The sequence below is a fragment of the Streptomyces sp. NPDC020490 genome (genome assembly GCF_044335305.1).
Taxonomy (GTDB): Bacteria; Actinomycetota; Actinomycetes; order Streptomycetales; family Streptomycetaceae; genus Streptomyces.
In genome coordinates this window covers 1-83,308 of the sequence record NZ_JBIRUY010000030.1, presented here as the reverse complement: position 1 = coordinate 83,308, position 83,308 = coordinate 1, and the positions used below count along the sequence as shown (strand labels likewise).

The window sequence follows — 83,308 nt, the reverse complement described above, 5'->3', positions numbered from 1 at the left end:
CGCACGCCCCGGCGAGGCCACACGGCCCCGCAAGACCACACGCCCCGGCGAGACCGCACGCCCCGGCGAGGCCACACGGCCCCGCAAGACCACACGCCCCGGCGAGACCGCACGCCCCGGCGAGGCCACACGGCCCCGCAAGACCACACGGCCCGGCGAGACCGCACGCCCCGGCGAGGCCACACGGCCCCGCAAGACCACACGGCCCGGCGAGACCGCACGCCCCGGTGAGAGCGCGCGGCCACCTCCTGCCGCCGTGTGCCCGCAGAGACAGCTCCGGGCCGTGGAAGGTGACCGGTCACGGAACCGGCGGCGCCGGGGTGGTCGGCAGCCGGACGACCGGCACGACGCCGTCGCACCGCCCGCAGCAGAGCCCTCCGGGTGAGGTGTCATGAAAGACAAAGACAGATCGCACAGGCCGGCGGCGCCCCACCGGGCCTGTCTGCCGCATGTCCTGCGGGAGTACGCCGTCATCGCCGACGGCGAGCGCGGGGCGGTGGTGGATCCCCAGGGCCGGATCGTGTGGCTGTGCGCACCGCGCTGGCACAGTGACGCGGTGTTCTCGGCATTGATCGGGGGCGCCGGGCACTTCACGGTGGAGCCCACGGATCGTTGGCACGTGTGGGGCGGCGCCTACGAGGAAGGCACCCTCATCCATGTGAGCCGGTGGGTGAGCGCCGACTCCGTGATCGAGTGCCGCGACGCCCTGGCGATGCCGGCCGCCGCCGACCGCCTCGTCCTGCTGCGCCGGATGCGGGCCGTACGGGGCGAGGCACTGCTGCGGCTGGAGCTGGAACCGCGTCCGGGCTTCGGCGCGCACCGGATGCGGGACCCCCGCCTGGAGGGGGACGCGTGGACCGCCTCCGGCGAGGGGCTCCGGCTACGGCTGATCGGTGCCCCTGACGCGTCGTGGCGTCCGGACACCGGACTGCGCGGCGAGCTCCGGCTGCGCCGGGGGCAGGAGCACGACCTCGTGCTGGAACTGTCCACCGGCCCCGGCCGGCATCGCCTCGACCCGGCGGAACTGTGGCGGACCACCGAGCGGGAGTGGCGGCGCGCCGTACCGGACTGCTCCGCCCTCGCCGCCCCACGCGACGCGGCGCACGCGTACGCCGTCCTGCGCGGGCTGACCAGCTCCGCCGGCGGCATGGTCGCGGCCGCCACCACCTCCCTGCCGGAGCGCGCCAACACCGGGCGCAACTACGACTACCGCTACGCCTGGCTGCGGGACCAGTGCTACGCGGGCCTCGCGGTCGCCGCGCACGGTCCGCACGAACTCCTCGACCGCGCGGTACGGTTCACCGCCGACCGCATCCTCGCCGACGGCGACCGGGTGCGGCCCGCCTACACGGTCTCCGGGGAGCCGATGCCCGGGGAACGCGCGCTGTCGCTGCCCGGCTACCCGGGAGGCAGCGACCGGATCGGCAACCACGCGACCACGCAGTTCCAGCTCGACACCTTGGGCGAGGCGTTGCAGCTGTTCGCGGCCGCCGCGCGCCACGACCGGCTCACCGCGGACGCGGAGGCCGCCGCGCGGATCGCCGTCGACGTCGTGGAACGCCGCTGGCCGGAGCCCGATGCCGGGCTGTGGGAGCTGGAGAACCGGTTCTGGACGCATTCGCGGCTCAGCGTGGTGTGCGGACTGCGCCGGATCGCCGACGTCCTGCCGCCGGGGCGGGCCGGCGCTGCGCCGGGATCGCCGACACCGTCCTGGCGGAGACCCGCCGACGCTGCCTGCACCCGGACGGGTACTGGCGGCGGGCCGCGGACGACGACGGGCCCGAGGCGGCGCTGCTCGTGCCGCTGGCGCGGGGATGCGCGGACGCCGGCGACCCGAGCGCCGCGCGCACCCGCGACCGGGTCGAGGACCGGCTGGCCGAGGACGGATACCTGTACCGCTTCAGCCATCCCGGGGAACCGCTCGGCGAGGCCGAGGGCGCCTTCCTGCTGTGCGGGTTCCACATGGCGCTGGCCGCCCACCGGCTCGGCGACCCGATCGGCGCCGTCCGCTGGTTCGAACGCACCCGGGCGGCCTGCGGGCCGCCGGGGCTGTTCGCGGAGGAGTACGACGTACGTCAGCGCCAGCTGCGGGGCAACCTGCCCCAGGCCTTCGTCCACGCCCTGCTGCTGGAGTGCGCGGTCCGCCTCGGCGGGGCGTCGGCCGAGCCGTGGTGAGCGCGCCGGCCGCGTTTCCGGTTCATGAGCGCCCCCGGCCCGGCAGGTGCTCGGCGTACTGGGTGATCTTCTGCCGTACGCCCTTGGCGGTGATCCCGGCCTTCTCCGGGTCGCGCAGGACCGCCCTGGCGGTCTTCTTGCCCTGCTCGGTCATGATGTGCGGCGGGATCGGCGCGATCTCCGGATCGACCTTGAACTCGAGCACCACCGGCACCTCGGAGGCCAGGGCCTCGTCCCAGGCGGCACCGATCTTCTTCGGGTCGTCGCACACGATGCCCTTGAGTCCGATCAGCTGGGCGTAGGCCGCGTACGGGATGTCGGGGATGGTCTGCGTTCCGGGGTACTTCGGGTCCCCGGCCATGGCCCGCTGCTCCCAGGTGACCTGGTTGAGGTCGTGGTTGTTGAACACGCAGAAGACCAGCGGCGGGGGCCCGGCGAGGCGGTCGAGGTACCGCTTGACGGTGATCATCTCGTTCATGCCGTTCATCTGGAACGCGCCGTCGCCCACGAACGCGATGACGGGGCGGTCCGGGTAGGCGAACCGGGCGGCGATGGCGTACGGCGTGCCCGGGCCCATGGTGGCGAGGGTGCCGGAGAGCGAGGCCCGCATGCCCTGGCGCAGCTTGACGTTGCGGGCCCACCAGTTGGTGCCCGAGCCCGAGTCCGCGGTCAGGATCGCGCCGTCCGGCAGCCTGGACGACAGTTCGGAGGCGACGGCCTGGGGGTTGATGGTGTCGCCGAAGTGCTGGGCGGCCCACCGCTCGCACAGGTCGTCCCACTCGCGGACGCCCTTTTCGATCTTCTCCCGCCACGAGCGGTCCTCCTTGCGCCGCAGCAGGGGGATGAGCGCCTTCAGGGCCTCCCTGGCGTCCGCGACGAGGTGCGCCTCCATCGGGTAGCGGATGCCGATCATGCGCCCGTCGATGTCGATCTCGACACCGCGCGCCTGGCCCTCGTCGGGCAGCCACTCCGAGTACGGGAAGCTGCTGCCGATCATCAGCAGGGTGTCGCAGCCCCGCATCATGTCGTCGCTCGGCTTGCTGCCGAGCAGGCCGATGGGACCGGTGACGAACGGCAGGTCGTCGGGCAGTACCTCGCGGCCGAGCAGGGCCTTGGCGATGCCGGCGCCGAGCAGTTCGGCCACTTCGAGGACCTCGGCCTCGGCGCCCGCGGCGCCCTGCCCGACCAGCATGGCCACCTTGTCGCCCTCGTTGAGGATGTCGGCGGCCCTGCGCACTTCCGCGGGGTCCGGCAGCACCCGCGGGCGGCTCCAGCCCACGCTGGAGAACACCGAGCCGTGCTTCTTCGGCGGCGAGGGCTGGGCGTCCTCCTCCTGCACGTCCTCCGGGATGATGATCGTCGCGACGCCGCGGGTGGTGAGCGCGGTCTTGAACGCCCGGTCGATGACGTGCCGTGCCTGCGCCGGGTGCACGACCATCTGGCAGAACTCGGACACGTCCGCGAACAGCCGCTCCAGATCCACCTCCTGCTGGTAGTGCGCGCCGAGACTGAGCCGCTTCTGCTGCCCCAGCACGGCGACCACCGGCTGGTGATCGAGCTTGGCGTCGTACAGGCCGTTGAGCAGGTGGATGGCGCCGGGGCCCGAGGTGGCGGTGCAGCAGCCCACCTCGCCGGTGAACTTGGCGTGCGCGCACGCCATGAACGCGGCCATCTCCTCGTGCCTGACCTGGATGAACTCCGGCTCCCCCTTGGCCCGGTCGAAGGCACCCAGCAATGGGTTGATGCCGTCGCCCGGATATCCGTACACGCGTTCAACGCCCCACTCGGTCAGGCGTTGCAGTACGTAGTCGGCCACTTCGGTCATGGACTTCTCCTGAGCGAACGGTGGGAACAGTGCGGCCCCCGGGGTGCCTCCGGCGTCGGCCGGTAAACCCCACCGGGGCCCGCAGCGGTCACCGGTCGTACGGCAGCTCCCGCCCGGCCGGCTCGCGGACCAGGAACACGTCCACCGGATCCTCGCTCTCGAGTGTGAATCCGTGCCGTTCGTACAGCCGCCGGGCCGCACTGCCGCGCAGCACGTTCAGCCGCACCAGGGTGCCCTCGCGGTCGCACCGCTCCATCAGCCCGCGCAGCACAGCCGTACCGATGCCGCCGCCCTGCAGGTTCGGGGCCAGGCAGAAATGCTCCAGCCAGTGGGCGTCCTCGGCCGGCCGCAGCGACACGCACCCGGCGAACACGCCGTCCGCCTCGATCACCCAGGTGTGCGCCGGAGCGAACCCGTCCCGCAGCCGTTGCCGCACCCGCTGCCCGTCGTACCGTCCGAGCCGCTCCAGATCCGCCCGCAGCACCACGGCCCGCAGCTCGGCCACCGCCTCGACATCCGCCGCCGAAGCCGGCCGAAGCTCCCAGTCCCCCATGATCGTCAGGCTACCGTGCCACGCTCCTCGCGCCCGCCGCGACGGCCGCGCGGCCTGGGCAGTCTGAGCGGCCTGGGCGGAACGACGGAAGTTCCGCGCGCGTGGGTGACAAAGACGGAGCGGGAGGGAAACCGTGTCCGGAAGGCGGGACGTGCACGGCCGACAGGACGGAGAACCGGTGATGGCCACCACCGCGGGCACACCCGGGGCGCGTACCGCGACGCCGGGCAGCCCGCGACTGCCCGGCATCGTCCTCGGAGTGGGCCTCGGCGGGATCGTCGACGGCATCCCGCTGCACCAGATCCTGCGACGGCACCACATGCTCTCCAGCACCGACCACGACCACATCGGAGTGCAGTACTACGACCCGAGATCGGTCTCCGGTCCGGAGATGAACCGCGCAAGGCCCGGAGGCCGGGGGCCTTCCTGCGGGGCGGGGGCGCGGAGGACCTGGTTCCGCGGCGGGGCTGGTATGACTGGCGCATGCAGGCAGAAACCGCTCAGTCGGCGATCGACACCTTCATCTCGGCGTTCAACGCCTCCCAGGACACCTACGTCACGTCTCTGCTCTCCCAGGCACTGACCTCCGACGTGGTCTTCTGGGGGCCACTGGGGCGAAGGGAGGGAATCGAGGCAGTCGAGCGGTTCGTGCTGGACATCCGCCGCCACCCGGCCGGGGTGGGCACGATGGTCCGCTGCTCCGGGGTGGACATGCCCGACGAGTGGGCTCGGTACCGGTGGGTCTTCACCACACCGGACGGGGGCCCGCGGCTGGCGGGAACCGACGTAGTTCACCTGCGACGCAGCCTCATCGATCAGATCATCGTCTTCGCGGGAGACATCCGCCCGTCCGCGTGACGACCGGGCACAACGCCTCCGGGCATCCCCGAGCCGAGCAGGCCGGGGATGCCCGCACCGCACCGGTCGGCCGCCCGCCCGCCCGTCCGCCGCCATTACGTAAAGCTATTCAGGAAGCTAAAATGTGAACGTGGCGGTGTGCGGCCGAGGTGACTGACGGTGCCCGAGCGTTTTCGGCGCCGGTATCTTTGTGTTGAGCAAAACCGCGAAGGGTGGTGCCAGTGGAGCCCGACCACGTTGACGAGATCATCTCGGCCTGGCGCGTCGAGATGCCGGAGGTCGCCGGCCTCCCCCTCGAACTCGCCAAGCGCACCGCCCTGTTGATGTCGGCCTTCGACCTGACCGCCGCCGCGGCGCTGGACAAGCTGCACCTGACCCAGGCCGAGTACGGCGTGCTCGCGACCCTGCGCCGGGTCGGCGCGCCGTACCGACTCAAACCGACCGATCTGACGCAGGCGTTGCTGCTGTCCTCCGGAGGCACCAGCAACGTGGTCAAGCGGCTGGTCGCCGCCGGGTATGTCAGCCGGCAGGCCGACACCGAGGACGGGCGCAGCAGCTGGGTCGAACTCACCCCGCTCGGCGTCAAGACAGCCGAAGAGGCGGTGCGGGCCACCACCGCGGCCCACGCCCGCCTCGTCTCCCGGATGCCCGACTCCACCGCCCGGGCTCTGAGCGAACTCCTGCGCGTCACCCTCGCCGCCGTCGAAGAGGGCGTCCTCATCCACCGGTGAGCCCGGCGTCGGCCGCCTACCGCTGCCGCGCGTTCCGGCAGGCACGGCAGACCGGACCGGCTCCGGTGCACCGCCGGTCAGACGGAGGCGCCCTCGAGGTCGACGGCCCGGCGTCCGGCCAGGAAGACGTGCGCGTTCTCGGCGATGCGACGGCCGAGGGCCTCGGCGGTACGCAGGTCACCGGCACCCGGCGTGACGTCCGGTCCCTCGTCGTTGTTGGCCTGGGACATGGCGCCCAGCCAGCTGCCGAGCCGGTTGATGTCCTCCGGGCTGCCGGCCGAGGTGTTCCAGCCACCGTACTCGGCCAGACCGACCCAGATCATTCCGTGCTGCGCGGCGAACAGAGCGATGTCGAAGAGCGTGTTGAGCTTGTCGCCGGACATGTTGCCGCTGTTGGTGAAACCGCCGGCGATCTTGTTCTTCCAGCCGAGATTGTCCCCCCAGACCTTGCTGGTGGCCTCGATGAAGGCACGGAAGACGGCACTGCTGCCGCCCATGTAGGTGGGCGTCCCGAAAATGATCGCGTCGGCCTCCTGGAGCGACTCCCACAGCTCCTCGGTCAACTCCGCGAGCGAGACGAGCGTGACCTCCGTGTCCGGGACCTTCTCCGCCCCCGCCGCGACGGCAGCCGCCTGCTTCGCCGTGTGCCCGTAACCGCTGTGGTACGCCACAGCCACCTTGACCCGCATGAGATCTCCCCTCGAGCAACACATGCCGGGAGCGATGCATTGCTCATCCATAAAGCAATCAGAAAAGCTTTTACGACAGATACCTTAGCCAGGCGCCGAGCCGGAAGGCAAGCAGCGACAGGGCAGCGTGCAGCGGTGTGCCGGGTGGGCCCCTGCCGGAGGGGCAGGATGATGTCCCGCCAAGTGAGGCAACGGCGGGCACAGCGGCGAGCGGCGCTACGGCCGGCCCGTCACTCCGCGCCGTAGTACAGCCGGAGGAATTCCTCCATCGCCGCGTCGACACCGGCGCGGTCGCCGGTGGCGAGCAGGTCGAGCAGCAGTCCGCGGACGGTGGCGAGGCCCAGCCTCGCGCGGTTCCGGGCCGTGGCAGGGTCCGCGCCGGCGGCGACCTCGGCGGCGGCGAGCGGTTCCAGCCAGTCCGCCACAAGCCCGTCCAGGATCGGGGCGGCCTCGGGACGGCCCCGCAGCGCACGCCCGAAGATCTCGAAGAAGAGCCGCTCCTGATTGGCCAGTCGAGGGTCCGTCAGCTGCCGCCAGAGGAGTCGCGCGGCGTCGGCGGGCGGGAGACCGGGCTGCGAGCCGAGCCGGGACAGCAGTTCGCGCTGGCGCCGCTCCGACGTCCGGACGATCTCGACGAGAAGCTGTTCCTTGGTGCCGAAGTAGTGGATCAGCATGCGATGGCTGACGCCGATCGCGGCGCCGAGACGACGCAGGCTCAGGTCGGCCATGCCGTGCGCCGCGACGTGGACGACGGCCGCGTCCACGATCCGGGCCCGCCGATCGCCGTCCGTGGCGGCAGCGGCAGCGTCGACTTCGGCGTCGGGGGTTTCGTCCTCGGGCCGCGGGCCTTCCATGTTCGCCACGTCGGGAGCGTACCAAGTGGTACAAGAGCTGTGTACCGTGTGGTACATGAAGCCTGTCACTGTGTCGATCGACGTTCCGCAGACGCCCGAGCAGGTCTACGACTTCCTCGATGTCATGGCTCACCACGAGCGGTTCACGAACCACTATCTGTCCGACTGGCGCTACAGCGGGCCCGAGCGCGGCATCGGATCGTGCGCCACGGTCACCGTCGCCCTGGGAGGCGTGAAGACCGACATCGCCATCGAGGTCGTGGAGGGCGACGCACCACGGCGCATCGTCGAACGGAACGTCAGCGCGGCCGGCCGGCGGCTGGCCAACGGCACCTACACCATCGAGCCGCTCGAGAGCGGGGGCAGCCGCGTCTCGTTCACGTACGCCTGGGTTCTCGCCCCTCTCGGCGACCGCCTGCTGGCGCCCGTCGTCCGGGCCACGATGCGCCACGCCAACCGCACGGTCATGCGGCGCCTGGCCACCGAACTGGCCCGCCACGCGTCCACCGCCGACTCCTGACCACGGACCCCTGCACCGGCATCGGCTCCCCGCCCGCCACCAGCCACCAGCGCGAGTTCGCCGCGTACCGCGCGGGCGGGGCCGTTCGGCCCTGGTTCGGCGTGCGACCGCGCACCTATCGTGATCCTGGGAATGAAACGTTTCACACACGCCGGGTTCCCGCGTCGCCGCCCTTGCCCACGCCTCCGCCCACGCCTCCGAAGGAGCACCGCACCATGCCGATGACGAAGCCCCTCCCGGACCTCGACGACCTGCTCGCCGACATGGGCGCGGGCGGCAGCCGGATCAGCGACATCGACGCCGGCGAGGCCGCCGCCGGCAACATCTCGGTGTGCGTCGGCTGGGAATTGGACGTGTCCGGGCGCTTCCCCGACACCAGGGACATCGAACTGCCCCTGCCCGCACCGGCATTGGCCGGCCGAACCCTGCTGGTGACCGGTTCCGGCCGCCGACTGCGGCAGCTCGCCCAGGATCCGTCGGCCGGCATCGGCGCGGTGCGCGTCCACCAGGACGGACGGTCGGCCACCCTGCACACCTCACCGCGCCACCGGTTCGCCGACCTCACCAGCGAGTTCAACTCCCACCTGGCCATCCACCAGGACCAGATGGCACGCCGCGACATCCCCTTCCAGGCCCTGGTGCACGCCCAGCCCCCGCACCTGACCTACCTCAGCCACATCCCCGCCTACCGCACCACACCGGCTCTCAACTCCCGCATCCTGCGCTGGGAGCCGGAGGCGGTCGTCAGCCTCCCGGAAGGGGTCGTGGTGCTCGACTTCATGGTTCCCGGATCGGCCCAGCTCCAGGTGGCGACCGTGGAGGGGCTGCGGGAGGCTCAGGTGGTGCTGTGGAGCAAGCACGGCGTCATGGCCCGCTCCGACCTGTCGGTCGCGCACGCCGTCGACCGCATCGAATACGCCGAGACGGGCGCCCGGTACGAGTACATGGACCTGGTCGCCGGACACCGGGCCGAAGGCCTGACGAGGGACGAGGTCAAGCGCGTGGCGACCACCTTCGACGTGACGTCGCCCTGGGCGTGAGGCCGGCGGCGGACCGTGACGGCGGACGGCGTCCCGATGCGGCTCAGGCCCGGGGCGCCGTATCGCCGTCGACGGGGACGCCCAGCCGGCCCGCCACGGCGGTGAGGGCCGCCCCCAGCGGAAGTGCGACGCGGGTGACGGCGTGCCGGTCGCCCCGGGTCACGTCCCGGTTGACGATCAGTACCGGTTTGCCCGCTTCGGCCGCCTGACGGACGAACCGCAGTCCCGACATCACCGTCAGCGAGGAGCCCAGTACCAGCAGGGAGGCCGCCTCGCGGACCAGCGCGCGGCAGTGCTCGACCCGCCCCGGCGGAACGGCCTCGCCGAAGAACACCACGTCCGGCTTGAGGACGCCGCCGCAGACCGCGCAGGGCACCACCCGGAAGTCCCCGACCTGTTCGTCGGTGAGGTCGGCGTCGCCGTCCGGATTGATCCCGGCCGCCACCGGCTCGAACCCCGGATTGACCTCCTCCAGCCGCCGGGCGAGTTCGGCGCGGGAGCTGCGGGCGCCGCAGGAGAGGCAGACGACACGGTCCAGGCTTCCGTGCAGTTCCACGACGTCCTCGCTGCCCGCGGCCTGGTGGAGCCCGTCGACGTTCTGGGTGATCACGCCCGAGAGCAGTCCGTGCCGGCCGAACGCGGCCGTCGCCCGGTGCCCCGCGTTGGGGCGGGCACGGCCGAAGGTGCGCCGGCCGAGATGGCTGCGCGCCCAGTACCGGCGTCGGGCCCGGGCGCTGCCGGTGAACTCCTGGTAGGTCATCGGGGTGTGCCGGCTCAGGCTCCCGCCCTCGCCCCGGTAGTCGGGGATGCCCGACTCCGTGGAGATGCCCGCCCCGCTGAGTACCAGGACACCGCCGGCGCCGAGCGCGTCGGCGACCGGCCCCAGGTCCGTGGTGCCCGGCGGCAGGTCCTCGGCAGGGGTCCAGCTCAGGGTGGGACGCATGCGCATGCCGTCAGGGTACGGAACACCGCGGCCGGTGCCGCGCCGGCAACCCTGTCCCCCGTGCGCGGGCCGCCCCCCCTAACGCACCGGCGTGCCACAGGACATGATCACCGGCATGAGCGGACCGCACCACGACGAGCGCCTTTCCCGACTGTGGGAGGAGCACATGCGCGCACCGTTCCCCGCGGGCTTCCGCGGTGTGGATTTCGACGGGATCGACCTGATCCTCCTCGACGCGGACGTCGCCGGCCTCGTCCAGTGGGAGCTCGAGGACGGGCTCGACGACGACGGCGTCGCGGTCCTCTGGACATGCATCACGCGCCTCGACACGATCCTTCCCCTGATCGGCGAGGACTACTGCACGGCCTACTACGCGAGACTGCGGCTGATGGCCGGAGACGTGGCGGCGCGCTACACGCCCAGCGCGATCTGACCCTGGCGGGCGGCGGTCCTCCTGGTGGGGATCAGGCGGTCAGGGCCGCGAGTTCCGCGTCGGCGCGCTCGGTGACCAGGGCGAGGACGCGGCCGGCGGCGGCCAGGTCGTCGGCGGGTATGCCGCCCCAGATGCGGGCGGTGACGGGGGCGGTCTCCGCGGCGACGGCGGCGAGCAGTTCGCGCCCCGCGTCCGTGGGGCGGAGGTGCGCACCGTCCTCGACGAGCAGGTCCCTGGCCAGGAGTTCGTCGACGGTGACGCGGATGTCGGCGGGGTCTGCCTTGAGGGACGCCCGGACCTGGGTGACGAGGGCGTCCGGCGTCCGCGGGGCGTCGGCGGTGACGGCGGCACGCAGGGTGACCTGCTGCTGGAAGGTGATGCCGTGCCGGGCCAGGACGCGCTCCAGGACGCCGCGGGCGGCGTAGTGGGCCAGGCCGAGGGTGCGGGCCTCGGCGGCGGGTGCGGTGGCGGTGGCGGGTGCGGTGGCGGTGGCGGTGGCGGTGGCGGTCATGATGTTGCCCCCTGGGTTCTCTCGTCGTTCGGTGCGGAGGGTGCGAGAGGCACGTCGAGCAAGATCGTCAGTTCATCGGTGAACGTGCGGGTGCGCGGGGCGTCGAGGCCGCCGAGCGGCTCCAGCAGTTGCTGGAGCAGTGCCTGGACCGCCGCGATGGCCTGCCGCGTGACGGCCCGGCCCTGCTCGGTGAGGGCGAGTTGCACGGCGCGCGGGTCGCGGGGATCGCGGGTGCGCTCGATCAGACCCGCCGTCTCCAGGGCACGCGCCAGCTTCGAGACGTACAGCGCCTCCAGGCCGGTGTGGTCGGCGAGCCGGCGCTGGCTGGGCCGCTCGCCCGTGCGCTGCATGCCGTACAGCGAGGCGACCACCGAGTACTGCGCGTGGGTGAGGCCCAGCGGGGCCACCGCGCGGTCGACCGCGACGCGCCACTTGTTGGCGAGCCGCCACACCAGGAAACCGGCCGTGGGACCCGACGAACCCTTGCTCATGCCATTTAGAGTACATGGCTACTATAGCCATGGCTACTATGTTCGGACTGTGTCGGTCACGACAACTAAGCTCCCGCGCATGAGTGAGGCAGACAGAGGCACCGAACGGCGGGTCGTCGACGGGCGCTTCGAGCTGGAGGCCCGCCTCGGTGGCGGCGGGATGGGGACGGTCTGGCGGGCCAGGGACCTGGTGCTGCACCGGCAGGTGGCGATCAAGGAGGTCCGCCCGCCCGACCAGGACCTCGCCGAGTACGACCCCGAGGCCGCGCGGATGCTGCGCGAGCGGGTCCTGCGCGAGGCACGGGCGCTGGCCAGGATCGACCATCCGAACGTCGTGACGATCCACCACATCGTCGACGGCGGCGACGGCACCTATCCGTGGATCGTGATGGAACTCGTCACCGGCGGCTCACTGGCCGACCGGCTGGCCCGGGGACCGATGCCGCCCGAGGAGGCGGCCCGGATCGGCCGGGGCGTGCTGGCCGCGCTGACCGCCGCGCACGACGCCGGCATCCAGCACCGGGACGTCAAGCCCGCCAACGTCCTGCTGCGCCCCGACGGCCGTCCCGTGCTCACCGACTTCGGCATCGCGGCGATCCGTGAGAACACCTCCCTCACCGCGACCGGGTCCATCATCGGCACCCCGGACTTCATGGCACCGGAACGCATCACGGGACAGGAGGGCGGGGCCGCGTCCGACCTGTGGTCGCTGGCCATGATGCTGTACACGGCCGTGGAGGGACACCACCCGCTGCGCCGCGGCACCACCATCGCCACGCTCGCCGCGGTCCTGCACGAGGACGTGCCGCCGCCGGTGCGGGCGGGCTCCCTGCAGGACGTGCTGACGAGCGTGCTCGTGCGGGACCCGTCGGCGCGGCCGGACGCCGCCACACTGGACCGGATGCTGGTCGCGGCGGAAACGGGAGCCCCCCGGCCGGCTGTCCCCGGAGGAGCAGCGCCGCTCGACCAGCCCACCTCCTACGCGCTGCACCCGCCGTCCGGCCGGCTCGGCGCCGGGCACCCCACCGCGCCCGCGCACCCGTCGGTCCCCGCGGGCTTCGGTCCGCCGCTCTCCCCGTTCGGGCCCGCGACCACGGCCCCGCCGCAGAAAGTGACCGCGCCCATGCGCACGGACGGCCGGCGCGGCTCCGGCCGGGCCGTGCTGCTGAGCGCGCTGGGCGCCTCCCTCGCGGGCACCGTGGCACTGGTCTGGTGGCTGGTCCCGCTCGGCGGCGACTCCGGCGACTCCGGTGACGCGAAGGCCGGCGCCTCGGCCGCCGCGTCCGCCACGGCCTCGGCGTCGGGCGGGACCGCGTCGGGCGGGACCGCGTTGGACACGACCGCCTCACCCACCACCACCGCCGCCGACGGGGCACCGGACAACCAGAGCGACGGCCTGCTCACCCCCGACGGCATCCGGAGCGCCGTCAAGGCGTTCAAGAAGGCGACCGGCCGGACCATGTTCGGCGACTTCACCGTCTACCCCGACTACGCCAACGCCCGGATGATGGTCAAGGGCAGCAAGACCCGCTACGACTCCTACACCTACCGTCCCGGCCAGGGCGTGACGAAGGACATCATCTCCGGCACCCTGACCGGCGGAACTCAGCCCGTCAGTCTCGACGACTTCAACTGGGACAGGGTCCCGGCGCTCTTCGCGCAGGCGGAGAAGAAGCTGAACGTCGAGGATCCGCAGTCGCGCTACCTGCTCGTGAGGCAGCCCGACACCACGTTCGGCGACCCGGCCGGCATGGCCGTCTACCTGTCGGGCACCTACGGCTCCGGCTACATCGAGGCCGACACCGACGGCAAGGTGAGGCGGGTGGTGCCCGCGGAGGGCTGACCGCCGCAACCGTACGTCGGGCAGGCCGGCTTCGCCGGGGACCGGGAACGCCGGAATCGGCCGGTTCCCGAGCCCTCGCCGCCGATACCCTGCCTGACGTGATCAACTCGTATGCGGGCCTCGACGACACCGAGGTGGCGGTGGCCGCGGCGCGGGCCGGCGCGGACGTCGTGCGCGCCATGTACGGCCGGACGCTCACCCGTGTCGACAAGGGCGCCGGGGACTTCGCCACCGCCGCCGACGTGGAGGCCGAGAAGACGATCCTCGGCGTCATTCACGCCGCCAGGCCCGATGACGCCGTGCTCGGCGAGGAGGGCGGGCAGCAGGGTGCCGCCGGGGCCGCCCGCCAGTGGCTGGTGGATCCCCTGTGCGGCACGCTGAACTACGCCGTCGGCAGCATGCTGGTGGCCGTCAACGTGGCCCTGCGCGGCGGTGCGGCGGCGGTGGCCGACCCGTTCAGCGGCGAGGTCTTCTTCACCGACGGTGAGACCGCCCGGGTACGGCGCGACGGTGTCGACGCTCTGCTGGCGCCCATGTCCACGACCCGGCTCGTGGACGTGAACCTGGATCCGCCGTTCCCCGGCGCCCCCGGCTTCCGGGCTGTGGACCTGCTCCGGCACCCCGGGTTCGTGGAACGGTTCCGGCCCCGGGTCGTGTCCACGACTCTGGCGTTGGCGTGGGTCGCCGCCGGCAAGCGCGCCGCATACGTCACGGACGGTGGCGACCTGTCCGGGAGCGTGCATTTCGCCGCCGGCATCTCCCTGTGCCGGTCGGCCGGCTGCGTGGTCACCGGGATCGACGGCGCCCCGGTCGGACCGGCGGGCCGCGGACTCGTGGCGGCCGCCGACGACGAAACCCACCGGGCGCTGATGTCGATCATCCACGGCTGAGCCGGAGGCCGCCATCGCCTGCCGCGGCGGCCTCGGGAAGGCCCGGCCCACGTCCTGACGCCCCCCTCGTCACACGATCCCCTCCGTCATACGGCCGCCGCGTCCCCGGCACGGGCCGACGGGTCACTGTCGGCCGTCCGCTCGGCCCGCGCCGGCGGCACGGGTTCGAGGTGCTGGGCGGCCTCGGCGGCGGTGTACGAGGAGGCGAAGGTGAACGCGCGCGGGGACGGCCCGTGTGCCCGCAGGTGGGCCAGCCGTTCCAGGGCCTCGCCGACGGTCGGGAGGTGGCCGGCGGGGACCCACCACAGCGCCAGGTGCGCCTCGGCGTGCCGCTCGAACCACTCGCGGCGCCGCCGCATCACCTCCAGGTGCCCGCTGCGGTAGGTGAAGTCCCACAGGGCCTCCGGGGACTCCCACACCGTCAGGTTGACGATGACGTTCTCCCCCGCCGGGCGCAGGCCGGTGGCGTCGGCCGCCCCCTCCTCCACGAGCCGCCACACGAAGCCGGGCGCGCCCTCGGCGGCGGCGTTGACCGGGTCGAGCATCTCGACGAACGGCGCCGTGCGCGGGTCGTCGAGGGGGTGGCGGAGCGTGGCGACGTTGAGCTGGGCGAGGTGGGCGGCGGGCACGGATGCGGTCATGGCCTCATCCCAGCACGGCGCCCATTTCTATGTCAATCAAGTTTGTTTTTAGAATCCTCGACCACCACGCAGCACTCCCCCGGCCGGGCGTCCATCCGGGCGCGCACGGGACCGTCCGTGCCGAGCAGCCCCTCCAGCAGTGCGAGATTCATGCCGCACACGAGCGGCGGGAAGCGTTCGGCGACGGCGTGGAAGGGGCAGTTGCGCATCCGGACCACGCGCCCGGCCGCCCCGCCCGCCTCCCCGGCACCCGCCTCTTCGGCGCCCGCCAGGTACGGTTCGTAGCCCCGGGCGGCCAGCATCTCCGCGGCCTCGTCGAGCCCGCCGCAGGGCGCCGCCACGCCGCGCAGGGCCTCGCCCCGGCGGCGCGCGGCCGCGCACAGTCCGGCGTCCAGCCCGGCCTCCTCGGCGGCCTCGGCGAGGAGTTCCGCGGCCGTGCGGTAGTCGCGGGCGGGCAGCGACACCGCTCGTTCGCCCCGCGCCCGCGTGTACACCTTCGCGGGACGCCCCGCCCCGGGCCCCGAACGGCCGGTCAGGCGGCGGCTGCCGGTCTCCAGCAGCCCCGCCTCCGTCAGCCGGTCCAGGTGGTGCGCGGCCAGTGTGCGCGCCACCCCGGCCGCCTCCGCGGCCTCGTTGCGGCCGACCTCACGCCCCTGCGCCACCACGTACTCGTACAGACGGCGCCGTACCGGATCCTGCAGCGCCGCGATCGCTTCGATGTCCTCCACCCGGCCATTCTAGGAACAACCCCGATTGGAGATAGAAAGGTCGCGCCACGCCGACGCGGTCACAGAACGGTCCGGGAATCGGCCCGTACACCTCACTCTCCCGGCGCATGATCAGTACCGTGTGGGCAGCGATCCGGCATGGCGGACGAGGAGTCGGGGCATGGCTGCGGCGGACGAGCGACCGGTGGAGATCGGCAAGCGGGACATCCCGCTGTCCGGCGGACGGACCCTGCGGGTGACGGAGTTCGGCAACGGCAGCATCCGCATCGCGGTGCACACCGGGTCTCCCTATGTGATCACCGGCCTGGAGCAGATCGACGGCGGGGCCGTGCTCAGGATCTCGCCCGGACGGGAAGGCTCGAACGCCCACAAGAACTGGGTCCGCGACCACAGCGAGGGTGACGACGTGCCGTCGTAGCGGGCGGGACCGGCGGCGGGCCGGTCACTCCGGCAGCAGGCGCAGTGCGTGCAGGGCGGTGCCCAGGTCGGCGAGGGCGGCCGGGTCGGACAGCGACCGTCCCGTCAGCTCCTCGATGCGGCGGAGCCGGTAGCGCACGGTGTTGGGGTGGACGTAGAGCCCCTTCGCCGCCTCGGCCGCGACGCCGCCCGCCGCGAACCACTGCCCCAGGGTCTCCAGCAGCCGCGCGCGCTCCGCGGCGGGCAGGGCCAGCACCGGGCCCAGGACGACCTCCACCAGACGTTTCGCCTCCGCCGGGGCCGCCGTGACCAGCATCGCGAGGGGACGGTCGTCGAAGCGGGCCACGCCCGGACCGTCGCCCGGCACCCGGTTCAGGGCGAGCCGGGCGAAGCGCAGTGCCTGCGGTGTGTCGCGCAGCGAGTCGAAGAGGGGGCTGACCCCCACGCGGGCGCGGTGCCGGCGCAGCAGGCGCAGGCCCACGGTCTCGGCGCCGGGGTGCGTCAGTGAGACCACGCCGATCTGGGCGTCGGGCAGCAGGCGCCAGGCGGAGGGCACACGGGCCTCGCGCAACGCGCCCTCGATCCCGGGCAGCGGCTCCTGGCCGGGATCCGGAACGGCCGCGGCCACCACCGCGTACGGTCCGCGCTCGCTCAGGCCGAGCTGCCCGGCGGCCTCCCACGGCGTGGTGCGCTCCGCCAGGGCGCCGGTGAACAGTGCCTCGACCAGTGCCGAGCGGCGCGCCTCGCGGCGCAGCGCCAGTTCCGCGCTGGTCTCCCGGTAGGAGGCGGCCACGGCCTCGGCGTAGCGTCCGGACAGCGCCCAGATGTCCGACGAGCCCGCGACCAGCTGCGCGTCCGTGACCTCGGGGTGCCGCCGGGCCTCGTCGATCATCCGCGACCACAGGTACTCGAAGCCGACCCGGAAGGCGTGCAGGGTGTCCGCCAGGGGGACGCCCTGCTCGGCGCGCAGGCGGCCGGTCTCCCAGGCGGAGCGCACGTCGGGGTCCGTGCGACAGGCGAGATGGCCGAGCACCATGTCGGCGTTGGCCGTGCAGGACTCGTGCAGCGAGGCGAACGGGATCAGGGTCTCGTCGGTGTAGGACTCGACCTCGGAACGGATGCGCCGCGCCATGTTCCCGCCCAATTCCGGCAGCCGGTCACGCAACGCCGCGGCCACGTCCGAGAGTCCCATACCCGCAGCGTACGGCCTGTTCAATGTCCCCAGGAACAATCTGGTGGGGTGGGAGCTGTCCGTGCCGCCATGGACCCGTCCCGTCCCGGGCGTGAACATTCCGGCAGCGGTGACGGCGGGACCCGTCAGCCGCGAGCGGGATGCAAGGAGGCATCATGGCCAATCTGGCGGAATTCCTGGTGGAGACGGCGCGGCGGCAGCCCGAGCGGCCGGCGCTGCGGCTGGGGACGGCGACCACCGACTACGCCGAACTGGACCGGCTGAGCGCGCAGGCCGCGGCGCTGCTGCGCACCGAGGGCCTGCGGGTGGGCGACCGGGTCGCCCTCATGCTGCCGAACGTGCCGGAGTTCGTGGTGCTCTACTACGGCATCCTGCGCGCCGGGGGCATCGTGGTGCCGATGAACCCGCTGCTCAAGTCCCGGGAGACCGAGTACCACCTGCGGGACTCGGGCGCCGTGCTGCTGTTCGAGTGGCACGCGGCCCCGGGCGAGGGGGCGCAGGGCGCGGCCGCCGCCGGGGTGCGGCACATCGCCGTGGAGCCCGCCGCCTTCGCCGCCGAACTGGCGCCGCTGGAGCCGCTCCACGAGGTCGCCGCGGTGGCCGGCGACGACATCGCCGTCCTGCTGTACACCTCCGGCACCACCGGCCGCCCCAAGGGCGCCGCGCTCACCCACGCGGGGCTGCGCCACAACACGGAGGTCAACGTCACCGACGTGCAGCACCTCACGCCCGAGGACGTCATCGTGGGCTGTCTGCCGCTGTTCCACATCTTCGGCCAGACCTGCACGATGAACACCGCCGTCTTCGGCGGCGCCTCGCTCACGCTCATCCCGCGCTTCGACCCGGCGACCGTGCTCGAGGCCATCGTCCGGGACGGGGCGACCGTGTTCGAGGGCGTGCCCACCATGTACGCGGCCCTGCTCCAGCACCCGGCCGGCGCCGAGGCCGACGTCTCCAGCCTGCGGATGTGCGTCTCGGGCGGCGCGTCCCTGCCGGTGGAACTGCTGCACGCCTTCGAGCGCCGCTTCGGCTGCGCCATCCTCGAGGGCTTCGGCATGTCCGAGACCAGCCCGGTCGTCTCCTTCAACCATCTCGGCCGCCCCCGCAAGCCGGGATCCATCGGCACCCCCATCCGCGACGTCGAGGTCCGGCTGGTCGACGACGCCGGCCAGGACGTCGCCCCCGGCACGGTCGGCGAACTGGCCGTGCGCGGGCCGAACGTGATGAAGGAGTACTGGAACCGCCCGGAGGAGACCGCGGCCGCGGTGCCCGACGGCTGGCTGCGCACCGGCGATCTGGCGCGCCAGGACGAGGACGGCTACCTCTACATCGTCGACCGCAAGAAGGACCTCATCATCCGCGGCGGCTACAACGTCTACCCGCGGGAGATCGAGGAGGTGCTGCACGAGCACCCGGCGGTCGCCCTCGCCGCCGTCGTGGGCGTCCCCGACGACAGGCTCGGCGAGGAGGTGGCGGCGGCGGTCGTGCTGCGCGCGGGTGCCGAGGAGACGCCCGAGGGGCTGCAGGAGTTCGTGCGCGAGCGGGTGGCCGCTTACAAGTACCCGCGCCAGGTGTGGCTGATGGACGCGCTGCCGATGGGCCCGAGCGGCAAGATCCTCAAGCGGGAGATCACCGCCCGGCTCTCCTGAGGGCCCTGCTCGCGGGGCGCCGCCGGTGCGCCGGAGACCCGGGAGAAGAAATATCGCGGAGGGATGTCGAGATCGCGGGTGCGGCTGCGTCCCCTGGGTGAACGCGGCCACAATGGGCCGTAGCGCACCGAGGAGAACACCATGGCCAAGTACCTGTTGCTCAAGCACTACCGGGGCGCGCCGGCGGCGGTCAACGACGTGCCGATGGACCAGTGGACGCCGGAGGAGGTCTCGGCGCACATCCGGTACATGCAGGACTTCGCGGCCCGCCTCGAAGGCACCGGGGAGTTCGTCGACGGGCAGGCGCTCTCCCCGGAGGGCACGTTCGTCCGCTACGACGGCGAGGGGCGGCCGCCGGTCACCGACGGCCCGTTCGCGGAGACCAAGGACCTGATCGCCGGCTGGATGGTGATCGACGTCGACAGCTACGAGCGGGCGCTGGAGCTGGCCGGCGAGCTGTCCGCGGCTCCCGGCGCGGGCGGGAAGCCGATCCACGAGTGGCTCGAGGTGCGCCCGTTCCTCACTGCGCCCGAGACCATCACGGAGTGACCCCGGTGGACGAGGCCCTGCTGCGGACCCTCGCTCCTGCCGTGATCGGCGTTCTCGTCCGCCGCGGAGCCGACTTCGCGGCGGCCGAGGACGCCGTGCAGGAGGCGCTGATCGAAGCGGTGCGCGTGTGGCCGGACGATCCGCCGCGGGACCACAAGGGCTGGCTGGTCGCCGTGGCCTGGCGGAAGTTCCTGGACGCGGTCCGCGCCGACACCTCCCGGCGGCGGCGCGAGGCGCTCGTCGAGGGCGAGCCCGCGCCCGGGCCGGGCGCGGCGCGGGACGACACGCTCCAGCTGTACTTCCTGTGCGCGCACCCCTCCCTGACGCCGGCCTCGGCGGTCGCGCTGACGCTGCGCGCGGTGGGCGGTCTGACCACACGGCAGATCGCCCGGGCCTACCTCGTTCCGGAGGCGACCATGGCCCAGCGCATCAGCAGGGCCAAGCGGACCGTCGCGGGCGTCCGCTTCGACCAGCCCGGTGACGTGGCGACGGTGCTGCGCGTGCTCTACCTGGTCTTCAACGAGGGCTACTCCGGCGACGTCGACCTCGCCGCCGAGGCGATCCGGCTCACCCGCCGGCTCGCGGCCATGACCCGTCATGAGGAGGTGGCGGGCCTGCTCGCGCTGATGCTGCTGCACCACGCGCGGCGCCGGGCGCGGACCGGCCCGGACGGCAGGCTCGTCCCCCTCGCCGAGCAGGACCGCGGCCTGTGGGACACCCGTCTGATCGCCGAGGGCGTCGACGTGCTGCAGGCGGCGCTCGCCCGCGACCGGCTGGGCGAGTTCCAGGCCCAGGCCGCCGTCGCCGCCCTGCACGCGGACGCCCGGACGGCCGCGGAGACCGACTGGGTGCAGATCGTCGAGTGGTACGACGAACTGGTGCGGCTCACCGACAGCCCGGTGGCCCGCCTCAACCGGGCCGTCGCGGTCGGCGAGGCCGACGGCCCGCGGGCCGGGCTGGCCGCCCTCGCGGACCTCGACCCCGCCCTGCCCCGCCACACCGCCGTCGCGGCGTACCTGCGCGAGCGCGACGGTGACCTGATGACCGCGGCGCGGCTCTACGCGGAAGCCGCCCGGGCCGCGCCCAACCTCCCCGAGCGCGACCACCTCACCCGGCAGGCCGCGCGGCTCAACGCCCAGCTCCGCCGCTGACCGGCCGTCCGTGGAGGACGGGCGCCCGGCCGGCGGCGGCCGGTTTCACTCCCGTTCGCTCCCGGGGCCCGCCACGCCACGGCGCGGCGTGCCCCCTTGATGGGGGATCGGCGCGGATGTCTGATGGCCGTTACAGGTGCGCCACGGACCCCGTGAGCACCCGACTCAGCCTGTGGGGGGCACAATTGAAGAGCGCACACCGTCCCGGACGTCTTGCGGCCGTCCTGCTCGCCGCCCAGCTCGCCGGGGCCGGACTGACCCTCGCCGCCGCGCCCGCGGCGCACGCGGCGGCCTCCGACGCCGTGGCCAAGCTGCCCATCGCCTCGTACTCGGCGCTCGCGGTGGACTCCGCGCACCAGCGCGTGTACGTCGCCGACAGCAACATGGGCAGCTACTACAACTACGGCGTGATCGCCGTCTACACCTTCCAGGGCGAGCGGATCAGCACGATCAGCACGCAGTACCACGTCTCCGGACTGGCGCTGAGCGACGACGGCTCCACGCTCTACGCCGGCGAGCGCGAGAGGATCATGCGGTACGACACCACCACGTACCAGCTGATCAGCGGCGTGTACGTGTCCACCGACACCTGCGGCCGCAGCCTCGCCCTCGCCGGCGGCAAGCTGTACTTCACCACGCCGTACGCGTCCTCCGTGTCGCAGTGCGACTCGACGCTCACCTACCTGGACTCCTACGTCCCCGACAGCGGCGCGCCGCGCACCGGCTGGCAGGACTACGGCAAGCTGCAGCTGGAGGCCGGGGCGGGCGACCGCCTGCTGATGGGGCAGCCGCTCAACGCGCAGGCGGCCGACCCGTTCCTGGCGGTGTACGACGCGAGCGGTCAGACCCTCGTGCGCACCGCCGGGCGGCGCTTCGCCGACGCCGACGGCAAGGGCGCGCTGAACCTGAAGGACATCGCCGTGTCCCCGGACGGCGCCCGGGTCGCCGTCGCCGACGCCTCCGCCGGCACCCGGCTGCTGAACACCGGCGACCTGTCGGACGCGCCCGTCGGCCATCCGGCCCTCCCGTCCGGCGCCGCTGCCTCCGCCGTCGCGTTCAGCGGCGACGGCAAGTACCTCGCGCGCGGCGCGGCGGCCGGCGGCTCCACGCCCGACCTGCTCGTGCAGCCCGCCGACCCGAACGACTCGACGGCCCCGCTGGAGTTCGCCTTCGAGGGCAGCCTCGACGGCGACCGGGTCGCTCCGCGCGGCCTGGAGTGGTCCGCCGACGGCTCGCGGCTGTTCGCCGTGACCACCAACGCCGCCGGCAACCAGTTCTGGCTGCACATCATCCAGCCCCCGGCCGTGCAGTACGACGTCCGCTTCACCGACGCGCTCACCCACAGCCCGGCCCAGGCCGTGGCGGGCGAGCCGCTCGCCGTGCGCGGCAGGCTGGCGTACGACGGTCCCGCCCCCGCCGAGCCGCTGAAGGTCGCCGCGACCCGGACCGACGCCGACGGCACCCACGACCTGGGCACCGCCACCGTCAAGGACGACGGCACCTTCACCGTCCTCGACGAGCCCGGCCTGGTCGGCGACGCCACGTACACCGTCTCCTTCCTCGGCGATCTGACCCACCGCCCCGCCGAGGACATCACCACCACGGTGTCCGTCGGCAAGGCGCCCACCTCGATCGCGCTGACGGCGCCCGCGGAGGGCTCGCTGAGCACGGGCGTCGAGATCACCGGCACGTTCACCGCGCAGGGCAAGGCGCTGCCCGACCGGGCGGTGCTCAAGGTCACGCGGACGGACCGGCTCGGCACCGGCGCGCTGTCCTCGGTGACGGTCGCGGCCGACGGCACGTTCACCATCGACGACCTGCCGCGCACCCGGGGCGACGCGACCTACACGGTCAGCTGGCCGGGCGACGACCTGCACGAGGCGTCGACGGCGTCGGCGACGGTGTACGTCAAGCGGTAACCCGGTCCTCTCCCCTCCCACCCCGCTCCGCCGGACATCCAGCGGAGCGGGCCGCCGCCGGGGCCGCTTGTGCGGTGGCTCAGCCGGCGCTCGGCGGCAGTTGCGCCGGGCTGACCAGTTCGCCCAGGACCTCGGCCATGAAGTGGACGAGCCAGCGCTGGGCCGGGTTGCGGGACGCCTCGTGGCGGGCGTAGAGGGCGACCTCGGTCGGCTCGGTCTCGAACGGCAGGCGCAGCAGGCGGAGGCGGTGGGAGGCGGTGAAGACCTCGCCGACGTACTCGGGGACGATCGCGACGAGGTCGGTCCGCTCCAGCAGGTAGGGCAGCGTCGAGAAGCGGGTGGCGTCCACCGCCACCCGGTCCAGCAGGCCGTGGGTGGCGAGCACGGACCTGGGCAGGGTATGGCCGCTGGGGCCGTACACGGTGGCGTGCTGTTCGGCCGCGAGCTCCGGCAGGGTGACCGACGCGCCGCGGATCCGGGGGTGGCCGGCGGCGACCATGCCGACGTAGCGCTCCTGGAAGAGCGGGATCCGCACCGTGCGGTGGGAGGTCAGCACCGGGGTGGCGACGAAGGCGTCGAGTTCGCCGCGGCGCAGCCGGCTCTCGGCCTGGTCCACGTCCAGTGGGCGCACCGCGAAGGACACGCGGGGCGCCCGCTCGCGGGCCGCCGCCGCGAGGCGCGGCAGCAGCGTCGTCTCACCCAGGTCGGAGAGGGCGACGGTGAAGCGGCCCGCCATGGTCGCCGGGTCGAAGTCGTCGCCCTGGCGGACGGCTCCGTCGATCTCGGCGAGCGCCCGCTGCAGCGGCTCGTACAGGCGTCGGGAGCGGCACCAGATAGGAGACCGGGTCGGGGCCGGAGGTGTCGGTGGTCACGATGAACTCGATGCCGACCTCGCCCTCCGGGTCGTCCAGCCGGAAACCGCCGGCCTTCGCCAGCTCCGGTCCGCCCGCGCCACCGCGGTACCACGGGCGGGACGGCAGCCAGGAGGTGAGCAGTTCCAGCTTGGTCGGCTCGAGAACGGTCTGATGGATGACGGCCATGCGGGAGATTCTCTTTCCTCGAGCCGGTAAGGCCCCCATTCTTTCGCATCCTCGGTGTGCCGCCGGGCGCCCCGGGTGCGCCGCCCCGGGGCTCCCGGCGTCACACCGGCCGGGTCAGCAGCCGGGTCGAGGACCAGCCGTGCCCGGCGGTGCCGGGGTCTTCGGCGAGCGGCACGGGCCGGCCGTCGGCGCCGACGACCGCCGCCGGGAAGCTGATGCCGCCGACCGCGGCGGTGACGCCCGGCAGTCCGGCCGGCCGGGAGACGAGCCGGGAGGGGACGACGGCGCGTTCGGGGAGCGCGATCGGCAGGTCCCCGCTCGGGTGGTGCTCCTGGGCGGCGGCCCGGTCCGCCAGTTCGGGTGCCGTCGGGCTGTCCGGGGAGCCCACCACGCGGCCGTCGGCCATCACCGGCGCCCGGTGGGCGCGGGCCGCGGCGGCCGGGTCGTGGGTGACCATGACGACGGTCCGGCCCAGGTCGTCGACGAGGCCCCGCAACAGGTCGAGGACCTGGCGGGCGGTGCGCAGGTCCAGCGCCCCGGTCGGCTCGTCCGCGAGCACGACGGCCGGCCGGGCCGCCAACGCGCGTACCAGGGCCGCCCGTCGCTGCTGGCCGCCGGAGAGCTCGGCCGGGCGGTTCGCCAGGCTCGACCTGTCGCCGGCCGACCAGGTGGACCGACGGGTGGCCGCGGTGCCGCACTGCCTGGACGGCGCCCGCCGCCTGCCCTGAACGGCCGGAGGGCCGCCGGGCGGGGTCAGGCCGCGAGTTCGTCGAGGAGGTGCGGGCCGTTGTTGTGGACGTTGTTGACAGCGGTGGAGACCGGGCGGGCGTTCAGGTGGCCGCCTGCCGGACGGTCCAGCAGGGCCCGCAGCTCGTCGGGGTCCTGGTGGGCGGGGTCGAGCCAGGCGTCGTAGTGGCCGGGGGTGAGGGCGAGCGGCATGCGGGGGTGGACGCGGCCGGCCTCGTCGGTGGCCTCGGTGGTGATGATCGTGCAGGTCATCAGCCAGGCGGCGGAGTCGTCGTCGTGACCGACGGCCGGGTCGCGCCAGTACTCGTACAGGCCGGCGAGCGCCATCACCTGCCCGTCCTCGGGGTGGATGAAGTACGGCTGCTTGCGCGGCCTGCCGGTGCGGGGGTCCTCGGTCTGCTCCCACTCGTAGAAGCCGTCGGCGGGCAGCAGGCAGCGGCGGCGGGCGAACGCGCGGCGGAAGGCGGGTTTCTCGTGCACGGTCTCCATCCGCGCGTTGATCAGGCGGGCGCCGATCTTCATGTCTTTCGCCCAGGACGGCACCAGGCCCCAGCGCAGCGGGCGCAGTTCCCGCTCCGCCGCGGCCGTGCCGTCCGTGTTCCTCGGCGTGCGTTCCAGGACGGCCCACACGTCGTCGGTCGGGGCGACGTTCCAGTTCGGCGCGAGCGTCTCGTCGGCGCGCCAGTCGGTCACCCCGAACAGCGGGGCCAGTTCCCGCGGGCTGCGAGTGGACACGTATCGACCGCACATACGGCCACTCTGCCACCGCGACCTGCCCGGTCACCACGCCGGGGCCGTGTCCCACGCCGTGGCGACCGGGCCGTCCCTTCGGCACGTGCCCGGGCGGCTGCCTTCCCCCGCGGCGTGGAGGCAGCCGCCCGGACGGTCCCCCGGTCCGGCGGTCAGTCCTGGGTGATCTGCATGACGACCGCCTTGGGTTCGGTGAAGAACTCGCGGCTGAAGTTGCCGCCCTCGCGGCCGACGCCGGAGTCGCCGACGCCGCCGAAGGGAGCGCGCAGGTCGCGGACGAAGAAGGTGCGCTTCCGCGGTCGGCAGGAGGTCGAGGCGGACCTGGACGCGCAGGGGTACGTGCTCGACGACGTCCGTGACGCTCCCGACCGGCCCGGCCGGGAGCTCGTCTTCGTCGCACGGCGTCCGCGGTAGCCGGGGTCGCCGGGCGCGGAGCGCGGGGCACCCGCAGCGCACGGCGGGCGAGCGGCGCCGTCAGGCGGCTGTAGCGCAGGCGGCGGGCCTGTTCGACGCACGGAGACGTCCAGCCGTCCAGCCTCCTGGATGCGTCGCAGCAGGTCCTGGGCGCGACCGGCAATGGGCGCGGGCGCGGGCAGCCGCGCCCAGTCGCCCACTCGCCGCGCCGGCTCCTCCTCGGTCGGCCCGAAGCTCTCCAGCAGGTTCCAGAAGCCGCTCAGTTCCTGCGGCCGGTCCCCGCCGCGCAGCAGCCGGCCGAGGCAGCGGTCGATCAGCGCCGTGCGGTCGAGGTGGGCCTCCCCGGGTTCTTGAGCAACGCGTGGACCTCCTCGACGCGGCCGTGTCCGACCGCGTCCAGCAGTGCTTCCCGCGCGGGGATCGTCGGCGCCATGGCGCGCCTCCCGGGTGTGCCGCCGTCCGTGTGATCAAGGCATGACCTTCCCCTCCTGCCTTACTGACGAGGGCAGTCGGCCGCGTCGGCGGTCCGTGCCGAGCTCGTCATGGGCCAGACGGCAGACCACGGCACCGACATCCGGCCGGAGGGCCCGGATCGCCGTCCGGCCGGAGGGGCCGGGAGCGTTCAGCCCCGAAAACGGCTCGCGTGCCGCGGCGCCCGCACACCACCATGTGCCGCATGAGCGACCAGCCCGCACGATGGACCCAGGCCACCGTCTACCCCGACATGTGGGCCGACCCGGACGACGACCCCCGCGACAGCGAGGGGAACAGTCCGGACGGTGAACTCGCCACACTGCAGGACTATTTGACGAATTACCGGTTGACCCTGCGCATGAAGTGCGAGGGGCTGGACGCGGAGCAGATGGCCCGCCGTTCGGTTCCGCCGTCGACGATGTCGCTGCTCGGCCTGGTGCGGCACCTAGCCGAGGTCGAACGGGACTGGCGCAACTGGATCGGCGACGGTGACCCGTTGCCGAAGCTGTACGGCGCGCGGGACGCGGACTTCGACGGAGCCGTCGCCGAGCAGGACGTGGTCGACGCCGCGTACGTGGATCTGGCGCGCGAGCAGGCCGCGACCGATGCCGCGCTGGCCGCGCATCCGGACCTGGGCGAGCGCGTGGGCAAGGAGGGCATCGCCGTCCGGGAGCTGCTGGTGCACCGGATCGAGGAGTACGCCCGGCACTGCGGGCACGCCGACCTGCTGCGCGAGTGCGTCGACGGGCGAGTCGGCCAGTGACCGGGGCCGCGGGCCGCCCTCTCCGTCGGTGAGGACGGCGTCAGCCGGGCGCCGGGCCCCGCTCGTCACCGGGTGCCCGGTGACGAGCGCGGCCGGCGGCCGTCACGGCAGTGGCGGCAGGCAGTGCCGCTCGGCCAGGCGCCACACGTCCTCGGGGGTGCGCAGGGCGAGGGCGGCGGTCGCGGTGGTGGCGCAGGTGCCGTGGTGGAGCCTGCGGACACGGGCCCGGACCTCGTCGAGGGCGGCGGGGGCGACGGACAGGCTGTCGCAGCCGAGGCCGATGAGCAGCGGGGCGACCAGGGGGTGGGCCGCCGCGTCGCCGCAGACGGAGACCTGGCGGTGGTGGCGGTGTGCGGCGGCGACCACCTCGGAGACGGCGCGCAGCACGTCGGGATGCGCGGCCATCGCCGGGGTGGCGGCGGGGTCGCGGCGGTCCAGGCCCAGGATCTGACAGGTCAGGTCGTTGCTGCCGATGGAGAAGAACGCCGCCTCGCGGGCCAGGTCGTCGGCCGCCGCGACGGCCTCGGGGAGCTCGACCATGATGCCCAACGGGGGTGCGGACACGCCGAGTTCCGCGGCGGCGGACTCCAGCAGCGCTCGGCAGGAGCGCAGTTCGTCCACGCTCGCCACCATCGGGATCATGATCCGCAGGTCCGTCTCCGCGCCGGCGGCGAGGAGGCTGCGGAACTGGTCGGCGAACGCCTCCGGTTGGGCCAGCATGAGCGGCAGCCCGCGGCCGATGCGTCCGTCCGCGTGGCCCGTCGAGAGGAACGGCGGCAGTTTGTCGTCGGCGAAGTCCAGGGTGCGGACCACGACCGTCCGGCCGGCGAGGGGGCGCAGGACGGGGACGAGGGCCGCCGTGTGCTGGGCGCGGGTGGGCCAGGCGCGGTGGTGGAGGAAGGGCAGTTCGGTGCGGAGCAGGCCGACACCGTCGGCGTGCGCGGTCAGCGTGGCGCGGGCGTCGGCCGGGGTGGCGACATTGGCCCGCACCACGACAAGGTGGTCGTCCAGCGTCCGGGCCGGGAGGTGGCGTTCCGCGGCGAGCGCGTCGCGGCGGGCGCGGGCGGCCTCCATGGCGTGCAGCGCGCTGCCGCGTTCGTCGTCGCCGGGGTCGGCCACCGCTGTCGCCCGGTCGGCGTCCAGGAGCATTTCCTGCCCGTCCTCCTCGTCGAGCAGGGCCGGGTCGACGGCGAGCAGGAGGGGTATGCCCAGGGACCGGGCGACGATGGCGGCGTGGGAGTTGGGTCCGCCGGTGACGGAGACGGCGGCGGTCACGGTGCGGCCGGGTTCGAGCAGGTCCGCCGCGCCGATCTCGTGGGCGGCCAGGACCAGGGGCCGGTCGGGTGCGGGGGCGGTTTCGCCGTGCAGCCGGGCCAGGACCCGGCGGCCGACCTGCCGGATGTCGGCGGCGCGTTCGGCCAGGGTCGGGTCGTCCAGCGCGGCGATGATGCCGGCGTAGGTGTCCACGGCCTGCCGTACGGCGGCGGGCGCCGGCAGCCCCTGCCGCGTGTGTTTGACGGCCTGTTCGCGCAGGTCGGCGTCCTGGGCGAGGTAGCCGTTGACCTCCATGATGTCGGCCTGCTCGTCCTCGCCCCGCGCGCGCAGCGCCGCCGACAGGTCGAGCAGGGCGGCGGCGACGGCGTCGAAGGCGTCGGTGATCTGCCGGGCGGGATCCCCGCCCGCGGGCGGGGACGGCACGGTGTCGGCAGGCGGGCGGTCGGTGCGGTGCAGGAACCCCAGGGCGGTGCCGGGTGCGGCCGTCCGGCCGGGGTAGGTCCGGCGGGTCATCGGGCGGCCTCGGCCGTCTCCGCCAGGGCGCGGAAGATCAGGGCGGTGGAGGTGGCGCCGGGGTCCTGGTGGCCGATGCTGCGGGAGCCGAGGTAGGAGGCGCGGCCCTTGCGGGCCTGCATCGGCGTGGTGGCGCGCATGCCCTCCTCGGCGGCGTCCGCCGCGGCGAGCGCCGCGGCGGCGAAACCTTCGCCGGATTCGGCCCGCTGCCGGAAGGCGTCCACCGCGGGGGCGTAGGCGTCGATCATCGTCTTGTCGCCGGGGGCGGCCGCGCCGAGCTTCTGCACACTCTGCAGCCCGGCGGCGAGCGCGGCGGCGAACTGCGGCACGTCCGCCGCCGGGGCCTGAAGCGCCTTGCCCATGGTGCGGAAAGCGCTGCCGTACAGCGGACCGGACGCGCCTCCGACGCTGGAGATGAGGGTGGTGCCGACCTTGACCAGGACGGCTCCGACGGTGTCCGGGTCCGCGGCGGCCAGGGCGGCGGTGACGGCGGAGAAGCCGCGGTGCATGTTGATGCCGTGGTCGGCGTCGCCGATGGCCGAGTCGAGTTGGGTGAGGTGGTCCTTGTGCTGGTCCATGGCGGCGGCGATGGCCTGCACCCACGCGCGGGCGAGGTCGGTGTCCACGGTGTCTCCGTTCATGGTCGGTACGCGGTCGTGCTCATGGTCGGGAGTGGTCGTGCTCATGGTCAGGGAGCGGTCGTGCTCATGGTCGGGGAGCGGTTCACGGCCGGGTGAGCCGGGGGCGGGGGCGGGGCGGACCCGGGGAGTGCGGTTCCGTCCGGCCGGAGGGGGCAGGTCCCCGGCCGGGCGCCCCGGTCGCGCGGCCCCGCCCCCGGCTCGGCTCAGCTTCCCCAGCGCAGTGCCGGGGTGTTCACGGGTGCGTCCCACAGGGACAGCATGTCGGCATCGGCCTTGCACACGGTGAGGGAAACGCCCGCCATGTCGAGGCTGGTCACATAGTTCCCGACGAGGTTGCGGGCGATGACCACCCCCCGGTCCGCGAGGGCGGCGGCGACCTCGTTGAAGACGACGTACAGCTCGATGAGAGGAGTGCCGCCCAGGCCGTTGACCATGACGATGGTCTCGTCGCCGGCGGCCAGTGGCTGGTCGGCGAGGATCGCGTCGAGGGCGGTGGCGACGATCTCCCTGGCCGAGCGGAGCTTCTCCCTGCGCCGGCCGGGCTCGCCGTGGATGCCGACGCCGACCTCCATCTCGTCCTCGGGCAGTTCGAAGCCCGGCCTGCCGGAGGCGGGAGTGGTGCAGGCGGTCAGCGCCACGGCGAAGGACCGGCTGGCGGCGTTGACCCGCTTGCCCATCTCGGCGACGGCGGCGAGGTCGGCGCCCTGCTCGGCGAGGGCGCCGGCGATCTTCTCGACGAAGACGGTCGCTCCGGTGCCGCGGCGGCCGGCGGTGAACGTGGAGTCCTGCACGGCGACGTCGTCGTCGACCAGGACGGTCTCGACGGTGAGGCCCTCGTCGGCGGCGAGTTCGGCGGCCATCTCGAAGTTGAGGACGTCGCCGGTGTAGTTCTTCACGACGAACACCACGCCCGCGCCGCCGTCGACGGCCTGCGCGGCGGCCAGCATCTGGTCGGGTACGGGCGAGGTGAACACCTCGCCCGGGCAGGCCGCGTCCAGCATGCCGAGTCCCACGAAGCCGCCGTGCAGGGGCTCGTGCCCGGAGCCGCCGCCGGAGACGAGGGCGACCTTGCCCGCCCTGGCGCCGCCCGCGCGGGCGATCACCTTCTTCGCCCGGTCGACCGTCAGCTCCGGGTGGGCCGCGGCGATCCCGGCCAGGGCGTCGTCCAGCACCGCCTCAGGCGCGTTGATGAGCTTCTTCACGACAGGGCTCCTTCGGCGGTGGCGGGCGCGGCGTCCCGGTTGTCGGCCGGGGCGGCGGATGCGCGGTGGGTGTTGAGGGCGGTGTAGAGGACACCGGCGGCGATGGCGCCGATCACCTCGGCGGCCAGGTAGACGGGCAGTTGGTCCCAGTGGACCGTTCCGCCGAAGAGCTGTCCGGTGATCATGGGGCCGAGTGTGCGGGCCGGGTTGATGGACGCCGCGGTGGCGGGTGCCACCGGGATGATGATGGCGAAGACGCCGAGCCCGATCGCCAGGCCCGCGAATCCGCCGGCCGCGCGCCGGTCGACGGCGCCGAAGACGACGAAGGCGAGGATGAACGTGCCGACGGCCTCGGCGAAGAACGCCTGACCGGCGCCGACGCCGGTGCCGTAGGCGGCGATGCCGAGGCCGACATCGACGGCCTTCTTGCCCAGCACTCCGACGATCGCGAGGGCGCCCAGCACCGCGCCGGCCACCTGGGCGGCGATGTAGCCGGGGACGTCCCGCCAGGGCATCTTCCCGGTGACGGCCAGCGCCAGGGTGACGGCCGGGTTGATCTGGCAGCCGGAGATGTGTCCGATCGCGTGGACCATGGCGATCACGGCCGTGGCGAAGGCCAGGGAGATCATGCCCAGTTGCGCCATGGTGAACGGCGCGTCGCCGCCGACGATGAGCGTTGCGGGGACCGAGCCGACGCCGATGAACACGAGCACCGCGGTGCCCAGCGCCTCGGCGAGAAGCTTCTGTGGGTAGGTGTTTTCTTCCATGGACGGCGCGCCGTGCCGGGCTGCGGCTCGGGGCGCTCACCTCCTCCGCGTTGAGCAGGCTGTGAGGTGGCCGCCAGGTGGTCGGGATTCGGGCGTCCTGGCGGCCGGCTCAGGGGAAACCGGTCGGCTCAGCCTCCGGCGAGGCGTTCATCATTGATGAACGTTGTTCCGGAAGTTAAGCCCGCGTTTCGCCCCTGTCAAGGGACCCGGCGCCGGGGCGGGCCGGGGCAGGCCGAAGGGCGGGCCGGGGCAGGCCGAAGGGCCGAACGGGAGCCCGAAAGCGGGGGGCTGGGAGCTACCGGCCCGGGCGGGACGCCTCGGACCAGGACGCAGGGCGCCAGGGCCGGGCGTCGGGCCGTGGCCGAGGCGGACGTCGGCCGAGGGTCAGACGCCGGGGAAGCCGACCCCGGGCGGGATGCCGAGGCCGGGCGGGATGCCGAGGCCGGGGCCGGAGCCCAAGCCGGAGAGTCGAGACAGACGCCGGAGTTGGGCCCGGGCGGCGGTGGCGGGCGGGGTTCAGGGGTTCGGGGCGTGGCAGGTTCCGCGGGGGGCGCCCAGGTCGCGGGAGAGGTTGCGGGCCGTCTCGCGCACCGTCACGGCGAGTTCCTGGCGGGCCGGCTGGGCCAGCACCCGCTCGACGGGGCCGACGACGCCGATGGCGCCGACCACCGCGCCGGAGCGGTCGAAGACGGGCGAGGCGATGCCCGCGTCACCGATGGCGGACTCCTGGTCCTCGACCGCGTAGCCGGTACGCAGGATCTCCTTCAACTGCCCGGCCAGCACCTCCCGTTCGGTGATGCTCGCGCCGGTGAGCACGGCCGGTTCGCCCGCGAGCAGCCGCTCGCGCTCGGCGGCCGGGCAGAACGCCACGATGGCCTTGCCCAGCGCGCAGGTGCTCCACGGGATGCTGGCGCCCACCTCGAGGATCTGCACGGTCGCCTCCGGCCGGAAGGCGTGGTGCACCACCAGGACGTGGTCGCCGGTGAGCACCGCCACCCACACCGCCTCGTTCGCCCGGGTGGCGAGCTGGTTCGCCCACGTCAGCGAGCGGGCGCGCAGCTCCTGGGTGTCCAGGTAGGCGTTGCCGAGCTGCAACAGGTCGGGGCCGAGCTGGTACTTGGAGCTGTCCCGGTCCTGCACCACCAGCCCCTCGGCCTCCAGCGTGCGCAGCAGCGCGTGCACGGTGGGCTTGGCCACGCCCAGGCGGTCGGCCAGCTCGGTCACACCGAGCCGGGGCCCGGTGGTCGCGAGCTCCCGCAAGATCTGCACCGCACGCTGCACCGCCTGCACCATCGAAAATTTCCCCTCGATTCAATATTGATGAACAGCGTTCCGAGATTTAACGTGACTGTTCATGAGCACCTCTGTCGGCATCGTACTCGTGTCACACAGCGCGGAGCTTGCCGCGGGCCTTCGCCTGCTGGTGGAGCAGATCGGCTCCGACACGGTCCCCCTCGCCGTCGCCGGAGGAACCGATGACGGCCGCATCGGCACCAGCTACGACCTCGTCCTGAACGCGATCCGGAACGCCGATCGCGGCGCCGGCGTGGTCGTCCTCCCCGACCTCGGCAGTTCCGTCCTGACCGCCCGCACCGTCCTGGAAGACCATCCCCGTCCCGACGTCACCATCGTCGACGCGCCCTTCGTCGAAGGGGCCGTCGCCGCCGTCGTCACCGCCGCGTCGGGCGCCGACCTCAAGACCGTCGCCGACGCCGCCAAGGAGGCCCGCAATGTCCCCAAGCTCTGACGCAACCGCCACGCCCGCCACCGCCACGCCCGCCATTGCCACGGCTGCCCACGAGGCCGCCGTCGTCCTGCCCGCCAACCTCCACGCCCGCCCCGCAGGTCAGCTTGCCCGCGCGGCGGCGGGGTTCACCAGCTCCATCGAGCTGGAGCACAACGGCCGCACCGTCAACCCGACCGGCGTCCTCGCCGTGATGGGGCTGGGCGCCATCACCGGCACCACCGTGACCGTCCGCGCCAAGGGCCCGGACGCCGAACAGGCCGTCACGGCGCTGACCGAGATCCTGGCCGCCGCCGAGTAGTCCGAGTAGTCCGGGCCGGTCCCTCCTCGCCGCGGTCGCCCCGCACCGAGGAGGGACGGGCCGCGTCACCGGCGGCCGCGCAGCTTTTCGAACCACCGCTGCGCCTGGGCGCGGCGGCGCGGGTCGGCCGCGGAGCGGCGTGCCTGCTCCATCGTGCGTCGCCCCTGCGGACTCCGCGCGAACTGCTTGATCCGTTCCATCACGGTGGACATGGCACTCCTTTCGCTCGGGGGCCCTGCTTGGCGTCAGGCCCCACGGCCTTCCGGTTACCCGGTGACGGTCGCTCCAGCCCCTTCCGGCCGAGAGTGGGCGGCCCCGCCGCGGCTTCCCTTGCAGCTTCCCGGCGCCGGACGGGCGCCCGGAGCCCGGCTGCCTGCTCCGACGGGCCGGGCCCGGCCGGACGGCCCTGAAATGGTTGAAGCGTCACCGCGGCAGCGGGCGCGGCCGATGCCGCGTTCCCGCAGGTCACGGTGGCCCGCCCGTGCAACGACCCGCGTGTCCGAAAGCGGGCTCGGCGTGTTGCACGCGGTCCCGCACCGCTGAAACCTTCGGCTCTTGAACGCATCGCCCGGCTCGTTCGCCGCGATTGTTCGGATTTCTCCTACACCGTTCGTTCAAGAGAAGCAGGGAGTCGTCTCATGCAGAGATGGATGAACCGGTCCATCGCGACCGCAGGCCTCGCCACGGCTTTGATCCTCCCCTCCGCGCTCCGGGCCCCCGCCGCCGTGGCGGCGGCCCTGACGCCGGCCCCGTCCTGCATGGCGATGTACGAGAGCTGGCGGTACACCAACGCCGCCAACGACTGCGCCGGCACGCAGAGCGTGACGGTCGTCTACCAGGACGGCGCGACCGGCCTGTGCTACACGCTCGCGCCGGGCGCGTTCAGCACGGTCGGCGAGGGATACCTGGGCCTGCACGGCCACGCCGACCACCTCGCCGTCTGCGAACCGTCCTGACGGCAGCCGCCGGCCGTCCCTGCCACAGCTCGGCGCCGTCGCACACGTCCTCGTGGTCGTACGTGTCGATCATGCCGATGACGATCAGCGCACTCCTGCTCATGCCCGCCGGGTTCCGTCCCACGGGTCGGCCACTCCTGCCCGGTGGCCGACCCGGTCCGCCGGGCCGGTCCGCCGGGCCGTTCAGCTCCGGCTGTCGGCGAGCGCTCCTCGGCAACTGCGCACCAGGTCGGCGTACACCTTCGCGCTGGGCTTCGGGCGGCGGCGGAACGTCGTGCGGTCGACCTCGTGCAGACCCAACTGGGCGCCGTAGCCGAAGATCCACTCGAAGTTGTCCATGAGCGTCCAGTGGCAGTAGCCGAGGACGGGCGTGCCGACGGCCACCTCGGTCGCGAGCGCTTCGACGGCGGCGGGGATGAAGGCGGCCCGCTGCGTGTCGTCCGGGGTCTGGATGCCGTGCTCGGTGACCAGGACCGGCACGCCGGACACCTCGTGGGCGTAGCGCACGGCGCCGGCGAGGGAGCCCGGCTCGATGACCGTGCCCATGCCGTTGAGCTCGCCCTCGGGGGTGACCTCGCCGTCTGGGCCGTGGACGACGCGCTCGTAGTTCTGCACGCCGATGAAGTCGTCCTGGCGTGCCTCGCGCAGCCAGTGGTCGTAGACGGCGGCGCGCTTGGCGTCACGGCGCGCCTCGCCGCCGGGGACCGCGACCTCGTCGGCGATGGCGATGGAGACGCCGACCGGCAGGTCGCCGCGGCGGGCCTTGACGGCCTCGCGGGCGGCGCGGTGGGCGCGGGTGAACGCCTCCTGGAACTCCGTCTGCCGGTGGGCGGGGATGACGTTGGCGCTGGCGTAGGTGCCGCTGCCGGCGGCGCGGGCGGCGGCTTCGAGCATCCGCGTCTTGAGCGCCTCCGCCTCGGGCGGCAGTTTCGCGCCCGCCTGCAGCAGTTGTTCGAGGTTGGGTTCGTTGAGGGTGATGGCGTAGGCGATGCGGTCGCCGAAGCGCGCCATGACGCGGTCGCACTGTTCGGCGAAGCGGGCCGGGGCGTCGGGGGCGGTCCAGGAACCGGCGGCCGCGAACCAGTGCGGGGCGGTGAAGTGGCTGAAGGTGACCAGCGGCGCGAGTCCCCGTTCGAGGCAGCCGTCGACCATGCGCTCGTAGTGGTCCAGGGCCTCGACGGAGACGACGCCGCGCTCGGGTTCGACGCGGGCCCACTCGACGGAGAAGCGGAAGGCGCTCAGCCCGAGTCCGGCGACCAGGTCCAGGTCCGTCTCCCACTGCCGGTAGCCCTGGCACGCCGGTCCGCTGGGCTCGCGGAACAGCGAAGGGGCGGTGTGCTCCAGGAACCAGGTGTCGCTGGCGCTGTTGTCGCCCTCGTTCTGGTGGCCCGCGGTGGCGACGCCCCACAGGAAGGTGTCGGGCAGGGTGATCGATGTCATGGGTGCTCCTTGCACCGGTCCGGGGACCGGTGAGCGGGTGGTGGGGAGGCGCGTGATCGCGGCGTCAGGGCGTGGTCGCGGCCAGTGGGGCGCGGAAGGTGTGCCGGCCGGGGCCGGCCTGCCTGGGCTCCGCGCCGGGCAGGTCGACCGTCGCGGTGACGTGGGGCGGCACGACGACGTCGACGAGCAGTTCGCCGTCTTCGACGCGCCAGGCGGTCCCGGCCCGGCCGTACGGCGTGTCGTGCTCGGCCCGGGCCCAGGTCAGACCGGCTCCGGGGCGGGGCCGGACCGACAGCCGCCGGTAGCCGGGCTCGGCGGGGGCCAGCCCGGCGACGGTGCGGTGCATCCAGTCGGCGACGGCGCCGAGCGCGTAGTGGTTGAAGGAGGTCATCTCGCCGGGGTTGACGCTGCCGTCGGGGAGCATGCTGTCCCAGCGCTCCCACACGGTCGTGGCGCCCATGTCCACCTGGTGGAGCCAGGAGGGGCAGACCCGCTGGGTCAGCAGCCGGTAGGCGGTGCCGACGTGCCCGGTGTCGGTGAGCGCGTCGCACACCAGCGGGGTGCCGAGGAAGCCGGTGCCGATGCGGTGGCCTCCCCCGGCCACCAGCCCGGCCAGCCGGCGTCCCGCCTCGGCGCGCTCGGTGGCGCCCTCCAGCAGGCGGAACGCCAGGGCGAGGGCGTAGGCGGTCTGGGTCTGTTCCGTCAGGCGCCCGCCGCCGGCGTGGAAGCGGGCGAGGAAGGCGTCGCGGACCGCGTCGGCCAGGGCGTGGTACCGGGCGGCGTCGCCCGCCTCGCCCAGCACCTCCGCGGTGCGGGCCAGCAGCCGCGCGGAGTGGGCGAAGTAGGCGGTGGCGACGAGGACGGACGACGTCATCGCGCGGCCGGGGTCGTCCGCCGGGGCGGACGGGTCCAGCCAGTCGCCGAACTGGAACCCCTCGCCCCAGGTCCGCTCCGGACCGGCGATGCGGTCGACGGCGTCGACCCAGGCGCGCATCGAGGGGTACTGGGCGCGCAGGACGCCGGTGTCGCCGTAGCGCTCGTACAGCACCCACGGGACGATGACGGCCGCGTCGCACCAGCCGGCCATCGGCGGGTTGCCGGGCGGCAGGGGCACCGGGGTGATCACCGGGATGTCGGGGCTGAACACGGGCGGCACGCGCCGCTCGTCGGTCTCCTGGTCGGCGGCGAGGTCGCGCAGCCAGGAGCGCAGGAAGTCGCGGACGTCGTAGAGGAAGGCGGCGGTGGGGGCGAAGACCTGGACGTCGCCGGTCCAGCCGAGCCGTTCGTCGCGCTGGGGGCAGTCGGTGGGCACGTCGACGAAGTTGCCGCGCATGCCCCACACCACGTTCTCGTGCAGCCTGTTCAGGGAGGTGTCGGAGCAGGAGAACCAGCCCGTGCGGCGCAGGTCGCTGTGGACGACCACGGCGGTGACGTCGGCGGGGTCGAGCGGGCCGGGCCAGCCCTCGACGTCGGCGTAGCGGAAGCCGTGGAAGGTGAAGCGGGGCTCCCACTCCTCCCCCGCCGGGTCACCGCGCAGGACATAGCGGTCGGTGGCGGTGGCGTGCCGCAGCGGTCGCGTGCACAGGTCGCCGTCCTGCAGGACCTCGGCGTGGCGGAGGGTGACCGCGCGGCCGGCCTCGCCGCGCACCCGGATGCGCAGCCGCCCGACGAGGTTCTGGCCGAAGTCGAGGATCGTGCGGCCGGTGGGCGAGGTGGTCACCGCGACGGGGGCGAGGTGCTCGATACGGCGCACCGGTGGGCTGTCGGCCGGGAAGAGCACGCCGGTGTCGAAGTCCAGGACCGCGGCGGGCCGCCACGCCGAGTCGTCGAAGCCCGCCTCGCTGAAGCCGGCCCGCTCGCGGCGGGCGTCGTACTCCTCGCCCTCGTACAGGCCGGCGGACAGGACCGGCCCGGGGCTCCAGCGCCAGCCTTCCCCGGTGGCGACGGTGTCGGCGGAGCCGTCGGCGTACTCGATGCGGAGTTCGGCGAGCAGCCCGGTGTGCGGGCCGTAGATGTCCCGGGTGCCGCCGTTGAAGCCGAGCAGGCCCCGGTACCAGCCGTCGGCCAGGTGGGCGGCCCAGGCGTTGCGTCCCTCGCGGACCAGGTCGGTGACGTCGAAGGACTGGTAGCGGTGGCGGTGGCGGTAGCTCGTCCAGCCGGGGGCCAGGACGTGGTCGCCCACCACGCCGCCGTTGATCTCCAGTTCGTAGACGCCGAGCGCCGTGACCAGCAGTCGGGCCGACCGTACGGCCGCCCGGGCGGTGAACTCCGCCCGCAGCAGCGCCGCCGGGCGGGGCCCGTCGGCGGGCTCGGGGGCGGGCTCGACGGCCTCGGGGTCGGAGGGGTGGGGACTGACGACTCGTGCGGTCCAGTGGTGGTGCATGGCGGCCTTTCTCAGCACCGGGGGTGAGCAGGGTCGATCATGCGGCGAATACCTAGTGAAAGCTAGGTATTCATTGACGTGACGTGCGTCACACTACGCTTGGATTTGCGTCATGCCCATGTCAATCCGAGCAAGCCGAGCCCCACCGGCATCCCCCAGCCCGCCGTCTACAACCCCTGCCCGTCGGTGGAGATGACCCGCAGGAGCCGGTCGAGGTGGCCGCGCATGACGGCAACGAGGTCGAAGGACCGCCCGCCGGCCAGCCACTGCTGGAGCAGCCCCGCGTCCAGGGCCGCGCACTCCCGGGCGATGGCCTCGTGGTCCAGGTCCGGCCGCAGCTCACCGGTGGCGCTGCCGACCCGCAGCCGGTCGGCGAGTTCCCTGACGCCCTTCTCCTGCCAGGTGGTGAAGTGCTCGTGCGCCGGATGGTCGGGCGCGGTGGCCTCGGCGGTGAGGACGACGGCCAGCTCGACCATGCCGGGCATGGTCAGCGTCTCGGCCGTGTCCTCCAGGTGACAGCGGAAGGCGTCCCGCACCGAGTCCGAGACCCGCTGCCAGCGCACGTCCATCCGCTCGTGCCAGTACTCGACGACCGCCAGGAGCAGTTGCTGCTTGTCCCGGAAGTGGTGCAGCAGCCCGGCGTCGGTGATCTCGGCGTCGCGGGCGATGCGCGCGAGGGAGGTCTTGCGGTAGCCGTCCCGGCCGAAGCGCAGCAGCGCGGCTTCGAGGATCTGCGTGCGCCGCGCCCGGCCCGCCGTGTACTGGCCGCGCGGCCCCCTGGGTGTCGCCATGCCAGAACCCTACCGGCGGCAACCGGGGCGGCCACGGGCCCGTCGACCACCCCGGAAACACCGAGTGACGTGGGTCACACTCCTGAAACCTGGCAACCACTAGGTGTTCGGCTTCATCATCGACGTCACGCGCCGACGGATTGCCGCGCTGTCACGTCCCCGTGAGCGACGTGTTACGCCGCACCTCTGCTGCGCACCCCACACCCCCGCGCTTACTCTCCCCTCGGCACCTCCGTGAAAGGAGGGCTGGCATGACGCCGACGTCATCAAGCCCCTCAGTCGACTCCGCAGCACGCTCCGACGCGGGCGGACGGTGGACTCCCCGCCTCGTCCTGCTGCTGGTCGCGCTCGCCTGGCCGACCCAGTTGCTGGCTGCGGGCGGCATCCTCGGCGCCAACGCCACGGCGGGCGTCGCGCAGGCCTTCCACACCACCCAGGTGGTGTGGTTCGGCCTGACGCTGACCCTGACGTCCACCCTGCTCACACCGTTCGTGATCAAGCTCGGGGACCTGTACGGCAAGAGACGCGTGATGCTCGCCATGACCGCCCTGGGCGCTCTCGGCGAGGCCCTGGCCGCCATGGCCGGCAGCTTCTGGCTCGTTCTCGCGGGCCGCGCGATCGCCGGTTTCTACGGCCCGTTCGGCGCCCTGTCGTTCGCCGCGGTGCGGGACGTCTTCCCGCCCCGACTGGTCAAGCCGGCCAGCGGCATCATGGGCAGCAGCGTCGGCCTGGTCGCCCTCGTCTCCCCGTTCCTGGCGGGCTGGCTGGTCGACGGCTGGGGCTACCGCGGCGCCCTGTGGTTCCTCGCCGCCGCCACCGCCGTCGCCTTCGCGCTGGTCGCGCTGCTGGTCCCGGAGACGCCGCGGCACGCCTTCGACTCCGGCTTCGACTGGCTCGGCGGACTGGTCCTCGGCGGCGGTCTGACAGCCGTGGTCTACGCCGTCGGCCAGGGGCAGAGCTGGGGCTGGGCGGACCCGCGCACCCTGGGCTGGCTGGCTGGCTGGCGGCGCGATCGCGCTGGTCGCGTTCCTGTTCGTGGAGCGTTCCAGCGCCCACCCCATCCTGGACCTGCGGGTGCTGCGCCGCCGCCCGGTCGCCCTGGCGCTGACCGCGGGCGGCCTCGCCCAGACGGTCGCCTTCACCATGCCGGGCCTGGCCATCCTGCTCGCCCTCTACCCCCACATCCCCGGCGTCTCGGCCGGCCTGGGATGGAGCGCCCACCACAACGCCGTCGTGAGCGTCAGCTGGAACCTGGTGATGTTCGGCGCCGGCCTGCTGGCCAGCCGCATGCTGCGCCGCTTCGACGCGCGCCGGATCTGGTGCGCCGGTCTCCTGGTGATGGCCCTGGGCTACGCCCTCGTCGGCTTCCGGCACGGCAACGAACTCGAACTCATCCTGACCTCCTGCGTCGCCAACGTCGGCTCCGGCATCGTCGTCGCCGGGGCGCCGGCCCTCGTGGTCGGCGTCGTCACCCGCGACGAGCAGGGCCTCGGCAGCGGCATGCTGAACATGCTGCTCAGCCTGTTCGGCGCCATCGTCACCGCCGGCGCCTACGCCGTCCTCTCCGCGGACAGCACCGTCGTCGACGGCACCGCCTTCTACCTGGACACCGGCTACTCCTGGATCTTCTGGCTCGGCGCCCTGGTCGCCCTGGTGGCGCTGGCACTCTCCCTGTTCATCCCGCCCCTGCGCGACCCCGAGGAGGAGGACGCGCCGCCCGTCACCGCCGCCGCCTGAACCCCTCTCGCCCCGCCGTGCGCCGCACGGCGGGGCGAGACGGTCGGCGCCGTTCGTCAGCCCTGCCGGCGGGCGGCGTCCCGCGTGGAGCGGAAGGTCCAGTGCCCGGAGCCGACCCGGTACGCCGCTGCGGCGTCCCCGGCACGCAGCAGGTGCGCCTCCTCGGGCGCGCGGGCGGCGCCGCCGAGCAGCGGGACATGAACCTCGGCGGTGCTGCCGGCGGGCACATCCACCGTCAGCCGGAAGCCGTCCGCGCCGCGCTCCCGGTCGGTGCGGGCGACACCGTACGGCGTGCGGTACTGCGGTGCCGCCGCCGCACCAGCATGGCGAGGGTCCGGTCGCCGTCCACCACACTCGGCGTTCCGCCGCGAAGGCCGGGGCGGCCGGGGCGGCGCGTCGCCGGGCCCGGCACGGACGTACGGGCGGCCGGGGTGGCGCGTCGCCGGGCCCGGCACGGACGTACGGACGCGCCGGCGCTCCCCCGGCGGCCGGCGCCGTCGTGACCGGGTCGCCGGACGGGCGGGACACAGCCGCGGCACCGGCGTTGCGCGCTTTCCGGCCGTGTTCACCCGGATGATCCACCACCGTGTTCGCTCGCGACCGCGAGGGTACCCGCCGTGTCGCTGTGCCCGAGTGCAGCCCACTCCCGCGCGCGGCACCGCCCCCGTCGAAAGGTACGAATGCAGTGAGCGAGAAGAAGAACCCGGTGACAGCGGCCGCGGAGAAGGTCGTCGAGAAGGTGCAGGAGGCGGTTTCGCCGGGCAACGAGATTCCCGGCGCCCCGAGCCCGCAGGCCCCGCCGGTCGAGGAGCCGACGCAGGCGCGCGAGCCGCTGCCGCCCAAGCCCGACCAGCGCGGACCGGACACCTACAGCCCGACCGGACACCCCACCGGGAGCCCGCAGGGCGACGTCGCCCAGCAGGGCGCCTACGCGACCACCGCCCAGGGCGCCCGCCTGTACGACACCGACCACTCGCTGAAGGCGGGTCCCCGTGGCCCGGTCCTGCTCCAGGACCATCACCTGCGCGAGAAGATCACCCATTTCGACCACGAGCGCATCCCCGAGCGGGTGGTCCACGCCCGCGGGGCCGCAGCACACGGCGTCTTCCGGTCCTACGGCACCGCGACGGGCGTCACCAGGGCCGCGTTCCTCGCCGAGGGCGCCGAGACGCCGGTGTTCGTCCGGTTCTCCACGGTGCTGGGCTCGCGCGGCTCCGCCGACACCGTGCGCGACACACGCGGTTTCGCCACGAAGTTCTACACCGGTGAGGGCGTCTTCGACCTGGTCGGCAACAACATCCCGGTGTTCTTCATCCAGGACGCGATCAAGTTCCCCGACGTCATCCACGCCGGCAAGCCACATCCCGACCGTGAGATCCCGCAGGCGCAGAGCGCCCACGACACGTTCTGGGACTTCGTCACGCTCCACACCGAGGCGACCCACCACACGCTGTGGAACATGTCCGACCGCGGCATCCCGCGCTCGTTCCGGATGATGGAGGGATTCGGCGTCCACACCTTCCGGCTGGTCAACGCCGAGGGCGCGACCACGCTGGTGAAGTTCCACTGGAAGCCGAAGCTGGGCGTGCACTCGCAGGTGTGGGAGGAGGCGCAGATCACCGCGGGCGTGGACCCCGACTTCCACCGCCGTGACCTCGCCGACGCGATCGAGGCCGGCGCGTTCCCCCAGTGGGAGCTGGGTGTGCAGACGTTCCCGGACACCGAGGACCAGATGTTCGAGGGCATCGACCTGCTGGACCCGACGAAGATCGTGCCCGAGGAACTGGCGCCGGTGCAGCCCATCGGTCTGATGACGCTCGACAAGAACCCGTCGAACTTCTTCGCCGAGACGGAGCAGGTCGCCTTCCACGTCGGGCACCTGGTCCCCGGCATCGACGTCACCAACGACCCGCTGCTGCAGGGCCGCCTGTTCTCCTACCTCGACACGCAGATCACCCGGCTGGGCGGCCCCAATTTCGCCCAGCTGCCGATCAATCGCCCGCACGCGCCCGTCAACGACATGCTGCGCGACGGCATGCACCAGACCGCGGTGCACCGGGGCGTGGCGCCCTACCGGCCCAACTCCCTCGACGGCGGCTGCCCGTTCATGGCGGGCGCGGACACCGGCGCCTACATCGAGGTGCCGGCCGAGGTGCCCGCCGCCCGCAAGGTGCGGGACGCGGCGGCGTCCTTCGACGACCACTTCAGCCAGCCCCGGCTGTTCTGGCTGAGCATGTCCCCCACCGAGCGCGAGCACATCGTCGCCGCCTACACCTTCGAACTGGGCAAGTGCTACGAGCAGTCGGTCAAGGAGCGAGGGCTGCGGGTGCTCGCCAACATCGACTCCGAGCTGTGCGCCCGGGTCGCGGCCGGTCTGGGGCTCCCGGCTCCGGAGGCGACCGTCCCGCCGACGGCCGTCGAGCCCAGCCCGGCGCTGTCCCAGCTCGGCGAGGAGTGGCCGGTCGACGGCCGTGTCGTCGGCATCGTCACCGACGGCGCCGACGGCCTGGACCAGGTGCGCGAGGTACGCCGGGCGGTCCTCGGCGCCGGAATGGTCCCGCTGGTGATCGCGCCGTCCGGCGGCACGCTGGGCGACGGCGACGCGGTCACCGTGCAGCGCACCTTCGCCACCGCCCGGTCCACCGAGTTCGACGCGATCCTGCTGGCGGGGGCGCCCGCTCCGGCGGCCGACGCCTACGGTGCCCGTGAGGCGAAGGCCGACGACGTCGCCGCGCGGCTCACCGCCCTCGACCCCCGGGTGCTGCTGATGGTCACGGAGGCGTTCCGGCACGGCAAGGCGCTCGGCGCCTGGGGCAAGGGAACGGACGCCCTGCAGGCCGCCGGTCTGCCCGTGGGCGCGGCCGGCGTGGTCACCGGTGACGCCGCGGCCCCGGTCCTGGAGACCGTCACCGGCCTGCTGCGCGGGCACCGCGCCTGGGACCGCTTCGCCCCGGCTCTGTGAGGCGGCGTGTCCCATGAGGGGCACGAGAAAGGCCGGGTGACCGCCGTCCTTCCCGGACACGCGCGAACGGTGTCCGGGAAGGGCGGCGGTCGTGCATCCGTCCGGTGCCGTTGTCCCGCCGCGCCATGGCGTGCAACGATGATACATAAGACGTACTTGTGTATCTCCAGCCGGAAGAGGGGCCGATGGACATCGACGAAGCACGGACCCGGTTCGCAGTCCTGCGCGGTAAGGACTCCGCCGTCTCGCCGGACGAACTCGACGCGATCTGGGCCGCGTTGCCGACCGTCCGCGTCGAGGACATCCTCGGTGAGTGGCGGGGCGACGAGTTCCGCACCGGCCATCCGCTCAACGGGAAGCTGGAGAAGGCCGGTTGGTACGGCAAGACCTTCCTGGCCGCCGACGACGCCAAGCCGCTGATCATGCGCGGGAAGGACGGCCGGCTGTACTCCGACACCGAACTCGGCAAGGGCGAGGCCAGTCTGTGGATGGTCGAGTTCCGGGGCGAGTCGACGGCCACCATGGTCTACGACGGCCAGCCGGTCTTCGACCACTTCAAGGCCGTCGACGACCGCACCCTCATGGGGATCATGAACGGCAAGGGGTTCGGCGAGGACGGCCCGTTCTTCTACTTCCTCCTCGAACGCGCGTGAGAGCGGCGGTGGTGGAGGCGGCGGGCGGCGCCTTCACCGTCCAGGACATCGACATCGCCGAACCCGCGGGCCGCGAGGTGCTGGTGGAGGTGCGGGCGTCGGGTCTGTGCCACACCGACCTGACCCTCGCCGCGCACCCCTCCGCGCGGTTTCCCCCGCCGGTGGTACTGGGGCACGAGATCGCCGGAGTCGTCGCCGCCCTCGGCCCGCAGGCCACCGGTTTCACCGTCGGGGACCACGTCGTCGGCTGCCTCGTGCAGTGGTGCGGCACCTGCCCGGCGTGCCTGGACGGCCGGCCGTACCAGTGCGGCCGGCCCGGGTCCACGCTGCGCGACCCGCGGGACGGGCCGCGGCTCAGCCGCTCCGGGCAGCCCGTCGCCCAGGGCATGGGCCTGGGCGGCTTCGCCGAACGGGCACTCGTCCACGAGAACCAACTGACGGCCGTCCCGCGCGAGTTGCCGTTCGACGCGGCCGCGCTGCTGGGGTGCGGGGTGCTGACCGGCGTGGGGTCCGTCCTCAACGGCGCCCGCGTCGGGGCCGGGGAGAGCGTGGCCGTGATCGGCGCCGGGGGCGTGGGGCTGAACGTGATCAGCGGGGCCAGGCTCGCCGGGGCGGCACGGATCGTGGCGGTCGACGTGCGGGAGGGCGGGCTGCGGCGGGCGCTCGCCTTCGGCGCCACGGACGTCGTCGACTGCTCGGCCGCCGACGCCGTCACGGCCGTGCGCGAGCTGACCGGCGGCGGAGTGCGGCACGCCTTCGACGTGGTGGGCGTGGCCGAGACGGCGCGGCAGGCACTGGACATGACCGCCCTCGGGGGCTCCGTGCACCTGGTGGGCCTGGCGGCGGGCGCGGCGGAGCTGACGCTCTCCCTGCCCAGGCTGCTGCTGCAGCAGAAGCGGATCCAGGGCCTGATCATGGGCTCCGGCAACCCCCGGCATGACATCCCCCGCTACGCCGGCCTGGCTCTGCAGGGGCGGTTGGACCTCGACGGCCTCGTCTCCCACCGCATCGGGCTCGACGAGATCGACGCCGGTTACGCCGCCCTGCGGGATCCGGGGACGGCGCGCGTCGTCGTCACGTCCTTCTGAGGATCGCCGCCGCGGCGCCCGACGGCGTCCCGGGCTCACACCGGCGAGCCGGCCGGGGCGGGTTCACACCAGCGAGCTCGCCAGGGTCCGCTCGGACAGGCCGAGCCACCAGGCGGCCGCCTCGCGCGCGGTGAGGGGGTGATCGGGCCGGTCGCGCACGTCCCTGATCAGGTCGGTGCGCCCCGCCCGGCCCATCACGTAGACCAGGCCGCTCAGCGTGGCGGCCGCGGCGGGGTCCCTGCGCTGCGTCCACTCCCGGCTGTACTGGGCGAGGGCGCGGGTGAAGAACGCGTCGTCGTCCTGGTCGCGGTCGATCTGGCCGAGGCTGTGCACCGCCGCGGAGACCGTGGCGCGCGGCAGCCCGGGCGACAGCGCGAGGCGTTCCACGGTGCCGCGGTGACCGGCGTCGCCCAGGACGCGCAGGGCGCCGAGCAGGGGCAGGGCGCAGGACGGCGCCGCGGCGACGTGCGGGCGGTCGAGCTCGGCCACGACCGCGTCGGCCAGCCCGGCACGGTACGGGGTGGCCGCGAGCAGAACCGCCGTGTACAGCCGTACGTCGAAGAGGGGGTGGCAGAGCATCTCGGTGACGAGGGCGGACAGGACCGCGTCGGCTCCGTCGGACGGCGTGGCACGCCGCGCCTGCCGCAGCACCCGCCGTGCCACCGCCGCGAGTTCGGCGGGAGCCTGGCCCGCATCGGGTGCGCCCAGCCGGGTCCGCTGCGCCGGGACGGGGCCGGGCGACTCCCGTAACGCCCCGGACAACGCCCGTACCTGGCCGAAGAGATCCCATTCGGGGCCGATGTCATGGGCGGCCCGGCCGAGGCGGAGCAGCTGCGAGGCCGTGAAGTGCCGGTAGTGGATCTTGCGGATGCAGGCCATGACGGCTCCCTGTAACGCCCGCTGGCTGGTGGGCCGTTGCAGCTCGGCCAGGACGCGGGCGGCGGCGTCGGCGTGCGCGGTGTTGTCGAGGGCGCAGATCACCTCGGTCGCCGCGTAGTTGGAGCCGTCACGTGCCATGGAGGCGCAGACGGCGATCGCGTGCTGAGCCGCCCTGGGATGGTTCAGCAGCCGGTTCAGGGCCTCGAACCGCAGCATCCACGGGGCGCCGTTGGCGATGACCATCTCTTCGACGAGCCGCTCGGTGATCCGGTACCAGGTGTCGGTGGGCACCAGCACGAACCGGTCGATCTCACACAGTGCCTCGGTGAGCCGGGCCCAGTCCTCGCCCCGCATCAGATCGCTGGACAGCGCGCGGTCCAGCAGCACCTGCGCCCGGTCGGAGGCGGCGTCGAGCCCGTGACCGGCCCCGGCCAGCGGCGGTCGCGACAGCGCCGAGGGGGCCAGGTAGCGCAGCGTGGTCTGCGCCGTGGCGAGCAGCAGACCGCGCGGAACCCCCAGCAGTTCCTCGTAGCGGCTCACCGCGGCGGACCCCACCGCCACCTGCCCGGTCTCCCATCGCGACAGCGCGCTCGCGCTGACCGTATGGCCGAAGCAGCCGCCGGGGAACGCACGCGCGAACGCGGGCAGCGAGACGTGGCCGTCGTGCGCCCCGAGCAGGCGGTTGACCCGCAGCAGCCATGCCACGCGCCGACGGGCGTCGACGGCCACCGTGGCGGGGAACGGAACCCGGGCGGAGCGCTGTGGTGCCGTGTGCGACATACGACCCAGAGTGGCACCCGGCGGCGGCGGACGGGCGGGTTTGGGCATCCGTAAGCAATCCGTCAAATACCGTACGCCTTCGCTCACATGCGGTGGCGTCCCCGTTCTCCCGAGACGGAACAGCTAGCCCAGAGGCGGCGCGGGAGCAAGTGCCGTTGCACGGCCCGATCCGCCGTGCAACGCGCGCCCGCGGCGACCGGCGCCTGCCTTATCAATGAACCAGGGCCCTGGCCGGATGTGCGCACGGGGGCGGCATTCGGCCGGGTACCGCCCGGCCCGGCTCCCGGACCGCGCGGTCACAGCCGGGCCGGCGCACCGTCTCATCGTCAACGGCAGGGGGAAGCAATGCTGTTCAAGCCCGCGGGCCAGCAGGAGCTGGAGGAGCTCATCGACGGATTCGCTCGTTCCTACCTGCGCGGTCACGCCCGCAACTCGCCCGAGGGGAGGGCGCAGATCTGCCGGGAGATCTCCGAACTCGCCGGCCGGCTGCGCGCGAACGGCAGGGAGCGCGCCGTGAAGGGTGCCCGGAGGTACAGGTCCGTCCTGCACGCCGCGCTGCCCCAGCACGCCCGCCTGGAGATGGACCGGATGGTCGCCGAGGCGCTGTCGTGACGGCGTCGCCGCCCGAGGAGGGCGAGGTCCGCTTCACCGGCCCCGCTCCCGAGGTGTATCTGAACGGCCGGTGGCAGGTGATGGGCGACGAGGCCGTCACCGGCCCGCTCGACGACGCGCCCGGCTTCTTCTTCAAGGGCGACGGTGACGGGCCCGACGACTGAGGCGGCTCCGGGACGTGCGGACCAGGGCACGCACTCCCCGCTCGACGCGGTACCGGACATGCGGGCCACCGCGAAATGGATCCTCGCGGCCCTGGCGGCCGTGGGCGCCGTCCTCCTCGCCGGTGTGCCCCTCACCGCCATGCGGTCGGCGGCCTCGACGGGACGGCTTCTCGCCGCGCTCGGCGGGCTGCTGATCGCGCTGGCCGGGATCGGCTGGGCGCTGTGGTTCACCAGCGAGGCGCTGATGCCGCGTCTGCTGTCCTACCGGGACCTCGCCACCCCGCGGTTCGCGGAGATCGCCGCGCTGATCGATGCGGAGCCGGAGCTGTTCCTCGGACCGTCCGCGAGACGGGGCGCCACGACGCTGGTGGACTTCGACGCCTCGCGCGCCACGCACCGGCGTGCGCTCGCCGAGGTCACGCGGCTGCTCGCGGCGGAGACCGACCCGACGCGACGGCAGACCCTGGCCGCGGCCTGCCGGCAGGCCGCCGCGTGGGTGGCCGACGACTACGCCCGCCTCAGCCGCATCTCGGCCCTCATGTACGCCTGGGACGTCCGCTCGAGCGTGCGCAGGGCCCGCTTCCATACGTTCGTCGGCTGCGGGATCACCCTGGTCGGCGCCCTCTGCCTGGTGCTGTCGACCTCCGGGGCGAGCGCCGGACGAGCCGCACCGCCCGCCCCGCCGGCCGCCTCGCACTCCGCGACCTCCGCGACCTCCCCGCCGGCCGCCTCGCACTGCACAGCCTCCCCGCCGGGCGTCCGGACGGGCACCGTCACCTCCTCCGCCCGGGCCCACTGACCCGGAAACCTCCTCCGCCCGGGCCCACTGACCCGGAAACCTCCTCCGCCCGGGCCCGCTGACCCGGAAGCCACGCACCGACCCACGGAGCAGTTCCCATGCCGTCTCCCTCCCCTCGCACGCCCGCCGCGCCGGGCGCGGTCCTGCACCTGGGCAGCGAGCAGGTGGCCCTGCGCCTGCCCGGCCGCGCAGGCGTCGTACGACAGCGGCCCCGCGCTCTGGATCACGCCGCCGACCAGGCCCTGTGGGTGCTGCGCGCCTGGCGCACCCGGTACGGCACCGGGGCCGTCGAGACCGCCGCGCCACTGCGTCCGCCGCACGGCACGGACCCCGCGGACCCCTCGCACGCCGACCTCGTCGCGGCGGGCGCGGCGCTCACCCGCACGTACCTGGACGGTCCCGTCGGCGCCGCGCTCGCCGCCGCGCTGGAGAAGCCGCCCGGCCGGGACGCCGTGTTCAGCCTCGGTCTGCACGTGGTGGAGCCGCCGCTCAAGGACCTGCCCTGGGAGGCGCTGTGCCACCCGGGCACCGGCTCGCCCCTGGCGCTGGACCCGCGGGTGGCGCTGTACCGCTCGGCATCGCTGGGCGACGGGTACGGCCACGAGAGCGCCCGGCGGGAGGAGCCGGGCGGGCCGCTGCGGATGCTGGCGTTGATCGCCGCACCCGAGGAGCGCGGTTACGCCCGCCTCGACATCGAGACGGAGGAACACCGGCTGGCCGAGGCCGGCGAGGCCGCGGGCCGCGGCGGGCGGCTGGTGCTGGAACTGCTGGAGGAGGGCACCTGGCAGGCCCTGCGCGACGCGCTGCACGGCGGTCCCTTCGACATCGTGCACCTGTCGTGCCACGGGTTCGAGAACGGCCTGTGTCTGGAGCGGGCCGACGGCGGGGCCGACCGCGTCCCCTTCGACCGGCTCCTCGCCGCCTTCCCCGACGACGTCCCGCGTCCCGCCCTGCTGGTGCTGTCCGCCTGCGCCTCGGCACGCGGTGAGCCGACGGCCCCCTTCACCCCCCGCACCGACCTGTCCGCGCCCCGCCCGGCCCCGGACGCCCGCCAACTGCCCGGCCTCGCCGAGAACTTCGCGTCGGCCGGCTTCCCGGCCGTGCTGGCCATGACGGCCGAGGTCACCGACTCCTACGCCACCGACTTCTGCGCCCGGCTCTACCGGTGTCTCGCCGAGGACGTCACGGCCCCGACGGCGCAGGTGATCGCGCGGGTCCGGCGGGAGCTGGAGGACGCGCGCCGGCCGCCGACCGGCGTCACCGCGGCCCCGGCGGGGCAGCCCGCGCGCCGGGTCGCGGCGGCGGAGTGGGCGACGCCGGCCCTGTACGCCCCGGGGCGTCCCGGCGGCTTGCGCACGGCACCGGCGCAGGCCGGCCCGGCGCGGGACCGCTCCGGATCCGGTGGCCGGGCCCCGAGCGTCCCGGCCGGCTCCCTGGTCCGGGTCGGACGCCGACGGGAGCTGCAGTGGCTGGCCGGCAGGCTGTGGCAGGCCGGCGAACCGGTCCAGGTGACGGGTCTCGGCGGAACGGGGAAGACGGCGCTGGTCGAGGAGTTCCTGACGCGCCGGGGTGTGCCGCCGGACCGGGTGGCGCGCCTGGACGACGGCACCGGCGCGGCCGAGGCCCTGGCGCGGTTGACGCGGGCCCTGGGCGGGCGGGCCGGCTCCCCGGCGGCCCGGCGCCTGTGCGAGCCCGGCGTTCCGTGGGACGAGCGGGTCCGGCGTGCCCGGACGTGGTTCGACACCCATGAGGCGAGCGCGCGGGCGTCCGGCGGCCGCGTCCCGGAGACCGGGCCGGCGGTGGTCGTGGCGGACCTCGCGCCGGGCGCCGCCGGTGACGCGGAGGGCCGGAGCCCCGGCGGGGGTACGGCGGACGGGCGCCGGTCGGACGCCGCCGACGGAGCGTGCTCCGGCGACCCCCTCGTGACCGCGTTGCTGACCGCGTGGGCCACCGGGAACGGCTCGAGGCGTCTCGTCGTGACCTCCCGCTCGCCCTGGCGCCTGCCGCCCGACGGCGGGACGCGGATGGCCGTCCTTCGGCTGGCGCCGCTCGGACGGGCCGAGGCCGGCCGGCTGGCGCGGCGCCTGTCCGGACTGCGCGTCCTGCGCGCCCGGGACCTGGACCGGCTGATCGACGGTCTCGGCGGCCACCCCCGAGCCCTCGTCTTCGCGTCCTGCCTGGTGCGAGCGGTCCCCGAGCAGGCCGTCCCGGACGCCTGGCCGCGTCTGCTGGACGTGCTGCGCGCCCGCGGAGTGGACGGCCCCGAAGACCACGTACGGTCCGTGGCGGGCAGGGGGCTCGGCGCGGTCCTCCAGGAGGCAGCGCGGGCCGCGGCGGAGGACACGGGCCTGCCGTCGCTGTGGGCGTCGCTGCGGCCCGACGCCCGCGGTTGCCTGGTGACCGCCTCGGTCTTCCGCACGCCGGTGCCCGCCCGTGCGGTGCTGCCGGGCGGCACCTCGGCGTCGGCGCTCGCCGCGCTGACCGTACGCGCCCGGCCCGCCCCGGCCGGGGCCGACGGGCATCAGGTGCTCGACGACCTCCTGTCGGCCGGGCTGCTGTCTCCCGCGTTCCGTCCGGGCGCGGAGCCGCTGTTCTCCGTCCCCCGGTGGATCGCCACGTATCTCACACAACTGGCTCCGCAGGTGTGCCGGTCGGCGCACCAGGACGCGGCGGCCCACTGGTCCGCCGGGCTGGGCGAGGACGGTCTGGAGACGCCCGCCGACGTGTCGGCCGCCGTCGAGGCCAGGTACCACTACGGGCAGGCGGGCAGTGTGGAGGGGCTCCTCGCCATGACGGGACTGCTGTGGCGCCGCTACTTCGTCGAGGGCAGGTTCGACAGGGTCCGGGCGCTGTCGCGGGAGGCCCTCGCGGTCGTCCCGCCGGAGTCCCTGCTCGCCGCCGACGCCCACGAGGGGATCGGCGACTGCGACCGGGAGACCGGCCGGCCCGCCGCCGCCCTGCCGGCGTACGAACGCGCCCTGCTCATCCGGCGCCGGGAGGGGGACGAGGCGGGAGTCGTGCAGAGCCTGCACCGGCTCGGCGCCGCGGAGACGGACCTGTCCCGGTACGAGGCCGCCGACGCCCACCTGCGCCAGGCGCTGGCCCTCAACGAACGGCTGGGCGACCAGGAGGAGACGCACCGCCTGCACCACTCCCTCACCATCCTCGCCAGAAGGCGCGGCGACGCGGCCGCCCCGCCGCCCCCGCGGCAGACCGGCGACGGGCCCGACGAGGGCGCGAACCGCCGGTCCCGGGCGGCGCGGCTGACCGAGCGGGGGCAGCGGGCCATCGACGAGGGCCGGTACGCGGACGCGTTGCGGTGCTTCGAGGAGGCGCTGAGCTGCGACCGGGAGGAACCCGCGGACCGGCACGGCATCGCCGGGACCATGCTGCTGATCGCCGACGTCCACCTGCGTCTGGAACAGCCGGACGACCTCAAGGCCCACGCGCGCGAGGCGCTGCTGCTCAACGAGAGGATCGGTGACGCCGACGGGATCCTGCGCGCGTACACCTATCTCGCGTACGCCGCCGTCATGCAGGGCGACCTGGACGCGGCCCGCGAGCTGGCCGAGCACCATCTCACGCTCGCGGAACGCGGCGGCGGCGCGGAGGACCGCGAGCTGGGACTGAACCTGGTCGCCACCGTCGCCCGGCACGCGGGCGATCTGGCCACGGCCCGCAAGCGGTGGGGCGAATGCCTCGACAGTGCGCGGCGGCGGGGTGCGAAGGACACCGAGGGCCGCTACCTCCACCAGCTGGGTGTGGTCGCGTGCGCGGACGGCGATCTCGAGCTCTCCCGCGACCTCCTCGGACGGGCTGCCGGGATCCTGAGCGACGCCGGCGCCGACGCGGGTGTCGCGGAGAGTCTGGGGGCGCTGGCCCGCGTCCTGCTCACCCTCGCCGAGCGGACGGGCCGCCCGGAGCTGTGGAACGACGCCCTGCGGGCGCTCGCCCAGGCCACCCTGCGCCTGAGGCAGGCCGCCGTACAGAACGCTCAGCTCGCCAGGAACCGGAGCGTCTACCGGGACCTGGTGCGCCGGCTCGGCCGGGGAACCGTGGCGGACCGGCTCGGCACGCTCCTGCCCGCGCCGGACGCGCACGCCGTACTGGCGCTGCTCCAGGAGGAATAGGGCCTGCCCGGGCCCGAGGCCGCGGCGGCAGGGACACGCGGCAAGGACACGACCGAACAGGAGACACACATGGCTCTGGGCACCGAGCAGCAGCGTCAGCTGATCCGCTTCCTCGCCGAGGTCGCCGAGGCGCGCTACCCGGGATCGGTGAAGTCCGCGAACGGGCTGCCGGTCGACGACAACGAGTTCTCCCTGGCCCACGGCGGCGGGCTGGGGCTGGTGTGGGCCGATCCGGCCCGGGAGGAGGAGCCGTGGTTCCTGCGGTTCACCGCGGGCGTCGCCACGGCGATCCCGGCCGGCCGGCACACGGACGTGCTGCACTGGGTCAACGCCCGCAATCTCGCGCTGAACACGGGCGCCTATCTGTGCCTGGTCCACCGGGAGACCGGCGAGGTGTCCGTCATCTTCAGCAGCAACCAGCTCGGCACGCTCTTCGCTCTCGGCAACGCCCCGGCCCGCGACTGGTTCGTCGCGCATCTGATCACCATCGCGGAGGTCTCCGGCCCCGACGGTCACGAGTGCACCGCGCAGTTCGGCGGGCGTTTCTTCCAGCCGGCCGAGCACGGGCTGCTGCTGGCGCTCAGCCTGGCCCACTGAGGCCGTGCGGTGCGCCCGGGCGGCGGAAGGGCCTTCGCGGGGAGCCGTACGGGGTGCGGCGGTCCGGTCCCCGGCCCGTCGCGGGGACGGCGCCGACGCGGGCCCCCGCGAGCGAGGATGTCGGGCCCGCTGGTGTCCGCGGGCCTGCTGCTCGTGGCCGCGGTCCCGGGACTCCCCCGCGCCGACGGCGCCCCCGCCTCGGCCGACGTCTGCCCGGCGTACGCCTACGGCCGGAAGTGACCGCGCCGTCGCCCTTCACCCGGCCGGAGCGGCGGTCACCGCCCGCTTCGGGCCGGTGCGCGGGGCGTCGGGCGGGGCTGGCATGGTGACTGCATGCGTCTTTACGAGGAGCGTCTCGGCGTGCCGGGAACGTGGTTCTGGGTCGCCGCCCTGCCGGGTGTGATGACCTTCGCCGTCCTGCTGTTCGCCGGACCCGCGATCGCCGTCGGCGCAATGGTGACGGTGACCGCGCTGGCCGGCTGGGGGCTGCACGCCTATGGCGGCGTCGGCATCGTGGTGACGGGCAGTCATCTCCGGGCGGGTGCGATGCGGTTCCCGCTCGCCTCCCTCGGCGCGGCGGAGATGCTGGACGAGGAGGAGGCGTTCCTCTGGCGCACCCGCCGGGCCGACGTGCGGGCGCTGATGCTGCTGCGCAGCTACGTCCCGACGGCGCTGCGCATCGAGATCGACGACCCGGACTGCCCGGCCCCCTACCTGTACCTCTCCACCCGACGGCCGGCCACCCTGCTGGCGGTACTGGCCTTCGCCCGCGCCTGACAGGCGCGTCGCGGTCACATCAGGCGGCCCGCCGGGTGGCCGCCCGGATCGTCGGCGAGCATGATCGTGGCCCTGACCCGCTTGCCCACCGGCTCACGGCGGACCTCGAAGCTGCGGCACACCGCCATGACGATCTCCAGCCCGTGCTTCCCGACCCGGGCCGGGTCGGCGGCCTGGGGCACCGGGAGGGTCGGGTCGCCGTCCCACAGGCTGATCTCCACGGCTCCGTCGCCGACCTCCAGGTCGAGCAGGCACGGGCCGGGCGCGTACTTGTAGGCGTTGGTCACCAGCTCGCTGACCACCAGTTCCACCGTGCCCATGGCGCGGTCCGACACCGGGATCCCGTGCACGGACTGCACCTCGGCCATGAAGCGGCGCGCGGCCCGGCGGGCCTCGGCGATCGGCTCTCCGGCGCCGAGGGCCACGGCCGCGGACACGGGACGGCTGACCAGCGGCTGATCCTCGTCTTCGTGCACCACTGGCCCACACCGCCACCCTCGTCCTGAGCAACACGGCTAACGGCACTCGGATACCCCCGAATCGCGGCCGTACGCAACCTCAACACCAGCGTCGTTGAACCCGGTCGGCCTCCGGCTCGTGCAAGAGGGAGGACCGGGGGCCGCGGGGCGACAGGTTCGCCGCATCCGCCCTCCCTTCTCCACGATCCGCACGGCATCGGCATCGCGGACGCGGACGGGACGCGCCTCCGGGGCGGCCGCGCGGGAGGCGTCCGACCCATGACGCCGACATCGGTAAGACAGTTGGCTGAAAATCGACCTACCCGATAAGGTTTCAGCTCATGCGACACGCATCAAGCCGTTCGAAGAATGCCCGAAAGCGCCAACTGCCGCCCGTTTGAGATCGACCGACGTCAACTCGGCGCAACTACCACACCGCACCGGGGTCCTGACTTTTTTCCCGACGAAGTGTCGATCTCCGAACAATGAGCCGCTCTGCCGGGACCGACCGCCGGAAGCGATGACTAGCATGAGCGGCGTGCTTGATCTGGAAGATGGTCATCCGTCCTCCGGCCTGTCGGCGATGTTTCAGTCGTCCACGTACTCCTGCTCTCACGGACCGAGGGACCGCGGAATGTCAGTGCCTGCTCAACCCCACCAGCGCCGATCTGCGCAGGGGCGTTCCATCCCGGCCACCTTCGCCACGGCCCTGATCGCGCCCGCCGCGGGCGCCGGAGCGGTGATCGCCGCCGCCCCGGACAGCGCCCGCCCGTGGGTGATGGGCACGGCGGCCGTCGCCTGGTGCTGCATCGCCGGCATCGCCGCGACCAGCTCCGCCCTGCTGCGCCGCGCGCGCCGCCAAGTCGCCGCGCGGGGCGGCGAACTGGAGATGACCAAGAACAACTGGACCCAGCAGGCGGTGGAGACCGCCCAGCTGGTCAACGTCACGTTGCCGACCATCGCGCGGCAGCTCAAGAGCGGCGTGGGCGCCGACGAGGCGCTGGCCCGTGCGGCCACCCCCACCGACCCCTATCTGCGGCAGATCCTGCACGTCTTCGCCACCGAGATCGCCGAGGCGATCCGCCGGTCCGCCGAGGCGCACACGGAACTCGGCTTCATGCAGCGCGAACTGTCCCAGGGCACCGCGGAACTCGAGCGCCTGACGCACGAGACGCTGCCCGCCGCGGTCGCCCTGCTGCGGGACGGAAGCTCCGCCGACACCGTTCTGGCCAAGCTCGACTGGCCGCAGAACCCGCTGCTGCGCACCCCGGCCGAATCGTTCGTCAGGGAACTCGCCTACAGCGAGCGCCGGTCCGCCGCCGCGCAGGCCGCCTCCGCGAAGGCGCTCAGCCGGGTCCAGGCCAAGACCGTCAGCATGCTCGCCGACCTGCGCGACATGCAGGACCGGCACGGCGGAGAGGTCTTCGGCGACCTGCTGCGCCTGGACCACAGCACTTCCCAGCTGGGTCTGATGACCGACCGGCTGGCCCTTCTCATGGGAGGCCGTCCCAGCCGCGTGTGGAACAAGCCGATCGTCATGGAGAGCATCCTGCGGGGCGCCGTCGGCCGGATCGCCGCCTATCGGCGGGTGCGCCTGCACAACTCCAGCAAGGCCGCCATCGCGGGCTTCGCGGCCGAGGGCGTGATGCACCTGCTGGCCGAACTCATGGACAACGCCGCCAACTTCTCCCCGCCGATCGACGAGGTCCACGTGTACGTGGAGGAGCGCAGCGCCGGCATCGTCGTGACCATCGAGGACAGCGGTCTGAAGATGTCCGACGCCGCCATGCGCCGGGCCGAGGAGGCGGTCTCGGGCAACGTCACCGACCTCGCCTCGCTGCAGGGCACCCGGCTCGGCCTGGGCGTGGTGGGCCGTCTCGCGCTCAAGTACGGCATCAGCGTCAACTACCGGCCCTCCTCGCGCGGCGGTACCGGCGTCGTCGTCCTCCTGCCGCCGGAGCTCGTGGCCCAGCAGCGTGAGCCGGTCACCGCCGAGCGCCGCACGGCCGGCGCCGAGACCCCGGCCGTACCCGCGCCGGCCCCCGCCCCCGCGGCCGAGGCGCCCCTCCCTCCGCGGTCCCCGTCGGTGGCGCGGGCGGACGTGACGCCCCGCGCCGAGACGCCCCGCAGGGGGACGTCGGCCACCCCCAACGGGCTGCCCGTGCGGGCCCCCGGACGCACCATGGCCGAGGCGGAGCGGGGCCGGCCGAAACCGGACCGGTCGCGGTCTTCGGCGAACGAGACGGGTCCGGCACGCAACGCCGGAAGCCAGTTCGCCGCCTTCCACCGCAGCCGGCAGGCCGGCGGCTCCCCCGCCGAGCCCGGCACCCGCACCGGAGACGAGACCGAGTCCGAGGACTAGGTCCGGCCTTCCGCACAGCTCAGGGCCGCACAGCCCACACCACCCCCTGCACCGATTCGCTGCACCTCGTTGGATTGGAGGAACGGGCCGGGTGACCCTCCGCCGGTCATGACCCGTCCCAGCCACCATGGAGACCACTGACAACAGCCTGACCTGGCTCTTGACGAACCTCTTGGAGCGCACTCCGGGAACGCGTCATGCCCTCGTGCTGTCCCGGGACGGCCTGAAACTGTGCTGGACCGACCACATGACCCTCGACCAGGCCGACCAGCTGGCGGCCATCTGCTCGGGCATCCAGGCGCTCGCGCAGGGCGCGTCCGTGGAGTTCGGCGACGGGTCGGGCGGCGTCCGGCACTCCATGACCGAATTCCACGGGGGCCTGCTGTTCGTCGTGGGGGCCGGCCAGGGCGCGCACCTCGCGGTCGTCGCCGACGAGAACGCCGACCCGGGCGTCGTCGGTCACCAGATGACCGAGATGGTGGACCAGATCGGCGAGCACCTGCGCGCCGAGCCGCGCACGCCCGTCAGCAGGGGTGCCACAGCGTGAGCCACAAACCCGTGGACATCGGCGATCCCGACCGGCTCTACACGGTCACGGGCGGCCGCAGCGAGGCCGACGACTCGTTCGACCTGGTGACACTGATCGTCAGCGAGTGCGAGCCCACGGCCGGCATGCAGTCGGAACACGTCCGCATCCTCGAGTTGTGCCAGCACCCGACCGCGCTGGTCGAGGTCTCGGCCGAGCTGAAGCTGCCCATCACCGTGGTCAGGATCCTCCTCGGCGACCTCCATGCCATGGGCAAGGTGAGCGCCCGTCACCCCCGCGCGGCCCGGTCTGTCGCGGACCTCCCCGAAACCGCCCTGCTCCAGGAGGTGCTCCATGGGCTCCGCAACCTCTGAGCTGCCCTCCCAGCGCACGCCGCTGGCCGACGCCGCCGAGACCGGCCTGAAGATCGTCGTCGTGGGCGGCTTCGGCGTCGGCAAGACCACCCTGGTCCGCTCGGTCAGCGAGATCCGGCCGCTGAACACCGAAGAGGTGATGACGCAGGCCGGGCAGGGCGTCGACGAGACGGCCGGCGTGGAACGCAAGACGACGACCACCGTCGCGTTCGACTTCGGCCGCATCAGCCTCAACGACCGCATGGTGCTCTACCTGTTCGGCGCGCCCGGCCAGGAGCGCTTCTGGTTCCTGTGGGACCGGCTCTTCTCCGGCACGCTGGGGGCGGTCGTCCTGGTCGACACCCGCCGCATGGAGGACTCCTGGTACGCGATCGACCGGCTCGAACACCACAAGACGCCGTTCGTGGTGGCCGTCAACCGGTTCGACGACGACGACAACCGGTTCTCGCTCGAGGAGATCCGTCAGGCGCTCGCCCTGGGCGCACACGTGCCCATGATCGACTGCGATGCGCGGCTCAGGTCGTCGGGCAAGGAGGTCCTCATCGCTCTCGTGGACCACCTCTACGCAATGGCCCTGTCCCAGGAGAGAACACAGTGAGCGACACCACCGGCTCCCCTTCCGCGAGCACGCCCCCGCCCGGCTGCCCCGCGCACGCCGACGCCGTACAGCTGGGCGGCCTGGAGTACCAGCAGACGCCGTCGCAGCTGTACCGCACCATGCGCCGGGAGCACGGAGCGGTCGCGCCCGTGCTCCTCGACGGCGGCATACCGGCCTGGCTCGTCCTCGGCTATCCCGAGGTCTGCTACGTCACCAGCCATGACGAGCTGTTCGCGCGGGACTCCCGGCGCTGGAACCAGTGGCCGAACATCCCGCCGGACTGGCCGCTGCTGCCGTTCGTCGGCTACCAGCCGTCCGTGCTGTTCACCGAGGGACCCGAGCACCAGCGGCGGGCCGGCGTGATCACGCAGGCGCTGGAGGGCGTGGACCAGTTCGAGCTGGCCCGCGAGTGCGAGCTGATCGCCGACCATCTGATCAGCTCCTTCTCCGGCAGCGGTCAGGCCGAGCTGATGAGCATGTACGCGCACGCCCTGCCGGCCCGTGCCGTGCTGTGGATGTGCGGTGTGTACGGCGACGCCGACGTCGACCAGCTCGTCGACGACCTGCGGATCTCGCTGGACGCCGGCGAGGGCGACGACCCGGTCGCCGCGTACATGCGGGTCGGGGAGCGCATCATGCGGCTGGTGAAGGAGAAGCGGGAGCGGCCCGGTCCGGACGTCACCTCCCGCATGCTGCAGCACCCGGCCGGGCTGGCCGACGAGGAGATCGTGCAGGACCTGATCTCCGTCATCGCCGCGGCGCAGCAGCCCACCGCGAACTGGATCTGCAACACCCTGCGTCTGCTGCTGACCGACGAGCGTTTCGCCGTCAACGTCTCGGGCGGTCGGGTCAGCGTGGGGGACGCGCTCAACGAGGTGCTGTGGCTGGACACGCCGACGCAGAACTTCATCGGCCGCTGGGCCGTGCGCGACACGCAGCTCGGCGGTCGGCTCATCCGCGAGGGCGACTGCCTGGTCCTCGGTCTCGCCGCGGCCAACACCGACCCGCAGATCTGGCCCGACTCGCACGTCGGGGCGGAGAACTCCGCGCACCTGTCCTTCAGCAACGGCGAGCACCGCTGCCCGTATCCGGCCCCGCTGCTGGCGGACGTGATGGCACGCACCGCGGTGGAGACGCTGCTGGAGCGGCTGCCCGACATCGTGCTGGGCGTCGAGACGTGGGAGCTGACCTGGCGTCCGTCGATCTGGATGCGCGGACTGACGTCGATGCCGGTGCGGTTCACCCCTTCCGTGCAGTGACCGCGTCCTCCGCGGGCCGGACGGGGAACGGGCGGAGATCCCCGGGCGCGCGGAGGACGCGGGCGGAAGAACGGCGGTCGGTCAGCCGGTGACGGGAGTGAAGCGCACCGGCAGCGCCTTCGGGCCGCGGGTGAACACACCCTCCTCGACCGGGTCGAATCCGTCGGCGAGACGGATGTCGGGCATGGCGTCGAGCAGCTGGTTCAGGCCGACCTCCACCTCTGCCTTGGCGAGCAGGGCGCCGACGCAGAAGTGCCGGCCGAGCGCGAAGGCGAGGTGGTCGGCGGCGGCCGAGAACGCCGAGGTGGTGTTCAGGTCGTCGCGGAAGATGTCGAAGCGGTCGGGGTTGCGGTAGCGGCGCTCGTCCCGGTTGGCGGCTCCGATGAGACAGGTCACCGTGGCGGCCTTCGGGATGGTGCCGCCGGTGACCTCGACGTCGGTGGCCGCCTGGCGCATGATCATGTGGACCGGAGGGGTGTAGCGCAGAGTCTCGGCGAAGGCGGCCGGAATCAGACTCCGGTCCTGCTGGACGGCCGCCAACTGCTCGGGGTGCAGCAGCAGGTTGGCGAGGATGCCGGCGATCGCCTTGTCGGTGGTCTCGCCGCCGGCGGCGAGCAGCAGGCTGCAGAACGCCTTGATGTCCTCGTCGCTCATCCTCACACCGTCGACCTCGGCGGCGCACAGCGTGGACAGCAGGTCGTCGCCCAGGTTCTCCCGGCGCTCGCGGATGATCGGCAGCATGTACTCGGCGAATTCCACCCGGGTGCGCTCGCCCGCGGCGGTCACCTCCGGGTCGCCGGAGAGGTTGCCGAGGAAGGCGATCACGGAGGTGTACCAGCCGTGGAACTTGGCGTGGTCGGCCTTGTCCAGGCCCAGCATGTCCGCGATGACGTTGACCGGGAAGCGGGTCGCGTAGTCGGTGACGATGTCGGCCGACCCCGTGTGCCGGAACGCGTCGACGAGTTCGCGCGAGTTGCGTTCGATCACCGGCATGAACTTCTCCTGCAGGTCGCTGCCGCGGAACGCGGGGGCGACGAGAGCGCGCCGCACCGCGTGCTCACGGCCGCTGAGCTGCAGGATGGTCTTGCCGTGGACCGGCTCCACCTGCCAGTTGTAGTTGTCGGTCGTGAACTCCGACTGCTTGTCCTTGAAGACGCGCTCGACGTCCTCGTAGCGGGAGATGATGTAGCTCTGGGTGGCCTCGTGCCAGATCAGGGGCGCTTCCTCCCGCATCACCGCGTAGGCGGGGTAGGGATTCTCGGCGAACTCGGGCGAGAGAATGTCGGGAACCTGCTGCGCAGTGGACACGGAACTCCTCGAAGTAGGTGCATACGTTCGAGGTACAGATTATTGATCTTTCGGTGGCTCAAACAGACCAGTCCTGGCCGAAGTTGCATGTTCACTCGCCGCGCGGCGGGCGGCACGGGCGACGGGCAGGTACCTCAGCCGTTCCGGCAGCAGCGGTACGAGGGTGCGCACGACGGCGCCGAAGCGGCGCAGCCTGCGTTCGTCCCGGGCGCTCCAGGTCAGGCCGAGGTGCTCGCGGACGGCGGGCGGGAGCAGGCCGGTGGTGACGAACACGTGCAGCCGCGCCAGGGCCGGGCGCAGCAGCGGCCAGACCAGGCGCAGCGGTGCGCGGGCGCCGTCCGGCGGCGGGATGGGCCTGCGGGGGTCGAGGAGTTCCCGCGCGACGACCGTGTTCTCCAGTTAGTCGCGGACCATGGCGTCGAAATACGGCCAGTACGCTTCGGGGTGGGCGGCATGTCGCGCCGGTGGATGCCGAGGATGTCGCCGAGTTGGAGCAGTTCGTCGTACAGGCGCCGCTCGTCCTGCTCGTCGAGCGGGCGGGACATGTACCGGGCCGCTCGCAGGAAGGCCGGGTAGGCGGTGGCGTGGACCCAGGCGTAGTAGGCGGGGGTCAGGGCGTGGTAGGCGCGGCCGTGGGTGTCGGTGCCGCTGATGCCCTTGTGCAGCCGGCGCAGCCTGCGGCCCTCCTCGATCGCCCGCTCGCCGCCGTAGACCCACAACTGGAGGGATTCCAGGGAGCGCTGGGCGCGGCCCCAGGGGTCGGTGCGGAAGACCGAGTGCTCGTCGACGCCGGCGCCGACGGCCGGGTGGGCGACCTGCAGGACGGTGGCGGCCGGGAGGGACAGCAGCAGCCGGACGTCGCCGGCGATGTCCCACAGGATGGAGCCGGGGGCGAACGGGACGGGCTCGGACCTGGTGGTCATGTCACCACGCTCCCAGGGGCCGCCGGCGCGCCGCGGCTTCGGTGCCCGGCCGGTGGGTCGCCCAGTAGGCGATGGCCAGGGAGACGGTGATCCGCAGCGGGGGCGACACCAGCGCCGTCAGCATCCGCACCAGCCGGGCGAAGCGCCGCAGGGCGCGTTCCTGTCGCGCGCTCCAGCGCAGGTGGAGACGTTCCCGCAGGTCCGGCGGCAGGGTGCCGACGGTGACCAGGAGCGCGAAGTGGGCGGCGACGCGGGCGAACGGCCGCCACAGCGGGCCGGATATCCAGGCGAACGGCTTGGCGGGGCGGGAGAGTTCGTCGAGGACGTCCTGGACGGACCGGTTGTACTCCAGGCGCTCCGCGACCATGTCGTCGTAGTACTCGACGAACGACGGCCAGTCGGGCGGCAGATGATGGTCCTTCAGGCCCCACACGCGCCCGACGTCGCGCATTCCGCGGTAGTACGCCTCGAGTTCGCCGTCGGTCATGCCCTTGCCGAACAGGCGCTGCGCGTCGACCGGGCCCTTGACGAGCGTCGCGTGCACCCAGTGGTAGGCCTCGGGGTTGAGGGCGTGGTAGCGGCGGCCCGCCGAGTCGGTGCCCTTCATCGGCGTGTGCACCTGGATCAGCCGGCGCGCCTCGGCCGTGGCGGCTTCCTGGCCGCCGTAGACGACCGTGGTGAGCGACAGCAGGGTGCGCACCAGGCGTGGCCAGGGCTCGGCGCGGAAGTTGCTGTGGTCCGCGACTCCCGCGCCGACCACGGGGTGCGAGACCTGCAGCAGGAGCAGTTGCGGGGCCATCAGGGTCGCGCGGATGTCGCCGAAGCAGCGCCAGACCGCGTCGCCGCGGCGCGGCGCCCGGATCTGCGAGGAAGCCTCGACTCCCTTGCCCCTGAAGTCAGTTGACGCTTCGGACGTGTGCGGCAGAGCGGTCATGGCGCCTCCGTTTCTCCGTCGTGTCCGGAGTATTGACGTGCCCTGTGAAACAAGTCAATAGTTTTTGTATCTTCGACTCTCTCGGTGATCCGCTCCGCGTTTCACCCCCCACGTCACGCCACACGTCATGCCGCACGTCATGCCGCCGAACAACCCGGAACGGGAAGGACGCACCATGAGCGACAGAACGGCACATACTCCACGGAACACCCAGGGTGAGGGCCGTACCCACTGGAAACGCAGCGCCGTCATGTTCGTCCCGTGCACGCTGGCGGTGGGCGCGCTGGGCATCGCCCTCGCGCAGGGGGCGCTGGCCGCCTCCTTCGCCGTCTCGGGAACGGCGTTCAAGGTCGCCGCCTCGGAGGTCACCGCGGAGGGTGTGTCGTCCTTCCCCTCCTCCATCGGCGACTCGGCCGACGACGCCAAGCCGGTCCTGCTGGCCGCGGTGAAGAACGGCACGGTCTCCGACGTGTGCGTCTCGCTGGAGCAGAAGCTGCCCGTCGTCGGGAAGATCTCCATGCTGGTGCACTCGGGCGCGGACAAGCCGCTGGAGGGCAGCAACCTGGTGGTGAACGCGGACGCGCTCACCGGCGGCGGCGGGAAGGTCACCGGCGTCCAGGCCGGCCGGGACGCCTCCACCCTCACCGGCGCACCGGGCGTGACCGGACCGAAGGGTGTCTTCGGCGTCCAGGCGAGCACGGCCGTCGCCCACGACGTCAAGAGCACGGCCTACTCCGCCAACGGAGGCACCCTGACGCTGGAAAAGCTCCAGATCGAGTTCAGCCGCACCGGCAAGCAGTGCTTCTGACGGCGGCGAGGACGGACTCAGGCCATGTTCACCTTCGTTCTCGGCTTCCTGTCGGAACTCGCCCGTGAGACCGGCGACTGGCTCGACCGGATGCTGCCCGCGCCGCGGCTGCGGCGCGCAGCGCGCGGATGGCGCAGGAGGCGGCCGTTCTGGGCCGCGATGTGGGTCATCGCGGGCGGTGTGGAGATGGTCGCCATCCCGCTCGCCCCGCTCCCGCTGATGATCAAAGTGGGCGTGGGCGCCATGTCGGCCGTCGGCATCAGCGTCGTCCTCGTCGCGGGCGGAGTGTTCTTCCTCTTCAAGCCCGACCAGCGCATGTTCGTCTCGATCGTCACCGCGGTCGCGTCGCTGACGTCGATGGCGACCACCAACCTGGGCGGTTTCGGCATCGGCATGATGGCGGGCCTCATCGGCTCCTCGATGGCGTTCGGCTGGATGCCGGGGCCCGCGCCCGCGGAGCCGGACACCCCTGGCTCCGGCAGGGAGGACGCCGACCGCGCCGAGGAGGCCCAGCAGCAGACCGGGCCCGCCGGGGACACCCGGCCGCACGCGGCGGCCGGGGTGGCACGGGTGACCGGAGCGGCCGGGACGGGACGGGTGACCGGAGCGGCGGCCGGGACGGGACGGGTGGCGCGGGCGGACGCGCGCCGCGGGCTCCGGGCCGCGGGACGGGAGGGCGACCTCCCAAAAGCCTGTGAGGACCGCGCCCGCCCCGGCAGGCGGCACGGCCGGGCGCGGGGCGCGGTCCTCTTCGCCGTGAGCACGGTACTCGCGGCGGCCGCGCTGCCGGCCGCCGCCGGCACCGCGGGGGCCGCCGCCGGCACCGCGGGGGCGGCCCCGGCGCAGGACCTCCTGCCCGTGCCCTGGCCCACGATCAACTGGCCCTGGGAGACACCGGCGACGACCCCCGCCCCCACCGGCACCGGTCCCGCCGCCACCCCTTCCGCCTCCGCCACCGCGTCCACGTCCGCGTCCGCCGCCGCGTCGCCGTCCGGCGGGGCGACGCACCCCGGCGACGACAGCCCCGGCGGCGGGAAGGAAAGCGGCACCGACAGCCCCGCGGCGGACGGACCGGACAGGACCGCCAAGGGCGCCCAGGTCACCCTCCCCTGCATCACCGGCGTCGACACCGGAGGGCTGCCCGACCCCGACCAATCCGGCGACGACGCCGAGCCCGGGGAAGCCGTACCCGGCCGGATGCCCGACGACCCGGACGACCTGACGGCGCTGCGCCCGCCGATCGTCCTCGGCGGCCAACCGGGCCGCCCCCGCGCGACCTATCCGGTCAACACCGTCTACCCGGAGGTCGGCGCGGACAGCCTGACCGCCTACGGGGCCATCATCCACGGCGCGACCTACCTCACCACGGCCGACGGCGGGCGGATGAAGGTGCTGTGGGTGCACGCCGACCGGCTGGTGGCCGACAACTACTCCTTCCGGCTCGACACCGGCGGCCAGACGCAGACGATCGACGTCGACCTCGACATCCCCCAGGTCGACATCTACGTCACCGTGCTGACCGGCTCCATCACCATCCCCGTCATCGACGTCAGCACCCCCCGCATCTGCATCGGGGCCGACCTCGTCCCCGCCAACCTGCCCATCGCCGTGCAGCTGCCTCAGTTGTCGGTCACCGCCGTCGAGGCCGGACAGGTGCTGGTCGACGCCGAGACGGTCAACTTCTCCGACCTGAGCGCACACAGCCGGCCGCGATAGGAGACGACACCCATGGGCCGTTACAGCCGGCTCCGCCGCATCCAACGACTGGACCCGCACAAGGACTACGAGCAGATCTTCTGGTGGCTCACCCAGTACGAGTTCCCCTGGGACTACCTCCAGGGCGTCTCGGTCGCCTTCCTGCGCGACTACGGCGTGCCGCGCATCTCGCAACTCCTCGACCACACCCAGGAGTTCGAACGCGCGGGCCAGAAGCGGTACGACGACACGGTGCTGATCGCCTACGAGATGGTCCGCGAGGGCATGGACTCCGAGCACGGCCGGGCCACCGCCCGTCACCTCAACCGCATCCACGGCCGCTACCGCATACCCAACGAGGACTACCTCTACGTCCTGGCCACCACCGTGGTCGGCCCCAAACGCTGGATCGACCGCTACGGATGGCGCGCGCTGTCCCCGCAGGAGACGGAAAGCATGGCCCTGGTCGGACGGCGCATGGGCGAGCTGATGGGCATCGCCGACCTGCCCGGCGACTACGCCGGCTTCGAGCGGCTGCACGACGACTACGAGAAGGAGATGTTCGCCTACGACCCCGCCAACCGGCGGGTGGCGGCGGCGACCCTGCGGGTCATCACCGGCTGGTTCCCGCGCCCGCTGCGGCCGCTGGTCGCCCGTGTCTCGCTGGCGCTGCTGGACGAACCGCTGCTGGCCGCCCTCGGCTTCCGCCCCCAGCCCCGCTGGCTGCGCACGGCGGCCCACCGCGCGTTGCGGGCCCGCGCCGCCCTGGTACGCCGGCTGCCGGCCCGGCCCGACTGGCTCCCGCACCGCACCAAGCCCCGCAGCTACCCGTTCGGCTGGACCCTCGACGACCTCGGCCCGCACTGGGCGCACAGCAGGCCCCTCGCCCCTCTCGCCGAAGAAACCTCACCGCAGGAGCAGCAATGACGCACACCACCCGCCGACCCGGCACCACCGAAGCCACCGAAGCCACCGAAGCCACCTAAGCCACCGAGGTCACGGAGGTCACCGAAGCCACCTTCGCCTCCCAGGACCCGGCCACCGGAGAACCGCTCGCCCACTACCCGGTCCACGGGCCGTCCGAGGTCGCCGCGGCGGTGGACCGGGCCCGCGCCGCCGCCGGCCGCTGGGCCGCGCTGCCCGCCTCCCGGCGCCGCGCCCATCTGCTGTCGTTCAAGCGGGAGCTGGCCGCGTCGCTGGACCGCGTGGCGGACACCGTGTCGGCCGAGACGGGCAAGCCGCGCCAGGACGCGCAACTCGAACTGCTGCTGGCACTGGGCCAGTTGGACTGGGCGGCGCGCAACGCCGGCCGGGTGCTGGGCCGGCGCCGGGTGCGCACCGGGCTGGTGGCCGCCAACCAGGCGGCGACGGTCGTGCACCGCCCGCTCGGCGTCGTCGGGGTGATCGGCCCCTGGAACTACCCCGTCTACACGCCCATGGGCTCCGTCGGCTACGCGCTCGCGGCCGGCAACGGCGTCGTGTTCAAGCCGTCGGAGTACACCCCGGGCACCGGGATCGCGCTGGCCGAGTGCTTCGAGGCGGCCGTGCCCGAGTTCGCCGGTCTGCTCGCCGTCGTCACCGGAGGGGCGGCGACGGGCGAGGCGCTGGTCCGCTGCGGTGTCGACAAGGTGGCCTTCACCGGCTCGCCGGGGACCGCGCGCAAGGTGATGGCGGTCTGCGCGGAGTCGCTGACGCCGTTCCTGGCCGAGTGCGGAGGGAAGGACGCGGTGATCGTGACGGCCGACGCGGACCTGGACGCGGCGGCGGACGCGGTGGTGTGGGGCGCGCTGGGCAACGCCGGGCAGACCTGCGCGGGCGTGGAGCGCGTCTACGCCGTGCGCGAGGTGCACGCGGCACTGTGCGAGAAGATCGTGGAACGGGCCCGCGTGCTGCGCCCCGGCACCGGAGCGGACGCCGCCTACGGGCCGATGACGATGCCGTCCCAGACGGCCGTGGTGGAGCGGCACGTCCGCGAGGCCCTGGCGGCCGGGGCGCGCGCCGCGCTCGGCGGGGTGGAGTCGCTGTCGGCGCCGTTCGTCGCCCCGGTGGTCCTGGTCGACGTGCCGGAGGACTCGCCCGCCATGACCGAGGAGACCTTCGGGCCGACCGTCGCCGTCAACGCGGTGGCGGACGTGGACGAGGCGGTGCGCCGCGCCAACGCCTCCCGGTACGCGCTCGGCGCCGCGGTGTTCACCGGCAGCGGGCGCGCCGGCGCCGCGATCGCCGCCCGGCTGCGCGCGGGCGCGGTGTCCGTCAACTCCGTCCTCGGCTTCGCCGCCGTGCCCGCCCTGCCCTTCGGCGGCTCCGGCGACTCCGGGTTCGGCCGCGTCCACGGGGCGGACGGACTGCTGGCGTTCACCGCGCCGCAGTCGGTCACCGTGCGGCGCTTCGCCGCGCCGGTCGACCTGACGTCCTTCCGCACCCCGGCCGCGGCGAAGGCCCGCGTCATCGCCCTCGCCCGCCGGCTGCACCAGCGGCGCTGAGCGGCGCTCAGGCGTCCAGCAGCGGGGCGAGGTAGCGGCGGGCGAAGGCGCGGGCCTGCTCGTCGTCGTCCATCTGGATGCAGCTGGCCGGGTTGAGCAGGAAGGAGACCGCGACCCGCACCATCAGCTCCGCCACCGGCCGGGGATCGCTCTCGGGCCGGCCCTCGGTCTGCTGCGCGCGGCGCAGATGGCCCGTCAGGTACTCGGTGGTGGCGGCGAGGGTCGGCCCGCCCTGGACGGTCATGTAGGGCAGGACGACCTCCGGCTCGAGCCTGAGCAGTCCGCCGAAGAGCGGATGGGCCCGGGTGTACCGCAGGGTGACCACGAAGCCCTCGACGACGCGGTCCTCCATGGTGGGCAGCGGGGCGACCGCGGAGTCGAGCTTCTTGAAGAAGCGGCTGCCCTCCCGCAGCAGGCACGCCTCGACCAGGCCGTCCTTGTTCTGGAAACGGCGGTACACCGTCACCCGCGACACACCGGCCCGTTTGGCGACGTCGTCCACCGAGGAGCGGCGCAGCCCGAAGGTCGTGAACTGTTCCACCGCGGCGTCGAGGATCTGCCGCGCCAGCTTTTCCTCCGTCTCGGGCCGGGCGATGGCCCGCGCGAGCAGGGAGTCGTTAGCAGAAGTCTTCATGGTGCCTTTCACGGTACCGGCACCTCCCCGGTTAGCAACATTGAAACAACACTCATATATATGTATCTCCATCGATCTCCGGAGGACTCCATGGGAAGCCGTCTCACCCCGCAGCAGTCGGATTTCGCCGCCGCCGTCCGTGACTTCGCCCGGCGCGAGTGCGGCACCCGGGAGCAGCGCGACGCGCTGACCCAGGGCGGCCGGGAACCGCACAACCCCAAGATCTACGGCATGCTCGCCGAACTCGGCTGGCTCGGCGTCTGCCTGCCCGAGGAGTACGGCGGCGCGGGCGGCGGCCTGGCCGACGCCTGCGTCTTCCTGGAGGAGACCTCCTACGGGATGGTGCCGGCCGGGGGCTTCGTCACCACCGTCATCACCGCCAAGGCCTACGAGCGGTTCGGCTCCGAGCGGCAGCGGCGCGAGGTGCTCGGCGCCGCCGCGGACGGCTCGGTCCTCGCCATCGCCATGTCGGAACCGGCCGCCGGTTCGGACGTGGGCGCGCTGCGCTGCCGCGCCGAACGGCAGCCGGACGGCAGCTGGCTGATCGAGGGTCAGAAGACGTGGATCTCCAACGCCCACATCGCCGACAGCATCCTGCTGGTGGCCCGGACCGGCGCCGACAAGCACGGCGGCCTCACCATGTTCCACCTCCCCGCCGACACGCCGGGCGTGGAGATCCGGGGCATCGAGACCATGGGCGGCCGTGAGGTCAACGACGTCTTCCTCACCGGCGTGCGGCTGCCCGCCGACGCCGTCGTCGGCGAGGTCGACCAGGGCTGGCAGCAACTGATGGCCGGGCTGAACCACGAACGGCTGTTCCTGGCCGCCAACATGCTGGGCCTGGCCCGCCGGGCCTTCGACGACGCGGTCGCCTACGTCCGCGAGCGGGAGCAGTTCGGCCGTCCGATCGGCTCCTTCCAGGCGCTGCGGCACCGGGTCGCCGACCTCGCCACGGAGATCGAGTGCGCGCGGCTGCTGGTGCGCGAGGTGGCCTCGGACTGCGACACGCAGCCGGACCGGCTGTTCCCCCGCGAGGCGTCCATGGCCAAGCTGAAGGCCACCGAGACGGCCAGGCGGGTCGCGCTGGAGTGCATGCAGATGATGGGCGGCTACGGCTACGCCACCGAGTACGGCATGGAACGCCACCTGCGGTCCGCGGTCGTCTCCACCGTGTACGGCGGCACCAGCGAGATCCAGCGGGACATCATCGGCAAGAGCTACGGCCTCTGAGCGCACACGCCGACGGCCGCCCCGCGCGGATGCGGGGCGGCCGTCGGCCTTCGGGTACGCGGCGCCTCAGTCGTCGTAGAGCTGCGCCAGGTCGGTGGCGTACTTCTCGCGGATGACCTTGCGGCGCATCTTCAGCGACGGGGTCAGCTCGCCCGTCGCCGGTCCCCACTCCTGCCCCAGCAGGCGGTACCGCTTGACCTGTTCGGTCCGGTTGAGCCGGCTGTTGGCGGCGGCCACCGCCCGGTCCACCTCGCGGCGCACCTCGGGGTGCCCGGCCAGGGCCGCCGGATCGTCGCCGGCCTCGATGCCGTGGGCGGCGGCCCAGGCGGGAGCCGCCTCGGGGTCGAGGACCAGGAGCGCCACCAGGTAGGAGTGGTTGTCGCCGTGCACCATGGCCTGCCCGATCAGGGGGTGTTCCTTGAGGGTGTTCTCCACCAGCGCCGGGGAGACGTTCTTCCCGGTCGAGGTGATGATCATCTCTTTCTTGCGGTCGGTGATCCAGAGGTAGCCGTCGTCGTCGAGCCGGCCGATGTCGCCCGTCCGCAGCCACCCGTCCTCGTCGAGCGCCGAGCGCACCGACCCGTCCTGCTGGAGGTAACCGGCGAAGACGGACTCGCCCCGCACCTCGATCTCCCCGTCGTCGGCGATCCGCACCCGCACGCAGGAGACGGCACGCCCGACGGAGCCCAGCCGGAACCCGGTGCGGGGGCTGTTGCTGGTGGCCACCCCCGTCGTCTCCGTCAGGCCCCAGGCGTCCATGATGACGATCCCGAACCCCGCCCAGAAGCGCACCACGTCCAGCGGCATGGGCGCGGAGGCGCTGGCCGCCCAGCTGATCCGGTCCAGGCCGCCCGCCGCCAGCAGCGGCAGCAGCACCCGCTCGCGGCTCCGGGCGTACGCCGCCTCCAGTTCGGCGGGCGGCTGCTCGCCGCGCTCGCGGCAGCCGACGTGCTCGCGGGCCACCCGCATGGCCTCCTCCACGGCCCTCTGCTGCTCGGCCGGCAGCGCGGACAGGCCCGCGCGGACCGCGGCGGCCAGCTTCTCCCAGATCCTGGGCACGCCGAAGAACTGCCGCGGCCGCACGGCCCGCACGGCGTCGGCGACGGCGGCCGGGTCGGCGCACAGATGGACGTGCGAGGCGCGGTGACAGGGCAGGTAGATGCCGAGCATCCGCTCCGCGATGTGCGCGAAGGGCAGATAGCAGATGTGCTCCACGTGCGGCGGCAGCTCCACCACCTCGTCCAGCGCGCGGGCGTTGGCCAGCACGTGCCGGTGGGACAGCACCACGCCCTTGGGCTCGCCGGTCGTGCCCGAGGTGTAGACGACGGTCAGCGGGTCCTCGGGACGCGCGGTGTCCAGCACCTTGCCGAACTGCTCGGGGAGGGGTTCCGCACGCAGCGCCGCGTAGGGGAAGTGGCGGCCCTCCTGGCCCGGCTCCACGACGACGAGCCGCTCGAGCGGGGTGCCGTCGTCGTCCAGCAGCGGCGCCCACACCTCCGCCTGCGCGGCGCCCTCCACCACGGCGAGCGCCGCCCGGCAGTTGCGGGCGATGTGGGCGATCTGCGGGGGCGCGGCGGTGCCGTACACGCTCACCGGCACGGCACCGAGGCGGACCAGTGCCAGGTCGGACAGCCAGTGCTCGGGCCGGTTGCCCATCATCAGCAGCACGTGGTCACCGCGGCCCACGCCCAGCGCCGCGTACCCGGCCGCGAGGCGCGCGGTGTGCTCCCGCACCTGTCGCCAGGTGAGCGTCGAGCTCCCGGTGCCGCCCGGCTCCTGCCAGCTCAGGGCGGGCAGGTCGGGGTGGAGGCGGGCGTTGCGCTCCAGCAGGAGCGGCAGCGTGGGCGGTGCCTCGTGTTCCCCGTCGGTGCGCGGGGCTGGTGTCATGTGGGCCTCCTGGCGGGCTGGGACGGAACGGTGCGGGTGAACGGGTTGCGGGAGAAAGGGGGTGCGGGAGAAGGGGGGTGCGGGAAAACGGGGTTGCGTAAGAACGGGGTTGCGTAAGAACGGGGTTGCTGGAGAACGGGTACGGCGGAACGCGGGTGCGGCCCGGCCGGCGGGCCGCACCCGGGTGCGGCGCGGCGCGGCGCGGTGCGGGTCAGGCGTCGGTGAAGGTCTGGCCGCGCTCCGCCTTGCGGATCAGCAGCTCGGGCGGGGCGAAGCGCTCGCCGTGCGCGTCGCGCAGCTCCCGTGCGCGGGTCAGGAATCCCGGCAGGCCGCCCGGATAGCCGTTGACGTACTGCAGGACGCCGCCGGTCCACGCCGGGAAGCCGATGCCGAGCAGCGAGCCGACGTTGGCGTCCGCGACGGAGACCAGGACGCCCTCCTCCAGGCAGCGCACGGAGTCGAGGGCCTCGACGAAGAGCATCCGCTCCGACAGCTCCGTCAGGTCGGCGTCGCGCAGCGCGGGGTCGGTGAAGTGCTCGCGCAGCCCCGGCCACAGCCGGGTCCGCCGGCCGTCCGCGTAGTCGTAGAAGCCGGCGCCGCCGCTGCGGCCGGTGCGGCCGAACTCGTCGATCATCCGGTCGACGACCGTGTCGGCGGGGTGCGGGCGCCACTCCTGACCGGCCTGCTCCGCGGCGCGGCGGGTCTCCTCGCGGATCCGGCGCGGCAGAGTGAGGGTGAGCTCGTCCATCAGGGCGAGCACCTTGGCCGGGTAGCCGGCCTGCGCGGCGGCCTGTTCGACGGTCGCCGGATCGTAGCCCTCCGCGATCATGGCGACGCCCTCGTCGATGAAGCGGCCGATGACGCGGGAGGTGAAGAAGCCCCGGCTGTCGTTGACGACGATCGGGGTCTTGCCGATCTGCCGTACGAGGTCGAAGGCGCGGGCGAGCGCCTCGTCGCCCGTCTCCCTCCCCCTGACGATCTCGACCAGGCGCATCTTGTCGACCGGCGAGAAGAAGTGCAGCCCGATGAAGTCCTTGGGCCGGTCGACGGCCTCGGCGAGCAGGGTGATGGGCAGGGTGGAGGTGTTGGAGCACAGCAGCGCGTCCGCGGCCACGTGGCTCTCGGCCTCCCGGAACACCTCGGCCTTGAGCGCGGGGTCCTCGAAGACCGCCTCGATCAGCGCGTCGCAGCCCGCCAGGTCGCGGGCCCGGGCGGTGGGTGTGATGCGGGCGAGGAACGCGGCGCGTTCCGCCTCGGTCGTGCGGCCCTTGGCGACGGCACGGTCCAGCAGCCGGGCCGAGTAGGCCTTGCCGCGCTCGGCCGCCTCCTCGGACACGTCCTTCAGGACGACCTCGATGCCCGCCTTGGCGCAGGCGTACGCGATGCCCGCGCCCATCATGCCGCCGCCGAGGACGGCGACCCGGCGCACCGTGCGGGCGGGCAGCTCCTGGGGCCGGTTGGCGCCGGAGTCGACCGACTGGAGGTCGAAGAAGAACCCCTGGATCATGTTCTTGGCCGTCTGACCGGTGACCAGGTCGGTGAGGTAGCGGGCCTCGATCACGAAGGCGGTGTCGATGTCGACCTGGGCGGTCTCGACGGCCGCCGCGAGGATGTTGCGCGGCGCGGGATACGGCGCGCCGCCCAGCTTCTTGCGCAGCAGGGCGGGCAGCGCGGGCAGTTGCTTCGCCAGCGCGGGGTGGGCCGGGGTGCCGCCGGGGATGCGGTGGCCCGGGGTGTCCCAGGGCTGCGCGGACCTCGGGTGGGCCTCGATGAACGCCCGTGCTTTGGCGAGGAGTTCGTCCGGGCCGGCGGCCAGCTCGTCGACCAGTCCGGCGGCGAGGGCGTCGGCCGGGGCGAACTGGCGTCCCTCCAGCAGCACTTTCTGCAGCGCCTCGGCGACGCCGAACATCCGCACCGTGCGCGTCACTCCCCCGCCGCCGGGCAGCAGTCCGAAGGTCACCTCCGGCAGACCGACGCGGGCGGCGGGGCGGTCCAGCAGGATCCGGTGGTGGCAGGCCAGGGCGATCTCGTAACCGCCGCCCAAGGCCGCACCGTTGACGGCCGCGACGACGGGCACGCCCAGCGTCTCCAGCCTGCGCAGGGCGCGTTTGACGCGCATGCCCGCCTCGAAGGAGCGCTCGGCGGTCTCGGGGGTGACGGCGCTCAGGTCGCGCAGGTCGCCGCCCGCGAAGAACGTCTTCTTGGCGGAGGCGACGACGACGCCCTTGAGGGTGTCTCGGCGGGCGTCGAGGCGGTCGACGACGGCGTCGAGGGAGTCGATGAACGCCGCGTTCATGGTGTTGACGGACTGGTCGGGGTCGTCGAGGACCAGGGTGACCACGTGGTCGGCGTCCTCTTCCCAGCGGATGGTGCGGCTTTCGGCGTCGGGGGCCATGGGATGTGTGCTCCAGGGAGGGTGCGGGCCGGTGGGTGGCGGGGTGCGGGGGCCGGATCGGACGGCGGTCACAGGCGCTCGACGACGGTGGCGATGCCCATGCCGCCGCCGACGCACAGGGTGGCCAGCCCGTACCGCAGGTCGCGGCGTTCCAGTACGTCCACGAGCGTGCCGAGGATCATCGCGCCGGTCGCGCCCAGCGGGTGGCCCATGGCGATGGCGCCGCCGTTGACGTTGACCTTCGCCGGGTCCAGGTCCAGATCCCGGACGAAGCGCAGGACGACGGCCGCGAACGCCTCGTTGATCTCGACCAGGTCGAGGTCGGCGGGGGTCAGCCCGGCCTTGGCGAGCGCCTTGCGGGAGGCGGGGGCCGGCCCGGTCAGCATGATCGTCGGGTCGGCGCCGGAGACGGCCGCCGACATGATCCTGGCCCGCGGGCGCAGTCCGTGCCGCCGACCCGCCTCGGCGGAACCGATGACGGTGAGGGCCGCGCCGTCGACGATGCCGGAGGAGTTGCCCGCGTGGTGCACGTGGTCGATCTCCTCGACCCAGTGGTACTTCTGCAGCGCCACGGCGTCGAAGCCGCCGAGCGCGCCGACGTCCGCGAACGACGGCTTCAGGGCGGCGAGGGACTCGGCGGTCGTGCCGGGCCTGATGTGCTCGTCGCGGTCGAGTACCAGCAGGCCGTTGCGGTCCCGCACGGGGACGACGGACCGGGCGAACCGGCCCTCCTTCCACGCCTCGGTGGCCCGCGCCTGGGACTCGGCCGCGTAGGCGTCCACGTCGTGGCGGGTGAAGCCCTCCAGGGTGGCGATGAGGTCGGCGCCGATGCCCTGCGGGACGAAGCCGGTGAGGTGGTTGGTCAGCGGGTCCTGCGCCCAGGCGCCGCCGTCGCTGCCCATCGGCGTACGCGACATGGACTCCACCCCGCCCGCCAGGACGAGGTCCTCCCAGCCCGAACGGACCTTCGCGGCGGCCAGGTTGACCGCTTCCAGGCCCGAGGCACAGAAGCGGTTCTCCTGCACGCCGGCGACGGTGTCGGGCAGGCCGGCGAGCAGGGCGGCGGTCCTGGCGATGTCCGCGCCCTGCTCGCCGACGGGGCTGACGACGCCGAGGACGATGTCGTCGATGCCGGCCGGGTCCAGGCCGGGGAACCTGCGGCGCACCTCGTCGACGAGGCCGACGACGAGGTCGACGGCCTTGGTGCCGTGCAGGGCGCCGCTGGGCTTGCCGCGGCCGCGCGGGGTGCGGATCGCCTCGTACAGATACGCTTCGTTGGTCACAGGGTGTGCCTTCCGGTGGTGTCGGGGGGCGTGGTGTGCGCCTCGCGGGACGCGGGGCCGGGGCGGTCGCTCAACCCAGCAGGGAGCGGCCGATGATCTCCTTCATGATTTCCGTGGTGCCGCCGTAGATCGTCTGGACGCGGCCGTCCAGGAACGCCTTGGCGACCCGGTACTCCGTCATGTAGCCGTAGCCGCCGTGCAGTTGCAGGCACCGGTCGACGACCCGTTTCTGCAGCTCGGTGGCCCACCACTTGGCCGCCGAGGCGTCCACGGCGTTCAGCCGTCCCCGGCTGTGCTCGGTGATGCAGCGGTCGACGAAGGCGCGGGTGACGGCGCACTCGGTGGCCATCTCGGCGGCCTCGAAGCGCACGTGCTGGAGCCGGGCGAGGGGACGGCCGAACGCCTCGCGCTCCTTGGCGTACTCCACCGTCAGTCGCAGGACGTGCTCCGCGGCGGCGGCCGCGCCCACGGCGATGGCCAGTCGCTCCTGGGCGAGGTTGGCCATGAGGTAGGAGAACGCCTTGTTCTCCTCCCCCAGCAGGTTCTCCTTGGGCACGCGCACGTCGTCGAAGAACAACTCGACGGTGTCCTGGGCCTTCTGGCCGATCTTGTCGAGGTTGCGGCCCCGCTCGAAGCCGGGCGTGTCCCGCTCCACGACGAGCAGGCTCTGCCCGGAACTGCCGCCCTCCGGCCTGGTGTTGGCGACGACCACGACCAGGTCGGCCAGGATGCCGTTGGAGATGAACGTCTTGGCGCCGTTGAGCAGGTAGTGGTCGCCCCGGTCGGTGGCGGTGGTACGGATGCCCTGCAGGTCGGAGCCCGTGCCGGGTTCGGTCATCGCGATGGCGGTGATGATCTCGCCGGAGGTGTGGCCGGGCAGCCAGCGCCGCTTCTGCTCCTCGGTGGCGAGCCGGGTCAGGTAGGGGCCGACGATGTCGTTGTGCAGGCTCAGGGCCAGGCCGGACGCCCCGGCGCGGGCGAACTCCTCGATGAGGACGGCGCTGTAGCGGAAGTCGTCGGTGCCTCCGCCGCCGTACTCCTGCGGCACCGCCAGGCCCAGCAGGCCCTGGCGGCCGGCGGCGCGCCAGACGTCGCGGCTCACGATGCCGTCGTGCTCCCACTGTTCGTGGTGGGGCAGCACCTCCTTGGCGAGGAAGGTGCGGACGGTGTCGCGGAACGCCTCGTGTTCCGGGGTGTAGATGTCTCGTTCCATGTCGCCTCCGCGTCGCAGTGGGTGGGTGCGGGGCCCCGGCCGACGGACCGGGGGCGGCCGTTCACAGCCAGTTCTTGACCCGCTCGACGAGCCGGGCCGGGTCGGGGCCGACGGGAGTGACGTTGAGCATGGTCACGCCCGACTCCCGGAAGACTTCGACGCGGTCCCGCACGTAGCCCTCGGGGCCCGCCAGGCAGAGCAGTTCGCACAGTTCGGCGGGGACCGCGGCCTCCGCCTCCTTCTTGCGGCCCGCGAGGTAGTGCTCCTGGATGGCGGCGGCCTCGGCCTCGTACCCGTAGGAGCAGACCAGGTCGTGGTAGAAGTTGCGGCCGGGAGCGCCCATGCCGCCGACGTACAGCGCGACGAGGGGCCGCACCAGGTCGCGGACCGCCTCGGCGCCGTCGCCGATGGCGAGCAGCCCGCCCGCGACGACGGACAGCGGCCCCAGCGCCGGGTCGCGCCGGGCGGCGCCCTCGGCGAGCGGCTCGCCCCAGACCTTGCCGGCGTGTTCCGGCACGTACAGGAACGGCAGCCAGCCGTCGGCGAGTTCGGCGGTCATGCGGACGTTGGCGGGGCCGAGCGCGGCGACGTAGACGGGGACGGTGTCGCGGACCGGGCGGATGAGCAACTTGAGGGGTTTGCCGAGGGCGCCGCCCTTCTCCGGCGGCAGGGGCATGTCGGTGATGCCGTGGTGCTCGATCACCTCGCGCCGCCAGATGCGGCGGGCCAGGCCGATCGTCTCCCGGGTGCGGCCGAGGGGCTTGTCGTAGCGGCGGCCGTGCCAGCCCTCCACGACCTGCGGGCCGGACGCCCCGATGCCGAGCAGCGCGCGGCCGCCGGTGAGGGCGTCGAGTCCGGCGGCGGTCTGGGCGATCAGCGCGGGGGTGCGCGAGTACACGTTGAGGATGGCGGAGCCGATGCGCAGCCGCTCGGTGCGGGCGGCGAGGTAGCCCATGACGGTCGGGGAGTCAAAGCCGTAGGCCTCGGCCACCCAGATCGCGTCGAGGCCCGCCGGCTCCAGCGCGGCGGCCTCGTCGGCCGCGGTCCGCGGGTCGCCCGCGTACTGCAGGGGCATGGAGAGTTCCATCAGTTTCCGTCCTGGTCGGTGGTGCCGCACCGGGCCGCCGGTGCGAGTGCGGGAACGTCCCAGTCGCGGGCCACGTCGGTGTTGTGGGTGCCGGGGACGGGGGGCGGCAGGCGCAGCGAGCCGGGCGTCGCGGAGAAGCGGGGCGCCACGCCGGGCTGGGTGACGCCGTGGGCCTCGGTGAGGCTGCCGCGGTGGACCAGGTGCGGGTGGGCGGCGGCCTCCCGCAGGGACAGCACCGGGGCGACGCAGGCGTCGGTGCCTTCGAAGACGGCGGCCCAGGCGTCCCGGTCGGCGGTCTTGAACCGTTCGGCGAACCGGGCCCGCAGCCGCGGCCACCGGCGCGGGTCGTCGCGGTCGGGCAGTTCGTCGGCGGCGAGCCCGAGGAGGCGTACGAACTCGGCGTAGAACTGCGGCTCCAGCGCGCCGACCGCCATCCAGCCGCCGTCCCGCGTCTCGTAGACGGCGTAGTAGGGGCAGCCGCCGTCGAGGAGGTTGCGTCCGCGTCCGTCCTGCCAGAAGCCGGCGGCGAGCATGCCGTGCACGATGGCGGTCAGGTGCGTGGTGCCGTCGACGATCGCCGCGTCCACCACCTGTCCCTCGCCCGTGACGCGCGCGGTCAGCAGCGCGGCCAGGACGCCGACGGCGAGGTAGAGGGAGCCGCCGGCGTAGTCGCCGAGCAGGTTCGCGGGGACGGCGGGCGGTCCGTCCGCGGCGCCGATCATGCCGAGCGCGCCCGCGGTGGCGATGTAGCCGATGTCGTGCCCGGCCCGGGGCGCCAGCGGCCCGTCCTGGCCCCATCCGGTCATCCGGCCGTAGACCAGGGCCGGGTTGGCGGCCCGGCACTCCCGCGGGCCGACGCCGAGGCGTTCGGCGACGCCGGGGCGGTAGCCCTCGATCAGGACGTCGGCGCGTCCGGCGAGCGCGCGCACCAGCCCGGGTCCGTCCGCCGACTTCAGGTCGACCAGGACGGAGCGCTTGTTGCGGTTGGTGAGGTCGTGGACGGGGTCGACGGCCACGGGCGACGCGGTGGGCCGGTCCACGCGGACGACGTCGGCGCCCAGGTCGCCGAGGAGCATCGCCGCGAAGGGGGCGGGGCCGATCCCGGCCAGCTCCAGCACGCGCACGCCGGTCAGCGGTCCGGCGCGGCGGGCGGGTGAGGCGGTCGGGGAGGTGGCGGCCGGGGAGGTGGCGGCCGGGGAGGTGGCGGCCGGGGAGGTGGCGGCCGGGGAGGCGTGCGGGTCCGTTCCGTACGGCAGGGTGGCGCCGCTCGTCGAGCTCATGGGTCCCTCTCTCGGGGGAGGGCGTGCGACGGCCCTCCGGACTGGACTCTACTTAGCGCTCGCTAAGAAGGTAGGGATGAGGGCGGGAGCGGTCAATAGCTGGAGCCGGGCTGGGCGATCCTCCTTCGAGGCCGGATTGAAGAGGAGTTCTCTCCGCCGAGCCCCGTGGACCATTGCATAGAGGGACTCGATCAGGAACGCTGACTCCGGCAGCAACTGAGCGGTCGATAAGCGATCAGGTGCGGGGTCGTCGGGCCCGCCGCACGTACAATGCCGGTCGCCGGCGACACATCGGAGGAGCACCGTTGAGCACCCAGTCCAGCCAGGAGACCACCGCCGCGTCCCACTGGCGCGCCTATGGGCCACTCGACCTGCACCCGATCCTGATGCACGCCATGGAGGCGTTCAACGAGCACGGCTACCACGGCACTTCGGTACGCGACATCGCCGGCCGGGTCGGCGTGACCGTCCCGGCGCTCTACTACCACTACGAGAACAAGCAGGCGCTCCTCGCGACGCTGCTGGAAACCTCCATGAAGGACGTCCTCGACCGCTGCCGGGCCGCCGCCGCCGAAGCGGGCGACGACCCGCTGCCCCGCTTCTGCGCCATGGTCGAGTCCATCGTGCTCCACATGGCCCACCGCAAGGGACTGGCCTTCCTGGACACCGAGATCCGCAGCCTGGAACCCGGCAACCGGGCCCGGTACGTGGCGTTGCGCGACTACCTGGAGCACATGCTGCTCGACACGGTCGAGGCGGGCATCGCCCGGGGCGTGTTCACCACGCCGATCCCCGCGGACGCGGTCCGCGCCGTGCTGATCATGTGCCAGGGGGTGGCCAACTGGTACCGGGCCGACGGCCCGCTCACCGCCGAGGAGGTCGCCCAGCGGCACGTCCTGCTCAGCCTCGGCACGGTCGGCCACCCGGGAGCGCTGAACGGCCTGGACGTGGTCCCCCGCCCCGCCGGCCGGCCCTCCGGCAGGGGGCGACGGCGCAGGGACGCGGGCGCCGCGGGCTGACCCGGCACGGACACCGGCCAAACCGGCAGGGACACCGACCGACGCGACGCGGACGCCGGCCGACGCGGCACGGACGCCGGCTGACGCGGCACAGACGGTGTCGGCGGCCGGTTCGCGGTCACCCGTACGGGGCATCAGGAAGGGGTGGGCCCGGTCGGGCAGGACCTGCGGCGGCCGGGTGGACAGTCACCGTGTGGCCGGACGGCCCAGGAGGGGAAGTGATCCGCCATGCGTACGCGACCGCGTACCCATCGGCGTTCCGTAGGAGTCGAGTACCTGCTGCCCGACGAGGCCGAATCGGCCTGCCGGGCGCGCAGGTTGACCTGGCAGTTCCTGGTGTGGCGCGGCCACCGGACGGCGGGGCTGGACGCCGGGCACATCCACGACGCGGCCCTCGTCGTGTCGGAGCTGGTCGCCAACGCCACCCGGCACGGCGGCACCTGCCGCCTGCGCCTTCAGGTGTCCGACACACAGGTGACCGTCGAGGTGTACGACCGCAGCCCCGGCCGGCCCCGCGTCCGGCCGCTCACGACGTGGGGCGAGAGCGGCCGGGGCCTCGCCATGGTGCACAGCCTGGCCCAGCGTCTCGACGTCGACCCGGTCAGCGGGGGCGGCAACCGGGTGCGCGCGGTCCTGGCCCTGTGACGCCCGGCCCTGGCCCCGTGTGACACCCGGCCCTGGCCCGACGGACGCCGGCCCTGGCCGGCCTCGTGCAGCGCTGGAACGCGGGCGCGGCCACGATCATGTCCCGCGCCCGTGACCCTCGACGTCGCGCGAGCGCCGGTTGTCAACTTCTGTTCCACGCAGGCCAGTTCCCGTCGGGGCACGGTCCCGTCCGGTCGTTGTCCGGTCATCCGCAGTCAGTCCCGCAGACCCGCTCCGGGGGCGCGGGCGATGTGCGTACGGTCCGGGCATCGGAGCGGGACCGGGACGAGGACCGGCCCGCCGCAGTCGACGGACGACGACGGACGACAAGGGGAGGCGCTGTGGCGAGTGTGGAAGTGTCACTGAAGGAGATGATGGCCGGCATCGAGGGGGCGCTGGGGGCCGCGGTGGTCGACTACACCAGCGGGATGGCGCTCGGCACGCTGGGCGGCGGCAAGGACCTGGACCTGACGATCGCCGCGGCCGGCAACACGGACGTCATCCGGGCCAAGGTGCGCACCATGGAACAGCTGGGCCTGGCCAGCAGGATCGAGGACATCCTGATCACGCTGGAGGGCCAGTACCACCTCATCCGCCTGGTGTCCGGCCGCAACGGCAACGGGCTGTTCCTCTACCTGGTCCTGGACAAGGCCCGCTCGAACCTGGCGATGGCACGCCACCAGCTGACGCGGGTGGAGGAACAGCTCGAGATCTAGGCCGTCCACCCGGGACCGGGGCTTCGCACGCCCCTGATGTGAAAATTTCTTCAAGTCACCACATCAGCATGATTCCAATGTGCGGTTGCGCGCGGGCCGGGGCGATAAGGATCAGCATCCCGGGGTGCCGCCCCGCGGCGGCACCCCGGGACATCGCCGCGCCGCGGCCGTCCCGTCCGGTACCACCCGATCCTGCTGGGAGCGAGCGCCCATGCACGTCCCCCTCTACCAGGCCAAGGCCGACTTCTTCCGCATGCTCGGCCACCCCGTCCGCATCCGGGTGCTGGAGCTGCTCCAGCACGGTCCGGTGGCCGTGCGGGACCTGCTCGCCGACATCGACATCGAGCCGTCCAGCCTCTCGCAGCAGCTGGCGGTGCTGCGGCGGTCCGGCATCGTCGTCTCCGTACGGGACGGCTCCACCGTCCGCTACGCCCTGGCCGGCGGTGACGTCGCCGAGCTGCTGCGCGCGGCGCGGCGGATCCTCACCGAGCTTCTCGCCGGGCAGAACCAGCTCCTCGCCGAACTCCGCCAGGCCGACACCCCGGCCGTCGCCCCGCCGTTCCCGCAGCCGCGGCCGCCGTTGAAGGCGCGGTGAGCGCGTCCCGCGGTGAGCCGGGCGGACCGATTCCGCCGGCCTCGGCGGCGCCCCGCCGGACGCGCCCGGCACCCCTGACGCATCAGTGCGCGGGCGTGGGTGGCCGGATCGTTTCCGTCGGTCACAGAACCGGCCGCCGGCTGGGTATCCCTGCACTCGGGGCGGCCGGCACGGGCCGGAGCGGGCGGCGCGTCGGGGGGAGTCGGCACTGTGGCACGTCAGACGTGGACTCCCGGCCGCCGTGAGTCACGTCGTGCCCGCAGACGACGCGCCGTACGTCTGCTGCGCGACCAGGGACGCTACGGGCCCAGGCTGCGGGAGGTGCTGCCGGCGCTCGCGGGGCTGGTGGCGGCGGTGTGCGCGGTGGTCGCGGCGCTGGCCGCGGGATACCGCGCCGCGGGAGTCGCCGCCCCGCTCGCCGGTGCGGTGGTCGTCGGCCTCGCCGTCACGGTCGCCGTCCGGCGCCGGTCACCGGCCGCGCGCCGCCGGCTCGGCTACTACACCCCGGACGAGTTGCTCGAACTGGGCACCCAGGAAATGGCGTTGGCCGTCGCGCGCATGCTGCGGCGGGACGGCTGGCGGGTGCGGCTGCTGCCGGCGCCCGACCGTCCGCGGCTGTGCGCCCGGGACCGGGAGGGCCGTCGGCTGGAGGTGGCCTTCCGCCCGGTGGCCGAGCCGCTGCCCGACGAGGACCTGCCACATCCCCACCCGCACCGCGGCGCACCGCGGCGGCGGCGAGGAGCCGTATCTCCGTCTGGTCGTGCATCGCGGCACCTTCGCCGACCGCGACGTGCGGTGGGCACGGCGTCAGGGCAGGACCTGCCTGGTCGACGGCTTCGCCCTGCGCCGCTGGGGGCAGGGCACCCGCCTGAACGACCTGGTGGGCGGCGGCGGTTGAGCACGCGCCGCGACATCGCGCCGGCGCGGCCGGCCGTGTCGGCCGGCCGCGGTGGCGACACGTGCGGCGCGTCAGATCCGCCCGCCGGTCAGGCGGGTGATCGGACCGTGCGCGCACCGGCCCGCACGCCGGCCCACCGCGTACGACGTGGCGCTCAACGCCGTCAGGCCCGCGCCCACGCCCGCCGCGACGAGCCTGCGGTGCGAGATCACCGTCCACGCCGTCCTGGCGAGCGCGGCGGCCTGCCCGGACGCGGCGACGACGGCCTGCCGTCCCGCGTCGACGCTCCTGGCCGCGGTCTGCACGGCCTGGCCGGCCGTCCCGGCCGTGCGCCCGGCCGTGTCCTTCGCCGCGTCCTTCGCCTTCGACGCCGTGTCAGCACTCGTCGCGGCGGCCTTGTCCGCCGCCTTCGACGCGGGGGCGGTCGCCTTTCCGGCGGTCCGCCGGGCCTTGGCGGCCGTGCTCCGCGTCGCTGCGGAATCTCGACTCGGTTTGCTGTTCGGTTCACTCATGGACACCGCGTTGCCGCTCAGACCGACGGCAAACCCGCCCCGCCCGGCGCGCGTTCGGCGGGGCCGCCCGGACTCCGGCGGCAGCGGAACGCGCCACTCCCGCCATCGGCGCACTAGACGAGTAAGTCCGATCTCCGGTCAGTGGTCATAGGCGATCAGTGACCGGGTGATCGGTGCGTTGGTTGCGTTGTTGTGCCAGATCGCG

The 83,308-nt window shown here is 73.5% G+C and carries 74 protein-coding genes and 9 pseudogenes; 46 read left to right on the top strand and 37 right to left on the bottom strand.

What is annotated here, in order from left to right; genetic code table 11:
- Positions 1 to 391 precede the first annotated feature (391 nt).
- Positions 392 to 2,175: pseudogene (locus tag ACH4ZX_RS28070) on the top strand (glycoside hydrolase family 15 protein).
- 22 nt (positions 2,176 to 2,197) lie between these two features.
- Here ACH4ZX_RS28070 and ACH4ZX_RS28065 read toward each other — a convergent pair.
- Both ACH4ZX_RS28065 and ACH4ZX_RS28060 read right to left on the bottom strand, forming a co-directional pair.
- The gene (locus ACH4ZX_RS28065) at positions 2,198 to 4,000 is read right to left on the bottom strand and encodes a thiamine pyrophosphate-requiring protein (protein WP_398278378.1); all 1,803 of its coding nucleotides are present in this window, start codon (positions 3,998 to 4,000) and stop codon (positions 2,198 to 2,200) included.
- Positions 4,001 to 4,088: 88 nt separating this feature from the next.
- Positions 4,089 to 4,553, bottom strand: coding sequence for a GNAT family N-acetyltransferase (locus tag ACH4ZX_RS28060; protein WP_398278375.1), 465 nt, complete (start codon positions 4,551 to 4,553; stop codon positions 4,089 to 4,091).
- A 181-nt stretch (positions 4,554 to 4,734) separates the two neighbouring features.
- On the opposite strand from ACH4ZX_RS28060, the pseudogene ACH4ZX_RS28055 reads away from it, so the two are divergent.
- The 3 genes and pseudogenes from ACH4ZX_RS28055 to ACH4ZX_RS28045 all read left to right on the top strand — a co-directional run.
- Positions 4,735 to 4,965: pseudogene (locus tag ACH4ZX_RS28055) on the top strand (DUF2243 domain-containing protein); the annotation flags it as partial.
- Positions 4,966 to 5,036: 71 nt separating this feature from the next.
- Positions 5,037 to 5,411 carry a nuclear transport factor 2 family protein gene (locus tag ACH4ZX_RS28050; RefSeq protein ID WP_398278372.1) on the top strand — a complete coding sequence of 125 codons (375 nt, stop codon included), beginning with the start codon at positions 5,037 to 5,039 and terminating at the stop codon, positions 5,409 to 5,411.
- 221 nt (positions 5,412 to 5,632) lie between these two features.
- Positions 5,633 to 6,142 carry a MarR family winged helix-turn-helix transcriptional regulator gene (locus ACH4ZX_RS28045; protein ID WP_398278369.1) on the top strand — a complete coding sequence of 170 codons (510 nt, stop codon included), beginning with the start codon at positions 5,633 to 5,635 and terminating at the stop codon, positions 6,140 to 6,142.
- A gap of 77 nt (positions 6,143 to 6,219) precedes the next feature.
- Here ACH4ZX_RS28045 and ACH4ZX_RS28040 read toward each other — a convergent pair whose 3' ends face one another.
- Both ACH4ZX_RS28040 and ACH4ZX_RS28035 read right to left on the bottom strand, forming a co-directional pair.
- Positions 6,220 to 6,831, bottom strand: coding sequence for a flavodoxin family protein (locus ACH4ZX_RS28040; protein ID WP_398278366.1), 612 nt, complete (start codon positions 6,829 to 6,831; stop codon positions 6,220 to 6,222).
- 230 nt (positions 6,832 to 7,061) lie between these two features.
- Positions 7,062 to 7,685 carry a TetR family transcriptional regulator gene (locus tag ACH4ZX_RS28035; RefSeq protein WP_398278487.1) on the bottom strand — a complete coding sequence of 208 codons (624 nt, stop codon included), beginning with the start codon at positions 7,683 to 7,685 and terminating at the stop codon, positions 7,062 to 7,064.
- 55 nt (positions 7,686 to 7,740) lie between these two features.
- On the opposite strand from ACH4ZX_RS28035, the gene ACH4ZX_RS28030 reads away from it, so the two are divergent.
- On the top strand, positions 7,741 to 8,205 hold the full coding sequence (locus ACH4ZX_RS28030) for an SRPBCC family protein (RefSeq protein WP_398278363.1): 465 nt from the start codon (positions 7,741 to 7,743) through the stop codon (positions 8,203 to 8,205).
- 215 nt (positions 8,206 to 8,420) lie between these two features.
- Positions 8,421 to 9,245, top strand: a complete 825-nt coding sequence (locus tag ACH4ZX_RS28025; RefSeq protein WP_398278360.1) for a class II aldolase/adducin family protein — start codon at positions 8,421 to 8,423, stop codon at positions 9,243 to 9,245.
- 43 nt (positions 9,246 to 9,288) lie between these two features.
- On the opposite strand, the gene ACH4ZX_RS28020 is transcribed toward ACH4ZX_RS28025, so the two are convergent.
- A complete protein-coding gene (locus ACH4ZX_RS28020) occupies positions 9,289 to 10,194 on the bottom strand; it encodes an NAD-dependent protein deacetylase (RefSeq protein WP_398278357.1) in 906 nt (301 codons plus the stop codon).
- Positions 10,195 to 10,303: 109 nt separating this feature from the next.
- Between ACH4ZX_RS28020 and ACH4ZX_RS28015 the strand changes: the two genes are divergently transcribed.
- A complete protein-coding gene (locus ACH4ZX_RS28015; protein WP_398278354.1) occupies positions 10,304 to 10,621 on the top strand; it encodes a hypothetical protein in 318 nt (105 codons plus the stop codon).
- Positions 10,622 to 10,652: 31 nt separating this feature from the next.
- On the opposite strand, the gene ACH4ZX_RS28010 is transcribed toward ACH4ZX_RS28015, so the two are convergent.
- Both ACH4ZX_RS28010 and ACH4ZX_RS28005 read right to left on the bottom strand, forming a co-directional pair.
- A complete protein-coding gene (locus ACH4ZX_RS28010; protein WP_398278351.1) occupies positions 10,653 to 11,132 on the bottom strand; it encodes a MarR family transcriptional regulator in 480 nt (159 codons plus the stop codon).
- On the bottom strand, positions 11,129 to 11,623 hold the full coding sequence (locus ACH4ZX_RS28005; RefSeq protein WP_398278348.1) for a MarR family winged helix-turn-helix transcriptional regulator: 495 nt from the start codon (positions 11,621 to 11,623) through the stop codon (positions 11,129 to 11,131). The genes ACH4ZX_RS28010 and ACH4ZX_RS28005 overlap by 4 nt, the downstream gene beginning before the upstream one ends.
- 79 nt (positions 11,624 to 11,702) lie before the next feature.
- Here ACH4ZX_RS28005 and ACH4ZX_RS28000 point away from each other — a divergent pair, with 79 nt between their 5' ends.
- Both ACH4ZX_RS28000 and ACH4ZX_RS27995 read left to right on the top strand, forming a co-directional pair.
- A complete protein-coding gene (locus tag ACH4ZX_RS28000) occupies positions 11,703 to 13,466 on the top strand; it encodes a protein kinase (protein ID WP_398278345.1) in 1,764 nt (587 codons plus the stop codon).
- A gap of 98 nt (positions 13,467 to 13,564) precedes the next feature.
- A complete protein-coding gene (locus ACH4ZX_RS27995) occupies positions 13,565 to 14,356 on the top strand; it encodes an inositol monophosphatase family protein (RefSeq protein WP_398278342.1) in 792 nt (263 codons plus the stop codon).
- A gap of 86 nt (positions 14,357 to 14,442) precedes the next feature.
- Here ACH4ZX_RS27995 and ACH4ZX_RS27990 read toward each other — a convergent pair whose 3' ends face one another.
- The gene (locus ACH4ZX_RS27990) at positions 14,443 to 14,997 is read right to left on the bottom strand and encodes a DUF3291 domain-containing protein (protein WP_398278339.1); all 555 of its coding nucleotides are present in this window, start codon (positions 14,995 to 14,997) and stop codon (positions 14,443 to 14,445) included.
- A gap of 32 nt (positions 14,998 to 15,029) precedes the next feature.
- On the bottom strand, positions 15,030 to 15,725 hold the full coding sequence (locus tag ACH4ZX_RS27985) for a helix-turn-helix transcriptional regulator (RefSeq protein ID WP_398278336.1): 696 nt from the start codon (positions 15,723 to 15,725) through the stop codon (positions 15,030 to 15,032).
- Positions 15,726 to 15,885: 160 nt separating this feature from the next.
- On the opposite strand from ACH4ZX_RS27985, the gene ACH4ZX_RS27980 reads away from it, so the two are divergent.
- Positions 15,886 to 16,143 (top strand): hypothetical protein, encoded by a 258-nt coding sequence (locus tag ACH4ZX_RS27980; RefSeq protein ID WP_398278333.1) that lies wholly within the window; start codon positions 15,886 to 15,888, stop codon positions 16,141 to 16,143.
- A 24-nt stretch (positions 16,144 to 16,167) separates the two neighbouring features.
- Here the strand turns inward: ACH4ZX_RS27980 and ACH4ZX_RS27975 are convergent, their stop codons facing one another.
- The gene (locus ACH4ZX_RS27975) at positions 16,168 to 17,334 is read right to left on the bottom strand and encodes a PucR family transcriptional regulator (protein WP_398278330.1); all 1,167 of its coding nucleotides are present in this window, start codon (positions 17,332 to 17,334) and stop codon (positions 16,168 to 16,170) included.
- Between the two features lie 155 nt (positions 17,335 to 17,489).
- Between ACH4ZX_RS27975 and ACH4ZX_RS27970 the strand changes: the two genes are divergently transcribed.
- The 4 genes from ACH4ZX_RS27970 to ACH4ZX_RS27955 all read left to right on the top strand — a co-directional run bounded on the left by ACH4ZX_RS27970 (position 17,490) and on the right by ACH4ZX_RS27955 (position 22,602).
- Entirely contained in the window at positions 17,490 to 18,983 is a 1,494-nt protein-coding gene (locus tag ACH4ZX_RS27970) for a long-chain fatty acid--CoA ligase (protein ID WP_398278327.1), read from the top strand.
- 141 nt (positions 18,984 to 19,124) lie between these two features.
- Positions 19,125 to 19,532: a YciI family protein gene (locus ACH4ZX_RS27965; RefSeq protein WP_398278324.1), complete on the top strand. Its 408-nt coding sequence runs from the start codon at positions 19,125 to 19,127 to the stop codon at positions 19,530 to 19,532.
- 5 nt (positions 19,533 to 19,537) lie between these two features.
- A complete protein-coding gene (locus tag ACH4ZX_RS27960) occupies positions 19,538 to 20,683 on the top strand; it encodes an RNA polymerase sigma factor (protein WP_398278484.1) in 1,146 nt (381 codons plus the stop codon).
- A gap of 185 nt (positions 20,684 to 20,868) precedes the next feature.
- Positions 20,869 to 22,602: an Ig-like domain repeat protein gene (locus ACH4ZX_RS27955; RefSeq protein WP_398278322.1), complete on the top strand. Its 1,734-nt coding sequence runs from the start codon at positions 20,869 to 20,871 to the stop codon at positions 22,600 to 22,602.
- Between the two features lie 79 nt (positions 22,603 to 22,681).
- Here ACH4ZX_RS27955 and ACH4ZX_RS27950 read toward each other — a convergent pair.
- From ACH4ZX_RS27950 to ACH4ZX_RS27935, 4 genes and pseudogenes are all read right to left on the bottom strand, one after another.
- Positions 22,682 to 23,425, bottom strand: a pseudogene (locus ACH4ZX_RS27950) (LysR substrate-binding domain-containing protein); the annotation flags it as partial.
- Positions 23,424 to 23,642 (bottom strand): annotated as a pseudogene (locus ACH4ZX_RS27945) (1,4-alpha-glucan branching protein); the annotation flags it as partial. The pseudogenes ACH4ZX_RS27945 and ACH4ZX_RS27950, both read right to left, overlap by 2 nt.
- A gap of 334 nt (positions 23,643 to 23,976) precedes the next feature.
- Positions 23,977 to 24,357: pseudogene (locus ACH4ZX_RS27940) on the bottom strand (ATP-binding cassette domain-containing protein); the annotation flags it as partial.
- Positions 24,358 to 24,395: 38 nt separating this feature from the next.
- Positions 24,396 to 25,139: an SOS response-associated peptidase gene (locus ACH4ZX_RS27935; RefSeq protein ID WP_398278319.1), complete on the bottom strand. Its 744-nt coding sequence runs from the start codon at positions 25,137 to 25,139 to the stop codon at positions 24,396 to 24,398.
- 285 nt (positions 25,140 to 25,424) lie between these two features.
- Between ACH4ZX_RS27935 and ACH4ZX_RS27930 the strand changes: the two are divergent.
- A pseudogene (locus ACH4ZX_RS27930) lies at positions 25,425 to 25,553 on the top strand (SAM-dependent methyltransferase); the annotation flags it as partial.
- 667 nt (positions 25,554 to 26,220) lie between these two features.
- On the top strand, positions 26,221 to 26,790 hold the full coding sequence (locus ACH4ZX_RS27925) for a DinB family protein (RefSeq protein WP_398278481.1): 570 nt from the start codon (positions 26,221 to 26,223) through the stop codon (positions 26,788 to 26,790).
- A 102-nt stretch (positions 26,791 to 26,892) separates the two neighbouring features.
- Here the strand turns inward: ACH4ZX_RS27925 and ACH4ZX_RS27920 are convergent, their stop codons facing one another.
- The 5 genes from ACH4ZX_RS27920 to ACH4ZX_RS27900 all read right to left on the bottom strand — a co-directional run bounded on the left by ACH4ZX_RS27920 (position 26,893) and on the right by ACH4ZX_RS27900 (position 32,481).
- Complete coding sequence (locus ACH4ZX_RS27920) at positions 26,893 to 28,578, bottom strand: putative PEP-binding protein (RefSeq protein ID WP_398278316.1); 1,686 nt, start codon at positions 28,576 to 28,578, stop codon at positions 26,893 to 26,895.
- Positions 28,575 to 29,264, bottom strand: coding sequence for a dihydroxyacetone kinase subunit DhaL (gene dhaL, locus ACH4ZX_RS27915; RefSeq protein ID WP_398278313.1), 690 nt, complete (start codon positions 29,262 to 29,264; stop codon positions 28,575 to 28,577). The genes ACH4ZX_RS27920 and dhaL overlap by 4 nt, the downstream gene beginning before the upstream one ends.
- 158 nt (positions 29,265 to 29,422) lie before the next feature.
- Positions 29,423 to 30,421, bottom strand: coding sequence for a dihydroxyacetone kinase subunit DhaK (gene dhaK, locus ACH4ZX_RS27910; protein WP_398278310.1), 999 nt, complete (start codon positions 30,419 to 30,421; stop codon positions 29,423 to 29,425).
- Positions 30,418 to 31,188, bottom strand: coding sequence for an MIP/aquaporin family protein (locus tag ACH4ZX_RS27905; protein ID WP_398278307.1), 771 nt, complete (start codon positions 31,186 to 31,188; stop codon positions 30,418 to 30,420). The genes dhaK and ACH4ZX_RS27905 overlap by 4 nt, the downstream gene beginning before the upstream one ends.
- 516 nt (positions 31,189 to 31,704) lie before the next feature.
- On the bottom strand, positions 31,705 to 32,481 hold the full coding sequence (locus tag ACH4ZX_RS27900; protein WP_398278304.1) for an IclR family transcriptional regulator: 777 nt from the start codon (positions 32,479 to 32,481) through the stop codon (positions 31,705 to 31,707).
- A 61-nt stretch (positions 32,482 to 32,542) separates the two neighbouring features.
- On the opposite strand from ACH4ZX_RS27900, the gene dhaM reads away from it, so the two are divergent.
- Positions 32,543 to 32,935, top strand: a complete 393-nt coding sequence (dhaM, locus tag ACH4ZX_RS27895) for a dihydroxyacetone kinase phosphoryl donor subunit DhaM (RefSeq protein ID WP_398278301.1) — start codon at positions 32,543 to 32,545, stop codon at positions 32,933 to 32,935.
- Positions 32,919 to 33,233 carry an HPr family phosphocarrier protein gene (locus tag ACH4ZX_RS27890; RefSeq protein WP_398278298.1) on the top strand — a complete coding sequence of 105 codons (315 nt, stop codon included), beginning with the start codon at positions 32,919 to 32,921 and terminating at the stop codon, positions 33,231 to 33,233. The genes dhaM and ACH4ZX_RS27890 overlap by 17 nt, the downstream gene beginning before the upstream one ends.
- A 65-nt stretch (positions 33,234 to 33,298) precedes the next feature.
- Here the strand turns inward: ACH4ZX_RS27890 and ACH4ZX_RS27885 are convergent, their stop codons facing one another.
- Positions 33,299 to 33,445, bottom strand: coding sequence for a hypothetical protein (locus ACH4ZX_RS27885; RefSeq protein WP_398278295.1), 147 nt, complete (start codon positions 33,443 to 33,445; stop codon positions 33,299 to 33,301).
- A 426-nt stretch (positions 33,446 to 33,871) separates the two neighbouring features.
- Here ACH4ZX_RS27885 and ACH4ZX_RS27880 point away from each other — a divergent pair, with 426 nt between their 5' ends.
- Entirely contained in the window at positions 33,872 to 34,189 is a 318-nt protein-coding gene (locus ACH4ZX_RS27880; protein WP_398278292.1) for a hypothetical protein, read from the top strand.
- 183 nt (positions 34,190 to 34,372) lie between these two features.
- On the opposite strand, the gene ACH4ZX_RS27875 is transcribed toward ACH4ZX_RS27880, so the two are convergent.
- From ACH4ZX_RS27875 to ACH4ZX_RS27865, 3 genes are all read right to left on the bottom strand, one after another.
- Positions 34,373 to 35,629, bottom strand: a complete 1,257-nt coding sequence (locus ACH4ZX_RS27875; RefSeq protein WP_398278289.1) for a family 1 glycosylhydrolase — start codon at positions 35,627 to 35,629, stop codon at positions 34,373 to 34,375.
- Between the two features lie 64 nt (positions 35,630 to 35,693).
- Positions 35,694 to 38,012: a family 78 glycoside hydrolase catalytic domain gene (locus ACH4ZX_RS27870; protein WP_398278286.1), complete on the bottom strand. Its 2,319-nt coding sequence runs from the start codon at positions 38,010 to 38,012 to the stop codon at positions 35,694 to 35,696.
- Positions 38,013 to 38,179: 167 nt separating this feature from the next.
- Positions 38,180 to 38,803: a TetR/AcrR family transcriptional regulator gene (locus ACH4ZX_RS27865; RefSeq protein ID WP_398278284.1), complete on the bottom strand. Its 624-nt coding sequence runs from the start codon at positions 38,801 to 38,803 to the stop codon at positions 38,180 to 38,182.
- A gap of 251 nt (positions 38,804 to 39,054) precedes the next feature.
- On the opposite strand from ACH4ZX_RS27865, the pseudogene ACH4ZX_RS27860 reads away from it, so the two are divergent.
- Together ACH4ZX_RS27860 and ACH4ZX_RS27855 are read left to right on the top strand one after the other, a co-directional pair.
- Positions 39,055 to 39,612: pseudogene (locus ACH4ZX_RS27860) on the top strand (MFS transporter); the annotation flags it as partial.
- A gap of 226 nt (positions 39,613 to 39,838) precedes the next feature.
- Entirely contained in the window at positions 39,839 to 40,540 is a 702-nt protein-coding gene (locus tag ACH4ZX_RS27855; protein WP_398278281.1) for an MFS transporter, read from the top strand.
- 56 nt (positions 40,541 to 40,596) lie between these two features.
- Here ACH4ZX_RS27855 and ACH4ZX_RS27850 read toward each other — a convergent pair whose 3' ends face one another.
- A complete protein-coding gene (locus ACH4ZX_RS27850) occupies positions 40,597 to 40,995 on the bottom strand; it encodes an alpha-L-rhamnosidase C-terminal domain-containing protein (RefSeq protein WP_398278278.1) in 399 nt (132 codons plus the stop codon).
- Positions 40,996 to 41,225: 230 nt separating this feature from the next.
- Between ACH4ZX_RS27850 and ACH4ZX_RS27845 the strand changes: the two genes are divergently transcribed.
- From ACH4ZX_RS27845 to ACH4ZX_RS27835, 3 genes are all read left to right on the top strand, one after another.
- On the top strand, positions 41,226 to 43,502 hold the full coding sequence (locus ACH4ZX_RS27845) for a catalase (protein WP_398278275.1): 2,277 nt from the start codon (positions 41,226 to 41,228) through the stop codon (positions 43,500 to 43,502).
- A 185-nt stretch (positions 43,503 to 43,687) separates the two neighbouring features.
- Positions 43,688 to 44,155, top strand: a complete 468-nt coding sequence (locus ACH4ZX_RS27840) for a DUF4334 domain-containing protein (protein WP_398278272.1) — start codon at positions 43,688 to 43,690, stop codon at positions 44,153 to 44,155.
- Positions 44,152 to 45,243 (top strand): zinc-binding dehydrogenase, encoded by a 1,092-nt coding sequence (locus tag ACH4ZX_RS27835; protein WP_398278269.1) that lies wholly within the window; start codon positions 44,152 to 44,154, stop codon positions 45,241 to 45,243. The genes ACH4ZX_RS27840 and ACH4ZX_RS27835 overlap by 4 nt, the downstream gene beginning before the upstream one ends.
- Before the next feature lie 63 nt (positions 45,244 to 45,306).
- On the opposite strand, the gene ACH4ZX_RS27830 is transcribed toward ACH4ZX_RS27835, so the two are convergent.
- On the bottom strand, positions 45,307 to 46,902 hold the full coding sequence (locus ACH4ZX_RS27830; protein ID WP_398278266.1) for an XRE family transcriptional regulator: 1,596 nt from the start codon (positions 46,900 to 46,902) through the stop codon (positions 45,307 to 45,309).
- A 345-nt stretch (positions 46,903 to 47,247) separates the two neighbouring features.
- On the opposite strand from ACH4ZX_RS27830, the gene ACH4ZX_RS27825 reads away from it, so the two are divergent.
- The 7 genes from ACH4ZX_RS27825 to ACH4ZX_RS27795 all read left to right on the top strand — a co-directional run bounded on the left by ACH4ZX_RS27825 (position 47,248) and on the right by ACH4ZX_RS27795 (position 53,981).
- Complete coding sequence (locus ACH4ZX_RS27825; RefSeq protein ID WP_398278263.1) at positions 47,248 to 47,514, top strand: hypothetical protein; 267 nt, start codon at positions 47,248 to 47,250, stop codon at positions 47,512 to 47,514.
- A complete protein-coding gene (locus ACH4ZX_RS27820; RefSeq protein ID WP_398278260.1) occupies positions 47,511 to 47,678 on the top strand; it encodes a hypothetical protein in 168 nt (55 codons plus the stop codon). The genes ACH4ZX_RS27825 and ACH4ZX_RS27820 overlap by 4 nt, the downstream gene beginning before the upstream one ends.
- 58 nt (positions 47,679 to 47,736) lie before the next feature.
- Positions 47,737 to 48,477 carry a hypothetical protein gene (locus ACH4ZX_RS27815; RefSeq protein ID WP_398278257.1) on the top strand — a complete coding sequence of 247 codons (741 nt, stop codon included), beginning with the start codon at positions 47,737 to 47,739 and terminating at the stop codon, positions 48,475 to 48,477.
- A gap of 98 nt (positions 48,478 to 48,575) precedes the next feature.
- Positions 48,576 to 52,607: a tetratricopeptide repeat protein gene (locus tag ACH4ZX_RS27810; RefSeq protein WP_398278254.1), complete on the top strand. Its 4,032-nt coding sequence runs from the start codon at positions 48,576 to 48,578 to the stop codon at positions 52,605 to 52,607.
- Between the two features lie 69 nt (positions 52,608 to 52,676).
- The gene (locus ACH4ZX_RS27805) at positions 52,677 to 53,204 is read left to right on the top strand and encodes a hypothetical protein (RefSeq protein WP_398278251.1); all 528 of its coding nucleotides are present in this window, start codon (positions 52,677 to 52,679) and stop codon (positions 53,202 to 53,204) included.
- A gap of 117 nt (positions 53,205 to 53,321) precedes the next feature.
- A complete protein-coding gene (locus tag ACH4ZX_RS27800) occupies positions 53,322 to 53,444 on the top strand; it encodes a hypothetical protein (RefSeq protein ID WP_398278248.1) in 123 nt (40 codons plus the stop codon).
- Positions 53,445 to 53,537: 93 nt separating this feature from the next.
- Positions 53,538 to 53,981 (top strand): DUF3093 domain-containing protein, encoded by a 444-nt coding sequence (locus ACH4ZX_RS27795; RefSeq protein WP_398278245.1) that lies wholly within the window; start codon positions 53,538 to 53,540, stop codon positions 53,979 to 53,981.
- A 14-nt stretch (positions 53,982 to 53,995) separates the two neighbouring features.
- On the opposite strand, the gene ACH4ZX_RS27790 is transcribed toward ACH4ZX_RS27795, so the two are convergent.
- The gene (locus ACH4ZX_RS27790; protein ID WP_398278478.1) at positions 53,996 to 54,457 is read right to left on the bottom strand and encodes an ATP-binding protein; all 462 of its coding nucleotides are present in this window, start codon (positions 54,455 to 54,457) and stop codon (positions 53,996 to 53,998) included.
- A gap of 616 nt (positions 54,458 to 55,073) precedes the next feature.
- On the opposite strand from ACH4ZX_RS27790, the gene ACH4ZX_RS27785 reads away from it, so the two are divergent.
- The 5 genes from ACH4ZX_RS27785 to ACH4ZX_RS27765 all read left to right on the top strand — a co-directional run bounded on the left by ACH4ZX_RS27785 (position 55,074) and on the right by ACH4ZX_RS27765 (position 59,558).
- On the top strand, positions 55,074 to 56,801 hold the full coding sequence (locus ACH4ZX_RS27785) for an ATP-binding protein (protein ID WP_398278243.1): 1,728 nt from the start codon (positions 55,074 to 55,076) through the stop codon (positions 56,799 to 56,801).
- A gap of 127 nt (positions 56,802 to 56,928) precedes the next feature.
- Entirely contained in the window at positions 56,929 to 57,348 is a 420-nt protein-coding gene (locus tag ACH4ZX_RS27780; protein ID WP_360751824.1) for a roadblock/LC7 domain-containing protein, read from the top strand.
- A complete protein-coding gene (locus tag ACH4ZX_RS27775) occupies positions 57,345 to 57,701 on the top strand; it encodes a DUF742 domain-containing protein (RefSeq protein WP_398278240.1) in 357 nt (118 codons plus the stop codon). Before ACH4ZX_RS27780 ends, ACH4ZX_RS27775 begins: the two co-directional genes overlap by 4 nt.
- A complete protein-coding gene (locus ACH4ZX_RS27770) occupies positions 57,682 to 58,299 on the top strand; it encodes a GTP-binding protein (RefSeq protein WP_398278237.1) in 618 nt (205 codons plus the stop codon). The genes ACH4ZX_RS27775 and ACH4ZX_RS27770 overlap by 20 nt, the downstream gene beginning before the upstream one ends.
- A complete protein-coding gene (locus ACH4ZX_RS27765) occupies positions 58,296 to 59,558 on the top strand; it encodes a cytochrome P450 (protein WP_398278234.1) in 1,263 nt (420 codons plus the stop codon). The genes ACH4ZX_RS27770 and ACH4ZX_RS27765 overlap by 4 nt, the downstream gene beginning before the upstream one ends.
- Positions 59,559 to 59,639: 81 nt before the next feature.
- Here ACH4ZX_RS27765 and ACH4ZX_RS27760 read toward each other — a convergent pair whose 3' ends face one another.
- From ACH4ZX_RS27760 to ACH4ZX_RS27750, 3 genes and pseudogenes are all read right to left on the bottom strand, one after another.
- Positions 59,640 to 60,866, bottom strand: coding sequence for a cytochrome P450 (locus ACH4ZX_RS27760; RefSeq protein WP_398278231.1), 1,227 nt, complete (start codon positions 60,864 to 60,866; stop codon positions 59,640 to 59,642).
- Between the two features lie 39 nt (positions 60,867 to 60,905).
- Positions 60,906 to 61,789, bottom strand: a pseudogene (locus ACH4ZX_RS27755) (oxygenase MpaB family protein).
- A gap of 1 nt (position 61,790) precedes the next feature.
- Entirely contained in the window at positions 61,791 to 62,723 is a 933-nt protein-coding gene (locus tag ACH4ZX_RS27750) for an oxygenase MpaB family protein (protein WP_398278228.1), read from the bottom strand.
- A gap of 175 nt (positions 62,724 to 62,898) precedes the next feature.
- Here ACH4ZX_RS27750 and ACH4ZX_RS27745 point away from each other — a divergent pair, with 175 nt between their 5' ends.
- From ACH4ZX_RS27745 to ACH4ZX_RS27730, 4 genes and pseudogenes are all read left to right on the top strand, one after another.
- The gene (locus ACH4ZX_RS27745; RefSeq protein WP_398278225.1) at positions 62,899 to 63,531 is read left to right on the top strand and encodes a DUF6230 family protein; all 633 of its coding nucleotides are present in this window, start codon (positions 62,899 to 62,901) and stop codon (positions 63,529 to 63,531) included.
- A gap of 24 nt (positions 63,532 to 63,555) precedes the next feature.
- Entirely contained in the window at positions 63,556 to 65,247 is a 1,692-nt protein-coding gene (locus ACH4ZX_RS27740; protein WP_398278222.1) for a DUF6114 domain-containing protein, read from the top strand.
- 12 nt (positions 65,248 to 65,259) lie between these two features.
- Positions 65,260 to 66,153: an oxygenase MpaB family protein gene (locus ACH4ZX_RS27735; RefSeq protein ID WP_398278219.1), complete on the top strand. Its 894-nt coding sequence runs from the start codon at positions 65,260 to 65,262 to the stop codon at positions 66,151 to 66,153.
- A gap of 86 nt (positions 66,154 to 66,239) precedes the next feature.
- Positions 66,240 to 67,709: pseudogene (locus ACH4ZX_RS27730) on the top strand (aldehyde dehydrogenase family protein); the annotation flags it as partial.
- 7 nt (positions 67,710 to 67,716) lie between these two features.
- Here the strand turns inward: ACH4ZX_RS27730 and ACH4ZX_RS27725 are convergent.
- Complete coding sequence (locus tag ACH4ZX_RS27725; RefSeq protein WP_398278216.1) at positions 67,717 to 68,343, bottom strand: TetR/AcrR family transcriptional regulator; 627 nt, start codon at positions 68,341 to 68,343, stop codon at positions 67,717 to 67,719.
- Positions 68,344 to 68,433: 90 nt separating this feature from the next.
- Between ACH4ZX_RS27725 and ACH4ZX_RS27720 the strand changes: the two genes are divergently transcribed.
- The gene (locus tag ACH4ZX_RS27720) at positions 68,434 to 69,573 is read left to right on the top strand and encodes an acyl-CoA dehydrogenase family protein (RefSeq protein ID WP_398278213.1); all 1,140 of its coding nucleotides are present in this window, start codon (positions 68,434 to 68,436) and stop codon (positions 69,571 to 69,573) included.
- Between the two features lie 66 nt (positions 69,574 to 69,639).
- Here ACH4ZX_RS27720 and ACH4ZX_RS27715 read toward each other — a convergent pair whose 3' ends face one another.
- The 6 genes from ACH4ZX_RS27715 to ACH4ZX_RS27690 all read right to left on the bottom strand — a co-directional run bounded on the left by ACH4ZX_RS27715 (position 69,640) and on the right by ACH4ZX_RS27690 (position 78,562).
- Positions 69,640 to 71,460 (bottom strand): AMP-dependent synthetase/ligase, encoded by a 1,821-nt coding sequence (locus ACH4ZX_RS27715; RefSeq protein ID WP_398278210.1) that lies wholly within the window; start codon positions 71,458 to 71,460, stop codon positions 69,640 to 69,642.
- Positions 71,461 to 71,671: 211 nt separating this feature from the next.
- On the bottom strand, positions 71,672 to 73,855 hold the full coding sequence (locus ACH4ZX_RS27710) for a 3-hydroxyacyl-CoA dehydrogenase NAD-binding domain-containing protein (protein ID WP_398278208.1): 2,184 nt from the start codon (positions 73,853 to 73,855) through the stop codon (positions 71,672 to 71,674).
- A gap of 68 nt (positions 73,856 to 73,923) precedes the next feature.
- On the bottom strand, positions 73,924 to 75,138 hold the full coding sequence (locus ACH4ZX_RS27705; protein WP_398278205.1) for an acetyl-CoA C-acetyltransferase: 1,215 nt from the start codon (positions 75,136 to 75,138) through the stop codon (positions 73,924 to 73,926).
- 70 nt (positions 75,139 to 75,208) lie between these two features.
- On the bottom strand, positions 75,209 to 76,351 hold the full coding sequence (locus ACH4ZX_RS27700; protein WP_398278202.1) for an acyl-CoA dehydrogenase family protein: 1,143 nt from the start codon (positions 76,349 to 76,351) through the stop codon (positions 75,209 to 75,211).
- 61 nt (positions 76,352 to 76,412) lie between these two features.
- On the bottom strand, positions 76,413 to 77,438 hold the full coding sequence (locus ACH4ZX_RS27695) for an LLM class F420-dependent oxidoreductase (RefSeq protein WP_398278199.1): 1,026 nt from the start codon (positions 77,436 to 77,438) through the stop codon (positions 76,413 to 76,415).
- On the bottom strand, positions 77,438 to 78,562 hold the full coding sequence (locus ACH4ZX_RS27690) for a CaiB/BaiF CoA transferase family protein (protein ID WP_398278475.1): 1,125 nt from the start codon (positions 78,560 to 78,562) through the stop codon (positions 77,438 to 77,440). Before ACH4ZX_RS27690 ends, ACH4ZX_RS27695 begins: the two co-directional genes overlap by 1 nt.
- Before the next feature lie 461 nt (positions 78,563 to 79,023).
- On the opposite strand from ACH4ZX_RS27690, the gene ACH4ZX_RS27685 reads away from it, so the two are divergent.
- The 5 genes from ACH4ZX_RS27685 to ACH4ZX_RS27665 all read left to right on the top strand — a co-directional run bounded on the left by ACH4ZX_RS27685 (position 79,024) and on the right by ACH4ZX_RS27665 (position 82,591).
- Complete coding sequence (locus ACH4ZX_RS27685; protein ID WP_398278196.1) at positions 79,024 to 79,737, top strand: TetR/AcrR family transcriptional regulator; 714 nt, start codon at positions 79,024 to 79,026, stop codon at positions 79,735 to 79,737.
- 228 nt (positions 79,738 to 79,965) lie between these two features.
- Positions 79,966 to 80,382 (top strand): ATP-binding protein, encoded by a 417-nt coding sequence (locus ACH4ZX_RS27680; protein ID WP_398278194.1) that lies wholly within the window; start codon positions 79,966 to 79,968, stop codon positions 80,380 to 80,382.
- 341 nt (positions 80,383 to 80,723) lie between these two features.
- On the top strand, positions 80,724 to 81,098 hold the full coding sequence (locus ACH4ZX_RS27675) for a hypothetical protein (protein ID WP_324788276.1): 375 nt from the start codon (positions 80,724 to 80,726) through the stop codon (positions 81,096 to 81,098).
- Positions 81,099 to 81,309: 211 nt separating this feature from the next.
- Positions 81,310 to 81,693 carry an ArsR/SmtB family transcription factor gene (locus tag ACH4ZX_RS27670; protein ID WP_398278192.1) on the top strand — a complete coding sequence of 128 codons (384 nt, stop codon included), beginning with the start codon at positions 81,310 to 81,312 and terminating at the stop codon, positions 81,691 to 81,693.
- Between the two features lie 760 nt (positions 81,694 to 82,453).
- Entirely contained in the window at positions 82,454 to 82,591 is a 138-nt protein-coding gene (locus ACH4ZX_RS27665) for a hypothetical protein (RefSeq protein ID WP_398278189.1), read from the top strand.
- A 71-nt stretch (positions 82,592 to 82,662) separates the two neighbouring features.
- Here the strand turns inward: ACH4ZX_RS27665 and ACH4ZX_RS27660 are convergent, their stop codons facing one another.
- Positions 82,663 to 83,103: a hypothetical protein gene (locus ACH4ZX_RS27660; RefSeq protein ID WP_398278186.1), complete on the bottom strand. Its 441-nt coding sequence runs from the start codon at positions 83,101 to 83,103 to the stop codon at positions 82,663 to 82,665.
- Between the last annotated feature and the right edge of the window lie 205 nt (positions 83,104 to 83,308).

Coding starts and splice junctions, on each gene's coding strand:
- ACH4ZX_RS27900 (WP_398278304.1), bottom strand. CDS start 32,481: ATGGTGCAGGCGGTGCAGCGTGCGGTGCAGATCTTGCGGGAGCTCGCG.
- ACH4ZX_RS27740 (WP_398278222.1), top strand. CDS start 63,556: ATGTTCACCTTCGTTCTCGGCTTCCTGTCGGAACTCGCCCGTGAGACC.
- ACH4ZX_RS27700 (WP_398278202.1), bottom strand. CDS start 76,351: ATGGAACGAGACATCTACACCCCGGAACACGAGGCGTTCCGCGACACC.
- ACH4ZX_RS27875 (WP_398278289.1), bottom strand. CDS start 35,629: ATGACATCGATCACCCTGCCCGACACCTTCCTGTGGGGCGTCGCCACC.
- ACH4ZX_RS27825 (WP_398278263.1), top strand. CDS start 47,248: ATGCTGTTCAAGCCCGCGGGCCAGCAGGAGCTGGAGGAGCTCATCGAC.
- ACH4ZX_RS27670 (WP_398278192.1), top strand. CDS start 81,310: ATGCACGTCCCCCTCTACCAGGCCAAGGCCGACTTCTTCCGCATGCTC.
- ACH4ZX_RS28015 (WP_398278354.1), top strand. CDS start 10,304: ATGAGCGGACCGCACCACGACGAGCGCCTTTCCCGACTGTGGGAGGAG.
- ACH4ZX_RS27880 (WP_398278292.1), top strand. CDS start 33,872: ATGCAGAGATGGATGAACCGGTCCATCGCGACCGCAGGCCTCGCCACG.
- ACH4ZX_RS27840 (WP_398278272.1), top strand. CDS start 43,688: ATGGACATCGACGAAGCACGGACCCGGTTCGCAGTCCTGCGCGGTAAG.
- ACH4ZX_RS27695 (WP_398278199.1), bottom strand. CDS start 77,438: ATGGAACTCTCCATGCCCCTGCAGTACGCGGGCGACCCGCGGACCGCG.
- ACH4ZX_RS27965 (WP_398278324.1), top strand. CDS start 19,125: ATGGCCAAGTACCTGTTGCTCAAGCACTACCGGGGCGCGCCGGCGGCG.
- ACH4ZX_RS28050 (WP_398278372.1), top strand. CDS start 5,037: ATGCAGGCAGAAACCGCTCAGTCGGCGATCGACACCTTCATCTCGGCG.
- ACH4ZX_RS28030 (WP_398278363.1), top strand. CDS start 7,741: ATGAAGCCTGTCACTGTGTCGATCGACGTTCCGCAGACGCCCGAGCAG.
- ACH4ZX_RS27745 (WP_398278225.1), top strand. CDS start 62,899: ATGAGCGACAGAACGGCACATACTCCACGGAACACCCAGGGTGAGGGC.
- ACH4ZX_RS27935 (WP_398278319.1), bottom strand. CDS start 25,139: ATGTGCGGTCGATACGTGTCCACTCGCAGCCCGCGGGAACTGGCCCCG.
- ACH4ZX_RS27720 (WP_398278213.1), top strand. CDS start 68,434: ATGGGAAGCCGTCTCACCCCGCAGCAGTCGGATTTCGCCGCCGCCGTC.
- ACH4ZX_RS28020 (WP_398278357.1), bottom strand. CDS start 10,194: ATGCGCATGCGTCCCACCCTGAGCTGGACCCCTGCCGAGGACCTGCCG.
- dhaL (WP_398278313.1), bottom strand. CDS start 29,264: ATGAGCACGACCACTCCCGACCATGAGCACGACCGCGTACCGACCATG.
- ACH4ZX_RS27990 (WP_398278339.1), bottom strand. CDS start 14,997: ATGACCGCATCCGTGCCCGCCGCCCACCTCGCCCAGCTCAACGTCGCC.
- ACH4ZX_RS28010 (WP_398278351.1), bottom strand. CDS start 11,132: ATGACCGCCACCGCCACCGCCACCGCCACCGCACCCGCCACCGCCACC.
- ACH4ZX_RS27735 (WP_398278219.1), top strand. CDS start 65,260: ATGGGCCGTTACAGCCGGCTCCGCCGCATCCAACGACTGGACCCGCAC.
- ACH4ZX_RS28035 (WP_398278487.1), bottom strand. CDS start 7,685: ATGGAAGGCCCGCGGCCCGAGGACGAAACCCCCGACGCCGAAGTCGAC.
- ACH4ZX_RS27725 (WP_398278216.1), bottom strand. CDS start 68,343: ATGAAGACTTCTGCTAACGACTCCCTGCTCGCGCGGGCCATCGCCCGG.
- ACH4ZX_RS27800 (WP_398278248.1), top strand. CDS start 53,322: ATGTCGGGCCCGCTGGTGTCCGCGGGCCTGCTGCTCGTGGCCGCGGTC.
- ACH4ZX_RS28005 (WP_398278348.1), bottom strand. CDS start 11,623: ATGAGCAAGGGTTCGTCGGGTCCCACGGCCGGTTTCCTGGTGTGGCGG.
- ACH4ZX_RS27815 (WP_398278257.1), top strand. CDS start 47,737: ATGCGGGCCACCGCGAAATGGATCCTCGCGGCCCTGGCGGCCGTGGGC.
- ACH4ZX_RS27805 (WP_398278251.1), top strand. CDS start 52,677: ATGGCTCTGGGCACCGAGCAGCAGCGTCAGCTGATCCGCTTCCTCGCC.
- ACH4ZX_RS27660 (WP_398278186.1), bottom strand. CDS start 83,103: ATGAGTGAACCGAACAGCAAACCGAGTCGAGATTCCGCAGCGACGCGG.
- ACH4ZX_RS27680 (WP_398278194.1), top strand. CDS start 79,966: ATGCGTACGCGACCGCGTACCCATCGGCGTTCCGTAGGAGTCGAGTAC.
- ACH4ZX_RS27750 (WP_398278228.1), bottom strand. CDS start 62,723: ATGACCGCTCTGCCGCACACGTCCGAAGCGTCAACTGACTTCAGGGGC.
- ACH4ZX_RS27925 (WP_398278481.1), top strand. CDS start 26,221: ATGTGCCGCATGAGCGACCAGCCCGCACGATGGACCCAGGCCACCGTC.
- ACH4ZX_RS27710 (WP_398278208.1), bottom strand. CDS start 73,855: ATGGCCCCCGACGCCGAAAGCCGCACCATCCGCTGGGAAGAGGACGCC.
- ACH4ZX_RS28000 (WP_398278345.1), top strand. CDS start 11,703: ATGAGTGAGGCAGACAGAGGCACCGAACGGCGGGTCGTCGACGGGCGC.
- dhaM (WP_398278301.1), top strand. CDS start 32,543: ATGAGCACCTCTGTCGGCATCGTACTCGTGTCACACAGCGCGGAGCTT.
- ACH4ZX_RS27865 (WP_398278284.1), bottom strand. CDS start 38,803: ATGGCGACACCCAGGGGGCCGCGCGGCCAGTACACGGCGGGCCGGGCG.
- ACH4ZX_RS27970 (WP_398278327.1), top strand. CDS start 17,490: ATGGCCAATCTGGCGGAATTCCTGGTGGAGACGGCGCGGCGGCAGCCC.
- ACH4ZX_RS27890 (WP_398278298.1), top strand. CDS start 32,919: ATGTCCCCAAGCTCTGACGCAACCGCCACGCCCGCCACCGCCACGCCC.
- ACH4ZX_RS27715 (WP_398278210.1), bottom strand. CDS start 71,460: ATGACACCAGCCCCGCGCACCGACGGGGAACACGAGGCACCGCCCACG.
- ACH4ZX_RS27975 (WP_398278330.1), bottom strand. CDS start 17,334: ATGGGACTCTCGGACGTGGCCGCGGCGTTGCGTGACCGGCTGCCGGAA.
- ACH4ZX_RS28065 (WP_398278378.1), bottom strand. CDS start 4,000: ATGACCGAAGTGGCCGACTACGTACTGCAACGCCTGACCGAGTGGGGC.
- ACH4ZX_RS27785 (WP_398278243.1), top strand. CDS start 55,074: ATGTCAGTGCCTGCTCAACCCCACCAGCGCCGATCTGCGCAGGGGCGT.
- ACH4ZX_RS27920 (WP_398278316.1), bottom strand. CDS start 28,578: ATGACCCGCCGGACCTACCCCGGCCGGACGGCCGCACCCGGCACCGCC.
- ACH4ZX_RS27870 (WP_398278286.1), bottom strand. CDS start 38,012: ATGCACCACCACTGGACCGCACGAGTCGTCAGTCCCCACCCCTCCGAC.
- ACH4ZX_RS27905 (WP_398278307.1), bottom strand. CDS start 31,188: ATGGAAGAAAACACCTACCCACAGAAGCTTCTCGCCGAGGCGCTGGGC.
- ACH4ZX_RS27885 (WP_398278295.1), bottom strand. CDS start 33,445: ATGTCCACCGTGATGGAACGGATCAAGCAGTTCGCGCGGAGTCCGCAG.
- ACH4ZX_RS27830 (WP_398278266.1), bottom strand. CDS start 46,902: ATGTCGCACACGGCACCACAGCGCTCCGCCCGGGTTCCGTTCCCCGCC.
- ACH4ZX_RS27810 (WP_398278254.1), top strand. CDS start 48,576: ATGCCGTCTCCCTCCCCTCGCACGCCCGCCGCGCCGGGCGCGGTCCTG.
- ACH4ZX_RS28040 (WP_398278366.1), bottom strand. CDS start 6,831: ATGCGGGTCAAGGTGGCTGTGGCGTACCACAGCGGTTACGGGCACACG.
- ACH4ZX_RS27770 (WP_398278237.1), top strand. CDS start 57,682: ATGGGCTCCGCAACCTCTGAGCTGCCCTCCCAGCGCACGCCGCTGGCC.
- ACH4ZX_RS28025 (WP_398278360.1), top strand. CDS start 8,421: ATGCCGATGACGAAGCCCCTCCCGGACCTCGACGACCTGCTCGCCGAC.
- ACH4ZX_RS28060 (WP_398278375.1), bottom strand. CDS start 4,553: ATGGGGGACTGGGAGCTTCGGCCGGCTTCGGCGGCGGATGTCGAGGCG.
- ACH4ZX_RS27780 (WP_360751824.1), top strand. CDS start 56,929: ATGGAGACCACTGACAACAGCCTGACCTGGCTCTTGACGAACCTCTTG.
- ACH4ZX_RS27980 (WP_398278333.1), top strand. CDS start 15,886: ATGGCTGCGGCGGACGAGCGACCGGTGGAGATCGGCAAGCGGGACATC.
- ACH4ZX_RS27795 (WP_398278245.1), top strand. CDS start 53,538: ATGCGTCTTTACGAGGAGCGTCTCGGCGTGCCGGGAACGTGGTTCTGG.